Raw genomic sequence first — 112,488 nt, forward strand, 5'->3', positions numbered from 1 at the left:
AAAAAGACCAAACCCCAGCCTGATCGCTCAGGCTGGGGTTTGGCGGGATAGAAGCTTGACGATGACCTACTCTCACATGGAGAAGCTCCACACTACCATCGGCGATATGTCGTTTCACTACTGAGTTCGGGATGGGATCAGGTGGTTCCAACACTCTATGGTCGTCAAGCAATGGGGTTGGGGTATCGTGGTTTAGACGCGACCCCAAAACGGGTTTGTGATAGTGCTTTTTGCGAATTCATGCGTGAACTTTCGGTTCACATCGACTTCACCACCACCCTCTGCAGCTAGGCCACAGATTGTTTGGGTGTTATATGGTCAAGCCTCACGGGCAATTAGTACAGGTTAGCTCAACGCCTCACAACGCTTACACACCCTGCCTATCAACGTCGTAGTCTCCGACGGCCCTTTAGGGAGCTCGAGGCTCCAGTGAGATCTCATCTTGAGGCAAGTTTCCCGCTTAGATGCTTTCAGCGGTTATCTCTTCCGAACATAGCTACCCGGCAATGCCACTGGCGTGACAACCGGAACACCAGAGGTTCGTCCAACCCGGTCCTCTCGTACTAAGGTCAGCCCCTCTCAAATCTCAAACGTCCACGGCAGATAGGGACCGAACTGTCTCACGACGTTCTAAACCCAGCTCGCGTACCACTTTAAATGGCGAACAGCCATACCCTTGGGACCGGCTTCAGCCCCAGGATGTGATGAGCCGACATCGAGGTGCCAAACACCGCCGTCGATATGAACTCTTGGGCGGTATCAGCCTGTTATCCCCGGAGTACCTTTTATCCGTTGAGCGATGGCCCTTCCATACAGAACCACCGGATCACTAAGACCTACTTTCGTACCTGCTCGACGTGTCTGTCTCGCAGTCAAGCGCGCTTTTGCCTTTATACTCTGCGACCGATTTCCGACCGGTCTGAGCGCACCTTCGTACTCCTCCGTTACTCTTTAGGAGGAGACCGCCCCAGTCAAACTGCCCACCATACACTGTCCTCGCTCCGGATAACGGAGCAGAGTTAGAACCTCAAGCATGCCAGGGTGGTATTTCAAGGATGGCTCCACGCAGACTAGCGTCCACGCTTCAAAGCCTCCCACCTATCCTACACAAGCAGGCTCAAAGTCCAGTGCAAAGCTACAGTAAAGGTTCACGGGGTCTTTCCGTCTAGCCGCGGATACACTGCATCTTCACAGCGATTTCAATTTCACTGAGTCTCGGGTGGAGACAGCGCCGCCATCGTTACGCCATTCGTGCAGGTCGGAACTTACCCGACAAGGAATTTCGCTACCTTAGGACCGTTATAGTTACGGCCGCCGTTTACCGGGGCTTCGATCAAGAGCTTCGCTTGCGCTAACCCCATCAATTAACCTTCCGGCACCGGGCAGGCGTCACACCCTATACGTCCACTTTCGTGTTTGCAGAGTGCTGTGTTTTTAATAAACAGTCGCAGCGGCCTGGTATCTTCGACCGGCATGAGCTTACGGGGTAAACCCTTCACCCTCACCGGCGCACCTTCTCCCGAAGTTACGGTGCCATTTTGCCTAGTTCCTTCACCCGAGTTCTCTCAAGCGCCTTGGTATTCTCTACCCGACCACCTGTGTCGGTTTGGGGTACGGTTCCTAGTTACCTGAAGCTTAGAGGCTTTTCCTGGAAGCAGGGCATCAACCACTTCGCGCTCTAAAGAGCACTCGTCATCAGTTCTCGGCCTTAAGATCCCGGATTTACCTAAGATCTCAGCCTACTACCTTAAACACGGACAACCAACGCCGTGCTGGCCTAGCCTTCTCCGTCCCCCCATCGCAGTAACTAGAAGTACGGGAATATTGACCCGTTTCCCATCGACTACGCATTTCTGCCTCGCCTTAGGGGCCGACTCACCCTGCGTCGATTAACGTTGCGCAGGAACCCTTGGTCTTTCGGCGTGGGTGTTTTTCACACCCATTGTCGTTACTCATGTCAGCATTCGCACTTCTGATACCTCCAGCAAGCTTCTCAACTCACCTTCACAGGCTTACAGAACGCTCCTCTACCGCTCATCCAGAGGATGAACCCGTAGCTTCGGTACCTGGTTTGAGCCCCGTTACATCTTCCGCGCAGGCCGACTCGACTAGTGAGCTATTACGCTTTCTTTAAAGGATGGCTGCTTCTAAGCCAACCTCCTAGCTGTCTGAGCCTTCCCACATCGTTTCCCACTTAACCAGGATTTTGGGACCTTAGCTGACGGTCTGGGTTGTTTCCCTTTTCACGACGGACGTTAGCACCCGCCGTGTGTCTCCCGTGCTCGCACTTGCCGGTATTCGGAGTTTGCATCGGTTTGGTAAGTCGGGATGACCCCCTAGCCGAAACAGTGCTCTACCCCCAGCAGTGATACACGAGGCGCTACCTAAATAGCTTTCGAGGAGAACCAGCTATCTCCGAGCTTGATTAGCCTTTCACTCCGATCCACAAGTCATCCGCTACCTTTTCAACGGGAGTCGGTTCGGTCCTCCAGTCAGTGTTACCTAACCTTCAACCTGCTCATGGATAGATCGCCCGGTTTCGGGTCTATACCCAGCGACTAAACGCCCTATTAAGACTCGCTTTCGCTACGCCTCCCCTATACGGTTAAGCTCGCCACTGAATATAAGTCGCTGACCCATTATACAAAAGGTACGCAGTCACCTAACAAAGTAGGCTCCCACTGCTTGTACGCATACGGTTTCAGGTTCTATTTCACTCCCCTCTCCGGGGTTCTTTTCGCCTTTCCCTCACGGTACTGGTTCACTATCGGTCAGTCAGTAGTATTTAGCCTTGGAGGATGGTCCCCCCATCTTCAGACAACGTTTCACGTGCGCCGTCCTACTCGTTTTCACTTCAAGGACCCTTTCGTCTACGGGGCTATCACCCACTATGGCCGCACTTTCCAGAGCGTTCGACTAAAATCCAAGAAGCTTAAGGGCTGGTCCCCGTTCGCTCGCCACTACTAAGGGAATCTCGGTTGATTTCTTTTCCTCAGGGTACTTAGATGTTTCAGTTCCCCTGGTTCGCCTCTTACACCTATGTATTCAGTGTAAGATACCGATCTTATGATCGGTGGGTTTCCCCATTCAGATATCTCCGGATCAAAGTCTGTTTGCCGACTCCCCGAAGCTTTTCGCAGGCTACCACGTCTTTCATCGCCTCTGACTGCCAAGGCATCCACCGTATGCGCTTCTTCACTTGACCATATAACCCCAAGCAATCTGCCTCTCGGCAAGCTCGGTATGGCGGTGAAGACGACATTCGCCGAAAATTCGCGCTTGAACTCGCAAATTTTACCTTGAGCTGTTCGATTGCAGTGAAAACAATCAAACAGTCACTTCTATCACAAACCCGAATTTTTAAAGAACAGTTCTGGCGCAAAGTCCAGAACTCAACACCCTTCCCTCTTCAGGAAAAGCGCTCAGTTCTGAGCTTTCGAAGCAATCGTGGTAAATGGTGGAGCCAAGGAGGATCGAACTCCTGACCTCCTGCGTGCAAAGCAGGCGCTCTCCCAGCTGAGCTATGGCCCCATCGATTGGTGGGTCTGGGCAGATTCGAACTGCCGACCTCACCCTTATCAGGGGTGCGCTCTAACCAACTGAGCTACAGACCCAATCGTTTACCGCTCGGGTCTATCAACCCAATCGCTTCTTCGTCAGTGAATCAAGCAATTCGTGTGGGTGCTTATGGCAAGGGAGATCTGTCGATTAAGGAGGTGATCCAGCCGCAGGTTCCCCTACGGCTACCTTGTTACGACTTCACCCCAGTCATGAATCACTCCGTGGTAACCGTCCCCCCGAAGGTTAGACTAGCTACTTCTGGAGCAACCCACTCCCATGGTGTGACGGGCGGTGTGTACAAGGCCCGGGAACGTATTCACCGTGACATTCTGATTCACGATTACTAGCGATTCCGACTTCACGCAGTCGAGTTGCAGACTGCGATCCGGACTACGATCGGTTTTATGGGATTGGCTCCACCTCGCGGCTTGGCAACCCTTTGTACCGACCATTGTAGCACGTGTGTAGCCCTGGCCGTAAGGGCCATGATGACTTGACGTCATCCCCACCTTCCTCCGGTTTGTCACCGGCAGTCTCCTTAGAGTGCCCACCATAACGTGCTGGTAACTAAGGACAAGGGTTGCGCTCGTTACGGGACTTAACCCAACATCTCACGACACGAGCTGACGACAGCCATGCAGCACCTGTGTCTGAGTTCCCGAAGGCACCAATCCATCTCTGGAAAGTTCTCAGCATGTCAAGGCCAGGTAAGGTTCTTCGCGTTGCTTCGAATTAAACCACATGCTCCACCGCTTGTGCGGGCCCCCGTCAATTCATTTGAGTTTTAACCTTGCGGCCGTACTCCCCAGGCGGTCGACTTAATGCGTTAGCTGCGCCACTAAAGTCTCAAGGACCCCAACGGCTAGTCGACATCGTTTACGGCGTGGACTACCAGGGTATCTAATCCTGTTTGCTCCCCACGCTTTCGCACCTCAGCGTCAGTGTTGGTCCAGGTGGTCGCCTTCGCCACTGGTGTTCCTTCCTATATCTACGCATTTCACCGCTACACAGGAAATTCCACCACCCTCTACCACACTCTAGTCAGCCAGTTTTGGAGGCAGTTCCCAGGTTGAGCCCGGGGATTTCACCTTCAACTTAACAAACCGCCTACGCGCGCTTTACGCCCAGTAATTCCGATTAACGCTTGCACCCTTCGTATTACCGCGGCTGCTGGCACGAAGTTAGCCGGTGCTTATTCTGTTGGTAACGTCAAAATTGCAGAGTATTAATCTACAACCCTTCCTCCCAACTTAAAGTGCTTTACAATCCGAAGACCTTCTTCACACACGCGGCATGGCTGGATCAGGCTTTCGCCCATTGTCCAATATTCCCCACTGCTGCCTCCCGTAGGAGTCTGGACCGTGTCTCAGTTCCAGTGTGACTGATCATCCTCTCAGACCAGTTACGGATCGTCGCCTAGGTGAGCCATTACCTCACCTACTAGCTAATCCGACCTAGGCTCATCTGATAGCGTGAGGTCCGAAGATCCCCCACTTTCTCCCGTAGGACGTATGCGGTATTAGCGTTCCTTTCGGAACGTTATCCCCCACTACCAGGCAGATTCCTAGGCATTACTCACCCGTCCGCCGCTGAATCCGGAAGCAAGCTCCCTTCATCCGCTCGACTTGCATGTGTTAGGCCTGCCGCCAGCGTTCAATCTGAGCCATGATCAAACTCTTCAGTTCAATACTGATCGGGTTTTGAGAAAACCCTAAACTTGGCTCAGCAATCGCAAAAAACTCTCGAATTCACGAGTGTTGCTTGTGATGCTGATAATCTTGCGATCTCAGTCTTAATCCACAAGCACCCACACGAATTGCTTGATTCAACTTGTTAAAGAGCGTTTCGGTCAGGCTTTCGTCTCAACCGAGGCCGCGCATTCTACAGCAGCCTTTCAATCTGTCAAGCAACTTTTCGAAAATTTCTTTTCTACTCAACCGCTTGGCGCTTACCGTGTTCGGAGAACCTCGTTAAGCGGGAGGCGAATTCTACAGCGAGCAATCTCGCTGTCAACTCCTTTTTCCTCCTCCTTCCAGCGCTTCGAGCCTGACGGCAGCACCGTCATTCTCGCACCTTCTTAACCGCTAACCCCTTGATTCTCAAGGCCTTTTCGGTGACGACCGCGCCGGAAGTGGTGCGCATTCTATAGCCTTTCCAATTCCGGTCAAGCGCTTTTTGGAGGTTTCTTTCAAAAAGAGGTCAGGCCTTGCGCCGCATCTGCGAAAGGCGCGCTGAAATGGGCGACCAGCGCAGCGCCATCAGCAAGACCGCGAGACCGGCATAGAGCGACCACTGCCCGATGTCCGAGCGCACAACCCAAAGCATATGCAGCAGGGCCAGCGCGAGAACGACATAAACGAGCCGGTGAAGTCTTTTCCAGCGAGCGCCCAAGCGGCGCATGCTCATGCGATTGGAGGTAACCACCAATGGCAGGAGCAGTAGAAGCGCCAACGCACCGACCAGAATGTAGGGACGTTTCGCCAACTCGGTTCCAAAGCGTTCCCACTCGAACCCCAGCACGAAGAACAGGTAGCAGAAGAGATGAAGCAGCGCATAGGCGAACGCCCATAGGCCGATCTGCCGACGTATCAGGATCCAGCCACTCCAGCCAGTGACCTTCTGCAGGGGCGTCATGGCAAGGGAGGCAAGAAGCAGGATCAGCGCGCCCTGCCCCAGGTTGAGCAGCAGGACCTTTCCCGGGTCGGGCCCGAGGGCGAAAATCCAGGCCTGATATAGCCAGTAGGCAGGTACCAGGGTCGCGCCAATGAACAGAATCAGGCGAAGTAACGGATAGCGCATCAGTAGTTCTTTCGCAGGTCCATGCCACTGTATAGGGATGCGACCTCGTCATAGCCATTGAACAGACGGGTGTCGATGAGGTTGGGATTGAACAGTCCACTGGGCAAGCGCCGCTCGCGCGCCTGCGACCAACGAGGGTGATCGACCTGCGGATTGACGTTGGCGAAGAAACCATATTCGTTCGCCGCCAGCTTCGGCCAACTGGTCTGCGGCTGCTCGATCACCAGACTGATGCGGACGATCGACTTGATGCTCTTGAAACCGTACTTCCACGGCACGACCAGGCGTAACGGCGCGCCATTCTGATTGGGCAGGACACGGCCATACATACCCACCGCCATGAACGCGAGCGGATGCATCGCCTCATCCAGACGCAAGCCTTCGACGTAAGGCCAGTCGATCAAGGCGAAGTTGGACTCCACCCCCGGCATGTTGCTCTTTTGCACGACCGTCTCGAAACGCACGTAGCGAGCCTGCCCCGTGGGCTCGACCTGGCGCAGCAAATCGGCCAGAGGAAAACCCAGCCAGGGGATGACCATCGACCAGGCTTCCACGCAGCGCAACCGGTAGATGCGCTCTTCCAAAGACTGCGGTCGAACGAGAGACTCGATATCGTAACGCCCTGGCTTGGCGACCTCGCCATCGACCTCCACCGTCCAGGGCTCTACCTGCAGCGCACTCGCGTTGCGCGCCGGGTCGCTCTTCGAAGTCCCGAACTCGTAGAAGTTGTTGTAGCCCGTTGCGGCGTCATAGGGCGTGATGCTCTCCCCCTCGACGGTCATCGCATCCCAGTGCGTGTCAGCCAGTTTATCGCTGAACCAGGAGGGCGCCTGGACTTCATCGACGCCCGGATAGCGCCCCTGAGCGGCACGCGCCATTGGCGAGGCGCCCAATGCTACCGCCCCGGCACCGAGCAAGCCCGCCATGAACCGGCGGCGGGCTTGGTATATCGGCTCGGGAGTGACCTCTGACTCGTGACAGGAAGACGAACGGGGCGACCTGATCAGCATGCAAGACTCCCGGGACCGTCGGGCCCCTTCAGGATGGGGTCGATTGTTTACGCCGTCCTCTAAGCAGGATCTGGATCGGGCCGGAGCAAGCGTAGGCAAGGAAAATCAACAGCAGGATACGCGGCGGGTCACTGAATACCACGGCGAACACCAACACTACCGCGAGGATCGCGACGAAGGGCACGCGCCCCCGCAAGTCCAGGTCCTTGAAGCTGTAGTACTTGATATTACTGACCATCAGCATCCCCGCGGCAGCGACCAGCAGCGCCACCAGGAACGCCATGTTGGAGCCCTTGATGCCAAAGTCGGAGAAGGCCCATACCGTGCCGGCAACCACCCCAGCAGCGGCAGGACTGGCCAACCCGGTGAAGTAACGCTTGTCCGCCTTCCCCACCTGGGTGTTGAAGCGCGCCAGGCGCAACGCAGCGCCAGCGACATAGATAAAGGCGACCATCCAGCCGACCTTACCCAGGCTCCCCAGCGCCCACTCGAAGGCGAGCAGCGCCGGCGCCACGCCAAATGCCACCATGTCAGAGAGCGAGTCGTACTCGGCGCCAAAGGCGCTCTGAGTATTGGTTAGACGCGCGACTCGACCATCCAGACTATCGAGCACCATCGCTACGAAAACCGTCGCGGCGGCCACGTAGAAATTGCCACTCATGGCATTGATGATCGAATAGAAGCCGGCAAACAGGTTGGCCGTGGTGAACAGGTTCGGCAGCAGGTAGACGCCACGCCGGCGCACTTTGCGTCCGTCGGCCTCATGTTCTTCCTCGAAATGCTCGTCGACGGGCAGCAGGCTTTCGCTGGAGGATTCCTTGCCTGGTTCCTCGTTGAAATCGCTCATGGAACTTACCTTGATTCGGACTCGAAAAATAGGACCGGGCCGCGCCGAAGGGGTTCGCCCAGACCATGCGGGCACTCTACCACCACCGCCCGTCGGAAACGAAAAAGCGCGGCCAAGGCCGCGCTTTTTTCATGCTGCAGACGTCGATCAGTTCTTCGATTTGTCGACGATCTTGTTGGCAGCGATCCACGGCATCATCGCGCGCAGCTTCTCGCCGACCTGCTCGATCGGGTGCGCGGCGTTGTTGCGGCGGTAGGCGGTCATCGACGGGTAGTTGGCGCTACCTTCGGTGATGAACATCTTGGCGTACTCGCCGTCCTGGATGCGCTTCAGGGCGTTCTTCATCGCCGCGCGGGACTCGGCGTTGATGACCTCGGGGCCCGTCACGTACTCGCCATACTCCGCGTTGTTGGAGATGGAGTAGTTCATGTTGGCGATGCCGCCTTCGTACATCAGGTCGACGATCAGCTTGAGCTCGTGGAGGCACTCGAAGTAGGCCATTTCCGGCGCGTAACCGGCTTCGACCAGGGTTTCGAAACCGGCTTTGACCAGTTCCACAGCGCCACCGCAGAGCACGGCCTGCTCGCCGAACAGGTCGGTTTCGGTCTCGTCCTTGAAGGTGGTTTCGATGATCCCGGAACGGCCACCGCCGACGCCGCAGGCGTAGGACAGAGCGAGGTTCTTGGCATTACCGGACACGTCCTGGAACACGGCGATCAGGTCGGGGATACCGCCGCCCTTGACGAACTCGGAGCGCACGGTGTGACCCGGGGCCTTCGGCGCGATCATGATCACGTCCAGATCGGCACGCGGCACCACCTGGTTGTAGTGGATGGCGAAGCCATGAGCGAAGGCCAGGGTCGTGCCTTTCTTCAGGTTCGGCTCCAGCTCGTCCTTGTACAGCTTGCCCTGGAACTCGTCGGGGGTCAGAACCATGACCACGTCCGCGGAAGCGACGGCGGCCGGCACTTCGGCGACCTTCAGACCATGCGCTTCGGCCTTGGCGACCGAGGAGGAACCCGCACGCAGACCGACGACGACGTCGACACCGGAGTCCTTCAGGTTGCAGGCATGGGCGTGGCCCTGGGAGCCGTAGCCGATGATCGCGACTTTCTTACCTTGGATGAGGGACAGATCGCAGTCTTTGTCGTAATACACTTTCATGAAATTCCCCTTGTTGCCGGCGGCGCCGGCCTTTTGCGTTAGAAGGTTCAGATACTCAGGGTCTTGTCGCCACGGGCGATGCCAGTGACGCCGCTGCGTACGGTTTCCAGAATCGACGAGGTGCCGATGGCCTGCAGGTAGCTGTCCAGCTTGTCGCTGGTACCGGCCATTTGCACCGTATAGACGCTACTGGTGACATCGACGATCTGCCCACGGAAGATGTCGGTGGTGCGCTTGACCTCGGCGCGCTGGGCGCCGGTAGCCTTGATCTTCACCAGCATCAGCTCGCGCTCGATGTGCGCGCTTTCCGACAGGTTCACCAGCTTGACCACCTCGATCAACTTGTTCAGGTTCTTGGTGATCTGCTCGATCACCTCCTCCTGGCCAATCGTCGTGAGGGTCAGGCGCGAGAGGGTCGGATCCTCGGTCGGCGCCACGGTCAGGCTTTCGATGTTGTAGTTGCGCTGGGAAAACAGGCCGACCACCCGGGACAGCGCGCCCGGCTCGTTTTCCAGCAGCAGGGAGATGATATGACGCATGATCAGGTCCGCTCCGTCTTGCTCAGCCACATGTCGCGCATCGCGCCACCACGAATCTGCATCGGGTAGACGTGCTCGCTGGTATCCACCGCGATATCGAGGAACACCAGGCGATCCTTCAGCGCGAACGCCTCTTCGAGACCGGGCTTGAGATCCTTGAGCTCAGTGATGCGCATACCGACGTGGCCATAGGCCTCGGCGAGCTTGACGAAGTCCGGCAGCGACTCCATGTAGGAATGCGAGTGACGGCTGTTGTACTGCATGTCCTGCCACTGGCGGACCATGCCGAGCGCGCCGTTATTGAGGTTGACGATCTTCACCGGGAGGTCGTATTGCAGGCAGGTCGACAGTTCCTGGATGTTCATCTGGATACTGCCCTCACCGGTGACGCAGGCCACGTCGACATCCGGGAAGTTCAACTTGACGCCCATCGCCGCCGGGAAGCCGAAGCCCATAGTGCCCAAGCCGCCCGAGTTGATCCAGCGATTGGGTTTGTCGAAGCGGTAGTACTGCGCCGCGAACATCTGGTGCTGGCCGACGTCCGACGCGACGAACGCATCACCACGGGTGACCTCCCAGAGCGCTTCGATCACCGCCTGCGGCTTGATGATCGAGCCGTCGCCTTTGTCATAGGGGAACAGGCCGCGGCTGCCACGCCACTCCTCGATCTGCTTCCACCAGTTGGCGACCGCATCCTTGTTCGGCTGCTGGCCCATTTCCTTGAACACCGCGACCATTTCCGACAGCACGCTGTCTACCGGGCCAACGATCGGGATATCGGCCTTCACGGTCTTGGAGATCGACGCCGGATCGATGTCGATATGGATGATCTTGGCATTGGGGCAGAACTTGGCGGCGGTTTCGCCATTGATGACGCGGTCATCGAAGCGCGCACCGACCGCGAGGATCACGTCCGCATGGTGCATGCACAGGTTGGCCGTATAGCTGCCATGCATGCCGAGCATGCCGACGAACTGCCGATCGGTACCCGGGAAGCCGCCCAGCCCCATCAGGGTGTTGGTCACTGGCAGATTGAGCAGGCGGGCCAGCTCGGTGAGCGGCTCGGAGGCATGCCCGAGAATGATCCCGCCACCGGCGTACAGGACCGGACGCTTGGCTGCCAGGAGCATTTCGACGGCCTTGCGGATCTGTCCGGAGTGTCCACGCACCGCCGGGTTGTAGGAACGCAAGCGGGCCTTCTTCGGATAGACGTACTCGAACTTCTGGGTCGGGTCACCCATGTCCTTGGGAATATCCACCACCACCGGACCAGGACGCCCAGACTCGGCAATGTAGAACGCCTTCTTCAGCACCTCGGGGATTTCCGACGGGTGCTTGATGATGAAGCTGTGCTTCACGATCGGGCGGGAAACACCGACCATGTCGGTTTCCTGGAAGGCATCGGTGCCGACCATGTTGCTCGCCACCTGGCCGGAGATCACCACCATCGGGATGGAATCCATGTAGGCGGTAGCGATGCCAGTGATGGCGTTGGTCGCACCGGGACCGGAGGTCACCAGCACGACGCCGGCCTTGCCGGTGGCGCGGGCATATCCATCCGCCATGTGCGTTGCGGCCTGTTCATGGCGGACCAGGATGTGCTCGACTTCCTTTTCCTTGAACAGCGCGTCATAGATATGCAGCAAGGCACCGCCCGGGTACCCGTAGATGTACTTAACGCCTTCGTCACGCAGGAAGCGGACGACCATTTCAGCGCCGGATAAGAGCTCCACGATTTTTCACCTCAAGAACGCCAGGTACGCCACCCCTCACGGATGGCCCTTAAAAGGTCTACTGCCGGAGCACGGATGACGGTGGTCATCGCCCAGAGGCTCAAATGAAAAGGGCAGTATCGGGAGCGCTCCTGCACGTTCGGAGCGTCCCACCCAGCGCGAGGTAACGCGTTGCGGGGTGTTACACAGGTCGAAGCGCCGGTAAGCGCCACTTGTTGTCGAGCTGGAGTACGCTTGCGGCCTATCCCACTTCGACGAACGCCCCATTGTTCGGCAGGCATGCGGGGCAAGTCAACCCCCAAGCAAGACAGCGACAGGTCCAGGGGTTGTATAGTGCAAGCCCGCGCCCCTTCAGCAAGGATTTCAGATGCGTCCTATCTCCGCCCTACTCGCCCTGCTGTTGTTCTCCAGCCTCGGCGTAGACGCCGCCCAGATCTATCGCTGGGTGGATGAGCAAGGGGTGACCCACTTCGGTGAACAGCCGCCCGCAGGCCAGAGCGCGGCCACGCTGATGCCGAATCCAGTGCCTGCCGCGAGCGCAGTCCCTGAACCGCTGCCCAGCGCCGACCGCTTGCCGCGCCTGGACAGCCAGATGAAAGACGAGATTCAGCAGACTTACGACGAAAAAGCACGACAACAGGCCGCAACCCAGGAAGCCGAGCTCAAGCGCTATTGCGAGAACGTGCGCAGCAGCCTGGCGCAGCTACGCGCCAACGCCCGGCTTCGGGTCAAGGACGAGGATGGCGGAATGCATTATCTGACGGAGGAAGAACGCCAGGCACGCATCGCCGAAGCCGAGCAAGGCATATCCGAGCACTGCCGGGCGCCACGCTGAACGAGGGCACTAACGCCCACTGGCGATGAGTTGGTCGAACTCGCGCAGCAACTGGATCAATCCTCGCGCCCGCAACGGCTCAGTGCGGTAGGCGACCTCCGCCATGGCGCGGATGCCGGATTCGCTGGGCAGCGCCCGATCACTTTCCAGCAGCCCTTTCATGCCCGGCAGGAAAATCCACTGCAGCCATTGCTCGAAGGCCAGGGTATCGACGCAGAACGGCGCATCGCTGGCCAGCGCCTCGGCACTGGGGGGCTGGTCCTGCCACCAGCCCTGCAGGCGCAGTTCACGCTCGATCAGCAGCAATTGCTCGGCGATCGCCGGAAGTCGCCCATCCATCAGGACGGTGCCTGCGCACGCTGACGAGCCTGGGCAGCACCGGCGGCATCGCCCTGTCGCTCGCGCGCCTTGGCAATCAGCTCCCAGAGGCTCGCCTGCAGCGTCGCTCGCCCACTGGCGTAACTCAGTGCCCGCCGTGCCAATTGCTCGGACTGCGCCGCATCGCCCTGGGCCAGACGCACTTCGGCCAACTGATAAAGCACCTGCGGCTCGCGCGGAGCGATGCGCTGGGCGCGCTCGAGGCTCGAGGCAGCACCGTTCAGGTCGCCACCGCCCTGCTGCTGCTGAGCCGAGGTCAGCAAGGCGAGCACCGGACCGTCGAGTTGCTCGTCGGCGGACAGCGCCGAAGACGATGAGCTCGAAGAAGGTACGCCGGAGGGTGCCGAGGGCGCATAGCCGCCGGAGTATGACGGCACGGAGGGAGCCGGCGCCGATGGAGAATACGCAGAGGACGGCGTGGTCGTGATGGGTGCAGAGGACGCCGCCGGGTAGGTCTGGATCGGGGACTGGCTGGCACCCTGCGGAACCATCACCACCACGCCGCTATCGCTCGCCGCCGCCGTGTTTGCCGAAGCGCTAGGTTGCGGCGCCCGGTAGCCGGAAGACTGGCGAGCCAGTCGCTGCTCTTGGTTGGATACTGGAGCACCGGCATCGACCACTGGCACCGCGCCGCGCGGATTGCTGACGCAACCGGCGAGCGCCAGCGTCAGCCCGAGCAAGGCTATCGATTTATTCACACCCACTCCCCTCGATATCTATTGCAACCAGCCACGTACCCAGTCCATCACCGAGTCGCCCGGCGTCGCCTGGCCACAACCCGGCCCGGGCACGGGCTCACTGCCGCGAATATAAGGCATCTGCACGGCCCCGGGGCAGTCCTGGGAACTACCTTGCCCGGTCCGGGAGTCGATCCACGCCCAGTCCACGTTATCCGGCTTGGGCATATCCAGCGATAGCGGACCGGCGCGCTTCATGAACTCCGTCCAGATCGGCAAGGCGCCGCTGGCACCGGTCAGCGGGGTACGACCATTGTCGTCGCGACCGACCCAGACCACCGCCAACAGGTCCTGACCGAAGCCGGCGAACCAGGCATCGCGAGAGTCGTTGGTGGTGCCGGTCTTGCCGGCCAGGTTCAGCGACGCCGGCAACTGCCTGTAGACGGCGCTCCCGGTCCCCTCACGCATCACCCGCTGCATGGCGTTCTGGGTCAGGTAGATGGCCCCCGCATCGAAACGCTGCTGGATCTGGAAGGGGTAGCGCTTGAGCGGCTGGCCCTGAGCGGTGAGCACGCTGCGGATCGAACGCAGGGGCGTATTGAACCCCCCGTTGGCCAGCGTCTGGTACATGTTCGCCACTTCCATCGGCGTCAGCGCACCGGCACCCAGCAGCATCGAGGGATAGGCCGGCCACTCGCGCTCGACGCCCAGCCGCTGCAGGGTCTTGAGAACCTGTGGTACGCCCAGGTCCAACCCGAGGCGGGCGCTGGACAGGTTGTAGGAGTGCGCCAGCGCCTGGTACAGGTAGAGCGTGCCATGCGCCTGGCGATCGTAGTTCTGCGGTGTCCACACCTGGCCATCGGCGCCCTTGACTGAGAACGGCTCGTCCTCGATCAGGCTGGTCAGGGTGTACTGGCTCGGGTGTTCCAGGGCTGTCAGGTAGATCGCCGGCTTGATCAGCGAACCAATCGGTCGCACGGCGTCAAGGGCGCGATTGAAGCCTGCGAAACGCGGCTGACGCCCACCCAGCAGGGCCTGTACCTCCCCCGTCTCCGGATTGGTGACGACCATCGCCGCCTCGAACTGATCGCTCCCCTTGCGCCCGGCCAGGCGCTTCATGCTCGCCTCCATCGAGGTCTCGGCCTTGCGCTGAAGGACCGGGTCGAGGCTGGTGAAGATACGCAGGCCTTCCTCCGTGAGGTCCTCTTCGCGGTAGTCCTGGCGCAACTGGCGCTTCACCAGATCCATGAAGGCGGGATAGGTGCTGTCCGCCAGGCTGCCGCGGGTCGCCACGCCCAGCGGTCGCTGCTTGGCCTGGGCAGCTTCCTCGGCGGTGACCACGCCTTGATCGGCGAGCAGATCGATCACCAGGTTGCGCCGCGCCAGGGCCCGCTCCGGGTGCCGACGCGGGTTGTAGTAGGTCGGTCCCTTGACCATCCCCACCAACAACGCAACTTGATGCAGACGCAACTCGGACAGCGGCTGGTTGAAGAAATACTGACTGGCCAGGCCGAAACCATGGATGGAGCGCGAGCCATCCTGGCCGAGGAACACCTCGTTCAGGTAAGCCTCCAGAATCTCCTGCTTGCTGTAGTGCAGCTCCAGCAACACGGCCATCATCGCTTCGGTGGCCTTGCGCGTGATGCTACGCTCGTTGGTCAGGAAGAAGTTCTTCACCAACTGCTGGGTCAGGGTACTGCCACCCTGCACCACGGCGCCGGAGGTCGCGTTGACCCAGAGCGCGCGCGCGATGCCCTTCGGCGAAATGCCGAAATGGTCGAAGTAGTCACGATCCTCGGTGGCGACCAACGCCTCGATCAAATACGCCGGTGCCTGGTCGAGCTGGATGAGGATGCGGTCCTCATTGTGCGCAGGGTAAAGACCACCGATCAGCAGGGGCTCCAGGCGCGCCACCGGCAGCGCACTGCCATCACCCTGGCGCAGCGTGCTGACGCTGTTGCCGGAGAAGCTGACGCGCACCTCGCGGGAGGGCTCCGCACCTTCATAGAACTGGAAGCCGCGGGTATGCAGCACCACCTGGTTGCCGTTGACCGCCACACCGCCCGGTCCATCCACTGCGTTCTCGCGACGGTAGCCCAGGGCATCCAGTTCCTGCAGGAAATCATCGCGCTGCAGACGCTGGCCGGCGAACAGTTCCAGCGGACGCGCATAGACCTTGGCCGGCACCGTCCAGCGCTTGCCGGAGAATTTTTCCTGGACCACTGCATCGAGATAAACGGCGAAGCCGCCCAATGCGACGAGGCCGACCAGGCCGAGTTTGACCAGCCAGCCGAGCAGCGCGGGGCGACGGGATGACTTGCGTTTGGAGCGGGAGCGGGGGGAGCGGGATTTCGTCATGGTGGCGGATTATACGCGGTTGCCGTCTGACCGGCAGATGCGCTGGCAGTTCGCAGACCAAACGACAATCGCCATAATAAAGTGAATCGAACGTCTGCCGACCAAAGGAAGTCCCGTGAGCCGAGCCCTGTTGCAAGCCCTGCAAAACCCTGCCCTCTACCCGCATCCGGTGGAGTCCTTCGAGGTCATCGAGACACATATCAGCTGGGTGCTGCTGACCGGACCCTTCGCCTACAAGATCAAGAAGCCGGTCGACTTCGGCTTTCTAGACTTCACCACCGCCGAACGCCGCAAGCACTTCTGCGAGGAAGAGCTGCGCCTCAACGGGCGACTGACCCGTGACCTTTATCTCGACGTACTCCCGATCAGCGGCAGCGAAGACGCGCCGCTCCTGGATGACGCCAGCGCGCCCTTCGAATATGCGCTGAAGATGCGCCAGTTCCCCCAGCAGGACCTGCTGGCCGCCGTCCAGGCCCGCGGTGAACTGTGCAGTGGCCAGGTCGACGGACTCGCCCGGCAGATCGCCGATTTCCACGCCCGTACGCCCCAGGTGCCGGTCGATCATCCGCTGTGCAGCGCGGACGCCATCGTGGCACCGATGTACCAGAACTTCGAGCAGATCCGCCCCCTGCTCAGCGAGCCGCGTGACCTGCAGCAACTCGACGCCCTGGAGGCCTGGACGCTCAGCAGCATCGAGCGCCTGCGCCCCTTGCTGGAAACCCGCGCCAAGGATGGTTCCATTCGCGAATGCCACGGTGACCTGCACCTGGGCAACGCCACGCTCATCGATGGCGAGCCGGTGCTCTTCGACTGCATCGAGTTCAACGAGGAATTCCGCTTCAATGACATCGCCCTGGATGCCGCCTTCCTGGCTATGGACCTCGAGGACCGCGGCCTGAAGAACCTCGCTCGACGCTTCCTCAGCGCCTGGCTGGAGGCCACCGGCGAGCATGCCTGCCTGCCGTTGTTCAACCTGTACAAGGCGCACCGCGCAGTGGTGCGCGCGAAGATCAACCTGTTCCGTCTTGGCCAGGAGGACGACAAGGTCAAGCGTGCGGTGATCCTGCGTCAGTACCGCGCGCTCGCCGATCTGGCCGAAAGCTACAGCAGCATTCCCTCGCGTTTCCTCGCCATCACCCATGGCGTCTCGGCTGTCGGCAAGAGCCACGTGGCCCTGCGGCTGGTGGAAGCCCTGGGCGCCGTCCGCCTGCGTTCGGACGTCGAGCGCAAGCGTCTGTATCCGGGGGCCGCACTGGACGAGCTGTATTCCAGCGGCGCCACCCAGGCCACCTACGTGCGCCTGCATCAACTGGCCGAAGCGGCCCTCAAAGCGGGCTATCCGGTGGTCATCGACGCCACCTACCTCAAGCGCGAACCGCGCCAGGAAGCCTGCCGCATCGCCGAAGAGACCGGCGTGCCCTTCGTCATCCTCGACTGCCAGGCGCCCGAAGCGGTGATCGCCCAGTGGCTGGAGCAGCGCCGTCAGGATGGCAACGACCCCTCGGACGCTACCCTCGACGTAGTACGCGCACAGCAGGCCGGTCGCGAGCCACTGGACGACGGGGAGAAGAACCACAGCCGTCGGGTGCAGACGGACGACAGCGCCAGCCTGGATGGCTTGGTCGGCCGCTTGCGCGAGTGCCTGCCGGGCCTCTGAGGGGTGAATAAAGATGATGCCTTCGAGCAACGGCGACGAACGGTAAAAAAACTTCGATCCGAACGTTGACTCACGAATGAGAATTGTTATTATTAACCCAACTGGTCGCGAGGCCAGCCGGTAAGCTGAAGACGCAGTCGGCTCTTCAGATTATCTCCTCATCAGGCTAATCACGGTTTTAGACCCGCCTCTTGGCGGGTCTTTTTTTGCCTGCCGATTCGCCCAACCTCACCGCTCAGGGCTCGAAGGCCGCACAGGGATCGCCCCGCTCGGGAGACCCGGTGAACCAGGCGTAATCGGCCTGCGCCTGGCCCAGCGTCTCACCGGCCTCCGCCAGCATCAGCACCACCGGCCGCGCGCCGTCGGCATCCTGCAGGTGCAGAGGCGCGCCCAGGTCCTGCCGCACATGGAAAGCCCCCGCCACCAGCAGCGCAGGCTGCGGGGCTCTCAACAGCTCTTCCGCCATGCGCCGATCACGCTGCTGCTGGACGGCCAGCATCGCCGGCAACTGGCTTTCCGGCAGCTTGCCGCAGTGTGACTCACGGATCTGCCCGAGCAACGCCTCGCGCACGACCGGCGCCGATGCGCGGGGTCCGGCCAGGGTGGGCGGCTGGCGATAGACCTTCATCAACTCATCGCGCCCGAGATTGGCCGCAAACAGCGGATAGGACTGCGCCAGTGCGTGCCTCAGCAAGGGGCCATAGAGCGACCAGTCCCAGCCATCGCGCCAGGCCAGCGCCGCCGGTAGCTGAGCGTCCGCAGGCCGTTGTTCGCGGACAGCCACAATCAGCGGCTGTTGGTCCGGCTCGAGCATTTCCAGCAGAAGGCTGCCCTGGGGCCTGCGGCTTTCCAGCGCCTGCAGCAGCCACAACTCCAGCGCATGGTGGTCGGGGTTGTCATGCCGCTCTCCGACCAACAGCCGTGGCGCCTTCGCCAGACGCCGCAGCAGTTGCCGGGGGGTCAGGCTCTCACCGCTGTGCAGATCGACGATGCGCCCGAATTCCGCCGCCTCACGCCCCTCCTCCGTCTGCCAGCGCGGCAACGGTGGCAACGCCTGGCAGGCGGCAAGCGAGAGCGACAAGGCGAGCAGCAGGAGGCGCATGACGGGTATCCAGGGCAGACAGACAGCCCTGAGTCTAACGCCGCCCGGCGCTCGCCAGGCGAATCGCGATCAGCGCACCACCACCAGCGGATGGTCGCGTTCGGGGTGACGCTGGACCAGCACATCGAGGCCGAACACCGCGCGGATCGCGTCGGCCTCAAGCACCTGTGCCGTGGCTCCCAGGCGGCTCGCACGGCCACCCTCGAGCAGCAGCAGGCGATCGCAATAACGGGCGGCGAGGTTCAGGTCGTGGAGAATCACCAGCACCGCCACACCCCGTGCAGCGATCGCAGTGGCCGCTTGCAGGATGCTGTGCTGGTGTAGCGGATCGAGTGCCGCGGTCGGTTCGTCGAGCAGCAGCACCTGCCCTGACTCACCCGGCCAGAGCTGGGCGAAGACCCGCGCCAGATGTACGCGCTGGCGCTCGCCGCCGGACAGCCTCAGGTAGTTGCGCCCCATCAGGTAGCTCGCATCGACAGCGTGCAGCGCCTGCTCGACGACGGCCGCGTCCGCCTGGCGACCGCTGGCATGCGGCAGGCGCCCCATGCCGACCACCTCCTCGACGCGGAAGGCGAAGCCGAGTTGCGACTGCTGCGGCAGCACTGCCAGTTGGCGTGCCCGAGCCGCCCCCTCCCAGTCGCGCAGCGTGCGCCCGTGCAGACTGACGCCACCGGCGTACGCCGGCAGCTCGCCGCAGAGCGCGCCCAGCAAGGTGCTCTTGCCGGCGCCGTTGGGGCCCAGTACGCCGAAGACTTCCCCCGGCTGCAGCGACAGGTCGATGGCCGAGAGCACCTCCCGGCCGGCGCGCCGCACGCACAATCCCTGGGCAGTGAGCATCAGTGACGTCCCCGTGCCAGCAGCCAGAGAAAGAACGGCGCACCGATCAGCGCCGTGACGATCCCGATGGGCAGTTCCGCCGGCGCCAGCACCAAGCGTGCCGCCAGGTCGGCGAAGAGCAGCAGCGCGCCACCGGCAAGCGCCGCCGCCGGCAACAACACGCGATGATCGGGACCGCAGAGCAACCGCACGAGGTGCGGAACCACCAGGCCGACGAAGCCGATCAGCCCCGCCGCAGCGACCGCGGCCCCCACACCGAGCGCGGTACAGAACACCAGCTCGGCCTTCAGCCGTTCGACGTCGAAACCCAGGTGACGCGCCTCCGACTCGCCGAGCAACAGAGCGTTGAGCGCCGCGGCCCGGCGCGGCAACCACAGGGCGACCGCCAGCACCACCAGCAGCAATGGCCACAGCCGCGCGTAGCTGGCGCCATTGAGGCTACCCAGATTCCAGAACGTCAGGCTGCGCAGGGTGGCATCGTCGGCAAGGTAGGTGAACAGGCCTATCAGCGCCCCCGCCAGCGCTGTCAGTGCGATGCCAGCGAGCAGCATGGTGGCGACGCTGGTACGCCCGTTCTGACGCCCGAGGCGGTAGACCAGGGCGGTCACCAGCAGTCCGCCGGCGAACGCGCAGAGCGACAGCAGATAGGGCTCCAGCAGCGGCGGCAGTCCACCCAGCTCGGCGCCCATGACGATCGCAAGGGCAGCGCCCAGTGCCGCGCCACTGGAGACGCCAACCAATCCCGGATCGGCCAGCGGATTACGAAACAGGCCCTGCATCGCGACCCCGGCCAGCGCCAGCACCGCGCCCACCGCCAGCCCCAGCAAGGCCCGCGGCAGGCGGATTCGCCCGATGATCAACTCGGCCTGGGCCAGATCCGCATCACCCGGTGAGAGCCCCGCCAGCGACAGCCCGGCGCGCAGCGTATCGCCCAACGGCAGACTCACCGGGCCCAGCGCCAGCGACAGCCAGAAGGCCAGCAACAGGAGCAGCGCAAGGGTGACGAACAGGCTTCGCGGGGACAACGGGGGACTCATCGAGGATCTTGTTCGACCGTTTCGGCGGAAGGATAGAAACGCTGCGACAACCACTCCAGCGCCTGCGGGATCCGAGGGCCGAGACCGCCGACCAACAGCGTCGGATCGAGGCCAAGGATACGCCCCTCGCGCGCGGCGCGCCCATGGGCCAATGCCGGTTGCGCGCTGAGCAACGCTTCACGCGCCGCCGCTTCGCCGAGGCTGCGGTCGCTGACGATCAGCACATCGGCATCCAGACCGGTCAGGGCCTCGGCGGAGAGCGGCTTGTAGCCGTCGTGGGTCGCCAGGTTGCGGCCACCGGCGCGGCGAATCAGCCAGTCAGCCGCCGTATCACGCCCGCCGACCAGGGTACTACCACCGGCATGACTGAGCACCAGCAGCACGCCCGGGGCCCGGCCGTCGCCCCGGGCCTGGCGTATCCACGCGCTGCGCTGCTGTAACTCGGCATGAAAGTCCTTGGCCAGTTGCGCAGCTTTTCCGCGCGCACCGAGCAGCATCCCCAGGCGCGTCAGGGTGTCATCCAGCGCCGCCTCGCTGGGCTGCGCCGATAGGCGCTCGACCCTCACGCCGGCAGCCTGCAACTGCTCGAGAACCGGCGGAGGCCCCATTTCCTCGCTGCCCAGCACGAGTTGCGGGCGCAACGCCAATACCCCCTCGGCGGACAACTGCCGCTGGTAACCAACGCTCGGCAATTGCCGCAACGCCGGCGGGTTGAGGCTGGTGGTATCGACGCCGACGAGACGCTCCTGCGCCCCCAGGGCCACCACCCACTCGCTGATCGAACCGCCCGCACTGACCACCCGCTGCGCAACCTGCTCGGCTGACGCCGGCAACCCGGCCAGCATCAACAGTCCACAGACCAGGTACTTCATGGCTCACCTCCAGGCTTTGCGGGGATTCAACCAACGCCCGCCAGGTCTTGAGCAGCGCCTGCGGCATCTGGGAGACAGAAGCATTCGTCGCTACGGCCGGAGCAGGCAGGAAGACCGCAGCATAACGACGCGCGCACGCAGATACAAATCAATCTCATCTGCGAGGATGTTTCATGTAGAGCATCGACTCGCGGTCGCCGTGCGCCCAGGGGATAATCCCGTGCCACGGAGGTGAACATGAAACGACTGTGTTCCAGCCAGACGCTGGAGGAGGGCCAGGCCCGGGCCCTGCAACTGGAAGACCTGGCATTGCTGGCGGTACGCCGCGATGGGCGCGCCTACGTCTATCACAACCACTGCCCGCACCGGGGTGTGGCCCTGAACTGGCGCGAGGATGACTTTCTCGACGACAGCGGCAGCCTTCTGCGCTGCTCGGTGCATGGCGCGCTGTTTCTCATCGAGGACGGCGAGTGCGTCACCGGACCCTGCGCGGGCGAACGCCTGCGAGGCTTGCCTTGCGAAGAGCGGGAAGGCTGGCTGTGGCTAGAGGACGACGCGTAGCGGCCGTACCAGGCGGATCTCCTCAGGCGATAGCTGCGCCCCGTAGGCCAGTACCTGCACGCCGGCGGCACGCGCCTCACGCAGCGCCTGAGCGTAGGCCGGATCGATCTCCTCGGCGGCGCGCACCGCCTCGACAGCGGAAAGATTCACGCAGTAGAGCAGCGCACAGCGCACGCCATCGCGCGCCAGTGCCGCCAGCTCACGCAGGTGCTTGGCGCCACGCTGGGTGCGCGCATCCGGAAAGGCCGCCACCGGGTCGTCGGCAAAGCCCAGGGTGACGCTCTTCACCTCCAGGTACAGCGGCCCATCGGGGTATTCCAGGAGAAAATCGACGCGGCTGTTTTCCTGTCCGTAGCGCACCTCACGGCGCAACGAGAGAAAACCCGCAAGCTCGCTGATCACCCCGCCTCGCAACCCTTCCTCGACCAGGGCATTGGCACGACCGGTATTGATGCAAGCGAGCCTCCCATGGGGCGTTTCACCCAGCTCCCAGGTAGCCGACAGTTTGCGCTTGGGATCGCTCGAGCGCTGCAGCCAGACACGCCCGCCTTCGGCCATGCAGTTGAGCATCGAGCCGGTGTTCGGGCAGTGGATGCACAGCGCCTCGCCGTCATCGGTGATGACATCGGCGAGAAAGCGCTTGTAGCGCCGTACCAGGCGGGCAGGCTGCAGGGGCGGATCGAAGCGCATCAGCCACGCCACTCGCGCAGGCCGAGCGCGATGCGCTCCACCGCCTGCTCCAGACGCGGCAAGTCCTGGGTATAGGCGAAGCGCACGTGACGGCTGGCCAGGTGACGACCGAAGTCCTGTCCCGGCGTGAAGGCCACGTGGCGGGTCTCCAGGAAATGTCGGCAGAAGGCGAAGGCATCGTCGCCGAAGGCACTGATGTCTGCGTAGAGATAGAAAGCGCCCTGGGGCTCGACCTCGATACGAAACCCCAGCTCGCGCAACGCCGGCAGGAGGAAGTCGCGGCGCTGAGCGAAGGCCTCGCGGCGTGCCTCGAGAATCTCCAGGGTGGCGGGCTCGAAGCACGCCAGCGCAGCATGCTGGGCCATGCTCGGCGCGCTGATGTAGAGGTTTTGCGCCAGTTTCTCCAGCTCGCCCACCGCCGCAGGCGGTGCCACCAGCCAACCCAGACGCCAGCCGGTCATGCCGAAATACTTGGAGAAGCTGTTGAGTACGAAGGCCTCGTCGTCCACCTCCAGCACGCTGGCGGCATCCGTCCCGTAGGTGAGGCCGTGGTAAATCTCGTCCACCACCAGATGCCCGCCGCGCTCGCGCAGGGCAGCGGAGAGCGCGGCCAGATCTTCCCGCGACAGCAGGGTGCCGGTGGGATTGGCCGGCGAGGCGACCAGCGCGCCGACGCTGTCTGCGTCCCAGTGCCGCGCCACCAGGCGCGGATCGAGCTGATAGCGCTCCGCGGGGCCGACCGGCACCAGTTGCGCGGCGCCCTCGACCAGGCGCAGGAAATGCCGGTTGCAGGGGTAGCCCGGGTCGGCCAGCAGCCAGTGACGCCCCGGATCGACCAACAGACTGCTGGCCAGCAGCAGTGCGCCGGAACCGCCGGGAGTAATCAGGATGCGTTCGGGGTCAATGCTTAACCCGTAGCGCCCGGCGTAGAAACCGGCGATGGCCTCGCGCAGCTGCGGCAGCCCGCGTGCCGCGGTGTAGCGGGTATGCCCGGCAGCCAGTGCGGCCTGCCCGGCGGCGACGATGGGCGCGGCGGTGGTGAAGTCCGGCTCGCCGATCTCCAGATGGATGACGTCATGGCCGGCAGCCTGCAGCTCATTGGCGCGGGCCAGCAGCGCCATCACCTGGAACGGCTCGATGGCGCGACTGCGGGCGCTGTAGGGGTGGGACATCGACCCTTCCTTTATATAGAGGCGCTATGGGGTGGAAGTGGCATTCTAACGGAGGCGTTACGCCTGCCACAGCACAGCAAAGCGGGGAGTAGCGCGGCCTCCGGCGATCTGGTAAGTTCGCCGGCTTGCAGACGAGGGGCCGGGCCAGCCGGCGAAGGACGCTGCTGCGCAATGGATCAAGAACATCGAGAGGCGGTCATCCATGCCAACAACGAGTGAACAGCCCGCATTGAACCGCGGCTACGAACCCTACAAGGAAACGCCCGGCGAAGAGTACATGGGCGAGCCCATGCGCGCGCACTTCGTTGCGATTCTCAACAAGTGGAAGAAGGAGCTGATGGAAGAGGTCGACCGGACCGTCAGCCACATGCAGGAAGAAGCGGCCAACTTCGCCGACCCTGCCGACCGCGCCACCCAGGAAGAAGAATTCAGCCTCGAGCTGCGTACCCGCGATCGTGAGCGCAAGCTGATCAAGAAGATCGACGAGACGCTGCAACTGATCGAGGACGAGGAATACGGTTGGTGCGATTCCTGTGGCGTCGAGATCGGCATTCGCCGCCTGGAAGCCCGCCCCACCGCGACGCTGTGCATCGACTGCAAGACGCTCGCGGAAATCAAGGAAAAGCAGATCGGCTCCTGAGTCGGACTGCGATGTCACGAAACGGGGCGCTTTGGCGCCCCGTTTTCGTTGTGGCGAGGGGGACGCCCTCGCCGGCCCCCTCCTGCTACTGCCATAATCGCTGCATGCCCGAAACAGACTATGTCGGCCGCTTCGCCCCGACGCCCAGCGGCTACCTGCACTTCGGCTCGCTGGTCGCCGCCCTCGCCTCCTATCTGGACGCCCGTGCCGTTGGCGGGCGCTGGCTGCTGCGTATGGAGGACTTGGACCCACCCCGGGAAGTACCCGGCGCAGCCGATGCGATCCTGCGCACGCTGGACGCCTATGGCCTGCACTGGGACGGCGAAGTGCTCTACCAGAGTCGCCGTCACACCGCCTACGCCGAGGTGATCGAGCACTGGCTGGGCAGCGGCCTGGCCTACGCCTGCCGCTGTTCGCGCAAGCAGCTCGAAGATCAGCCCATTTACCCCGGCACCTGTCGTAATGCCCTGCACCAGCGCCACGACGCCGCCATCCGCCTGCGTGTGCCCGCACTCGAGTACGCCTTCGATGATCGCCTGCAGGGGCATTTCGCCCAGCATCTGGGACGTGAAGTCGGCGACTTCGTCATCCAGCGCCGTGATGGCCTGTACGCCTACCAATTGGCGGTGGTGCTCGACGACGGCCTGCAGGGCGTACGCCAGATCGTCCGCGGCGCCGACCTGCTCGACTCCACGCCACGCCAGTTGTACCTGCAGGAACTGCTCGGCCTGCCCGCCCCCAGCTATCTGCACGTCCCGCTGATCGTGCAGCCGGACGGCCACAAGCTCGGCAAGCGCTACCGCACCCCACCGCTGCCCACCGACCAGGCCGCGCCGCTCCTGCTACGCGCCCTGCGCGCCCTGGGCCAGCCCACGGAGCCGGCCCTGGCCGACGCCTGCGTGGAGGAAGTGCTCGCCTGGGGCGTGGCGCACTGGAACCCGGCGCGGCTGCCGCGTAGCCCAAGCCTGGCCGAGGCGGGCCTGCGCTGAAGGCCGCTCGCCAAGTGGCGCCACAGTCCGTATAAACGGTAGTCCTTGATCAGACACAGACCGCGACATGTACATCTACCGACTGGTGCTGCTCCTGGTGGTCGGCATCTACCTCTTCTCGCCGGCCATCATGGACTGGTGGATCGACCCCAACGGCGCCTGGTATCGCCCCTACCTGCTGTGGCTGATTCTCATCGTGGTCACCGTGCTGCTGCAGACCGGGAGGGACAGCGATGAGCTTTAGCCTCGGCCAGTTGCTCGGCATCAGCGCGCTCTACCTGCTTGCCCTGTTCAGCGTCGCCTGGCTCAGCGACCGCGGCGCGATTCCGCGCCGGATTATCCGCCACCCGCTGGTTTACACCCTGTCGCTGGGCGCCTATGCCAGCGCCTGGGCGTTCTATGGCACCGTCGAACTGGCCTACCAGTACGGCTATGGCTTCCTCGCCAGCTACCTGGGGGTCTCCGGAGCCTTCATGCTGGCGCCGGTGCTGTTGTTCCCGATCCTGCGCATCACCCGCACCTACCAGCTCTCGTCGCTGGCGGATCTCTTCGCGTTCCGCTTCCGTAGTACCTGGGTCGGCACCCTGACCACCCTGTTCATGCTGCTCGGCCTGCTACCGCTGCTGGCCTTGCAGGTCCAGGCGGTGACCGACGCCATCGCCCTGCTCACCCACGCTCCGGTGAAGGCGCGAGTGGCGCTGTCCTATTGCGTCCTACTGATCCTCTTCACCATCCTCTTCGGCGCGCGCCACATCGCCAGCGGCGAGAAGCATTCCGGCCTGGTGTTCGCGATCGCCTTCGAATCGGTGGTCAAGCTGTGCGCCCTCGGCGGCATCGGCCTGTACGCCTTCATCTCCGTGTTTCACGGCGCCTCCGGGCTGGAACGCTGGCTGCTGGACAACCAGAGCGCGCTGACCACGTTGCACACGCCGCTGCAGGAAGGTCCCTGGCGCACCCTGCTGCTGGTGTTCTTCGCCTCGGCGATCGTCATGCCGCACATGTTCCACATGACCTTCACCGAGAACATCGAACCCCGTGCGCTGCTCAGCGCCAGCTGGGGTCTGCCGCTGCTGCTGCTGTTGATGAGCCTGGCCGTGCCTCTGATCCTCTGGGCCGGCCTGAAGATGGGCGTGGAGACCGATCCGGAATACTTCGCGTTGGGCCTGGGGCTGACCACAGGCAATTCGGCGCTGGTGCTGCTCGCCTACGTCGGCGGCCTGTCGGCCTCCAGTGGCCTGGTGATCGTCTCCACCCTGGCGCTGTCGGGCATGGCGCTCAACCATCTGGTCCTGCCGCTCTACCAGCCACCTACCGGCGGCAACATCTATCGCTGGCTACGCTGGACGCGCCGCGGGCTGATCGCCGCGATCATCCTCACCGCCTACGGCTTCTACCTGATGCTCGGCGCCAAGCGCGACCTGTCCTACCTGGGCATCGTGTCCTTCGTCGCCACCCTGCAGTTCCTGCCTGGGGCACTCTCGGTGCTCTACTGGCAGCCCGCCAACCGCCGCGGCTTCCTCGCCGGCCTCGCCGCGGGTGCCTCGGTCTGGGCGCTGACCATGCTGGCGCCGCTCATCGGCAATCTGGAAGGTTTCCAGTTGCCACTGTCCGGCGTGATCTACAGCCTCGACGACCGCAGTTGGCACCTGGCGGCCATCGCCTCGCTGGCGGCCAACGTCCTGGTCTTCACCCTGGTCTCGTTGTTCACCCAGACCTCCGCCGAAGAGCGCAGCGCCGCCGAGGCCTGCGCGGTGGACAACGTACGCCGACCGGCGCGCCGCGAGCTGCAGGCCGGTTCGCCCCAGGAATTCGCCACCCAGCTGGCTACACCGCTGGGCGCCAAGAGCGCGCAACGCGAGGTACAGCAGGCGCTGAGCGACCTGCACCTGCCCTTCGATGAGCACCGCCCCTACGCCCTGCGACGCCTGCGCGACCGCATCGAGGCGAACCTCTCCGGGCTGATGGGACCGAGCGTGGCGCAGGAGATGGTCGAGACCTTCCTGCCCTACAAGGCCAACGCCAGCGGCTATGTCACCGAGGACATCCACTTCATCGAGAGCCGCCTGGAGGACTACCAGTCGCGCCTCACGGGCCTGGCCGCAGAGCTCGACGCCCTGCGCCGCTACCATCGGCAGACCTTGCAGGAGCTGCCGATGGGCGTCTGCTCCCTGGCCAAGGACCAGGAGATCCTCATGTGGAACCGCTGCATGGAGGAACTCACCGGAATCGCCGCCAGCCGTGTGGTCGGCTCACGCCTAGCGAGCCTAGACGAGCCCTGGAAAGGCCTGCTGGAGCGCTTCGCCGAGGCGCGCGACGAGCACCAGTATAAGCGCCGACTGACCGTCGAGGGACGTGCGCGCTGGCTGAACCTGCACAAGGCGGCGATCGACGAACCGCTGGCGCCGGGCAGCAGCGGTCTGGTCCTGCTGGTCGAGGACCAGACCGGCATCCAGTCGTTGGAAGAGAAGCTGGTGCACTCCGAACGCCTGGCGAGTATCGGCCGCCTGGCCGCTGGCGTCGCCCACGAGATCGGCAACCCGATCACCGGGATCGACTGCCTGGCGCAGATTCTCCGCGAGGAGCGCAAGGACGACCCTGAACTCATCGAGATCGGCGGGCAGATCATCGAGCAGACGCGCCGCGTCACCCGCATCGTGCAGTCGCTGATGAACTTCGCCCACGCCGGCGGTCGCCAGCAGGAAAGCGAGTCGGTGAACCTGGCCGAGATCTCGCAGCAGGCCATCGCCCTGCTCTCGCTGAACAAGAAGAGCGTCGACGTGGTGTTCCACAACCTCTGCGACCCGGCGCACCTCGCCGAAGGCGATCCCCAGCGCCTCACACAGGTGCTGGTCAACCTGCTCGCCAACGCCCGCGATGCCTCGCCCGACGGCGGCTTGGTGCGTGTCAGCTCCAGTGCCGACGCGGAAAGCGTCGAGCTCATCGTCGAGGACCAGGGCAGCGGCATTCCCAAAGACATCGGCGACCGCCTGTTCGAGCCCTTCTTCACCACCAAGGACCCCGGCAAAGGAACCGGGCTGGGCCTCGCGCTGGTCTATTCCATCGTGGAAGAGCATTATGGACAGATAACATTCGACAGCCCGGCCGACCCGCAGACCCTGCGCGGCACCCGTTTCAGGGTGCGTTTGCCGAGGCATGTCGAGACGAACTCCACTGCCCTCTGAAGGCGTCGGCCGGGCCCGCTGCCACTTGGCAGCGAAGGCTCCCCCGCCCGCAGACCGTCGAGAGAGCCTTTTAATGCCTCATATCCTCATCGTCGAAGACGAAACCATCATCCGCTCCGCCCTGCGCCGGCTGCTGGAACGCAACCAGTACCAGGTCAGCGAGGCCGGCTCGGTGGCAGAAGCCCGCGAGCGCTACAGCATTCCCGATTTCGACCTGGTGATCAGCGACCTGCGCCTGCCCGGCGCCCCGGGCACCGAGATGATCGGCCTGGCCGCCGGCACCCCGGTGCTGATCATGACCAGTTACGCCAGCCTGCGCTCGGCGGTGGACTCGATGAAGCTCGGCGCGGTGGACTACATCGCCAAGCCCTTCGACCATGACGAGATGCTCCAGGCGGTGGCGCAGACACTGCGCTCCCGTGGCAACCGCGGCGAAGCCCCCGCCTCCCAGGCCGATGCCGTCGCGCCGGCCACCGGTGACATCGGCATCATCGGCACCTGCAGCCCCATGCAGGATCTCTACGCGAAGATCCGCAAGGTCGCGCCCACCGACTCCACGGTGCTCATCCAAGGCGAGTCCGGCACCGGCAAGGAACTGGTCGCACGCGCCCTGCACAACCTCTCGCGCCGCGCCAAGGCGCCCCTGATCTCGGTGAACTGCGCGGCGATTCCGGAAACCCTGATCGAATCCGAACTGTTCGGTCACGAGAAGGGCGCGTTCACTGGCGCCAGCGCCAGCCGTACCGGCCTGGTGGAGGCCGCCGATGGTGGCACGCTGTTCCTCGACGAGATCGGCGAGCTGCCGCTCGAAGCCCAGGCTCGCCTGCTGCGCGTGCTGCAGGAAGGCGAGATACGCCGGGTGGGTTCGGTGCAGTCGCAGAAGGTCGACGTACGACTGATAGCCGCCACCCACCGCGATCTCAAGACCCTCGCCAAGACCGGGCAGTTTCGCGAAGACCTCTACTACCGCCTGAACGTCATCGCCCTGCGTTTGCCGCCGCTGCGTGAACGTGGCAACGACGTCCTGGAAATCGCTCGTGCCTTCCTCACCCGTCAGGGCGCACGCACCGGGCAGGACGGCCTGCGCTTCGGCGCCGATGCCGAGCGCGCCATCCGCCAGTACAGCTGGCCGGGCAACGTACGTGAACTGGAAAACGCCATCGAGCGAGCGAGCATTCTCTGCGAGGGACCGACGATCTCCGCCGAGCTGCTGGGCATCGATGTCGAGCTCGCCGAACTCGACGACGACGACTTCGAGATGGCCCCCAACGGCAGCGCAAGCCAGAGCCTGGAGCCGACCGAGGACCTGTCGCTGGAGGACTACTTCCAGCACTTCGTCCTCGAGCACCAGGAGCACATGACCGAGACCGAACTGGCCCGCAAGCTCGGCATCAGCCGCAAATGCCTCTGGGAACGTCGCCAGCGCCTGGGGATTCCACGGCGTAAAAGCAGCAGCACCGCCGGCTGAGTGTGGGATGCGTCTATTCCGGGTGTTACCGCACCCGTGCCGGCGTAACAGACGGGCGGGCGCGACGGTAACGAAAGCACCTCCCGGGCGGCTCCCGAAATCGCCCAGATTTCACTAACTCATTGTTTTACAAGCAATACCAAAAGTTGGCACAGCAAATGCTTTAGTTCGAGCACAACAAAAACAACAAACCCGAACCCAACAAGAACAACACGAAACGGCTCCAGCATAACAACGACAAGACAGCGGAGGCGCAGCTAACTGATTCTTTTGGAGAGGATGTCCCCGGGGCGACCCGGACCGATTGACGAGAACAAGACTGCGCCAGGCAGCGACGATAATCGGTAGAACGCGCAAGCGCTCACGACCTCAGCGTCCAAAGTAATCCGTTTGCTCTTGGCTCCCGATTTTGGGAGATCGCCACCGGCCTCCGGGCCGACTGGTGAGCCGGGTAACAAAAACAACAAGACCCGGAACCTCGAGAACAACAAAATGCAGGCCTGGTTCGGGGGGACGAGAGTCCCCCCGAGTCGCTTGTCAAGTGCATATTGTTCTAGGCAGTGCTAAAATCCGCGGTTTCCGTCCGGCGCCCTGTCCGGTCGCCCACCTCGACAACAGTGCCGCCCATGCTGAAGAAGCTGTTCCAGTCCTTTCGTTTTCCCCGCCTCCGCCCCCAGCAGACCCGCAGCACACCGACCGTCATCGGCGAGCGTCAGCACGCACTGCAGCGCCAGCGCATCAGTCGTAACGCGGTGAACGTGGTCGAGCGTCTGCAGAAAGCCGGCTATCAGGCCTACACCGTTGGCGGCTGTGTCCGCGATCTGTTGCTGGACATGACGCCGAAGGACTTCGACGTGGCAACCAACGCCACCCCCGAGCAGGTCCGCGCGCAATTTCGCAATGCCCGGGTGATCGGCCGCCGCTTCAAGCTAGCTCACGTGCAGTTCGGCCGCGAGATCATCGAGGTCGCCACCTTCCGCGCCAACCACCCGATCGCCGAGGATGACGAGGACGACAATCCGCTGGGCGTGCGCAACGAGAGCGGTCGCATTCTGCGCGACAACGTCTACGGCACCCTGGAGAATGACGCCCAACGCCGCGACTTCACCATCAACGCGCTCTACTACGACCCGGTCACCGGGCGCATTCTCGACTACGCCAACGGCGTGCATGACATCCGCAACCGCCTGGTGCGGCTGATCGGCGTGCCCGAGCAGCGCTACCAGGAGGACCCGGTACGCATGCTCCGAGCGGTGCGCTTCGCCGCCAAGCTGGACTTCGAGATCGAGCGCCACAGCGCCGAGCCGATCCGCCGCCTGGCGCACCTGCTGGAAGACATTCCTTCCGCGCGCCTGTACGACGAAGTGATCAAGCTGCTGCTTTCCGGCTACGCGGAGCGCACCTTCGAACTGCTGCTGGAGTACGACCTGTTCGCGCCGCTGTTCCCAGCCACCGCCCAGGCCATGCGCCACGACAGCGAATACGTCACCGCACTGGTCCGTCAGGCGCTGGCCAACACCGACGAGCGCATCGCCCAGGGCAAACCGGTCACCCCCGCGTTCCTCTTCGCCGCCCTGCTTTGGCCGGCGTTGCCCGCCCGCGTGCTCTACCACCAGGATCGTGGCCTGCCGCCGATCCCTGCGATGCAGGAAGCCGCCCACGACATCACCCTCGCCCAGTGCCGTCGTACCGCCGTGCCCAAGCGTTTCAGCATTCCGATGCGCGAAATCTGGGACATGCAGGAGCGCCTGCCGCGCCGCAGCGGCAAACGTGCCGACCAGCTCCTGGAAAGCCCGCGCTTCCGCGCCGGCTATGACTTCCTGCTGCTGCGCGAAAGCGCCGGCGAGCGTACCGACGGCCTGGGTGACTGGTGGACAGACTACCAGGACGCCGACGACAGCGAGCGGCGGCGGATGATCCGCGACCTCGGCAGCAAGGATGAGGGCGCCCCCCGCAAGCGCCGGCGCAGCGGCGGCCGTCGCCGGCGTGGCCCGCGTAACGAAGGTTCCGCCGGCGAATGAGCCAGCGCGTCTACCTCGGCCTGGGCAGCAACCTGGGCGACCCCCTGCGGCAACTGCACGAAGCCGTCGATGCGCTGCGCGTCCTGCCATCCACTCGCCTGGTTGCGGTGTCTTCCTTCTATTCCAGCGAGCCCCTCGGACCTGCCGACCAACCGCAGTACGCCAATGCGGTAGCGGCGCTGGATACCGACCTGCAACCCCTGGCGCTGCTCGACGAACTGCAGCGCATCGAACGCGAGCATGGCCGCGAGCGCAAGGCAGAGCGCTGGGGGCCGCGAACGCTGGACCTGGACATCCTGCTGTTCGGCGAGAAGCGCATCGATCTGCCGCGCCTGCAGGTCCCGCACTACCACATGCACGCGCGCCCCTTCGTGCTCTATCCACTGGCCGAGATCGCTCCGGCGCAGCTGCAACTGCCGGACGGCCGCCCCCTGCAGCAATGGCTGCAGGACTGCCCCCGCGAAGGGCTGGAGCGCCTGCCCGGCAATTGACTTGCACGGTCGCCACCGGGACTATAGCGCCCCTGGCCCACAGAGCCGGTAGACATAACCGGCAGAGATCGGGCGGCAGGGCGAACGGTGCGGTTGCGCTGGCCCCACACCGCCTGCGAGAGGACACACTTGATGCCTGTCACTACCCTGTCCACCCTGCGCGATCTCAAGTCGCGGGGTGAAAAGATCGTCATGCTGACCAGCTACGACGCCACCTTCGCCGCCGCCAGCTGCGCGGCCGGTGTGGAAGTCCTGCTGATAGGCGATTCGCTGGGCATGGTCCTGCAGGGCCACAACAGCACCGTACCGGTCAGCATGACCGACATGTGTTACCACACGGCCAACGTGGCACGTGGCAATGCCGGTGCCCTGGTCCTCGCCGACCTGCCGTTCATGGCCAACACCGACCTCACCCGCACGCTGGAAAACTGCGCCGAGCTGATGCGCGCCGGCGCCCACATGGTCAAGCTCGAAGGCGGCGCCTGGCTGGCCGAGACGGTGACCGCACTGGCTGAACGCGGCGTGCCGGCCTGCGTCCACCTGGGCCTGACGCCGCAGGCAGTGAATCTGTTCGGCGGCTACAAGGTGCAGGGACGCGGTGATGAGGCGGCACAGAAGCTACTCGACGAAGCACGCACCCTGGAAGCCGCTGGCGCCGCCATGCTGCTGCTCGAGTGCGTGCCCAGCGAACTGGCCGCACGCATCTCCCGTGCCGCCAAGGTCCCGGTAATCGGCATCGGTGCCGGTCCGGATACCGACGGCCAGGTGCTGGTGCTGCACGACATGCTCGGCTTGTCGCTCACCGGCCGCGTGCCCAAGTTCGTGAAGAACTTCATGGCCGGCCAGGCGAATATCCAGGGCGCTTTGACGGCCTACGCGCAGGCGGTGAAGAGCCGCCAGTTCCCCGCCGCCGAACACGGGTTCAACGCATGATCACCGTGCATAGCATCGCCGAACTGCGTCAGGCCGTGGCAGCGGCCCGCGCCGCCGGCCAGCGCATCGGCCTGGTGCCGACCATGGGTAATCTGCATGCCGGGCACATCTCGCTGCTGCGCAATGCCCGCCAGCGCGCCGGCTTCGTGGTCGCCAGCATCTTCGTCAATCCCCTGCAGTTCGGCCCCAGCGAAGACCTGGACAAGTATCCGCGCACCCTCGCCGAAGACCAGCGGCAACTGGCGGAAGCCGGCTGCGACCTGCTGTTCGCCCCCAACGTCGAGGAAATGTACCCCCACGGCATGGACCGCCAGGTCAAGGTGGTGGTCCCCGGCGTCAGCGAAGGGCTCTGCGGCGCCAGTCGCCCGGGGCACTTCGACGGCGTCTCCACCGTGGTCTGCAAGCTGTTCAACATGGTCCAGCCGGACGTCGCCGTGTTCGGCGAGAAGGACTTCCAGCAGTTGGCGGTGATCCGCGCCATGGTGGAAGAGCTGAACATGCCCATCGAGATCGTCGGCGGACGCACCGTGCGCGCCGACGACGGCCTGGCGTTGTCCTCGCGCAACGGCTACCTGGAGCCCGCCCAGCGCGACCTGGCACCGGCCTTCCCCGCCCAATTGCAAGCGCTGGCCGAGGCGATCCGCGGCGGTCGCCGCGACTACCCTACGCTGCTCGCCGAGGGGCGCGCGGCGCTGCAGGAACTGGGGCTCCATCCGGACTACCTGGAACTGCGCGAAGCCCGCGGGTTGCGCCCGGCGCAGCCGAGCGACCGCGACCTGGTCCTGCTCGGCGCGGTTTACCTGGGCAACACTCGACTGATCGACAACCTGCGCGTGGAATTGATCTGACGGTTCAGTCGCAGGCATCGCTTCCGCTACAGTAGTGACGTTTCTTCACGGCCGGCCGCTGTTCCCGAGGGGAACGCTGCCGGCCGTTTTCGCGTCTATCCCACGGGACTGCCGCCCGCCGACGTGCGGACGCCTCACGCATCAGCTAAGGAAGCCGTAAGCCCATGGCGTATTACCAGCAACCTCTCGACGTCACCACCCTGCCCTCCTGGCAAGCACTGCTCGACCACCGCCAGGAAATGCGCGACTTCAGCATGCGCGCCGCCTTCGCTGCCGATCCGCAGCGCTTCAAGCAATTCTCCCTGAGCACCTGTGGGCTGTTTCTCGACTATTCCAAGAACCTGGTCACCCCGCGCACCCTCGAACTGCTCTTCAGCCTGGCGCGCGAGGCCGGCGTGGAACAGGCCATCCACTCGCTGATGATCGGCGAGCCGGTGAACGCCTCCGAAGGACGCCCGGCGCTGCACACCGCACTGCGCCGCCCGCTGGGTGACTGCGTCGAGGTCAACGGGCGCAACGTGATGCCCGACGTGCACAAGGTGCTCAACCAGATGACCGATGTGGTCGGGCGCATCCACACCGACCAGTGGCGCGGCTACAGCGACAAGACCATCACCGACGTGGTGAACATCGGCATCGGTGGCTCTTTCCTCGGCCCGCAGTTGGTCTCCGAGGCACTGATCCCCTATACCCAGAACGGCGTGCGCTGCCATTACCTGGCGAACATCGACGGGAGCGAATTCCGCGAGGTGACCGCCAAGCTGAATGTCGAGACCACCCTGTTCATCATCTCCAGCAAGACCTTCTCGACCCTGGAGACGCTGAAGAACGCCGAAGCGGCGCGAACCTGGTACCTGGCCAAGGGCGGCACCCAGGAAAAGCTCTACCGTCACTTCATCGCGGTGACCAGCAACAAAGTCGCGGCGGTGGCTTTCGGCATTCTGGAGAAGAACGTCTTCCCGATGTGGGACTGGGTCGGCGGGCGTTACTCGCTGTGGTCGGCCATCGGCCTGCCGATCGCCCTCGCGGTGGGCATGTCCAACTTCAAGGAGCTGCTCTCCGGCGCGGCGAGCATGGACCAACACTTCGCCAACAGCGACTTCGAGCACAACATGCCGATCCTGCTGGCCATGCTCGGCGTCTGGTACAACAACTTCTGGGGCGCCCAGAGCCACGCCTTCCTGCCCTACGACCACTACCTGCGCAACTTCGTCAAACACCTGCAGCAGTTGGACATGGAATCCAACGGCAAGAGCGTGCGCCAGGACGGTACGCCGGTCTCCTGCGAGACCGGGCCGATCATCTGGGGCGGCGTGGGCTGTAACGGTCAGCATGCCTACCACCAGTTGCTGCACCAGGGCACGCCGCTGATTCCCTCGGACTTCATCGTCCCGGTGGTCAGCTACAACCCGGTCGCCGACCACCATCAGTGGCTCTACGCCAACTGCCTGTCGCAGAGCCAGGCGCTGATGCGCGGCAAGACCCGCGAGGAAGCCGAGGCCGAGCTGCGCGCCAAGGGCCTGGATGAGGACGAAGTGCAGCGCCTGGCGCCGCACAAGGTGATCCCCGGCAACCGCCCGAGCAACACCCTGGTACTCGAACGCATCAGCCCCCGCCGGCTCGGTGCGCTGATCGCGCTGTACGAGCACAAGGTGTTCGTCCAGGGCGTCATCTGGGGTATCAACTCCTTCGACCAGTGGGGCGTCGAACTGGGCAAGGAGCTGGGCAAGGACGTCTACCAGAAGCTCACCGCCTACGAGACCGAAGCGGCCGATGACAGCTCTACCCAGGGCCTGATCGACTTCTTCCGTGGTCGTCATCGCGGCTGAACGAAAACGCCCCCTGCGGCACCCTGACGCCTCCCTCTTGTCCTAGACTTCAGACTCAGAACAAGAGGGAGACCCGTCATGTACGAGATCGCCACCCACCCCGTCAGCGACGCCATGCGTGCTCGCGCCCATCTCGACGAAGACGCCTACGCGCGCCTCTATCGTCAGTCCATCGAGCAACCGGAGCACTTCTGGTCCGAGCAGGCCAAGGCCTTCCTCGACTGGATCGAGCCGTGGAAACGTGTCCAGCACAGCGACCTCGCCCGAGGTGAGGCACGCTGGTTCGAAGGCGGCAAGCTGAACGTCGCCGCCAATTGCATCGACCGCCACCTGGCCACCCGTGGCGAGCAGACCGCGATTATCTGGGAGGGCGACGATCCCTCCCATGCCCAGCGCATCAGCTACCGCCAGTTGCACGAGGCGGTCGGCCGCCTGGCCAATCTGCTCAAGAGCCGAGGCGTGGCCAAAGGCGACCGGGTCTGCATCTACATGCCGATGATCCCCGAGGCGGCCTATGCCATGCTCGCCTGCGCGCGAATTGGCGCGGTGCATTCGGTGGTGTTCGGCGGCTTCTCCCCGGACGCCCTGCGTGATCGCATCCTGGATGCCGACTGCCGCACCCTGATCACCGCCGACGAGGGCGTGCGCGGCGGCAAACGCATCCCGCTCAAGGCCAACGTCGACAAGGCGCTGGGCGACTGCCCGGACGTCGCCAGCGTGATCGTGGTGCGCCGCACCGGCGCCGAGGTGCCCTGGCAGGACGGCCGCGACATCGCCTACCAGGACGCCGTCGCCGAGCAGAGCCCGGACTGCCCCGCCGAACCGATGGACGCCGAAGACCCGCTGTTCATCCTCTACACCTCCGGCTCCACCGGCAAACCCAAGGGCGTGCTGCACACCACCGGGGGCTACCTGCTGGGCGCGGCGATGACCTTCAAGTACGTCTTCGACTACCACGAGGGCGACGTCTACTGGTGCACCGCGGACGTCGGCTGGATCACCGGCCACAGCTACATCGTCTACGGGCCGCTGGCCAATGGCGCCACCACGCTGATCTTCGAAGGCGTGCCGAGCTACCCGGACGCCTCGCGCTTCTGGCAGGTGATCGACAAGCACGCGGTGAACATCTTCTACACCGCGCCCACCGCCATCCGCGCGCTGATGCGCGAGGGCAAGGCGCCGGTTCAGAAGACCTCGCGCACCAGCCTACGGCTGCTCGGCACGGTCGGTGAACCGATCAACCCGGAAGCCTGGGAATGGTACTTCGATGTGGTCGGCGAGCGTCGCTGTCCCATCGTCGACACCTGGTGGCAGACCGAAACCGGCGCCATCATGATCGCCCCGCTGCCCGGCGCCACGGCGCTCAAACCCGGCTCGGCGACGCGCCCGTTCTTCGGCGTACAGCCGGTGCTGCTTGAGACCGACGGCAAGGAGATCGAAGGTCCCGGCCAGGGGCTGCTGGCGATCAAGGCCAGTTGGCCGAGCCAGATCCGTAGCGTCTATGGCGACCACGCACGGATGATCGATACCTACTTCAAGCCCTACCCCGGCTACTACTTCACCGGCGACGGCGCTCGCCGCGACGAGGACGGCTACTGGTGGATCACCGGCCGCGTGGATGACGTGATCAACGTCTCCGGGCACCGCATCGGCACCGCCGAGGTGGAGAGCGCGCTGGTGCAACACGACGCCATCGCCGAGGCCGCCGTGGTCGGCTGCCCGCACGACCTCAAGGGTCAGGGCATCTACGCCTTCGTCACGCTGATGGAAGGCGCCGAAGCCAGCGATGCGCTGCATGCGGAGCTGCTCGCCAAGGTCAGCCAGGACATCGGCAGCTTCGCCAAACCCGAGTACCTGCAATGGGCCCCAGGGCTGCCGAAGACCCGCTCGGGCAAGATCATGAGGCGCATCCTGCGCAAGATCGCCTGCAACGAGATCGACGCCCTCGGCGATACCTCCACCCTCGCCGATCCGGCGGTGGTCGATGAGTTGATCGAGCATCGGCAGAATCGCTAGCGCTTCGAGCGTCGCCGCCTAGTCCAGCGCTCCCAGCGCTCGCATGGCCTCAAGCCACACGAGCGTCGAGCGGGAGGAGGTCCGTGCGATCCGGCAAAGGACCGTCCCGGAGCGGTGCGGGGACGAGGCCACGGGAGAGGAAAGCGACGCTCGTATACCCAGGCGTAAAACCGCAGCGGCAGCGGCTCAGGATTAGAGCAGGTGCACCGGACCCTCGGTGCCAAAGGACTATTCTCGGTGTTCCTCCGGAACTCCCTGTTTCGCCCTCCTGGGCGAGCTACTTTTGGCAGCAAAAGTAGCCAAAACCCCTGCCCCTACGATCCGGCCCCGCCCGCTGACGCGGACGGGGTTCGTTCACTCCATCGCCGCTCCGGGGGTCGCCGCCAAGGGGCGTCCTGCCCCTTCGCGGCTTTCGCGGCCGTCCTGGCCGCTCACCCCCCTACACGACGATTCCGTTCACCCGGACCAACGGGGCGCTTCGGCACCGTCTGCGAGTCCGTACAAAAGAGCTAAAGCCGGTCTTTGCGTAGGATGGGGCGGGCCGGGGCCGAGCCAAGGACAACGTAGCCACCGATAACACGGCTTGCACCCGGGGCCCCTTCAGGAGGCCGAGTGCAGGCGTTGCGCAGGGGAGCGAGCCGCCAGGACGGCGGCGAGAGGCCTGTGCGGTCCAGGGATGGACCGTACGGGCCGGCCCCCGGTGCAGCGCCGGAGCGAGGGAAGTCCGTTCGCACAGCGAACGGACCCGGATGCTGGGGTGCCCTTCTCTTTGGTTACTTTCTCTTGGGCAGGCAAGAGAAAGTGACTCGCCGTGCAAGGCGAAACCTGTCATCCCAACCGAGGAAAGCGCCACGCCCCCACTCCAAAACGCAAAAACGCAAAAACGCCAGGCGTCGGGTGGATCACACATCATCGATCCGCCATCCGAGGCGCCGGATGAAAAGGCCGGCCTTGCTCAACGCTCGAGAATCGCCGTGACCCCTTGCCCGCCGGCGGCGCAGATGGAGATCAGTCCACGATGCCCGTCGCCCGCGGCAGCCAGCAGCTTGGCGAGATTCGCCGCGATACGTCCCCCCGTGGCGGCGAACGGATGCCCCGCCGCCAACGAACTGCCCTTGACGTTCATCTTCGCCCGGTCGATGGCGCCCAGCGGCTGTGCCAATCCCAGGCGCTCCCGGCAGTAGTCGGCGTCTTCCCAGGCTTGCAGGGTACAAAGCACCTGGGCCGCGAAGGCTTCGTGGATTTCGTAGTAGTCGAAGTCCTGCAGGCTCAGGCCATTGCGCGCCAGCAACCGCGGCACGGCGTACACCGGCGCCATCAGCAGACCTTCGCGACCGCTGACGAAATCCACCGCAGCCGCCTCGCCATCGCGGAAATAGGCCAGCACAGGGAGGCCGCGCTCACGCGCCCACGCTTCACTGGCCAGCAGGACCACCGAGGCGCCGTCGGTGAGCGGTGTGGAGTTGCCGGCGGTAAGCGTGCCGCGCGAGCCCTTCTCGAAGGCGGGCTTGAGCGTGGCGAGCTTTTCCAGGTCGATGTCCGGACGCAGGTTCTGGTCGCGCGTCAGGCCCAGGAACGGCGTCATCAGGTCGTCCTGCCAGCCCTCGGCATAGGCGGCGGCGAGCTTGTGGTGGCTTTCCCAGGCGAGCTGGTCCTGCGCGTCACGGGGGATCTTCCAGTGCTGGGCCATCAGCTCGCAATGCTGCCCCATGGACAGGCCGGTACGCGGCTCGCCGTTGCGCGGCAGTTCCGGCTTGAGGTGCCCGGGCCGCAACTTCAGCAGCGTCTTGAGCTTGTCGGCCGTGGACTTGCCGCGATTGGCCTCCAGGAGAATCCTGCGTAGCCCCTCATTGACGCCGATCGGCGCATCGGAGGCAGTGTCCACCCCGCCGGCCACCGCACAGTCGATCTGCCCGAGGGCGATCTTGTTGGCGACCAGGATCAGCGCTTCGAGGCCGGTGCCGCAGGCCTGCTGCAGGTCGTAGGCCGGGGTTTCCGGGGCCAGGCGCGAGCCGAGCACGCATTCGCGCGTCAGGTTGAAGTCGCGCGAGTGCTTGAGCACCGCGCCGGCGACCACCTCGCCCAGGCGTTCACCATGCAGTGCGTAGCGGTCGATGAGCCCCTCCAGCGCGGCGGTGAGCATCTGCTGGTTACTGGCGGTGGCGTAAGCGGTGTTGGAGCGAGCGAAAGGTATCCGGTTGCCGCCGACGATGGCGACGCGGCGTGTCTGGGCCATGCTGGAACTCCTAGAACGAAAACGATCCCCTGTGAGCAGGGTAGCCGCCAGCGCCGGAAATGACGACGAACGTCTGCTCGCCTACGCTGGTCAACATTCGAGAGCCTCAGCAGGAGCCGCGTTCCATGAATGATCGCTATTTCACCTTCGCCAACTCCAACCTGGGCCGCAAGCTGGTCTCCAGCCTAGGCCTGCCGGCACCGGTGCCGCTCGCACGCTGGCGGGCGGGGCGCGGCAAGGTGGTGGAAGGCGCCCTGCTGCTGGGCGGCACGGGCGTGGCGCTGGAAGCCCTGCGCGAGAGCCTGCCACGCCTCGCCGACGACTGCTTCGCCGAACGCGAGGGCCTGCTCGACCTGCCGCGCTGGACCGCCGAACACGGTCCCAAGCTGCAGGCCCTGGTCTTCGACGCCACGGCGATCAGCGATGTCGAGCAATTGGCCGGCTTGCGCAGTTTCTTCCAGCCCGCACTGAAAGGCCTGGCGCGCAATCCCCACGTGGTGATCCTCGGGCGTCCGCCGGAAACCCTCGCCGATCCCTTCGCCGCCAGTGCCCAGCGCGCCTTGGAAGGCTTCAGCCGCTCCCTGGGCCGAGAAATCCGGCGTGGCGGCACGGTGCAGTTGCTGGAGGTAGTCGAGGGCGCCGAGGATCAGCTCGAAGGTGCCCTGCGTTTCTTCCTCTCGCCGAAAAGCGCCTATGTGTCCGGGCAGGTGGTGCGCATCGCGTCGGGCCATGATGCTGTGAAGGACTGGAGCCGCCCGCTGGCGGGTAAGCGGGCGCTGGTCACCGGCGCCTCGCGCGGCATCGGCGCGGCGATCGCGGAAACCCTTGCCCGTGACGGCGCAGAGATGGTGCTGCTCGACGTGCCCCAGGCCCTCGAGGCCACCCAGGCGCTGGCCGCGCGCCTCGGCGGCAAGGCACTGGGACTGGACATCACCGCCGAGCAGGCCCCCGAGGAACTACTCGCGGCCCTGCCCGATGGCATCGACATCCTCGTGCATAACGCCGGCATTACCCGCGACAAGACCCTGGCGAAGATGAGCGCCGAGCAGTGGGATGCGGTGCTCGCCGTTAACCTGCGCGCACCGCAGCGTCTGACCGCGACACTCCTGGAGAACGGCGCGCTGCACGACAACGGCCGTGTCGTGCTGGTTTCCTCCACCAGCGGCCTGGCCGGTAATTTCGGGCAGACCAACTACGCCACCAGCAAGGCCGGGCTGGTCGGCCTGGTGCAGGCCTGGGAGCTGGAGCTTGCCAAGCGCGGCATCACCATCAATGCCGTCGCACCCGGCTTCATCGAGACGGCGATGACGGCGGCCATGCCCTTCACCATTCGCGAAGCCGGACGCCGGATGAACGCCATGGGCCAGGGTGGCCAACCCCAGGACGTCGCCGAGGCGATCGCCTGGTTCGCCCAGCCCGCCTCCTCCGGAATCAGCGGCCAGGTGCTGCGCGTCTGTGGCCAGAGTCTGATCGGAGCCTGACATGACCCAATGGCACGAACTGCAACAGCCACCGGCGCTCCCTCCGCTCTACCTGCGCGCAGCATTGCGCCGTGGCATTCGCGGCAAGGCGCTGCCCGAGCGCGGCCTGCGCTGCGAGTTGAGCGTCGATCCAGCGGCACTGGCGCGCTACCGCGCGATCTGCGGTTACCCCGAGTCGCACTACCTGCCGCCCTGCTATCCCCATGTCCTGGCGTTCGCGTTGCAGATGCAATTGCTCACCGCCAATGACTTCCCGTTCCCGCTGCTGGGCCTGGTGCACCTGGAAAACAGCATCCGTGTCCTGCGCCCCCTCGGCGGCCTGGGCCCCTTCCAGCTGAGCCTGCATGCCGAAGGCCTGGCTCCCCACGACAAGGGCGCCACCTTCAGCCTCATCACCCGATTGGAGGATGCCCTGGGGCTCCTGTGGGAAGGCGACAGTCGGTTGCTTTGCCGTGGCGTCAGGCTGCCCGGAGAAGCCCCGCCGCGCGAAACGCTGGTCGATGGCGAGCTGCACGAACGGGACCGCTGGAAGGCACCAGCGGACATCGGCCGGCGCTACGCCCGCATCTCCGGCGATTACAACCCGATCCATCTCAGCGCCATCAGCGCCAAGGCATTCGGCTTCCCGCGGGCGATCGCCCACGGGCTCTGGGTGAAGTCACGCGCACTGGCGGCGCTTGGCGAGAGCCTGCCGTCAGCCGGCTACGCGGTGCAGGTGCAGTTCAAGAAGCCGCTGCTGCTGCCGGGCGAGGCACGCCTGCTGGTGGACGAGGGAAACGGTTTCACGGTGCAAGGCAGCGAAGAGACACCGCACCTGAGCGGACGTTGGCAGACACTCGGCTAGGCGCTTGCACGGCGACCGGGGAGAGCCGAAGCTAGCGCTCCCGACGCCGGAGCAGCCCATGGACATCGCCGAACTCACCACCCGCCTGCACGCCATCCGCGACGCCAATGACTGGCGTCGCTTCCATAGCCCGAAGAACCTGGCGATGGCTGCCAGCGTGGAAATGAGCGAGCTGGTGGAGATCTTCCAGTGGTTGGACGAGGCGCAGTCCCGGCAACTCCCGGCCGAGGTCCGCGAGCACGCGGGCCAGGAGGTCGGCGACGTGGTGCTCTATCTGCTGCTGTTCTGCGCCGAGGCCGGCATCGACTTCGAACAGGCGGTGCGCGCCAAGCTCGCCGACAGCGAACGGCGCTTCGCCCGATGAGCGGCGATCGTCACTTCGACGAACTGGCTACGCGCTTCGCCGAGAAGATCTACGGCGGGGCCAAGGGCGCCATCCGCCTCGCGGTGCTGCAGGCCGATCTGCAAGAGGTCCTGCCGCAGCGGCCCCTGCGGGTACTGGATATCGGTGCCGGTCTCGGTCACATGGCGCTGTGGCTGGCCGAGCAGGGCCACTCGCTGACCCTCGCCGAACCCGCCGCGCCAATGCTCGATGCCGCCCGCGCGCGCTTCGCCGAGGCCGGCCAGCAGGCGAGCTTCATCCAGTCACCCTGGCAGGCGCTGGAGAACCAGATAGACGGCCCCTTCGACCTGGTGCTGTGCCACGCGGTGCTCGAATGGCTGGCCGAACCCGAGGCGATCCTGCCACTGCTGGCGCGCCTTACAGCCGAAGATGGCTGGCTCTCGCTGGCGTTCTACAACAAGGACGCGCTGGTCTATCGCAACCTGCTCAAGGGCCACTTCCGCAAGCTGCGCCGCGAACGCTTCGCGGGCGAAGGACAGAGCCTCACGCCCCAGCGACCGCTGGACCCACGCGAACTTCGCGTGCAACTGCAGCCCTGGCTGACAGTCGAACAGGAGAGCGGCGTACGGGTCTTCCACGACTACATGCCCAGCGAGTTCCAGGCCAAGGCCGAGGTCGCCGCACTGCTGGAGATGGAACTGGCGCACCGCCGCCACCCGACCTTCGCCGGACTCGGCCGCTACCTGCACTGGCTCTGTCGTCCGCGCCAGGGAGACGCCCCATGAAACGCCTGCTCGCCTATCTGCTGCTACCGCTGCTCGCCGCCTGCCAGAGTCGCAACCCCTACCAGGCGCAGAGCCTACCGCTGCCACCGGCGCCGCCCGCCGCCGCGACCACCTTCGACGCCAGCGCCTATCCTGCCGCGCCGCGCGACTTTTCCCGCTACCGCTCCTGGGTCTGGCGCGAAGACCTGCCGCCCACCGGCAGCAGCGCAACGACGGCCGAGCAACTGCGCGAGGCGCTTTCCGCCGCGCTCGACCAACGCGGCCTGCGTCCGGCGCGCGAGGCACAGCCGGACCTGCTGGTGAGTGCGCGCATCCAGCGGGAGCGACGTACGCGGCAGGTCTACGACGATTACGGCGGCTACTATGGCAATGGCCCCTGGGGTTACGATCGCTATGGTGCCTACGGCCGCATGCCCATGGTGCGCACCTACGAAGAAGAGGTGCTGGTGGTGCGTGTCGACCTGTTCGACGCCAAGGATCGCCAGCCCGTCTGGAGCGGTAGCGCCGAAGCGCCCGCCGGCGGCGACCAGGCCGCCCGCGCCGAAGCCCTGCGCAACGCACTGGCCGACGCCCTGCAGAACTATCCGCCGGCCTGATCCGGCAACCCGAGGAGAACCTGCCATGCTCCGCTCGATCCTGCTCGTTACCAGCCTGCTGTTGCTCAGCGCCTGCCAGAGCGTCACGCTCGACCGCGATTACGATGCCAACCGCGACTTCGCCGCCTACCGCAGCTGGAGCTGGCAAACGCCGGCGCTGCTCTATCGGCCGGACGACCCACGCATCAAGAGCGACCTCACCGAACAGCGTATCCGTGAAGCGGTCGGCAGCGCCCTCGACCAACGCGGCCTGCGCCCCGCCGCCGCAGGTACGCCTGCGGACCTGAAGGTGCAGGCGGCGCTGATCGTCGAGGAGCGCCAGGACCAGGTCACTACCGGTTTCGCAGGTGGCTGGGGCGGCTACTGGGGCAACTACTGGGGTGGCCCGCTGATGACCGAGACACGCACCGTCGAATACAAGGTCGGCACCATCCAGGTCGACCTCTACGACGGCAAGGACGGCAAACTGGTCTGGCGCGGCAGCGCCGAGCAGATCATCCGCCGCGACCCACCCAGCCCCGCCGAACGCAGCCAGGCGATCCGCGAAACCGTGGACAAGGTGCTGAGCCAGTATCCGCCGCGCTGACCGAAGCCGGGATCACCCTCTCCACCGGTCCTCTCCCGTGAAGGGAGACGACGGGATCGACGATGAAGGTGCATAGCCCTTGTATGTTGTTTTGGCTGTTCCCGCCGCAGCAGACCGTAAGCCCTCTGGTTACAAGACCGTGGGAGAGCGAGGGTCGCTATGGCGGTTTTGATTAGAGAACCCGAACGGTTGCCTGAGCTCGAAGCTCGCATTGCAAGGCAGGGAGTCAACGTCATGAAACAGCAAGACGCAGAAGTGGTATTGGGTGTAGACGTTTCTAAGGCTCGGTTGGACTGTGCGACCTGGCCGGCGTCTACCGCGTGGGCGCATGAGAATACGGTGGCAGGCATTGACGCGCTGGTGGCCAAAGCCCTCGAACAGCGCTTCAAGCTGGTTGTGCTCGAGGCCACGGGTGGCCTGGAGGCCGAGCTTGCCGCAGAGTTGGCGCGTGCGGGTGTCCCGGTGGCCGTGGTCAATCCGCGGCAGACGCATCGTTTCGCCCAGGCGTTGGGTATTTTGGCCAAGACCGATCAGGTCGATGCCGGTGTCCTGGCGCGTTTCGGCGCGATGACCGGCGTTGAACCCAGAGCCCTCAAGGACGAATCGCTGCGAGCACTCGATGAGGTACTGACACGGCGGCGGCAGACCGTCGAGATGCTGGTCATGGAGCGCCAGCGCTTGGCTCAAGCGCGCGACCCTCGGGTCTCCAAGCATCTCAAGCAACACATCCGCTGGCTGGAGAAGGCCGTCAGTGATTTCGATGACGAGATGCGTCAGCGGATCAAGGACAGTCCCGCCTGGAAAGCCAAGGATGACTTGCTGCAAAGCGTCAAAGGCATTGGAGATATCAATGCGTCGACGCTGATCGCCGATCTGCCGGAACTGGGTCAGCTCACGCGCAAACAGATCGCCGCGCTGGTCGGTGTGGCTCCCTTCGCCCACGACAGCGGCCAGATGCGCGGCAAGCGCAGGATCTGGGGTGGACGTGCAGCCGTTCGCCATGCGCTGTACATGGCGACCCAAAGCGCTCGTCGGTACAACCCCCAGATCAAAGCCATGAGCGACCGCCTGGTGGCGGTCGGCAAGCCACCCAAGGTCGTCATCGTAGCCTGCATGCGCAAACTGCTCGTGATCCTCAATGCGATCCTGCGTACAGGAACGCCCTGGAATCCGGCCTGGGACAGTCGTCAGGCTTGACCGGGAACACGGTTGCTCTCCCGCGAGGGGTTGGGGAGAGGGGGAGCCCCGGAAGCCCCGCTACGAATCGGCGTCGTCGGTGTAGCACCCGGGCACCCAAGCTGCGGCATAATGCGCCTCCTGTCTCGCACATTAGAGGTCGTCATGCCCGCCTGGTGGTTGTTCGCTTTGCCCTTTATCGCGGGTGCCGTATTGCCGCTGCAGGCTGGCATCAACGGCCAACTGTCGCGCCAGGTCGGCAGTGTCACCGGAGCGGCGATGATTTCCTTCTTCGTCGGCACCATGGCGCTGCTTACGGTAACCCTCGCCCAGCGTGAATTCCCCAGCCTTGCGACCTTGCGCGGCACCACCGGCTGGTACTGGGTCGGCGGCCTGCTCGGCGCACTGTTCATCTTCACCGCTGCGTTCGCCGGCCCGCGCATCGGTGCCCTGCTGTTCATGGTGCTGGCGCTCGCCGGCCAGTTGAGCATGGCGACGCTACTGGATCATTTTGGCTGGGTCGGCTTTCGCGAGGCGCCCATCAGCCTGAGCAAGTTCGCCGGCCTGGTGACCATCTTCATAGGCGTATGGCTGATCCGCCGTGGCTGAGCCGAAGGCATAGAACAGGTTCGGCTCGCTGGCGACATAGAGATTACCCTGCTCGTCCAGGGTCAGGCCCTCGGCCTGAGGCACGTCGCGCCGAAGACCGGCCACCCCCGCATCCAGATTCAGCCGCGCATACAGGCGCTGGTTGTCGTCCAGTGCAAGGATTTGGCGCGACTCATCACTGAGCAGCAACAGCTGGCCACTCGCGGCATCGTAGGCCACGGCGGACAGGTCCGATGGATCGACCTGCTCAAACAGCCCCTCGCTGTGATCCACCAGGTGCAGATCGAACTCGCCCAGCAGGCTGCGCTTGAGTCCGCGCAGCTCATAGAGCCGGCGTGGCGCACGCTCCTTGACGATGAACAGGCGGTCGCCCGCACGATCGTAGGCCACCCCCTCGAACCCCTTGTTACCCCCGGCCTCCAGACCGAGGGTGAAGCCACGCGCGGCGCGGCGCTCCAGGCGCTCGCCTGGCCGAGGCACCGGCAAGACCAGCAGCGCATGACTGCGCTCTTCGAGCAGCAGCAGGAGGTCGTCGCCCAGGTAAGCGATATCCTCGACGTCCTGAAAGCCCTGCAGTGGCCAGCGGGAAAGGACGTTGCCGCTACGATCCAGCGCGAGCAGTTCCTCGGGATTGTTGATCACCCCCCACAACTGCCCACGGCGTTCGTCCCAGGCCAGCCCGGAGAAATTACTCAAGCCGGCCAGGGGCTTGGCGTCGATGCGCACCTGCAAGGGCGCCCAACCGCCCGCCGCCGGCGCCAGGAAGCGCCAGGCCGCTTGCAGCAATCGGTTTTCGAACCCGCTGACCAGGCAGGCCAGCCCCAGGACGGATACCAGCAACAACGCCAGGCGCGCACGCTTACGCCGCTGGACGAGAAACAGGACTGACGTGGACATGGCGGGGACCTTGGCAGCAGAGGCGGCCAGGGCATCTAGCCAGGGGCAGATTGCATGCTGATGAAAGTCCCGTGGCAGACGAATTTCCGGACCGGTCGAGGCGTTCCCGTCGGGATCGGCAGGCACTTGTTTCCCACCGGTTGGCGCGCGCCATGCCGGTGCGAGGCTTCGCGGGCTTCGACGCCAGCGGCAGCAAGCTTCACGCCAGTTGCCAGGGAACTCGTCGAATCGCAATCTGCCCAATGGCAAACGTGGATTCGGTGAGCGACAGGAGCGGCGAGATGCAGGTGCAAGGTTTCTTCGAAGGACTGGGTGAAGCCCTGGGCTCGGCGCTGCGCTGGGTGCTCGACGTACTCTCCGGGCTGCTCGGCGCCCTGGTCGGCGCCGGCGCCAGCTTTCTCGACGGCCTGGCCTCCGCGCTAGGCATGGACCGCTCGCTGATCGGCCTGGCGGTCCTGGTGATCGGTCTGCTGTTGCTGATTGGCGCGTTTCGCGCGTTCTTCCGCCGCTCCATCGTCAGCGGCGTGATCCTGTTGCTGCTGGCGCTCTGGCTGCTCGGCCTGGTGATCCATTGAGCCCGCCGGCCTGGCCGTTACGCGGGCCCTTTCGGCTTCATGGCCCCCACTCGATTCGGGTAAACTCGCCGGTCATTCTTCCCAGAACGACCAGTCTGATGTCCAAGACGTTCCACGAGATCCCCCGCGAACGGCCCGCAACGCCTCTGCTCGACCGCATCGACGATCCGCGCGCCCTGCGCAACCTGAGCGAAACGGAACTTGCCGAGTTGGCCGACGAGCTGCGTCTGGAGCTGCTGTACGCCGTGGGCCGCACCGGCGGGCACTTCGGTGCGGGGCTGGGCGTGGTCGAACTGACCCTCGCCCTGCACTACGTCTTCGACACCCCCGACGATCGCCTGGTCTGGGACGTCGGCCACCAGGCCTACCCGCACAAGATCCTCACCGGTCGCCGCGCGCGCATGGAAACCTTGCGCCAGAAGGACGGCCTGGCCGCCTTCCCACGGCGCAGCGAAAGTGAGTACGACACCTTCGGCGTCGGCCATTCCAGCACCAGCATCAGCGCCGCACTGGGCATGGCCCTGGCCGCACGCCTGAAGGGCGAGTCGCGCAAGACCGTAGCGGTGATCGGCGACGGCGCGATGACCGCCGGGATGGCCTTCGAGGCACTCAACCACGCCCCGGAAACCGGTGCCGACATGCTCGTGGTACTCAACGACAACGACATGTCCATCTCGCGCAACGTCGGCGGGCTGTCCAACTACCTGGCCAAGATCCTCTCCAGCCGCACCTACGCGAGCATGCGCGAAGGCGGCAAGAAGGTGCTCTCGCGACTGCCCGGCGCCTGGGAAATCGCCCGCCGTACCGAGGAGTACGCCAAGGGCATGCTGGTGCCCGGCACACTCTTCGAAGAGCTGGGCTGGAACTACATCGGCCCGGTCGACGGCCACGACCTGCCGACTCTGGTCGCTACCCTGCGCAACATGCGGGACCTCAAGGGGCCGCAGTTCCTACACGTGGTGACGCGCAAGGGCAAAGGCTTCGCGCCAGCCGAGGCCGACCCCATCGGCTACCACGCGATCACCAAGCTGGAAGCCCCCGGCGCCGCGCCGAAGAAGGCCGGCAGACCGAAATACTCGAACATCTTCGGCCAGTGGCTGTGCGACATGGCCGCAGCCGACCCACGGCTGATCGGCATCACTCCGGCGATGAAGGAAGGCTCGGACCTGGTGGCCTTCGCCGAGCGCTTCCCGGAGCGCTACTTCGACGTCGCCATCGCCGAACAACACGCGGTGACGCTGGCCGCCGGCATGGCTTGCGAAGGCCAGAAGCCGGTGGTGGCGATCTACTCCACGTTTCTCCAACGCGCCTACGATCAATTGGTCCACGACGTCGCGGTGCAGCACCTGGACGTGCTGTTCGCCATCGACCGCGCGGGCCTGGTCGGCGAAGACGGACCGACCCACGCCGGCAGCTTCGATCTCGCCTACCTGCGCTGCATACCCGGCCTGCTGGTGATGACGCCCAGCGACGAGAACGAACTGCGCCGCTTGCTGAGCACCGGCTATCACTACGACGGCCCGGCTGCCGTGCGCTATCCCCGCGGCAGCGGCCCGAACGCCGTGCTGGAGCCCGGCCTGGAGCCGCTGGAAATCGGCAAGGGCGTACTGCGCCGCGAGGGCAGCAAGGTCGCCATCCTGGTCTTCGGCGTACAGCTCGCCGACGCCTTGCAGGTCGCCGAGACCCTGGACGCCAGCGTGGCCGACATGCGCTTCGTCAAACCCCTGGACGAAGACCTGGTGCGGGACCTGGCGGCGAACCACGAGCTGCTCGTCACCGTCGAGGAAAACAGCGTGATGGGGGGGGCCGGCAGCGCGGTCAGCGAGTACCTCAGCGCCGCGGCTCTGCAGACCGAGGTGCTTCATCTGGGTCTGCCGGATCGCTATGTCGAGCATGCGAAACCCGAGCAGATGCTCGCCGAGTGCGGCCTGGATGCCGCCGGCATCGAGGCCGCCATCCGTCGTCGGCTAGCGGACTGACTGCCCCCTTTGGCGCAGGCAAACCCGCCCCCTGCACCGGCCCCGCTCAACGCCATCGAGCACCGACTGCTCACCGGTCGTCGCAAAGCCCACCCTACGGTGGGCTTTGTCGTTTCAGAGACATATCGCGCACCTATTCTGAACCGACACCCTGCGTGCGAGCGCCTCACGAGCCTTATTGCGCACTCAAACGTCCAGCCTCGGCAAACCGGCACGCGACTTGCTACCCGCGCCCGTTTATCCGTTTTTTTTGGAGCAAGGCGTCCATGGAACTCAAGAGCCAGCGCATGCAGCGGTCGAGTAACGAACGCCATTGGCTGGGCTGGTTTGGCAGCAATGGAGCCCTGAAGCTGCGCTGGGCTAGCCTGGTGAATCGCCATCAGGCTGCACGTATCGAGAAGACCTTCGAAGGCCTGGTGCAGACCCGCACCCGCTTGCTGATTAGCTGGGCCAAGCAGCACTGGCAGCAACTCGGCCAACTCAGTCAGCATGTCGCCAGCCAGTGGCCAGATGTCGACGAGCGCTGGCTGATGACGATCCAAGCGAATCTGCCGGAAGTCTCCGAGTTATTCGTGGTCGCCGCCGATAGCGCGATCCTCGCGTCCAGCCGTCCCGGCCGAAAGGGGCAGATACATGAGGCAAGGGCACTGGCCCAAGGGCTGCGCGACAAATTCCTCCAGGGTCCCTACTGCGATCCGCTCACCGAACGCTTCGGCGCCACCCGCTCGCGCTTCCATGATGCCGTGACGCTGATGTTCCACCAGCCTGTCCAAGTCGCCGGACAGGCCGCAGGCTGCCTCTGTGCCCGCATACCCAATGACGTACTCAGTGACCTGATCCAACGTGAGGCTGGGCACGTCTACCCGGATTCCGGCGACAACTACCTGTTCATGGTCAAGGCGGTCTTCGATCCGAGCATCGCCCAGGGTACCGCGCTGTCTCGCTCACGCTTCGAGGACGACACATTCAGCGGCGGCGAAAACCTCAAGCAAGGCGTAAGCACCGCCTTCGGCAGCGTCCGGGTACAACGCCAGACCGAGTTCGAACTGCGCTTCACAAACCCGGCGACAGGAGAATTGCACCCAGGCGTGCGCGAAACCATCCACCGCGGGCATAACCTCTTCGTGCTCTATCCGGGCTATCCGGACTATCGCCACATTCCAGTGGTCGGCGCGGGCACCACCTTGCAATTGCCCGGCTCCCCGGACACCTGGGGGATGATGTGCGAAGGCGATTTGGCCGAGGTCTATCGCCCGCGCAGCAGCAACTATCGTCTACTGCGCAGCCTGCTAATTCATCTCGCCGTGGTCGCCGCCGGCTACGCCGGGGGACGCTGGCTGGGGCTGACCCAGCCAGCGTTGGATGCACTTGCCGGAGGACTCGCGCTGGGCGCCATGGGCAGCTTCTGGGCGCTCAGCCTGCGGCCACTCTCACGCCAACTGCAACAGCTATGCGATTTTTTCCTGGACACCGCCGAGTGCGGTGCTCCGCTTTCCAGCCGGCTCTCGGCGGAGCACTTCCGCGCTGACGAAAGTGGAGAGCTCGCGCGCTGGGTGAACAGCTTCGTCGACAAGCTCGACACCACCATGAACAGCATCAAGACCGCTGGAAATGCGCTCAGCCGTACATCCAGCGAACTCGGCCTGGCGTCTGCCCAGGCCAGCCGTTGCGCCCAGGACCAGCGCACTGCAGCCGGTATCACCGCCGAAGCCACCGATGGGGTAAGTCGTAGCATCGGCGAGATGAGCGAACACATGCTCGACAGCACCAGCGCTTCGCAGCGCACCCTGGCCATGGCCCGAGAAGGCGCTGCGCAGGTGACCCGAACCACCACCGAGATCGGCCAATTAGCCAAGCAGGTCCAGAGTGCCTGGGAAAAGGTCTCCGGGCTCAACAGCCAAGCCCAGTCGGTAAGCAACCTGAGCAATTCGATCCGCGGCATCGCTGAACAAACCAATCTGCTGGCCCTCAACGCCGCCATCGAGGCCGCGCGGGCCGGCGACTCCGGGCGCGGCTTCGCGGTGGTCGCCGACGAGGTGCGCAAACTCGCCCGAAATACCACCGAGGCGACCCAAGCGATCGCCAGCAGCCTGGCCGAGATCATCGCGCAGATCGCCCAGGCGGCCGAATCCATGGAGGCCTGCCAGCGCAGCGCCGGCGGCAGTGTGGAGCAGGCACAGGAGGCCGATCGCACGCTGCATCTGATCCAACAGGAAGTCGCCGCGATGCAGCGTCGCATCGAGCAGGTCAGTCAGACGATGCACGAACAGCACGCCCAGGCGCAGGCCGCCAACCAGCAGGCGCAGACCATCACCCAAGGCGCCATCCAGAGCACCAGCGCGGCACAGGAAGCACGCAGTGCAACGCTGGTGCTGGAACAACTGGTGCTGGACCTGCACAAAGCCGCCGCCAACCTGGGTGAAAGCCAGGCGGTCTGAGCCAGCGGACGCTCACAACCCCCGAGCCTTCACTCGGTGTCCAGATAGGGCGACTCGAGTGGCGCTGGCGCGAGGGACAGCGCCCATCCCGCCAAGGGAGATAGCGAATCACCGAACCGCTACATGAGCGTCGTTCAGGCGCCCAGCTCAGGGGTTTCGCTTGCCTGCATCGCACAGTGCCATTAAGGTGCGCGCGATATCTGTTTGCCATCCTGGTGCGCGTGCCCCGCACGCGTGAAACGGGAAGCCGGTGAGCCCCAGGGCAATTCCGGCGCTGCCCCCGCAACGGTAATCGACGTCGGTCCATTCCCCTGGGCCCACGGCTGCTCCAACGCCACTGTGCCGATCGGCATGGGAAGGCGAGCCGCCGAGTCGAAAGCCCGGAGACCGGCCAGGATGGACGCTACCAGGTGCTGCGGAGGGCCGCACCGTCGAGCACGGGTGCCCGTCGTCCGCCGTTCGCTATCTGCCCTCCTCGAAGCCTTCTTTCGCCTTTGAGGACGTCCATGAAACTCACTCCCCTGGCGCTGGCGATCAGCCTGCTGCCGACCCTGCCCGCCACCGCCGAAGAGGTCTCGCGCGAGGACGCGCTCAAGCTCGACGCGCTACTGATCACCGCCGACCGCAGCGTGGAAGAACGCGCGCAGAGCAGCGCGGCGAGCAGCGTGTTCACCCGCGCCGATATCGAGCGGCTGCAACCGACCGACGTGCTCGACCTGCTGCGCCATGCCCCGGGCGTGAGCATCACCCGCAACGGCGGCCCGGGCAGCCTCTCGGGCCTGTTCATCCGCGGCACCAGCAGCGCCCAGGCGCTGGTACTGGTGGATGGCGTGCGCATCGCCGGCGCCTCCAGCGGCCTCACCTCGCTGGAATACCTGAACCTCGACCAGATCGAGCGCGTGGAAGTGGTACGCGGCGGCCGCTCGGCGCTCTACGGTGCCGACGCCGTCGGCGGCGTGGTGCAGATATTCACCCGCCGCGGCGAGGCGGGCCTGAGCCCGCGCGTGCACTTCGGCATTGGCAGCCACGGCACCTTCGAGCGCAGCCTGGGCCTCTCCGGCGGTGACGCGCAGACCCGTTTCGACCTCGGCGCGTCCCTCGATGAAAGCGATGGCACGCAGCGCACGGACCTGCCCGGCAGCGAGGACAGCGCTTACCGCAACAAAGCCTTCAACCTGAGCCTGTCGCATCGCTTCAGCGACAGCCTGCAGGCCGGCGTGAACCTGCTGCGCCAGACTGGCAAGGCGGAATATGACAACACTGACTACCCGACCACCCCCGCCGATACAGACTTCGAGCTGTCGAGCGCCAGCGCCTTCCTCGACGCCCGGCTCAGCCATTACTGGAGCAGCCGGCTCGAACTCGGCCATGCCGAAGACCGGCAAACGTCAAATGCGTCCTATGGCATGTCCCTCTACAACACCTATCGGGATCAGGCGTCCTGGCTCAACACCCTCAGTCTCAGCGAGACTCAACAGCTTCAGTTAGGTGTCGACTGGTACGAGGACGAGCTGCATAGCGCTCCGGATTTCGCGCAGGACTCACGCTGGAACCATGGGGTCTTCATTCAACATCGCCTGGAAGCCGAACGCTTCGCCACCGAAGTAGGGGCGCGCTACGACGATAACCAAGCGTACGGCGGCCACACCAGTTGGAATGCCGCTGTCACTTACCACCTGGATGACACCAACGATCTCATTGCCTCCTACAACGAGGCATTTCGCGCCCCTAACTTCAATGACCTCTATGATCAGTACGGCAACGGCAACCCGGACCTGAATCCCGAGAAGGCGCGCACCCAAGAGCTGCAATGGCGTAGTCAGCTGACAACCGAGACACGTCTGGAGCTCTCGGCCTACCACACCGTTATCGACGACGCGATCGTTGGCTACCCATCGGTCAACGTGGACAAAGCGCGTATCCAAGGCCTGGAAACCAGCCTTTTCTATACGCTGCCCGGCTGGCAGGCCCAGGCGAGCTATTCACTGGTCGATGCACGTAACGCCAGTGGTGGTAGCAATGATGGCCAGCGTCTACCGCGCCGTCCGCAGAATACATTCAAGTTCGACCTGGACCGCCACTTCGGCGACTACAGCATCGGTGGAAGTTGGCAGTTGGTTGGCCATAGCTATAACGATGTGGCCAACGCGGAGGAAATCCCGGGCTACGGCGTGCTCGACCTGCGGGCCAGTTGGCTGGCGCGCAAGGACCTGCGCCTGGAATTGAAGATCGACAACCTGCTGGACCACGACTACTACCAGGCCACCGGCACGGCCTATGATGCGAGCTTCGCCAGCGTCCCCTTCCGCTACCAGGAACTGGGCCGCACCGCCCTGTTCGGCGTGACCTGGACCCCCGCGCTGTAACACGCGCCCCCGCAAGAACCACGAGGCCCGCATCAGCGGGCCTCGTGCGTTAGGGCTTGATACGCTGGAACCTCAGACCCAGCCCTGCACCTTCAGCTCGGTCTTCAGGTAGGCGTAGTAGACCGGCGCGGCCACCAGCCCCGGCAGGCCGAAGGCGGCCTCGAACACCAGCATCGCCAGCAACAGCTCCCAGGAGCGCGCGTTGATCTGGCCGCCGACGATGCGCGCGTTGAGGAAGTATTCGAGCTTGTGGATGAGCACCAGATAGCCCAGTGCGACCACCGCCACCCACAACGACACCGACAGCGCGACGATGCTGATCACCGTGTTGGAGATCAGGTTGCCGATCACCGGCAGCAGTCCGGCTATGAACGTCACCAGGATCAGCGTCTTGGTCAACGGCAGCTCGACACCCAGCAGAGGCAATACGCCAGCGAGGAACACTGCGGTGAAGGTGGTGTTGAGCAGGGAGATCTTGATTTGCGCGAAGACGATGTTGCGGAAGGCACGGGCGAAGTGCGTCACCCGCACCAGCAGTTCCGCGGCCAGCGGACGCAGGGTTTCCGGCGCGGGAACCCGCTGCAATGCCACCACCGCACCAAGGATCATGCCGATCAGTACGGTGACGAACAGGTGCACCGCGCCCTTGCCGACCAATTGCAACTCCGCCACGTGTCCGCGCAACCAGTCGTGCAGCAGTTGGCGGATATCGTCGACGTTCGCCGGCAGGTAGCTGACCAGCGATTCGGGCAATTGCTCACGGGCACGATCGATCAGGTCCATCGCCCGGGCGAACAGCTGCCCCGGGTTGTTGACCTCGTGCAGCACGAAGGAAAACGCGCCTGCGAAAGCCAGCCCGAGCACCAGGATAATCACCACGCTGAGCAGCCCCACCGCCAGCAGGCGGCCCATATGCCCGGCGAAGAGGCGTTGCAACGGCGGCGTGAGGCTGTTCACCAGCTCATGCACGAGGAGCCCGGCGAGCAGGCTGGGCAACAGTTGCAGGGGAAGCGCCAACAGCAGGGCGACGATCACGATCAGCGCGCTGGCGAGGACGAAACGGTAGGACGGCGGGGACATGTGCAAGAGAACGACTGGACGGGAAGCTCAATCTGCCACCAGCGCCGGCACAATGCCAGTGACATGAAGCAGCTAATCCGCGGGGCGGGCCTCGGAGAGACGCTCGCAGAGCCGTTCGGTCGCCTTCAACATCTGAAAACTGGGGCGTTCCAGGCCCTTGTCCGGCACCGCCAGCAATTGCTTAAGACGCACCGCGCTGAGTTGCGGCCAGGCCTGCCAGGGCTCCAGTTCGGCGCCGCTGCCGGCGAGTATGACCTCGGGGTCCGCCGCCAGCACCGCCTCGACCGAGACCTGCGGCGCCGGCAGGGTCAGCGCAGCGAACAGGTTGCGCGCGCCACACACCTCCAGCGCACGGCTGATGATCTGTCCGCCGCCAATGGTGTACAGCGGCTGGTGCCAGACCTGGTAGAAGACCCGCAGCGGGCGCGCCCTTGCGTAGCGCTCGCGCAGCCGCGCCATGCCCTGCTCGAAGCGCTGGCGCAGGTCTTCGCCCTGCTCGGCGTGGCCAACCCGCGCACCGATCAGCGCGAAGCTCTCGGCCAGTTGTTGCAGGTCATGGGGCTCGACCACCAGCAACGGGATGCCCAGTTCTTCGAGCTGCGCGCGCTGGGCCGCCGGCAGGCTACCCGGCCAGAGCAGCACCAGGTCCGGCTTCGACGCCAGCAGGCGTTCCATGTTGAGTTGCCCGAGGTGCCCGACGGACGGCACCCGGGCCAGCGCGGCGGGACGCTCGCCGCCATCGAGCACACCGACCAGGCGGTCGCTGGCATCCAGTTCGAGCATGATCTCCGAGAGCGAGGGCGCCAGGCTGACCACCCGCTGCGCGGCCAGCGCCGGCAATCCCAGGAAAAGGCACAGCAGGCCGGTCGCGAAGGACCTCAGCACAATTGGCGCGGCAACCGGTAGAGCCACAACAGCAGCACGCTGCTGGCCCAGAGCAGCATCAGCGGTACGCTTTCCAGACCGCAGAACAGGCCGACCACAGCGAGCCAGGCGGGCAGCCCGGCAACCAGCAGCGCACGCCGCCAGACCCGCGCCATCTGTGCCCAGGCCTCGGCTTCGCCGGCGCCATCACGCTCACGCGCCACGCTGAATAGCGCCCGCTTGTAGTGGCGAAAGGCGCGCAGGGTAGGAAACAGACTGGCCAGACCGAGCAGGAACACCGCCATCGGCAATTGCTCCGGCACCTGCGGCGCCTCCACCAGCCACGCCAACAGCGGCAGCGGCGCCAGCACCGCCAGGCCCAGCAGCCACCACTGCCACAACAGCGCGGCGCGGGTCGCGGCGCGATTCACGCCGAGGTCTCGTTCTGGTGCACCTGACCGAGCAGGTGGCCGAGCTTGCCGGCCTTGGTCGACAGGTACTTGGCATTGTGCGGGTTGAGCCCGGTCTGCAATGGACGGCGTTCGGCAACGCGAATGCCGAAGCCCTGCAGCGCCTTGATCTTGCGCGGGTTGTTGGTCATCAGGCGGATCGAGTGGATGCCCAGGTGTTCGAGCATCGGCAGGCAGATCGCGTAGTCACGCTGGTCGGCACCGAAGCCCAGCCGCTCGTTGGCCTCGACGGTATCGGCACCCTGGTCCTGCAGCTCGTAGGCACGGATCTTGTTCAGAAGGCCGATGCCACGACCTTCCTGACGCAGGTAGAGAATCACGCCACGACCTTCTTCGGAGATGGCCCGCATCGCCGCCTCGAGCTGGAAGCCGCAATCACAGCGCAGGCTGAACAGCGCATCGCCGGTCAGACACTCCGAATGCAGACGACCGAGCACCGGCTCGCCATCGGCCACGTCACCCAGGGTGAGCGCCACGTGCTCCTTGCCGGTCTCCTCCTCGAGGAATCCGTGCATCTCGAAGATGCCGAACGGCGTAGGCAGTTTGGAGGAGGCAACGAAAACGACGGACACCGTTCAGGCTCCAGGGTAGGGACAGGGGCGACATTGTAGCGCCACCGCTGTCGCTGAGTCAGCGAAAAGGCGCCTAAGGCCTGTTCCCGTTTCATTCACGGCCGCGCCGGCGCCTGTTTTGCCGCGAGACAAGGCGCGAGTCGCAGGACTTACCGGGGTAAGTCCAAGACGAGTAACGCCGTATCGCGGCAAAACAGGCACCGGCCCTGTGGGTTGTGCCAGAAATGGCCTGCGCTGTCGTTGCAGGACTTGCCAAGGGAATAACCATTGGCTGCGTCCTGCGCCTAACCGCAGGCCATTTCTGGCGACAACGCGGCTCGCGAATGAAACGAGAACAGGCCCTAGGGCGGCGACGTTCAGAGATAGGGATAATCCTGCTGCCAGCGGGCGAAGATCTCGCGCAACGCACCGCTGCGTACCAACTCGTCCATGCGCTCATCGTAAAGCGTGCGCAAAGCACGCCCGCGGGCACTGTCATGGAAGGCGAGATACAGCGGCAGGTGAAGGAGATCGAGCACCTGGAAGCGCTTCGGGTCCTCGGCCTGCTTCAGCACTTCCGCCACCTCGTCATCGTCGTCGAGGTAGAAATCCGCATAGCCGTGTTCGAGCATGTCGATGATCCCGTTGCGGCTTCGCACCTCACGGTACTGCAGCGGTCCGGGAAGGTACTGTTGGAATCCGTAGCCGCGCATCCACACCAGGCGGAATTTGGCCAGGCCATCGAGGCTGGGCACCGGCAGACTGGCCAGGCCGAGCGCCTGAATCGAATCGACATCATAGTGCCAGCGCGGATAGAGCGCTTCCGGCTGCTCGGCGGCGTAGGCGCCCAACCAGGCATCGGCGTTGCCGCGCTGCACCAAACCGCTGGCGCGCGTGTAAGGTACGCTGACGATCTTCAGGCTCACCCCGGCGGGCTCGAACACTTCGCGCAGCAGATCCCAGGCCAGCCCGCTGCCATCCGCCTCGCTGTAGCGCTCCCAGGCTTCGCTGGCGACGACGATCTCGCGGGGGGCGGCGACGGTTTGCAGCGTCGCGACCAGTCCCAGCAGCAATGGCAGCAGCGATTTCACGCCAGGCCCCAGGCGAAGGCCTGCAGCAGCCCCCAGGCGCAGATACCTGCCAGCACATCGTCGAGCATGATGCCCAGGCCACCCTCCAGGTGCCGGTCCAGCCAGCCGATTGGCCAGGGCTTGAGGATGTCCAGCAGGCGGAACAGCACGAACCCGAGCAACACCCAGCCCAAACCGGTCGGCGCCAGCCAGAAGGTGATCCAGATGCCGACGAACTCGTCCCAGACGATGCCTTCGTGGTCATGCACACCCAGCTCGCGGGCGACCCGGCCACACAGCCAGATGCCGAACAGGCTGGCGGCGACGAGCAGCGCGAGGTAGCTCCAGGCCGGCAGCAACTGCAAAGCCGGGAGGAACCCCAGCGCCAGCAGCGAACCCCAGGTACCGGGCGCCTTCGGCAAGGTGCCGCTGCCCAGGCCAAAGGCGAGAAAGTGCCAGGGATCGCGCCAGACACTGACGGGCACGGAGGAACTGACGGACTCGACGGGATCGCTCATGAAGGACTTCCGAAATGCTGATAACCACGGCCCGGCACGCGCAGCGCCTGACCATCGGGGCCTGACACATGCACGCCTTCGCCGTGGACGACACGCCCGATGACGCAGACCTCGGCGAACACCTCGCACACGGCCTGCAGATGTCGCTCGTCCAGGGTGAACAACAGACGATAGTCATCACCGCCGCAGAGGGCCAATGCCGCGGCCGCATCGCCCTGCACCTCGCGCAGCGCCGTGGACAGCGGGAGGCGCTCACGCTCGATCCGCAGAGCGACCCCGGACGCCTCGGCGATATGCCCGGCGTCGGCGAGCAGGCCGTCGGAGATGTCCAGCGCGGCGCCGGCACGACCGCGCAAGGCCAGGCCGAGGGCGAACTGCGGCGGCGGCGCCCAGTAGTGGGCGAGCAACGCCTCCGCATGCGGCCCCGCCGCGTCCTGCTCACCGAGCACCAACGGCAAGGCCCCGGCCGCATCGCCGAGGCTGCCGCCGACGCAGAGCAGTTCGCCGGCGCGGGCACCGTCGCGGCGCAACGCGGCTCCCGCCGGCAGCCGGCCAAAAACGGTCAGGGTCAGGCTCAGGGGCCCGCGTGTGGTGTCACCGCCGACCAGCGCCAGGCCGCAGCGCGCGGCCATCGCATCGAGCCCTTCGGCGAAGCCGCGTAGCCAGGCTTCGTCCGCTTGCGGCAGGCTCAGCGCCAGGGTGAAGCCCAGGGGCGCAGCGCCCATCGCGGCCAGATCGGAGGCTGCCACGGCCAGCGCGCGCTGGCCGAGTAGAAAGGGATCGCAGGGATCGGGAAAATGCACCCCGGCAACCAGGCTATCGGTAGACACCGCCAGTTGTTCGCCGGGGCCTGGGGCCAGCAGCGCGCAGTCGTCGCCAATGCCCAGGACGATGCCTTCGCCACCGCGTGCGCAGGCCGCGGCGGCGAAATAACGGCGGATCAGCTCGAACTCACCCACCGCACGCCTCAGGCCTTGCCGGCGCCCCGCACTTCGGCGGCACGCAGACGCGGCGCCAGCTTGTCCAGCACGCCGTTGACGAACTTGTGACCATCGGTGGCGCCGTAGACCTTGGCCAGCTCGATGCCCTCGTTGATCACTACCTTGTAGGGCACGTCCACGCGCTTGAGCAACTCGTAGGCGGACAGGCGCAGGATCGCCAGTTCGACCGGATCGAGGTCCTCCTGGGGAATCGCCAGGCAGGGCGCCAGTGCCTCGTCGAGCTCGGACTTGTGCGCCGGCACGCCATGCAGCAGTTCGTGGAAGTAGGCACCGTCGACACCGGCGAAGTCGTTGTCGACGCGGAACTGGGCCTCGATCTCGTTGAGCGACTGGCCCGCCATGTGCCACTGGTAGAGCGCCTGCATGGCCAGGCTGCGTGCCACCCGGCGGGTGGCGATGCGGCCCTTCGCCGGCTTGGCCGGCTGGGCGTCGTCGTCGCGGTTCAGGCTCACTTGTCACCATCCTCCAGAGCGGCCATCAGGCTGACCATCTCCAGTGCGGAAAGCGCGGCCTCGGCGCCCTTGTTACCGGCCTTGGTGCCGGAGCGCTCGATGGCCTGCTCGATGGAATCGACGGTCAGCACGCCGAAGGCGACCGGGACTTCGTACTGCAGCGACACCTGGGCCAGGCCCTTGGTGCATTCGCCGGCCACGTATTCGAAGTGCGGGGTGCCGCCACGGATCACCGCACCCAGCGCGACGATGGCCGCGAAGTCGTTCTTCTGCGCGACGCGCTGCACGACCAGCGGAATCTCGAAGGCGCCCGGAGCGCGGATGATGGTGATGTCGTCTTCGGCAACGCCATGGCGCACCAGCGCGTCGACGGCGCCGGAAACCAGGCTCTCGACGACGAAGCTGTTGAAGCGGCCGACCACCAGGGCGAATTTGCCTTTGGGGGCGATGAAGGTACCTTCGATGGTCTTCAGGGTCATGGGGAATCTCGTGATGCGGTTAAAGAGCCGGCGCGTCGAGCGCACCGTGATAGAGCATTACCCGACGCCAAACAGGCGCCGGGTGGCGGTCCGGTGTCACTCGGGGGAGAGGTATTCTACAACCTCGAGGTCGAAGCCGGATATGGCGTTGAACTTCATCGGCGCGCTCATCAGGCGCATCTTGCGTACGCCCAGGTCACGCAGGATCTGCGAACCGGCACCTACCGTGCTGTAGGTGGAGGCGGGTTTGGGCGCACCGCCTTCGCGGATCTGCGCGAGCATCTCCTCGGCGCTGGGCAGGTGGCCGAGCAGCAGCACCACGCCGCTGCCGGCGCGCTCCACCTCGGCCATCGCCCCGCGCAGCGTCCAGCGGCCGGCCTGGCGCACCATCAGCAGGTCGCGCAGCGGCTCCATGTTGTGCACGCGTACCAGGGTCGGCAGCTCGGGGCTGATCTCGCCGAGGGTCAGCGCCATGTGCACGTCGCCTTCGACCGAATCACGGTAGGTGACCAATTGGAAGGTGCCGTGCTCGGTATCCAGCGGCTGCTCGGAGACCCGACGCACGGTGTGCTCGTGGAGCAGGCGGTAGTGGATCAGGTCGGCGATGGTGCCGATCTTGATGCCGTGCTCGGCGGCGAAGGTCTCCAGCTCGGCGCGGCGCGACATGCTGCCGTCGTCGTTCATCACCTCGCAGATCACCCCCGACTCGTCGAAACCGGCCATCCGCGCCAGATCGCAGGCCGCCTCGGTGTGGCCCGCGCGCGCCAGCACGCCGCCGGGCTGGGCGATCAGCGGGAAGATGTGCCCGGGTGAAACGATGTCCTCGGCCACCGCATCCTTGGCCACCGCGGCCTGCACGGTGCGCGCCCGGTCGGCGGCGGAGATGCCGGTGGTGACGCCGGTCGCCGCCTCGATGGAGACGGTGAACTTGGTGCCGAAGCCGGAACCGTTGCGCGGCGCCATCAGCGGCAGGCGCAGACGCTCGCAGCGCTCCTTGCTCATCGGCAGGCAGATCAACCCGCGGGCGTGCTTGGCCATGAAGTTGATGTGCTCGGCCTTCACGCATTCGGCGGCCATGATCAGGTCACCTTCGTTCTCGCGGTCCTCGTCGTCCATGAGGATGACCATCTTGCCCTGGCGGATGTCCTCGACCAGTTCTTCAATCGTATTGAGTGCCATGTCGGCGGTATTCCTTATCGATTCAGGTAGCCGTGTTCGGCCAGAAAACTTTCGCTGATGCCGGAGGCGCTGGGCTCGGCGGCCTTGTCGCCCAGCAGCAGGCGCTCGATGTAGCGCGCCAGCAGGTCGACCTCGAGATTCACCAGGCGACCGGGGTGGTAGTCGACCATGATGGTCTCGGCCAGCGTGTGCGGGACGATGGTCAGCTCGAACTCGGCGCCGTTCACCGCGTTCACCGTGAGGCTGGTGCCATCCACGGTGATCGAGCCCTTGAGCGCGATGTAACGCGCCAGCTCGGCCGGCGCACGCACGCCGAACTGCACCGCACGGGCATTTTCCTCGCGGCGGACGATCTCGCCGACGCCATCGACATGGCCGCTGACCAGGTGCCCGCCCAGGCGACTGGTGGGGGTCAGCGCCTTCTCCAGGTTGACCGGCGTGCCGGGCTTGAACTGGGCGAAGGCGGTACGCGCCAGGGTCTCGCGGGAGACGTCGGCGCAGAAGCCGTCGCCGGGCAGCTCCACCGCGGTCAGGCAGACGCCGTTCACCGCGATGCTGTCGCCGAGCTTGACGTCGGCGAGGTCGAGCTTGCCGGTGGCCACGCGCAGGCGCACGTCGCCGCCACGCGGAGTCATCTCGCGGATCTGCCCAATGGATTCGATTATGCCGGTGAACATGCGACCTCCCCGCCCTCTCGGGCGAGCCGCGGACCGGCTCCTGATTCGTGCAACATCGATGGACTCCTGTTTTGGAAAAAACAGGGCATGGCGATCGATAGGGAAACGACCGGCGCACGGACGCGCGCCGGGAATGTCCCGCTCTCTCTCATCCGGACTCTAACCGTCGGCTCCGGAGTCTCACCGGATCTGCTGACCTTGCCTGGGGCAAGCGCTCGCGGGCTGGGTGCGCTGCACCATCACCGCCGGTGGGGAATTTCACCCCGCCCTGAGAACGTACCGGCACTAGGGCCTGTTGACGTTTCGTTCACGGCCGCGCCGAAACGTCAACAGGCCCTAAGGCCGGCGGGTGTTTTTAACACATTTGCCATCGCTTTGACGACGCCTGGAGCGCGCAGCCGGGTGGTTAGGCGGGTACCGCGATGATCCGCCAGTCGTCGCCCACCGCACGAATATCGCGGATGCGCAGTGCCGGGGCCTCGGCCATGCGCGCCAGCGGCCAGTCGAGCAACGGCCGCGCGCTGCTGCCCAGCAGCTTGGGCGCCATGAAGATCTGGTATTCGTCGACCAGCCCGCTACGGGCGAAAGCGCCGGCCAGGCTCGGACCAGCCTCCACCAGCACCTCATTGGCGCCCTCGGCGGCCAGCCGTTCGAGCAGCGCACGCAGGTCGACCCGACCGTCCGCCGCCACGCCCTGCAGCCAACGATGTCCGGCGGCGGCATAACGCGGCTCATCGGCCTCGCTGCCGCCGGCCACCCAGGCGCTACCGGCGCTGAAGAACGGCGCCTCCAGCGGCACCCGCAGGCGACCATCGATCAGCAGCCGCGCCGGCGGACGCGACAGCGCCAGCTCGCGGGCGTCCGCCTCCAGCCCGAGTTCGTCGCCGCGCACGGTGAGCCGTGCGCCATCCGCCAGCACGGTGTCGGCGCCGCTGATCACCACGCTGGAGCGCGCCCGCAGACGCTGCACCTCGGCGCGCGCCGCGGGTCCGGTGATCCATTGGCTCTCGCCACTGGCCATGGCGGTGCGCCCGTCCAGGCTCATCGCCAACTTGACCCGCACGTACGGCAGGCCCTGTTCCATGCGCTTGACGAAGCCCTCATTGAGAGCCCGTGCCTCATCCTCCAGGACGCCGCTCAGGCAACTCACACCGGCCGCGGCGAGGCGCGCCAGGCCGCGCCCGGCGACCAACGGATTGGGGTCCTGCATGGCGCACACCAGCCGCGACACGCCCGCCGCCAACAAGGCGTCGGCACAGGGAGGCGTTCTGCCGTGGTGACTGCATGGCTCCAGCGTGACGTAGGCGGTCGCGCCGCGTGCGCGCTCGCCGGCCTGGCGCAGCGCGTGGACCTCGGCATGCGGCTCGCCGGCACGCTGGTGCCAGCCCTCGCCCACCACCTCGCCATCGCGCAGCAGAACGCAACCGACCCGCGGATTGGGATGCGTGGAGTAGAGCCCGAGGCGCGCCAGTTGCAGGGCACGGGCCATCCACTGGGAGTCGTTGATGGCGCTCACCGCGACTCCCCATCGGGCTCGCGGGACAGCCGCTCGATTTCCTCGCGGAATTCGTTGACGTCCTGGAAACGCCGGTAGACCGAGGCGAAGCGAATGAAGGCGACCTCGTCGAGCTTCTTCAACTCGCCCATCACCAACTCGCCGAGCACCCGCGACTTCACTTCGCGCTCGCCAGTGGCGCGCAGCTTGCTCTTGATGTGGGCGATCGCCTCTTCCAAGCGCTCGACACTCACCGGGCGTTTCTCCAGCGCACGCTGCATGCCGCCACGCAGCTTCTCCTCGTCGAACGGCTGGCGACTGCCGTCCTGCTTGATCAGCCGCGGCATCACCAGCTCGGCGGTCTCGAAGGTGGTGAAACGCTCACCGCAGGCCAGGCACTCGCGACGGCGACGCACCTGGTCGCCCTCGGCCACCAGCCGCGAATCGATGACCTTGGTGTCGTGGGCACTGCAGAAGGGACAATGCATGGGAAACACACGCCGGTACGAAAAAACGGGCGGCCATGGTAGCGCATCGCAGGGACAAACGGCGCGGATTGGGCTATACAGCGCGCTGTCTGAAGTTCATCACCCGCCATCGTCGAATCGTCATGCGCCTGCCTCTCTCCCTACTCTTCACCAGCCTGCTGCTCGGCGGCTGCGCCGAAACGCCGCCGACCGCTCCGGCACCCTCCACGCCGGTAGCAACCGCGCCCGTCGCCGCGCAGAGCGGACTCGCACTGAGCGGGCAATTGCGCAATGCGCCACCGGGCAGCCAGTTGGAAGTCGCGCTACTGCTGGTGGATGCCCGCGACCGCCCGCTACGGACCCTAGCCAGCACACGCATGCCGGCGCAGGACGGCGAAACGCCCTTCGTGCTGCATTACCAGCCGCTGCAACTGCCCGCAGACACCCGCGTCGAGCTGCGTGCCCGCGCCAGCGCCCATGGCTGGCTGGTACGCCGCCTGCCGCCCATGCGCATCGACACCCAGGCGCCGCTGCGCCTGGGCAGTCTGACCCTGCAGATGGCGCCGTGACCCAGGCCGCATTGCAGGCGGCACTCCACGCGTGTCTCGGCGATGCGCGCCTGGTCGCCACGCCGCTGCCGGACTGCGGGCTGTCGCTGTGGCTGATCGACGCCGCCAACATGGATCGCGCGTTCAGCCCGGAAGAGACCCGGCGCATCCTGGAAGAGCCGCCCTACTGGAGCTTCTGCTGGGCCAGCGGCCTGGTGCTGGCGCGCTGGCTGGCGGCGAACCCGCAGGTCGTGGAGGGACGCCGGGTGCTGGATTTCGGCGCCGGCTCCGGGGTGGCCGGCATCGCCGCGGCGCGCGCCGGCGCGGCGCGGGTCACCGCCTGCGATCTCGATCCACTGGCGCTGCTCGCCTGTCGCGCGAACGCCGAGCTCAACGGCGTCGAGCTGGAGTATTCGGCGGACTTCTTCGCCGAGGCGCAGCACTACGACCTGATCCTGGTCGCCGACGTGCTCTACGATCGCGCCAACCTGCCACTGCTGGACGCCTTCGTGGCGCGCGCCGATGCGGTGCTGGTAGCGGACTCGCGGATTCGCGATTTCAGCCATCCGCGCTATCGTCGTTTCGGCCAATTCGACGCCTGCACCTGGCCGGACCTAGGGCCTGTTGCCGTTTCATTCACGGCCGCGCCGGTGCCTGTTTTGCCGCGAGACAAGGCGCGAGTCGCAGGGCTTACTGGGGTAAGTCCAAGATGAGCAACGCCGTATCGCGGCAAAACAGGCACCGGCCCTCCGGGTTGTGCCAGAAATGACCTGCGCTGTCGTTGCAGGACTTGGCAAGGGAATGACCATTGCCGGCGCCCTGCGCCTAACCGCAGGTCATTTCTGGCGACAACGCGGCTCGCGAATGAAACGGCAACAGGCCCTAGCCAAGCCCGACGAATTTCGCCGGGTGAGCCTCTACCACGCGGGTCCACTCGACCTGGGCACGGGCAGGGAGTCTTGCGGCGAACAACTTGTCACATAGAAGAGTCCTTCCCGGCTAGCCTGCCAGGCCCGCGCCGGGGATCATTCAACCACTGCCATTGCCCCGGTTCCGCGCATGCCTCGAACGCCTCCCGAACATCGTCCGCGTCCGCTCGTCGACCTGCTGGTCAGCCTGCTGATCCCCTCGGCGATCCTCATGAAGCTCAGTAGCGAGCAGCACCTGGGCGCCGATGGCGCGCTGCTGCTGGCGCTGGCCTTCCCGCTCGGCTGGGGTGCCTTCGAAGCGCTGCGTTACCGCAAGTTCAACGTCATCGCCCTGCTCGGGCTGGTCAGCGTGCTGCTCACCGGCGGCATCGGCCTGCTGCGCCTGGACGCGACCTGGCTGGCGATCAAGGAAGCCACGGTGCCCGCGCTGATCGGCGCCGCCGTGCTGATCTCCAACTTCACCCGCTATCCGCTGATCCGCACGCTGCTCTACAACGAGCGCGTCATTGATGTCGCCAAGGTCGCCGAGCACCTCGCCGCGCGGGGCCACAGCGAGGCCTTCGAACGTCGCCTGTCGCGCGCCACCTACGGCCTGGCCGGCACCTTCTTCTTCTCGGCGCTGATGAATTACCTGCTGGCGCGCTGGATCGTGGTCAGCCCCGCCGGCAGCGAGGCCTTCAACGCCGAACTGGGGCGCATGAACCTGCTCAGCTATCCGGTCATCGTCGGCCCTTCGACGTTGATGCTGGTGGCGCTGCTCTACTACCTCTGGCGCACCATCCATGATCTCACCGGGCTGGGCCTGGAAGAGATCATGGTGCAGCGCCCATGAGCGACGGACGATCGGCATGAAGATGAAGCGCAGCGACATCCTCTGGAGCCTGGTCGGCCTCGGCGCCGTGCTGCTCTCCGGAGTGCTGCTGTATCGCGAGGTGCGCAACATTTCGCTGGAGGAAATCGCCGACAGCCTGGCGGCGATTTCCTCCGGACACTGGGTGGCCGCCGTGCTGGCGACCCTCGGTGCCTACTGCGCGCTGGCCTGGTACGACCGCATCGCCATCGCCCACCTGGGCAAGTCGATCTCCTGGTGGTTCATCACCCTGTGCTCCTTCACGACCTATGCCCTGGCGCACAACATCGGCGCCTCGGTGTTCTCCGGCGCCCTGGTGCGCTATCGCGCCTACCGCAGCAAGGACCTCTCACCCCAGGAAATCGGCGTACTGATCGTCTTCTGCTCCTTCACCTTCCTGCTCGGCACGCTGCTCGCCGCGGGCCTGGTGCTGGTGTTCGAGCCAGCCCTGAGCAACCGTGTACTGGAGCTGCCGCGCGGGCTCACGCTGTCCGTCGGGCTGGGCCTGCTGGCGCTGGTCGGGCTCTACGTGCTCGGTGCCTGGCGCCAGTTCGAGGCGCGCACCTGGGGCAAGTGGCGGCTGGAGTACCCGCGCCTGCGCATCGTCGTACGGCAGCTGCTGGCCGGCCCGCTGGAGCTGGCCTGCGCCGCGGCGATCATCTACTTCGCCCTGCCCAGCGCCGGGAACCCGGGCTTCCTGGTGATCCTCGGGGTGTTCCTCGCATCGTTCTCCCTGGCCCTGCTGTCACACGCGCCGGGCGGCCTGGGCGTGCTCGAGGTGACCTTCCTCGCGGCCCTGCCGGAGCTGCCCAAGGCTGACGTGCTGGCGGCGCTGATCGTCTTCCGCTGCCTTTATCTGCTGCTCCCTTTCGGCCTCTCGCTGTTCGTCGTACTGACCTTCGAAGGCAACCAGTGGCGCGAGCGTCGGCGCCTGCGCGCGGCACTCGAGGCGCAACAGGAGCACTGATCGGACAGGCCTCGACGCCAGCGCCTGCATCGCTATACTGCGCGGCCGTTTTTTCGTGGAGGCTCGCATGCTCCAGACCCCCGCCCGCGCCTGCGGCATCGACTTCGGCACCTCCAACTCCACCGTCGGCTGGCTGCGCCCCGGCGTCTCCGCGCTGTTGCCGCTGGAGGATGGGCGTCCGACGCTGCCATCGGTGATCTTCTTCAACGTGGAGGAGCGTCGCCCGGCCTTCGGCCGCGCCGCCCTCGGCGAATACCTGGATGGCTACGAGGGGCGTCTGCTGCGCTCCCTGAAGAGCCTGCTCGGCTCCAAGCTGGTGAAGGGCGAAACCGCCGTGCTCGGCGGCGCCATGCCTTTCGAGAAAATCCTCGGGCTGTTCCTCGGCGAGCTCAAGCAGCGCGCCGAAACCCAGGCGGGCCGGGCCTTCGATTGTGCCGTGCTGGGCCGTCCGGTGTTCTTCGTCGATGACGATCCGGCCGCCGACGACGAAGCCGCGGCGACCCTGGAAGCGGTCGCCCGCGAGGTCGGTATCCGCGAATTGTCCTTCCAGTACGAGCCGATCGCCGCGGCCTTCGACTACGAGTCGCGCATCAGCGCCGAAGAGCGTGTGCTGATCGTCGACATCGGCGGCGGTACCTCGGACTTCTCGCTGCTGCGCCTGGGACCGCAACGCCGACAGCGTGCGGAGCGCGACGAGGACATCCTCGCCACCGGCGGCGTACACATCGGCGGTACCGACTTCGACCGGCTGCTGAGCATGCATGGGGTGATGCCGCTGTTCGGCCTGGGCAGCCAGATGCGCAGCGGCGCGCCGATGCCGACCCACCACCACCTGAACCTGGCGACCTGGCACACCATCAACCTGCTGTACACGCGCAAGGCCAGCCTCTCGCTACAGCAGATGCGCTACGACAGCCTGCAGCCACAAGGCATCGACCGCCTGCAACGCCTGATCGAACAGCGCGCCGGGCACTGGCTGGCGATCGAGGTGGAAGCGGCGAAAATCGCCCTCAGCGAATCCGCCACGCACCGTATCGCCCTGGAGCGCATCGAAGACGAACTGGCCGCCGGGCTCTCCCGCGCCGACTTCGACGCCGCCATCGACGCACCGCTGCAACGCATCGGCGACTGCATCGAGACACTGCTGCGTAGCGCGGGGCTGCGCGCGGACGAAGTGGATACGCTGTTCTTCACCGGCGGCTCCAGTGGCGTACCGGCGCTGCGTCAGGCCGTCTCCGCGCGCCTGCCGGGCGCGCGGGTGGTCGAAGGGGACAATTTCGGCAGCATCGGTAGCGGCCTGGCCATCGAGGCCGCTCGGCGCTACGGCTAGGGCCTGTTCCCGTTTCATTCGCGGCCGCGCCGATGCCCGTTTTGGCGCGAGACAAGGCGCGAGTCGCTGTGCTTACCGGGGTAAGTCCAAGACGAGCAACGCCGTATCGCGCCAAAACAGGCACCGGCCCGTGGGGTTGTGCCAGAAATGGCCCTAGGCCTGCCGACGCTCTATCTCATAGAGAGGCTGCACACGAACGTCGGCGATGCTGATCGACTCCAGCGAGCGCCCGACCGGCAGGTGACGCCGGGCGAGCTCGCGCACCGCCTGGGTGACGGGTACGTCGAGATCGGCGAGCACGTCGGTGAGACGGTCGCCATCGAGGGTGTAATGGACTGCGTAGAAGCCGCTCTGTCGCATGGTCTTTCTCCGGCAAGGGCTACATGACTGTCGATCCGCGACACGCCGAGGATGTTCTGCCATGCCGCCGAGCGGTCGAAATCCGCGCCGCCTGTCGCGATCACCGAGTCGGGAATCGCGACGGCGGGTCAAAGGCCCATGTCCGCCAGGCGTCGCGCGTGCTCGACGAACAGTTGTACCGGTTTCAAGCCAGGCCCGACCCGTCCACGCCACTGGTTGACGATATCCAGGTGGTCGAACGGGTGATCGGAGCGCAGTACCTGGCCGAGGTGCGAACTGAAGCGCCCGACGATGCCATCGTTCTGCCCCGCCTCGCGGACGAAGCTGCGGGATAGGTAACGACACAGCCACTGGGTCGGATCGCGGCGATTGGCGCCCTGGTCGCTCACCCCTGGGCGTAACACGCCGCTCCAGGAGTAATAACGCACGCCATCCACTTCATGGGCGCCCTCGCCGCCCCAGACCGCGGGCACGCCCTGGGGATAACGCTGGTTGAATTCGGCCATGCCGACACGGGTCAGCTCGCGGTGCGCCGCGAGCACGTCGCGTGGTTCGGGCAGCCCGCTGGGGCAGCGCTCCAGACGAGCCATGGCCCAGGACACCGCGCTCACAGCCGCGGCCAGGCAACGCTCGCCGCGGCTACCCGCTGGGTAGCGCCGCTGCAGGAAGTCGGCGAGTTCCGACCCCTGATTGGGCCCAGCCACGGAGGTGACCGAAGCCACGTTCTCCGGGCAGTGAGCAGCCGCGTAGCGCGCGGCTATCGCGCCCTGGCTGTGCCCGAGCAGATGGACTTTCTTCGCACCGCTTTCCTTCAGCAGTCGGCGCATCTGCGTCAGGAGCTGCTCGCCACGCAAGGCGTGCCCATGGGTGGCGACCAGGCGCAACGGATACACCTGCACGCCCTCGGCCAACAACGCCGCCTCGATACCATGCCAATAGCTGGCGCCAGGCATGCGCACGAAACCCAGCAGGCCCGGTACCAGCAACAAGGGATAGCGCAGCGCAGGGTCGGACATACCCCCTCCTTGGGAGGCCGAAAACGCCTGCGGGGACGGTCAGAACAAGAGTTTGAACAGACCGATCACCACCAGCAGGCCGATGATGAAGATGAGACCTACAGTACCACCGATGAAACGCAGCATGATGAAGCTCCTCTGAACGACGGGTTCATTGGAATTGACCCACGCTGTCGCCCAGACGTTTCGTCTTCCGGCCAGACGGGCATCAGCCGTGTACCAGATGCATCCACATCGGCAGGCTGAGCGCGGCCAGGACCGTGGAGAGGAAGACCGTCGAACCGACGATGCGCACCTCCTCGGGACGTTGCGCGAAGGCCAGCACGTTGACCCCGCTGGGGCAGGCAGCCAGCAATACCAGCACGCTGCGCGCCGTGTCATCCAGCGGCAGCAGGCGCCCCAGCGCCAGCACGGCCAGGGGGAACAGCAGCAGCTTGGCGATGACCAGCCCGATCACCGTCGCATCCGGCTGCGGACGGTAGCGCGACAGGCTGATGCCCAGCACGATCAGCGCACAGGGCAGCGCCGCCTGTGCCAGCCACTGAGGTAGCGTCCATAGCCAGTCGGGCACGCGCCAGCCGGTGAGGTTGAGCAACGCGCCTGCGAGCAGGCCGACGACCAGCGGGTTGGCCAGGTTCAGCAGCAGCTTGCCCGGATCGACCTTATCCCGCGTACCGAACGCCGCATAGAGACTGTGCGCGGTGAACAGCAGCAGGCTGTGGAACACCAGGATGGAGAACACGTAGACCAGGCTGCCGATACCCAGCAGTGCGCTGACCAGGGGAATGCCGATGAGCACGTTGTTGGAGTAGGCGGCCACCAGCCCCAGCGGCGTGGCTCGACCACTGCGCCAGTGAACCACGGCGTTGATCAGCGCGAACACTCCCAGCACCGGGACGAAGTAGCCGAGCAGCAGCATCGGCGACAATCCCTCGGCCAGCGGCGCACGGGCGATACCGACGAACAGCACTGCCGGCATCAGTACCTTGAAGGTCAGCTTCGCCAGCCCCGCGGCGGCATCGCCCGCCAGCCAGCGGCGCGCCCCCATCAGGTAGCCCAGCACGATCAGCAAGAAGATAGGCACGATCGTCTGAATCGCCTGCATACCCCACTCCAGACACCTCGCCCCGCCCATCGCGGGGTCACGAAGGCGCGCAGCATACGCGCCTGCACGGCGCCTGGCGAACGAAGCGGCGGGCGCAACGCTCAGATATGACGTGCCTATCACCCTCAGGAGGGAATCCCATGCGCACGCCCATCTTCGTCATCGCTTTGGCCACCCTGGCCGGTTGTGCCAGTCACCCGCAGAACCCCGTCGATTTCGTCGTCTACCGTAACGAGCCACTGGTCCATGAGGTCAAGGAAGGCATGACCCGCGAACAGGTGCTGACCCTCGGCGGACCGCCCTCGAGCAGCGTGCAGCGCCAGGTGCATCCGGGTACCTGCAACAACTACGTACTCGAGCACGACGGTCACGAACAGGTCTACTACGTGGCCTTCGACAGCGCCGAGCGCGTCACCGGCAAGGGCTTCCTAACCTGTGCGCAGATGGAGGACAACCAGCGCGCCCATTGACCACCGGTCCGGGCGCGGGCGTAGCCACGCCCGCGCCCGTGGTCGACGCAAGACAGGTAGCAGCCACAGAAGAGGAGAACCCTCATGCCCCGCGGCGACAAGTCCAAGTACAGCGACAAGCAGCAGCGCAAAGCCCAGCACATCGAGCAGAGCTACGAGGCGCGCGGCATTCCCGAGGAGGAAGCCGAGGCGCGTGCTTGGGCCACGGTGAACAAACAGTCCGGTGGCGGAGAACAGGGCGGGTCGGCGAGAGACAAGGGTGCGACAGCCAAGCGCGCCGACCGCAAGGACTCGGCTCGCCGCGCCGCAGCCAGCCGCCAGGGCCGCTCCCCCAACCGAGGCTCGGCGAGCACTCGGCGCGGCGGCGGCAGTACCTCGCTGAGCGAACTGAGCCGCGACGAACTGCTCCAGCGCGCCCGCCAGCAGGACATTCGCGGCCGCTCGAAGATGCGCAAGGCAGAGCTGATCCGCGCCCTGAGTTGAAACCTTCACGGCGCCTCGCGACTCAGATGACAGACAGCGCCACCCCGCCGGCAAGCCAGAGCGGGGACCGCCGTACCGTGACCTGATGATGAGGAAAGACCGATGAGCTACGTACAACTGTCCGACAAGGAAACCCTGCGCCAGCGCGCCCGCCAGCACGTGGAGAATGGCGCCGTCACCGAGGACTACAGCGCCGACCTGCCCACCGTGCTGCGCCTGCTCAACGAGGCGCTGGCCACTGAACTGGTCTGTTGGATGCGCTACAAGCGCCACTACTTCATGGCCGACAGCATGGGCCTGAAGGCCAGCGTTGCCGCCGACGAATTTCTCGAACACGCCAACCAGGAACAGGAACACGCCGACCGCCTGGCCGAACGCATCGTTCAACTCGGCGGCGAGCCGGACTTCGATCCCCAGGGCCTGACCGAACGCTCCCACGCCCAGTACGTGGCCGGCGAAACCCTCAAGGACATGGTCTACGAGAACCTCGTCGCCGAACGTATCGCCATCGAGAGCTACCGCGAGATCATCCAGTTCCTCGGCGACAAGGACCCGACCACCCGCCGTATCTTCGAGGACATTCTCGCCCAGGAAGAAGAGCACGCCGACGACATGGCGGACATCTTCGAGAGTCTGGGCTGACAGAAGAGCACGCATGGCAGCGTCGCACCGACGACGCTGCCTTCTTTCTACGTCTACCGATAGCGCCTGCTCAGAGCGGAAAACTGCGACCTCGTCGAGGTCTCGACGCCGCGCATTTGCATCGCTTGCCAGGCCGCGCGATGGTCCGACCCTTCTCTATCGACAAGGACGTCGGCCATGTCTGGCAAGCCCGCAGCACGCGCGAACGATTCCACCGCCTGCCCGGTATCAGGGCACGGCACCAACCCCATTGCCGCCGGCTCCGGCGACGTATTCTTCGACGGCCTTCCCGCCGCCCGCCAGGGTGATCCCAGCGCCTGTGGCGGCGCCCTGAGCGGCGCATTGATCGGCAACGTGCTTATCAACGGCAAACCCGCCGCCGTGGTCGGCAGCGTGGGTAGTCATGGAAACGTAGTGATCGGCGGCTCCGGCACGGTGATCATCGGCAACAGCGTTACCACCGCCGCTTTCGAACCGCCCGCGCCGTTACCGATAGCCGCCGCCCTCGTCGCCGCAGCCAGTAGCCCCACGGCATTGCTCGATGCCAACCCGCTCGTTGCCAGGGGCCGCTCATTTGCACAGCCCTCGGAACAGAAGCTGGAAGAAGAGGAGGAGGAGGAAGAACTGCCCGTGCAGCAGAGCATCATCCTGCGCATTGGCGTGTTCTTCGATGGCACGGGCAACAACCTCGCCAACGCAGCCGTCACCGAGCAGTGCCGGCGAGATGACTTGCAGCAACTGGACGAACGCACCCTGGCGGAAGTGGTGGATTACTGCGAGCGCAACGACTTCACGGTCAGCGAGGAGTCCACCCACTTCGAGCGCTCGGGCAATGACAGCCATGGGAATGCGCCGAGTAATGTGGCGCGGTTGTACAACTTATATATCGACAATGCACTTAGCCCACTGCAAGCCGAAGACACCAAAGCTTCCATCGCGGTTTACCTGGAAGGCATTGGCACCAGCAGCGGAGAATCCGACTCGCTATACGGGCGGGCCACCGGCACTGGGGAAACCGGGATTTTGGCGAGGGTTGCTCAAAGCCCGGATGAAATATCCAAACAATTACAACGTTTCATTCAAAGCAATCCCGATGTGCAAATCGACAATCTCGAGTTCGACATTTTCGGCTTCAGCCGGGGTGCCGCAGCAGCCCGTCACTTCGCCAACGAGATTCTCAAGCCCCAAGGCGGCCTGCTGGCCAACCTATTCAATGCACAGTCGCCCGGCTTCAAGCCGGACTTCGACTGGGCCAGCCGGGCGCAGATCAACTTCATCGGTCTGTTCGACACGGTGGCCGGTGTAGTCAGTGTCGCCGATGGCGATTTCAGTGCCGCCGACAATATCAACCCAGGCGTCAATCTCTACCTGCCGCCAGGCTGCGCGCGGAAAGTGCTGCAACTCACCGCCCGAGACGAAAAACGCTGGAACTTCGCCCTCAACAGCGTGGCACCGGACCACCAGGAAATCAGCCTGCCCGGCAGCCACTCGGACATTGGCGGCGGATACCGCCCGGTGATGAGTGAGAAACTGGTGCTCAGCCGGCCACTGAGCTCCCGAGTACCTGCGGACACACCGGTCGAGCACACCCATGCCTGGCGTGAAACCCAGCGGCAGTATGAAAAGTGGGGCGCTCTTGGGTTGCCTGGGCAAGGCATTTTACAGCCGAGAATTTGGATCAACCGCTTGCACCGCTTCCAGAATCGCGGGGTACAACACCCACCGGAAGACCTGGTAACCGCCGCCGTAGTCATCGACCGGCAAGTGCGAGGCGAGCTGGCGTTGGTGTACCTGCGCGTGATGCGGGAGTTGGCGATGGGATATGGAGTGCCATTTGACTTCATTGATGAACAGGAAAAGGCAACAGCTATTCCAGCTGACCTTATGGGGATCTCACAAAAGCTGATAACCCTTTCCCAGCAGGGGACCGCTCCCCTGACTCAGGACGAAGAACGCTTACTGTGGTCCCGCTATATCCACCTCTCGGCGAACTGGACTCCCAACTACGGATTTATGATCAACAAACCCGCACCTAACACTCGCTTGGCTTACAACAACAAACCACAACAGGGTTACCCCCAATGAGGTTTTTCTTTATTGCACTCATCTTGGCCCTTTCAGTCGGCTGTGCCGGTGGACAAGGGAGGCCCAAGCTCCCCTACGATGCATGGTACGTAGGTCTATTCGCTCCAGACTTCATGGAGGTCTGGATCGAGAGCGTCGATGTGATCGATCAGCGAGGATTGGCCTACGAGCGAGTTGCCGGTGGTGTGGCGGCCATTCGTTCACTTAGTGATGAAAGTCAGGCGAAAGCGGGATGGCCGGACAGGGTGGGTAGAGGGGCTGGAAAATACCTAACCGGCATTGATCTTCCAGAGTTCATCTTCGTACGCTGGCAATCCTTGGTCGAACCACAGACCTACAACGTGCGCATCAAAATTCCGCAGTGGGTGCGAGCTGAAATGCTCAAGCCTCGGCGAGCTTATTGTCGCCTCCAGGGCAAGAGTCTTGATGGACTGTATCGTAAGGACATTACCATCGGCCTGGCCCCCGGTGGCATCGCCAAAGCCTGGGTCGGCGGACCTTGCCTGGAGTCCATGGAGATAGGTCGCTTCAAGGCCGCGGTCAGCAAAGTCGGCCCCTATGGCGGTACGTCCGGCGGTAAGCATCGCCCCCTTTCGGAAGAGGCCAAGGCGTACATCAAGACGCATAAGATTCCCTACGACTCATGGTGAGCCTTCGGTCTGTTCGATACGGCGGTCGGTGTAGTCAGTATGCCGAGGGCGATTTCAGTGTCGCCGACAATATCGACCCGGGGCCCCGCCATATCCACCTCTCGGCGAATTGGACTCCCAACTACGGATTTATGATCAACAAACCCGCACCTAACACTCGCCTGGCTTACAACAACAAACCACAACAGGGTTACCCCCAATGAAGTCGTTATTTCTCTGCTTTGTTTTAGCGCTGATAAGCGGCTGCGCTATCGGACAAGGGCGACCGCATTTGCCGTTTAACGCATGGTATGTGGGTATCGGCGCGCCCAAGCACATGGAAGTCTGGATCGAGAGTGTCGATGTGATCGACAAACGTGGATTGGCTTATGAGCAGGTCTATACAGGCATTCCGTCCTACGCGGGCAGCGTTGCGGGCTGGCCTGTGCATCCGTCGGGAGGCAAGGGGAAAAACCTGCCTGGCATCGACCTGCCGGAAATCATCTTCGTACGCTGGCAATCGCTGGTGGAGCCACAAACCTACAACGTACGCATCAATATTCCGCAGTGGGTGCGCGATGAAATGCTCAAGCGGCAATCTCATTATTGTCGATTCGACGGAAAGGTCATCGATGGTCTGTATCGCCATGACATCATCATCGTCTTAGCGCCAGGCGGCATCGCCAAAGCCTGGGTCGGCGGACCTTGCCTGGAGTCCATGGAGATAGGTCGCTTCAAGGCTGCGGTCAGCAAAGTCGGCCCTTATGGCGGTACGTCCGGCGGTAAACATCGCCCCCTTTCGGAAAAGGCCAAGGCGTATATCGAGACGCATAAGATTCCCTACGACTCATGGTGAGCCTTCGGTCTGTTCGATACGGCGGTCGGTGTAGTCAGTATGCCGAGGGCGATTTCAGTGTCGCCGACAATATCGACCCGGGGCCCCGCCATATCCACCTCTCGGCGAACTGGACTCCCAACTACGGATTTATGATCAACAAACCCGCACCTAACACTCGCCTGGCTTACAACAACAAACCACAACAGGGTTACCCCCAATGAAGTCGTTATTTCTCTGCTTTGTTTTAGCGCTGATAAGCGGCTGCGCTATCGGACAAGGGCGACCGCATTTGCCGTTTAACGCATGGTATGTGGGTATCGGCGCGCCCAAGCACATGGAAGTCTGGATCGAGAGTGTCGATGTGATCGACAAACGTGGATTGGCTTATGAGCAGGTCTATACAGGCATTCCGTCCTACGCGGGCAGCGTTGCGGGCTGGCCTGAGCATCCGTCCGGCGGCGCGGGAAAAAACCTACCCGGCATCGACCTGCCGGAAATCATCTTCGTACGCTGGCAATCGCTGGTGGAGCCGCAAACCTACAACGTGCGCATCAATATTCCGCAGTGGGTGCGCGATGAGATGCTCAAGCGGCAATCTCCGTATTGTCGGAGCGACGGAGCAGTCGTCGAGGGCCTGTACCGCAAAGTTATCACCATTGCAGTCGCACCCGGTGGCATCGCCAAAGCCTGGGTCGGCGGGCCTTGCCTGGAATCCATGGAGATAGGTCGCTTCAAGGCCGCGATCAGCAAGGTTGGCCCCTATGGCGGTACGTCCGGCGGTAAGCATCGCCCCCTTTCGGAAGAGGCCAAGGCGTACATCGATACGCATAAGATTCCCTACGACTCATGGTGAGCCCTCCCTGCGAGAATTCCCGCAGGAAAACGAAGGCCGATGAGTCGTAGGCAATCCGTTCCGTCTTACTTATCCGCCACCGGTAACTCATACACCAGGCAGTCGGCCACGCCGATGCTCCCGCGGGTCAGCGCCTCGACATCGCGGCGCGTCTGTTGCGGGTCCTCGACCCAACGGCGGTAGAAGTCGAACGGGCACTCGGCGACACCCTTGTCGCCGTCACCGGACTGGTAGACGCCGGTGTAGCCCCGGTGCAGCAGCTTGAACAGGTGGTTCTCGGACTGATCGTTGGCGCGCGCGTCACGGATCTGCGAGACCGACAACTGGGCGTACTGAATGCCCATTTCCTCCTCGCCGCACTCGCCCAGGGTGCGCCCGTCGAAGCCGATGATCGCCGAGTGGCCGAAGTAGGAATACACGCCGTCGAAGCCGGCGGCGTTGGCTACCGCGACGTAGCAGTTGTTGGCCCAGGCCATGCTCTTGGCCATCAGCACCTGCTGTTCCTTGGCCGGGTACATGTAGCCCTGGCAGCGCACGATCAGCTCGGCGCCCTTCATCGCGCAGTCGCGCCAGATCTCCGGGTAGTTGCCGTCGTCGCAGACGATCAGGCTGATCTTCAAGCCCTTGGGTCCGGTGCTGACGTAGGTGCGGTCGCCCGGATACCAGCCCTCGATCGGGCACCAGGGAATGCACTTGCGGTACTTCTGCACGATCTCGCCGTGGTCGTCGATCAGGATCAGCGTGTTGTACGGCGCCTTGCCCGGCTCCTCGTGACGCTCGCCGGTGATCGAGAACACGCCCCAGGTCTTCGCCTCGCGGCAGGCGGCGGAGAAGATCGCGGTTTCCTCGCCGGGCACCGTGGCGGCGGTTTCCATCATCTCGCCGGGGTCGTACATGATTCCCATGGTGCTGTATTCGGGGAAGATCACCAGGTCCATGCCCGGCAGGCCGAGCTTCATGCCCTTGACCATCTCGGCGATCTTGCGGGCGTTGTCGAGCACCTCGGCACGGCTGTGCAGGCGCGGCATCTTGTAGTTGACGACGGCGACGCCGACGCAATCGGGACTGCTGGAAATATCGCCGTGGCGCATGGGAAACCTCCGGTCGGTGTGCAGCGCTGCTCTGCATCGTGCGGTGTGGGTGGCGGGCGCCGAACAGCAGCCCTCAGTGACTGATCATCCACGGCCTCGCCGAGGGGCTGGCCTTCATGCCGTGGGGATTGGCCTTGCTGCGCGCCACCGGCTGGCGGGGGCCGCAACAGCTGCAACCGGCTGGGTGCTTGCGACTGGCCTTGTACTCCTCCAGGCTCTTCGGTGCGTGGGCGCTGCGCTCGTTGGTCTCGATGGCGCGGCGCTGGCTACCGGCCAGGGTCGCCAGGCCCGGTGCGCTGAGGATCACCCGCTGGCTGGCGCCGCCGCAGGTCGGACAGGCGCAGGCGGCGTCGCGCTCGGCCATGGGCCGCAGCAGGGTGAAGTCGCCGCACGCGGGGCAGTCGTATTCGTAGATCGGCATGGCGCATTCCTCACACCCTCCCCCATCTGCGGGAGAGGGCGGTGCAGGTCACAGGTCGTGGGCGATGGGCATGTCGATGGAGCCATCGAGGTGCTTGGTCGGTCCGCTCGCACTGGGATTGATGTCGAACTCGAAGATGTCGGTGGGCAGCCACAGGGTGGCGCAGGCATTGGGGATGTCGACCACCCCGCTGATGTGCCCCTGCACCGGCGCCGAGCCGAGCAGCGAATAACCCTGGGCGCCGGAGTAGCCGAACTTCTTCAGGTACTCGATGGCATTCATGCAGGCCTGCTTGTAGGCGAGGTTGACGTCCAAGTAGTGCTGCTTGCCGGCATCGTCCACCGAGATGCCTTCGAAGATCAGGTAGTTGTTGTAGGTGGGCACGATCGGGCTGGGCTTGAAGATCGGGTTGCGGATGCCGTACTTGGCCATGCCGCCCTTGATCAGTTCGACCTTCATGTGTACCCAGCCGGCCATCTCGATGGCGCCGCAGAAGGTGATCTCGCCGTCGCCCTGACTGAAGTGCAGGTCGCCCACCGAGAGCCCGGCGCCGTCGACGTAGACCGGGAAGAAGATCTTCGAGCCACGCGACAGATCCTTGATGTCGCAGTTGCCGCCATGCTCGCGCGGCGGCACGGTGCGCGCGCCCTCGGCGGCGATCTTGTCGCGCAAGGCGCCGGTGGCCTTGCCGGCGTGGGCGGTGGCGGCGAACGGCGGGTTGGCCAGCGGCGGCACGCGGGTCGGGTTGCTGTCGATCAGCGCCTGCTCGCGGCTGTTCCAGTCGGTGAGCATCTTCGGGTCCGGCAGGCAGCCGATCAGGCCCGGGTGGATCAGTCCGGCGAAGCGCACGCCGGGAATGTGCCGGCTCTGGGTGAACATGCCCTGGAAGTCCCAGATGGACTTCTGCGCGGCGGGGAAGTAGTCGGTGAGGAAGCCGCCGCCGTTCTGCTTGGAGAAGAAGCCGTTGAAGCCCCACTGGGACTCGGCCTTGGCGCCGATGTCGAGCAGGTCGACCACCAGCAGGTCGCCCGGCTCGGCGCCGTGCACGCCCACCGGACCGGACAGGTAGTGCACGGTGGAAAGGTCGACGTCACGCACGTCGCTGGCGTCGTCGTCGTTCTTGATCGCGCCGCCGGTCCAGTCGTAGGTCTCGAGGATGAAGTCGTCACCCGGCTTGACCCAGCACGCCATCGGAATGTCCGAGTGCCAGCGGTTGTGTACCTGTTCGTTTTCGGTGGCGGCCTGCGCGAGGTCGACCTTGATCAGCGTGTCGGTCATGACGAAAGCTCCTTGGACCTGGTTTGGATTCGGTGCAGCGCGCACCGGCTCGGAACACAGGTTGGTGGCTTGCGGCATACGGCGAAATACGTCGGATGACGTATGCCCTGCGCACACTCGGGAAGCTTTTTCGCGGACGCGAAAAAGCGGCCGGGGCATGGAGAACACCCCGACCGAAAAGCGTTGAACGTTACACCGACAGATACCGGCTGATGGTCGCCTCGTCGACCTTGTCGCGGGTTTCCTCGACGACGAAGCGGCCCTTCTCGATGACCAGGAAGCGGTCGGCGATTTCCAGGGTGAATGACAGCACCTGCTCGGAGACCACGATGGTCAGGTCGCGCAGGGTGCGGATTTCCTTCAGGGTCCGGGCGATGTCCTTGATGATCGACGGCTGGATGCCCTCGGTGGGCTCGTCGAGCAGCAGCACCTTGGGGTTGGTGGCCAGGGCGCGGGCGATCGCCAGTTGCTGCTGCTGGCCGCCGGAAAGGTTGCCACCCTTGCGCTGGCGCATCTCCTGCAGCACCGGGAACAGCGCGTAGAGGTCGTCCGGCACCTTGCCGCGGGCCGAAGCCGGCAGGCCGGTCTGGATGTTCTCCAGCACCGTCATGTGCGGGAAGATCATGCGCCCCTGGGGCACGTAGGCGATGCCGCTGGCGACCCGCTGATGGGTGGCCAGGCCGCCAACCGCGCGGCCGTCGACGCTTACCTCGCCGCCCCAGCTCGGCAGGATGCCCATGAGGCTCTTGAACAGGGTGGTCTTGCCCATGCCGTTGCGGCCCATCACCGCGACGATCTCGCGTTTTTCCACGTTCAGGCTCAGCTCGTGGAGGATGCGGCTCTGGCCGTAGCCGGAGACCAGGTTTTCGATGGTGAACATGCGTGATGTCTCCGCGCAGAAAGGGATGCGCCTCAGTGGCCGAGGTACACCTCGATGACCTTCGGGTTGCTCTGCACCGCGTCCATGCTGCCCTCGGCGAGCACCTGGCCCTGGTGCAGCACGGTGACCTTGTGGGCGATGCTCTTGACGAACTCCATGTCGTGCTCGATGACCAGCACCGAGCGCCCCTCGCTGATGCGCTTGAGCAGCTCGGCGGTCTGCGCGCGCTCGGAGACGCTCATCCCCGCCACCGGCTCGTCGAGCATCAGCAGCACCGGGTCCTGCATCAGCAGCATGCCGATCTCCAGCCACTGCTTCTGGCCATGGGAGAGCAGCTCTGCCTGTTGCTGCAGCAGGTCGCCGAGGAAGATCTGCTCGGCGACCTCGCGGACCCGCTCGACCACCGCGGCGCTGCGCCGGAAGAACAGCGCGCCGAACACCTTGCGCCCGGCGGGGTAGGACATCTCCAGGTTCTCGAAGACCGTGAGGTTCTCGTAGATCGAGGGGTTCTGGAACTTGCGCCCGACCCCGGCGCGGACGATGTCGTACTCGCGCATGCGGGTCAGCTCGCGGCCGTCGAAGTCGATGCTGCCGGCGGTGGCGCGGGTCTTGCCGCAGATCAGGTCGAGCACAGTGGTCTTGCCGGCGCCGTTGGGGCCGATCACCACGTGCACCTCGTTGCGGTCGACGTAGAGGTTGAGATCGTTGACCGCCTTGAAGCCGTCGAAGGACACGGTCAGCCCTTCGATGGCCAGCACCGGCTTGGCCTGCTGGAATCCGATCGGCGAGTTCATGGGGTGGTCTCCAGGGTCTTGGCCGGGCTGGCCGGGACGCTGCTCGGCGGCGTTGCCACGGCAGCCGGTGCGGCTTGCTGACGACGCGCCAGGCGCGGCGCCACGTGGCTCTTCCAGAGCCCGGCGATGCCGTTGGGGAAGTACATGACGACGAGGATGAACAGGCCGCCCATCAGGTACAGCCACAGCTCGGGGAAGCTCTCGGAGAAGTAGGTCTTGCCGAAGTTCACCAGCAGCGCGCCGTACACCGCGCCGAGCAGCGACAGGCGTCCGCCGACAGCGGCGAAGATGACCATCTCGATGGACGGCACGATGCCGACGAAGGACGGCGACATGAAGCCCACCTGCAGGGTGAACATCGCACCGCCGATGCCGGAGAACGCCGCCGCCACGCAGAACACGAAGACCTTGAAGCTGGCCACGTCGTAGCCGGAGAAACGCACGCGTTCTTCCTTGTCTCGCATCGCCAGCAGCAGGCGGCCGAGCTTGGAGGCGAGGATGAAGCGCCCCACCAGAATGCAGCCGAGCAGCAGCACCGCGTTGACGAAGTAGAGGATCAGCTTGGCCGAGTCCTCGCGGATGTCCCAGCCGAGCAGCGTGCGCAGGTCGGTGATGCCGTTGACACCGCCGGTGAGGCCCTGCTGGCCGATGATCAGAATGGTCAGGATCGCCGCGATGGCCTGGGTGACGATGGAGAAGTACACGTCGCCGACGCGCCGCTTGAACATCGCCAGGCCGATCACCAGCGCCAGCAGCACCGGCACCGCGATCACCGCCAGCAGCGTGAAGGCGAAGCTGTGGAACGGCTGCCAGAGCAGCGGCAGTTCGGTGATCTGGTTCCAGTCCATGAAGTCGGGAATGCCCGGCGTGGACTGGATGGCGGTGCTCTCCGGGTCGGAGGCTTCGAGCTTGAGGAACATCGCCATGCAGTAGCCGCCAAGGCCGAAGAAAATCCCCTGACCGAGGCTGAGGATGCCGCCGTAACCCCAGCACAGCACCAGGCCGACGGCGACGAAGGCGTAGGTCAGGTACTTGCCGACCATGTTCAGGCGGAAGGCATCCAGCGCCAGCGGGAACACCAGCAGGATCAGCGCGGCCAGCACCAGGAAGCCGATGGCGCCCTGGCGGCCGCCGAGGAAGTTGGCGTAGATGGATTTCATGGCTGGACTCTCCCCAGGCCGTGGGCGCGCTGCCACACGCCGCTCATTTGCGCACCTTCATCGCGAACAGCCCCTGGGGCCGCGCCATGAGGATCAGGATCACCACCGAGAGGGTCAGCACCTTGGCCATCGAGCCGGAGAGGAAGAATTCCAGGATCGATTGCGCCTGAGCGATGGAGAACGCCGAGGCGATGGTGCCGAGCAGGCTTGCGGCGCCGCCGAAGACCACCACCAGGAAGGTGTCGACGATGTACAGCGAACCGGAGGTGGGGCCGGTGGAACCGATGGTGGTGAAGGCCGCGCCGGCGACCCCGGCCACACCGCAGCCGAGGGCGAAGGTCATGCGGTCGACGCGCTTGGTGTCGATGCCCACGGCTCGGCTCATCAGGCGGTTCTGCACCGTGGCACGCACGTGCAGGCCCCAGCGCGAGCGGTACAGCAGCACCACCAGGGCGAGGGTCAGCAGCAGCGTCAGGGCCATCACGAAGAGACCGTTGAGGGGAATGTCGATCATGTCGGTGGGCGTCCACGAGCCCATGATCCACTCCGGCATCTGCGCACTGACCTCGCGCGCGCCGAAGATCGAACGGAACGCCTGCTGCATCACCAGCGACAGCCCCCAGGTCGCCAGCAGGGTGTCCAGCGGGCGGTGGTAGAGCTTGCTGATCATCGCCCACTCCACCAGCCAGCCGATGGCACCGGCGACGAAGAAGGAAGCCACGATGGCGACGAAGAAGTAGTAGGGCTGCGCCGCCGGCAGGTAGCTCTGCACCAGCGTCGACAGCAGGTAGGTGGTGTAGGCGCCGACGGTGAGGAATTCGCCGTGGGCCATGTTGATCACGCCCATCTGGCCGAAGATGATCGCCAGTCCCAGCGCCATCAGCAGCAGCACGCAAAACACCGAGAGGCCGTTGAAGCCCTGCATCACGGCGATGGCGCCGAAGTCGGAAAGCGAAAGATCCATGTCGGGGTCCCCCTGGATTCAGGCAGGACGCCGCGCCGGTCAGGCGACCGGCGCGGCGTCGCGCGGGCTTACTGGTAGCCTTTCGGGAAGGGGTTGGGTTCGATCAGGTCGGACTCGTAGACCACCTTGAACTGACCGTCGGACTGGGCTTCACCGATGCGCGTCTTGCTCCACAGGTGATGGTTCTCGTGGACCTTCACGTAGCCTTCCGGCGCGGTGGTCAGTTCGATGCCCGGGGAGGCTGCGACCACTTTGTCGACGTCGAAGCTGCCGGCCTTCTCCACGGCGGCCTTCCACAGCCAGGGGCCGAGGTAGGCGGCCTGGGTGACATCACCGATCACCGCGTCGGGGCCGTACTTGGCCTTGAAGGCGGCGACGAATTTCTTGTTGTTCTCGTTATCCAGGCTCTGGAAGTACTTCATCGAGGCATAGAAGCCGGCCATGTTCTCGCCGCCGATGCCGAGCAGTTCGTCCTCGGTGACCGAGAGGGTCAGCAGGGTCTGCTTGTCAGCGGTGATGCCGGCGGCCTTGAGCTGCTTGTAGAAGGCCACGTTGGAGCCGCCGACCACGGCGGCGAAGATCACGTCGGGCTTCTTCAGCTTGATCTTGTTGGTCAGCGAGCCGAACTGGGTGTTGCCCAGCGGGTAGTACTCCTCGCCCACCACCTTGCCGCCGAGCACGTTCTCGATGTGCTTGCGGGCGATCTTCATCGAAGTACGCGGCCAGATGTAGTCGGAGCCGAGCAAGTAGAAGGTCTTGGCGCCCTTCTCCTTGGCCACCCAGTCGAGCCCGGCGAGTATCTGCTGGGTCGCCTCCTGGCCGGTGTAGATGACGTTCTTCGACTGTTCCAGGCCCTCGTAGAAGGTCGGGTAGTAGAGCAGCCCGTTCTCCTTCTCGAACACTGGCAGCACCGCCTTGCGCGAGGCCGAGGTCCAGCAACCGAAGACCGTCGCTACCTTGTCGTTGACCAGCAGTTTGCGCGCCTTCTCGGCGAAGGTCGGCCAGTCGGAGGCGCCGTCTTCCTGAATCACCTTGATCTGCCGACCAAGGATGCCGCCGGCGGCATTGATCTGCTCGATGGCCAGGCGCTCGGCCTGGATCGAACCGGTCTCGGAGATCGCCATGGTGCCGGTGGCCGAGTGCAACTGGCCGACGGTCACGGTGGTGTCGGTCACCGCCAGGCCGGTGCTGTTGGCGTCGTCGGCCTGGGCCGCCTGGCCCAGCATGGCGGCGGCCAGCAGCGACAGCGCGGCGGCCTGCGCGGCGAACCGGCGTGGCAAGGATCGTTGGGCTGCTCGGGTGGGTTGCATGCTCTTGCTCCTTTGGGGGTTGGCGCGACCGGCTCGCCTGATGGGTACCGGTCTCGGACGGGGCAAGAATGCGCAGCGCAGCGCAGGCGGGGGTATACGCAGGATGACGTAACGGCATACGTCATCTGACGTACAGGCGCAGCACGGTCGTTGGGGCATGCTGCCGCTCTCGCGCCTGCGCGCGACCGAGCGAACGGCGCACGCCGGGGAACGGAAATTGCTGGCCAGACCGACCGACCGGACAGGAGCCTCACCGTGCAAGCCACCGGCACCCAACGCATCGCCAAGATCCGCCGCGACTACAACGCCTGGGTCGCCGACGAGACCCTGGAGGACTACGCGCTGCGCTTCACCCCCGGCTCGGCGCGACGCTGGTCGGAATGGCGTATCGCCAATACCGCGCTGGGCGCGGTGTCGTTCCTCGCGCTGGAGGCGATCGGCGGCGCACTGGCACTGAGCTACGGCTTCGACAACACCTTCTGGGCGATCCTCGCGGTGAGCCTGGTGATCTTCCTCACCGGCCTGCCGATCAGCTACTACGCCGCGCGCTACGGCGTGGACATGGACCTGCTCACCCGTGGCGCCGGCTTCGGCTACATCGGTTCGACGCTGACCTCGCTGATCTACGCCAGCTTCACCTTCCTGTTCTTCGCCCTCGAGGCGGCGATCATGGCACTGGCCCTGGAGTTGTACTTCGACCTGCCGTTGGCGCTGGCCTACGTGATCTGCTCGATCATCATCATTCCGCTGGTGACCTACGGCGTCACCCTGATCAACCGCCTGCAGTTCTGGAGCCAGCCGCTGTGGCTGGTGCTGCTGGTGCTGCCCTACGTGTTCGTGCTGGCGAAGAACCCCGGGGTACTGGGCGGCCTGCCCAGCTTCGTCGGGCGCGAAGGTGAGGCGGGGCATTTCAACCTGCTGCATTTCGGGGCGGCCTGCACCGTGGCGCTGGCCCTGGTGACGCAGATCGGCGAGCAGGTCGACTACCTGCGTTTTCTCCCCGAGAAGACCCGGACCAACCGCCGCCGCTGGTGGACGGCGATGTTGCTGGCCGGCCCCGGCTGGATCATTCCCGGCGCACTGAAGATGTTCGCCGGGGCCTTTCTCGCCTTCCTCGCGCTGCAGCACGAGATTCCCATCGAGCGCGCCGCCGAGCCGACGCAGATGTACCTGGTGGCCTACCAGTACGTGTTCGCCTCGCCGCAATGGGCGCTGGGGGCGATGGTGCTGTTCGTCATCGTCAGCCAGGTGAAGATCAACGTGACCAATGCCTACGCCGGCTCGCTGGCGTGGTCGAACTTCTTCGCACGGCTGACCCACAGCCATCCGGGACGGGTGGTCTGGCTGGTGTTCAACGTCGCCATCGCGCTGATGCTGATGGAACTGGGCGTGTTCAAGGCGATCGAGCAGGTGCTCGGGCTCTACGCCAACATCGCCATCGCCTGGATCGGCGCGGTGGTCGCGGACCTGGTGATCAACAAGCCGTTGGGCCTGTCGCCGCGCGGTATCGAGTTCAAGCGCGCGCACCTCTACGACATCAATCCGGTGGGCGTCGGCGCCATGGCCATCGCCTCGCTGCTCTCGGTGGCGGCGCATTTCGGCAGCTTCGGCGCCTTGGCCCAAGCCGCCTCCCCGGCCGTGGCGCTGGTCGCCGCGCTGCTCTGTGCGCCACTGATCGCCTGGGCCACGCGTGGGCGCTACTACATCGCCCGGCAGCGCCAGCCGGCGCTGCTCTACCCGCACACGCGCGCCGACGGCCGCGTCGCCTGCGTACTCTGCCGCAATGCCTTCGAGGAACCGGATACCGCCTTCTGCCCGGCCTACGGCGCGCCGATCTGCTCGCTGTGCTGCTCGCTGGATGCGCGCTGCGGCGACCTCTGCAAGCCGCGCTCGCGCATCGCCGAGCAGTTCGACGATTTGCTGCGCTGGCTCTTCCCCAACGTCGCCATCCCGCGCCTGCACACACGTCTCGCGCATTACCTGGGCGTGTTGACGGTGATCGTCGCGCTGCTCTCCGGCGCGCTGGCGCTGATCTACGACCAGGTCGTCCAGGGACTGGGCAGTGCCTCGGCGGCGATCGCCCCGACCCTGGCACAGGCGTTCCTCAAGGCCTTCATGGTGCTCGCGCTGTTTGCCGGAATGCTCGCCTGGTGGCTGGTACTGGCGCGCGAGAGCCGTCGCGTGGCGCAGGAGGAATCCAACCGCCAGACGCAGTTGCTGATGCAGGAAATCGAAGCGCACCAGCGTACCGACGAGGCCCTGCAGCGCGCCAAGGAAGCCAGCGAGGCGGCCAACGCGGCGAAGAGCCGCTACGTCACCGGGCTGTCCCACGAGCTGCGCACGCCGCTCAACAGCATCCTCGGCTACACCCAGATCCTGCAGCGCGATGCGGCGATCCCCGAGCGCCAGCAGGCGGCACTGGCGACCATCCGCCGCAGCGGTTCGCACCTGCTGTCACTGATCGACGGCCTGCTCGACGTCGCGCGCATCGAGGCCGGTAAGCTGAACCTGGAGCCTTGCGAAATCCCCTTCCCGGACTTCGTCCTGCAGTTGCAGCGGATGATCGCTCCCCAGGCCGAGGAAAAGGGCCTGGGCTTCGAACTGGAGGTGCGCGGGCGACTGCCGGCGGTGGTGCGCGGCGACGACAAGCGCATCCGCCAGATCCTCATCAACCTGCTCGGCAACGCGGTGCGCTTCACCGAAGCCGGACGCGTCGGTCTGGCGGTGAGCTACCTGCGCGAGACCGCCACCTTCGAGATCAGTGACACCGGCATCGGCATCGATGCCGAGCAGCTCGAACGCATCTTCCAGCCGTTCGAGCGCGGCGACCCGCTGCGCCAGGACGCCGGCGTCGGCCTCGGCCTGACCATCTCGCGAATGCTGGTGGCGCTGATGGGCGGCCAGATTTCCGTGAGCAGCGAGCCCGGGCGCGGCACCACCTTCCAGGTGCGCCTGTTCCTCTCGGAAGTGCGCGTGCCCGAGGCGGTGATCCACGTCGAGCACGACATCCGCGGCTACCAGGGCCCGCGCCGGCGCATCCTGGTGGTGGACGACCACGCCGAGCATCGCCAGGTGCTGGCCGGCATGCTCGAACCGCTGGGCTTCGCCATCGCCCAGGCCGGCGACGGCCAGCAGGCACTGCGTCAGGTGGTCGAGCTGACTCCGGACCTGATCCTCATGGACCTGTCGATGCCGCAGCTAGACGGCCACCAGACCGCGCGGCTGATCCGCGCCAATCGGCTGTCGGCGGCGCCGATCATCGTGGTTTCCGCCAACGCCTTCGCCGACGACCGCGAGCGGGTCGGCGCCGATTGCGACGACTACCTGGCCAAGCCAGTACACAGTGCCGCGCTGCTGGAGAAGATCGAGCATCACCTGCAACTGAGCTGGATCACCCGCGGCGACAGCGCGCCAACCGCGCCAGCGCTCGCCCAGGCGCCCAGCACCGAGGCCCTCGACGAGCTGGATGAGCTCGGCGCACTCGGCTACGTGAAGGGCATCCTCGAAGCCCTGGAACGTATCGAGCAACGCGAGCCGACCTGCGCCGCGGCCCTCGCACCACTGCGCCAGCGCGCCCAGCGTTTCCAGCTCAACGACTTCAATCGCCTGCTGCGCGCCCTGCGCCAGGACTCCCCCGCCATCACCACAGGAGGTGCCCATCGTGATTGACTGCCCCACGCCGATCCAGCAGACCAACCCAGGCAGTCCCGTCGCCCAGCAAGGCGTGGTGCTGATCGTCGACGACACTCCGGACAACCTGGCGCTGCTCGCCGATGCCCTGGATGCCGCCGGCTACATGGTGCTGGTGGCGCTGGACGGCACCAGCGCGCTGGAGCGCATGCAGCGCCGGCGCCCGGACGTGGTGCTGCTCGATGCCATGATGCCGGGCATGGACGGCTTCGAGACTTGCCGGCGCATCAAGGCGCAGGCGGAAATGGCCGACATCCCGGTACTGTTCATGACCGCGCTGACCGAGAGCGAGCACGTGGTCGCCGGCTTCGCCGCCGGCGGCATCGACTACGTGACCAAGCCGATCCATCCGGATGAGGTACTGGCGCGGGTCGCCGCGCACCTGCGCACCGCACGCAGCCTGCAATCGGCCCGCGACGGCGCACCAGCGGCCGCCCCCGGACTGGACGAGCGCCAGCGCCAGGCGCTCGCGGAGCGCTACGGACTCACCAGCCGCGAGCTGGAAGTGCTGCACTGGGTTGCCTGCGGCAAGACCAACCGCGACATCGGCGACATTCTCGGACTCTCCCCGCGCACGGTGAACAAGCATCTGGAGCACGTCTACGTGAAGCTCGGCGTGGAAACGCGGACCTCCGCGGCGGCGGTGGCGATGGGGGGCGGGCGTTAGGCTAGGCGGTTGCCCTCAGCATGGGGCTCGTGCGCGCATGCATAAAGCCGTAAACACCCGTGTCGGCAGCGGCAAGAGTTCAGCAACTCAGCAATTCAGGATTAGCGCAGGTGCACCGGGCCCTCGGTGCCAAGGACAGTTGTCGGCGTTCTTCCGGGACGCCCTGTTTTGCCCTCCTGGGCGAGCTACTTTTGATGCCTAGCCGGCCGCCACAAAAGTAGCCAAAACTCTGCCCCTATGATCCGGCCCCGACCGCTAACGCGGACGGGGTTCGTTCACTCCATCGTCGATCCACAGGCCCGGCTACACGACGATTCCGTTCACCCGGACCAACGGGGCGCTTCGGCGCCGTCTGCAAGTCCGCATGGTTAACCCCGTAGGATGGGTCGGGCCGCGTAGGTTGAGCGCAGCGATACCCATCACGCCGCCACGAGGGGTATCGTCGCTAAGCTCCTCTTCCCATCCTACGGGGCCGGGGCCGAGCCCGAACAACGCGACCACCGAGGACACGGCTTGCACCCAGGGCCCCTTCAGGAGGCCGAGTGCAGGCGTTGCGTAGGGGAGCGAGCCGCCAGGACGGCGGCGAGAGGCCTGTGCGGTCCAGGGATGGACCGTACGGGCCGGCCCCCGGAGCAGCGCCGGAGCGAGGGAAGTCCGTTCGCACAGCGAACGGACCCGGATGGTGGGGTGCCATTCTCTTTGGTTACTTTCTCTTGGGCAGGCAAGAGAAAGTGACTCGCCGTGCAAGGCGAAACCTGTAGTCCCAACCGAGGAAAGCGCTACGCTCCCACTCCCAAGCACAACCCCCGGCATTTAGGCCGTCTCGCCAAGCGCCTGCAACGCGTCGACCAGCTCCACCTTCCCTTCACGCCATGCGCAGCAGCGCGGCGCTGCAGCTCCGGCTTGGACAGTCCGCCCAGCGAGGGCTTGCGCGTCTCGGCCGCTTTCTGCGAGACGTCGGCAGGCTGCCGAATGCTGGCCGGCCTCAGCGCAGGTCGAGCCGTTTCTGCGGGCGTACTCCTCGTCACTCAGGGCGTTGCGCGCGGCCTTGGGCAGGTAGCGCTCGCCGCTCTCGCGGGATGGCCACCCCGAGGCGGTCCCCCACTGCTCGCGGGTCCAGCGCCGCTTGATCCGCGCCCACAACTGCGGGTCGCTTTTCTTCGCCATTGCAGCCATCTGCCGGTTCCCCGTCTTGGGCCTGTTGCCGTTTCATTCACGGCCGCGCTGCCTTGACCTGCTCCAGCAGCGCCGAGCACTGCGCGCCCTGCTCGCTATCCGGGGAGATCAGCGCCAGCACGCCCGCCGCGGGCGCCACCGCCGCACCGAGGATCACCAGGCCGGCGCCACGTAGCGCCAGGGGGCCGACGTGTACGCCGGGACTGGGATTCTTGTAGGTGCCATGCACGTAGAGCGGCGAGCGTAGCGAGAAAATGCGCAGGCCCTTGGACTTGGGCACGATGTCCAGGTCCAGTGTTTCGCGCTTGAGGCTGGTTTGCCCGGTGACGTTGATTACCGCGTTGTCGGTATCGAAGACCATCACCTGTGGCGTCGCCAGGCCATCGCTGAGTTTCACGTCGGCCACCGCGCAGTTGATGTTCACCTCGTCGTCGCCAAACAAGCGGGCGACCACGTAGTTGCCGACGTTGAGGCCGGCCAGCTCCATCAGGCTGCGGCTGACCACGCCGTCGTTCATCGCCAAACGTAACTGGCCATCGGCGGTACCGAGCAGGGCGGCCACCGAGTTGCCCGTGCCCTTGAGCTGCAGGTCGCCGTTGAACTGTCCGAGGCTCTTCTGCATCGTCTGCACGTCCGGAAAGAGCTGCTTGAGGCGCAGGCCTCGAATCGACAGGCGCACATCGCCGGCCATAGGCTCGCGACGGCCGTCCAGGTCGAGCGTGCCGTTGAGGGTGCCTCCGGCCATGCCAAACCGCAGCGGGTCCAGGCGTAGGCGCCCGTCATTCAGACGCAAGTGCGCCTGCAGGTTGTCGAAGGGCAGGTCCTCCTGCTGGACGATGCGCTTGCCGGTGAACTGCACGTCGGCATCCATGCTGCGCCAGGCCGCGGTGTCGAAACGTTCATAGGGCAGCACCTTGTCCGCCGGCTGCACCTGCTTGGCACCGCGTTCGGCTTTCTTGGCGTTGGAGTCGGCACCGATCAACGGCGCCAGGTCGCTGAACAGCAATTGATTGGAGACGAGTTCGCCGGACAGTTGCGGTCGAGGCTGCCCAGCGTTGTAGGTCAGGCTGCCGTGGATATCGCTCTGGCCGATGCGCCCGTTGAAGTCACGGTAGCTGAAGCGGGCGCCTTCGGGGCGCTGCATCTCGGCCACCAGTCGGCCGTCGGTTGAATAGGCTGGCGTGTCAGGCAGCACCACGCCGGTGAGTGCGGAGAGGTTGCCCAGGCTGTCGCCGGACAGGCGCAAGCGCAGGTCCAGTGCGCCCAGTTCGAGCGGCTCGCGCAGTATGCCCTCCACCTGTACGCGGGTGGCGCCGTTGCGCAGGTCCAACTGGACCGGGAACGGCAGGTCACGTCCCTGCAGGGCGAGCAGTCCGCCGATCTTGCCCTGGCCCTGCAGGGGTTGGCCCTTGTAACGACCCTTGGCACGCCAGGCGAACCGGTAGTCCTGCGGCGCGGCCTGCTCCTCGCTGGCATCGCTGGCGACGATCTGCGCATAGGGCACGGGCTCGCCGAGCAACTCGACGGTGGCCTCGAGGTCAGCATCGAGCTGCCGGTCGTGCAGGCTCGCGTGCCCCTGATCGAAGCCGATGGTGCCGATATCGAGGGTCCAGGAGGACGGCTCGGCGGACGCGTCTTCGCCGTCCTCGGCCTGTTTGCCTAGGTCGAAGGTCCAGTTCGCCCGACCATCGGCCAGGCGCTCCAGGCGCGCATCCGGGCCCTTGAGTTCGATCCGCGGAATGCTCACCGTGCGGGCCAGCAGCGGCAGCGGCGAGAGCACGATCTCGGCGCGCTGAAGATGGAGGAAGTAATCACCCTCGGCCCACGTGGGGTTCCCCAGGCGCAGGCCTTCGGCACTCAGGTGCGGCCACGGTATCCAGGCGCGCCAGCCTGGCTCATCCGGCTCGCGACGCCAGTTCAGGTCCAGGTCGCCCTCGATGGCGAAGGGTCTATCCAGCGCCTGGGAGACCTTCTCCTCGAGGGTCGGCTTGAGGCGGTTCCAGTCGAAGGTCGCCAGCAGCACTACCAGGATCACCAGCAACAGCGCGAGGCCGGCGAGCACCCAGGCGAAGATTCTAGAAGCACGACGCATGCGACCTCCCAAGCAACTTGTAACGGCTTGGACTGGCGGAGGGCCCCGACTGTTCAGCGTGCGATGGGGTAAAGTGACTCCACTCCAAAGGACGGCCCATGCCCAACCAACGCGCGGAACAGAAAAGGCTCACCCGCCAGGCCCTGCTGGACGCTGCCCAGCGCCTGATGGACTCCGGTCGTGGCTTCTGCAGCCTCAGTCTGCGTGAAGTGGCCCGCGGGGCGGGCATCGTGCCCACCGGTTTCTATCGGCACTTCGACGATCTGGATGCCCTCGGCCTGGCGCTGGTGAGCCAGGCCGGGGAGTCCTTCGCGCAATGCCTGGGCGAGGTGCGCCGCAACGAGTTCGAGCGCCATGGCAGCGTTGAGTCCAGCGTGCGTCTGTTCCTCGATGCGGTCGCCGCTCAGCGTGCCCAGTACCTCTTCCTTGCCCGTGAGCAGTACGGTGGCTCACGCGTCATCCGCCAGGCCATCGGAGAACTGCGCCAGCGCATCACCGACGACCTGGCGGCCGACCTGGCGCTGATGAACCGCATGCCGGCGCTCGACGGTATCGCCCTAGATGTGGTCGCCGATCTTTTCGTGAAGACCGTCTTCGCCACCCTGCCCGAGTTGATAGACCCTCCCCGTGCCGGCCTGCCAGCGCACCTGCAGCCCCATGCGAAGATCGTTCAGCAACTGCGTTTCATCATGATCGGTGGCAAGCACTGGCGTGGCATCGAAAACGCACCAGATGAGGGCGAATAAAGAGTAATACGCACGCATCCGGGGCACTATTGCGCCGCCGAACCCCAGCCATGGGCATCCCAGTTGGCAAGACACTTGCTCATGCCCCGCCGGAGTGCTGAACTCCCCCTCCACGAAAGTTGATCGAAGCGACAAGATAATGCTGGTGATCCACCACCGAATCGAAGCCCAGGCCCACTGGGATGCCGAACTGGAACTGACCTTTGACGCCCGCAGCAAGAGCCGCCTGCGCTGCTTCACCCGCGACGGCGAAGAGGTCGGCTTGTTCCTGCCGCGCGGCCAGTCGCCGCTGCGCGATGGCGAATGCCTGCGCGCCGAGGATGGACGCATCGTGCGCGTGGTTGCTCGCCCCGAGGCGCTGCTTCACGTGACCTGCGCCAACGCCTTCGAGCTGACCCGCGCCGCCTACCACCTGGGCAACCGCCACGTCGCCCTGCAGATTGGCGACGGTTGGCTGCGCCTGCTCGACGACTACGTCCTGAAAGACATGCTGGCGCAGATGGGCGCCAGCACCGAAGCGGTGGAAGCGCCCTTCCAGCCCGAGCACGGCGCCTACGGCGGTGGACACCACCACTCCCACGCCGGTGAGGAAGAGTTCTCCTACGCCCCGCGCCTGCACCAGTTCGGCGTACGCAAATGAATCCGGCCTGGGCATTGCTGCGCCTGGCCAGTCCTCAGTTGCCCATCGGTGGTTACAGTTACTCCCAGGCGCTGGAACTGGCGGTGGAACAGGCGCAAGTACACGACGAAGCCAGCGCCAGCCATTGGCTGACGGACCAGTTGCTGCTCAACCTGGCGCGCTTCGAGGCCCCCCTGCTGCTCGCCCACTGCGAAGCGGCGGCGAACGACGACTGGCAGCGCCTGGGCGAACTCGCCGACCAGCATCAGGGTAGCCGTGAAACCCGCGAACTGCGCCTGGAAAGCCGGCAGATGGGCTACTCGCTGGAGCAACTGCTCGCCGGCCTGCCGGAGCAGGATGATGCCGCCCGCACCTTTCTCGCTGCCCGCGCCGAACCCGGCCTGGCCTGTGCCTGGGCGCTGGCCGCGCGCGCCTGGAACCTCTCACCGGCAGACGCCCTGGCCGCCTGGCTGTGGGGTTGGCTGGAGAATCAGCTGGCGGTGCTGATGAAGACGCTGCCGCTCGGCCAGCAGGCCGCGCAGCGGCTCACCTCGCAATTGCTACCGACCCTGCAACAGGCGCAACGGCAGGCCGAGCAGTTACCCGAACGACACTGGGGCAGCGCCGTGTTCGGCCTGGCCCTGGCGAGCATGGCCCACGAGCGGCAGTACAGCCGCCTGTTCCGTTCCTGAGCCGCCCCGACAGATACAGACAGCCGCGCCCCGGCACGGCCTAGCGATGGAGTAAGAAAGACGATGAACAGCCAACCCTTGCGTGTCGGCATCGGCGGCCCGGTCGGTTCAGGCAAGACCGCCCTCACCCTGGCGCTGTGCCGTGCCCTGCGCGAACGCTACAACCTGGCGGTGGTGACCAACGACATCTACACCCAGGAAGACGCCGAGTTCCTGGTGCGCAACGAGGCCCTGCCACCGGAGCGCATCATCGGCGTGGAAACCGGCGGCTGCCCGCACACCGCGATCCGCGAAGACGCCTCGATCAACCTGGAAGCCGTCGACCAGCTCAACCGGCGCTTCCCGGGGCTGGACCTGATCATCGTCGAATCCGGCGGCGACAACCTCTCGGCGACCTTCAGCCCGGAGCTCTCCGACCTGACGCTGTACGTGATCGACGTTTCCGCCGGCGACAAGCTGCCGCGCAAGGGCGGCCCGGGCATCTGCAAGTCGGACCTGCTGGTAATCAACAAGGTCGACCTGGCCGAACAGGTCGGCGCCTCGCTGGAGGTGATGGACCGCGACGCACGCAAGATGCGCGGCGAACGCCCCTTCGTCTTCAGCAACCAGAAAGTCGGCCAGGGTCTCGACGAGATCATCGCCTTCATCGAACGCCAGGGCATGCTCGGCGCCTGATTTCCTTTTCTGCACCAAGGAGCTTCACCATGAATGCACGCAAGACCCTGGCAGCCGCCGCACTGCTGCTGACTCCGGCCCTGGCCTTCGCCCACCCGGGGCACGGCGACTCCGGTCTGGTCGCCGGTATCGCTCACCCCATTACCGGGCTGGATCACCTGCTGGCGATGGTCGCGGTCGGCCTGTGGGCCGCGCAGCAGCAGGGCAAAGCCCGCTGGGCACTGCCGGTCACCTTCGTCGTCACCATGCTGCTCGGCGGCCTGGTCGGCTTCGAAGGCGTCGAGCTGCCGCTGATGGAGACCGGCATCGCCGCCTCGGTGCTGGCGCTTGGCCTGCTGGTCGCCCTGGCGGTGCGTCCGCCGCTGAGCCTGGCCGTGGCGCTGACCGCGCTGTTCGCCTGCGCCCACGGCGTGGCCCACGGCCTGGAGCTGCCGGAGCTGTCGAGCCCTTGGGCCTATGCCTTCGGCTTCGTCGTCGCCACAGCCGCCCTGCATGGCCTGGGCTACGCGGTAGCACGCAGCCTGCCGCAAGCCGCCGCGCCGCTGGTACGCATCGCCGGCGCCGCCTCTGCCGTGGCCGGAGCCTGGCTACTGGCCGCCTGAGACAAGTAGACCCAAAAGACGGCGGCAGACGAGCAGTCTGCCGCCGTCTTTGCTTTTAGCCTCCCGAATTGCTGGAATACACGTCTCGACGTTTAGGGACGGATACACTATATATGCGCAGAATCCTGGTCACCGGCGGAGCCGGCTTCATCGGCTCGGAGGTGGTACGACTGCTGGTCGGCAACGGCTGCTTCGAGGTCGCCAACCTCGACAAACTCACCTATGCCGGCAACCTGGAGTCCCTGGCTTCGATTGCCGAGTCTCCACACTACCGCTTCTACCCGGCCGATATCTGCGATGCCGCCGCGCTGGCACAGGTGTTCGCCGAATTCCGCCCCGACGCAGTGATGCACCTGGCCGCCGAGTCCCACGTGGACCGCTCCATCGACGGCCCGGCCGACTTCATCACCACCAATATCGTCGGCACCTACACCCTGCTCGAAGCCATCCGTGCCTACTGGAACGGCCTGGAGGCCGAGGCCCGCGCAGCGTTCCGTTTCCACCACATTTCCACCGACGAGGTGTACGGCGACCTGGAGGACGACGGCTCGCTGTTCCACGAAGAAACGCCCTACGCGCCCAGCTCACCCTACTCCGCCTCAAAAGCCAGCTCCGACCACCTGGTACGTGCCTGGCAGCGCACCTACGGCCTGCCGGTGCTGGTGACCAACTGCTCGAACAATTACGGGCCGTTCCACTTCCCCGAGAAGTTGATCCCGCACATGATCCTCAACGCCCTGCACGACAAACCGCTGCCGGTGTACGGGGACGGCGGGCAGATCCGCGACTGGCTCTACGTGGAGGACCACGCCCGTGCCCTGCTGCAGGTGCTGACCCAGGGTGAGCCAGGGCAGACCTACAACATCGGCGGGCACAACGAGAAACGCAACCTGGAGGTGGTCGAGACCCTCTGCGACCTGCTCGACGAACTGCGTCCGCGTGCCGACGGCGCCAGCTACCGAGCGCAGATCACCTTCGTCAAGGATCGCCCCGGACACGACCGACGCTACGCCATCGACGCCGGCAAGATCGCCCGCGAGTTGGGCTGGACCCCGGCGGAGACCTTCGACAGCGGGCTGCGCAAGACCGTGCAGTGGTACCTGGACAACCCCACCTGGTGGCAACGCGTGCTCAACGGCGACTACCGCCTGGCACGCCTGGGAGACGCACAATGAAGGGTATCATCCTCGCCGGCGGCTCCGGCACCCGGCTGCATCCGATCACCCGTGGCGTGTCCAAGCAACTGCTGCCGATCTACGACAAGCCGATGATCTACTACCCGCTATCGGTGCTGATGCTCGCCGGCATCCGCGAGGTGCTGGTGATTTCCACCCCCGACGACCTGCCAAATTTCCGCAAGCTGCTGGGTAATGGCAGCGAGTTCGGTATCCAGCTCAGTTATGCCGAGCAACCCTCTCCGGACGGCCTGGCCCAGGCCTTCCTGATCGGCGAGGCGTTTATCGGCGAGGACAGCGTCTGCCTGATCCTCGGTGACAACATCTTCTACGGTCACGGCTTCAGCGCCATGCTCGCCGAAGCTGCGGCCCGTCCGCGCGGCGCCACGGTGTTCGGCTACCACGTCAATGACCCGCAGCGCTTCGGCGTGGTCGAGTTCGATACCGAAGGCCGCGCGCTGTCCATCGAGGAAAAGCCCAGGCAGCCGAAATCCAACTACGCCGTCACCGGCCTGTACTTCTACGATAACGACGTCGTCGAGATCGCCCGTAATATCCGGCCCTCTCCACGCGGCGAACTGGAGATCACCGACGTCAACAACGCCTATCTGCAGCGTGGCGACCTTAATGTCGCGTTGCTTGGTCGTGGCTTCGCCTGGCTCGACACCGGTACCCACGACTCGCTGATGGAGGCCAGCCACTATGTGCAGACCATCGAAGCGCGCCAGGGGCTGAAGGTCGCCTGCCTGGAAGAAATCGCCTTTCTTCAGGGGTGGCTGGGCATCGACGACCTCCTTCGACAGGGAAACTCACTCGAGAAAACCGGCTACGGCCAATACCTGTTGAAACTGATCAAGGAACACGCGTGAACGTCATCGAAACCGTCCTCCCAGGCGTCCTCATCATCGAGCCCAAGGTCTTCGGCGATGCCCGAGGGTTCTTCCTGGAGAGCTTCCAGCAGCAACGCTACGCCGAGGCGGGTATCGAGCTGCCGTTCGTTCAGGACAACCATTCGCGCTCCCGGCGCGGCGTCCTTCGCGGCCTGCACTTCCAGAAGAGCCGCCCCCAGGGCAAGCTGGTCAGCGTCACCCGCGGCGCGGTGTATGACGTGGCGGTGGACATCGACCCCGCCTCGCCCACCTGCGGCCGCTTCGTCGGCGTCGAATTGAACGACGAGAACCACCGCCAGATATGGGTACCGCCTGGCTATGCACACGGCTTCTGCGTCCTCAGCGAAACGGCGGACTTCACCTACAAGTGCACGGACTACTACGAACCTGGCGACGAAGGCGGCCTGGCCTGGAACGACATCGACGTGGCAATTCCCTGGCCGCTGGAGGCGCCGCAGTTGTCGGCCAAGGACCAGAGCAACCCGACACTGCGCGAACTGTTGGCAAGCCGCCCATGAAGCTTCTGATCACGGGTGCCAACGGACAACTCGGCGAGGAGCTGAAGCGTCTGGCCGACGACTTTGGCTTCCAGCCGCTAGCGCAAGGTTCCCAGGCGTTGGATATCACCGATGCGGCGCAGGTCGACACACGCGTCGTCGAGCTTTCGCCCGACGTGATCATCAACGCTGCCGCCTACACCGCCGTGGACAAGGCCGAAAGCGAGCCCGAGCGGGCTTACGCGGTGAACCGTGACGGTCCGGGTAATCTTGCCAGGGCCGCCCAGACGCTTGGCATTCCCCTGCTGCACGTATCCACCGACTACGTGTTCGACGGCAGCGGCGAGCGTCTCTGGCACGAGAACGATCGTCCAGCCCCGCTGGGCGTCTACGGCGCCAGCAAACTCGCAGGCGAGCAAGCCGTGGAGCAGTACTGCGCACGTTATTTGATCCTGCGCACCAGTTGGGTATTCGGCGTCCACGGCAACAACTTCGTGAAGACCATGCTGCGCCTGGGTGCCGAGCGCGAACGCCTGGGCGTGGTAGCGGACCAGTTCGGCGGACCTACGCCAGCCGCGGACATCGCCCGCACCCTGCTCACCCTGGCCCAAAGGCTGGTCACGCAGCCCACCTGTCCCAGCGGCATCTACCACTACAGCGGATCGCCCGCCTGCTCCTGGCATGCCTTCGCCAGTGAGATCTTTTGCCAGGCACAGGCATTGGGCTTGCTGGACAAGGCGCCACAGTTGGACGCCATCGGTACTGCAGACTACCCGACCCCCGCCCGTCGCCCGGCCAACTCACGGCTCAGCGGCGAGGCTCTGCTCCGGGATTTCGCCATCGCCCCGCCAGACTGGCGCCAGGGACTGAGTGAGGTCCTGGCGACGTTGCGCGCTCAGCGTAGCTGACTGTCCTTGCTGCCGCGCCGGTTATAGCCGGACACCGCCTGGCGCTGGCGGTCGAGCTCGGCCTGGCAGTTGATGCACAGGCGCACGCCGGGCACCGCCCGGCGGCGCGCCTCGGGAATAGGCACATCGCACTCCTCGCAATGGGTCAGGCTCTCGCCGTGCGGGAGTTGGCTGCGCGCCCGCTGCACTGCGTCGTCGACGGTGCTGTCGATCTGCTCCTGTACCGCGCCTTCGCGTGCCCATCCGGTTGCCATGCAACACCTCCACACTAGGGGTCTGTTAACGCTTCGTTCACGGCCGCGAACGAAACGTCAATCAGCCTAACGAATAGCCTGCCTACCGCGATCACTCCTCCACGTTCATGAAGCGCCGCGCCCAATCGATGTAATCCTCCGGCTGGGTGTAGGTATGAGTGAGTTCGGTGGCACCCAGTTCGGAGCCCTGCACGCCACGCTGCTCACGCAGGCAATCATAGGTCGCCTTGATCGCGGCGAAGTACGCGGCGTGACCGTTGACCACGATGCGCACCCCCAGCGCCGCCAGACGCTCGTTGTCGCGCAGCTTGGGATTGCCGTAAGTGACCAGCATGATCGGCAGCCTCAGGTGCTCACTGATACGCTCCAGGTGTTCGAAGTCTTCGATGCCAACCAGGCAAATGCCGTCGCTCCCCGCCTCCTGGTAGGCCAGGCAACGATCGATGGTGCACTCGATCGACTGCACGCCGGCGTGGGTGCGGGCGATGATCGACAGCGTCGGGTCGACCCGCGCCTCCAGTGCGGCGCGCAACTTGCCGACGCCCTCGCCGATGCTGATCAGGTCGGTGGATTTGCGACCGTACTGCGCCGGCAGCAGGGTGTCCTCGAGCGTCAACGCGGCAACGCCGGCCCGCTCGAGCTCCATCACCGTACGCATGGCGTTGAGGGCATTGCCGTAGCCATGGTCGGCATCGGCGATGACGGGCAGGCCGGCGACACGCCCGATGCGCGTGGCCTGCTCGACGAATTCGGAAAGCGTGATCAGGGCGAAGTCCGGCGCGGCGAGTACCTGCAACGAGGCGACCGAACCGCCGAGGATGCCGACTTCAAAACCGAGGTCCGTGGCGATACGCGCGGACATCGGATCGAAGACCGAAGCGGTGTGATAGCAGCGCTCGTGCTGCAACAGCGCACGAAACGCCAGGCGCAAGGCGTGGTGGGAATTTTTCTGCATGCAAGTGTCCATGGCGAAATGGATCCTGCCAGTCTGCTCGCTGTATTTCCCTCGGGCTGGCTTGGGACGACCGACATCTCGACGACCCTGGAGATGTCACTGCGGACAATACTACCCCTTGCGCCAGGGCCTCCGCGCCCCCACCTTATGCGTCTGACGCAAATTTGTCCGTAGAGACCCCTCATGAGCGACGCACCCTATATCTTCGACGTATCAGGCGCCGCCAGCTTCGAGCAGCTGGTAATCGAGAACTCTTTCCACAAGCCCGTCCTTGTGGACTTCTGGGCCGAATGGTGCGCGCCCTGCAAGGCGCTGATGCCGCTACTGGCGAAGATCACCGAGGAGTACGCCGGCGAGCTGCTGCTGGCCAAGGTCAACTGCGATATCGAGCAGGACATCGTGATGCGCTTCGGCATCCGCAGCCTGCCGACCGTAGTGTTGTTCCGCGACGGCCAGCCGGTGGACGGCTTCGCCGGTGCGCAGCCGGAGTCGGCGATCCGGCAGATGCTCGAACCCCACGTGGCACTGCCGCCAGAGCCCGAGGCGGATCTGTTGGAAAGCGCCCAAGCCGCCTTCGCCGAAGGCCGTACCGGGGAGGCCGAGGCCCTGCTCAAGACCCTGCTGAACGAAGACAACGGCAACGCCGCCGCATTGATTCTCTACGCCCGCTGCCTGGCCGAACGCGGCGAACTCGGCGAAGCCGAGGCCGTGCTGAATGCGGTGACGGGCGACGAACACAAGCAGGCCCTGGCCGGCGCACGTGCGCAATTGACCTTCCTCCGCCAGTCCGCCGAGCTGCCCGAGATGGCGGAACTCAAGTCACGCCTGGCGCAGGATGCCGGCGACGACGAGGCGCTGTACCAGTTGGCGATCCAGCAACTGGCGCGCCAGCAGTATGAGGCGGCCCTGGACGGCTTGCTCAAGCTGTTCCTGCGTAACCGCAGCTATGCCGAAGGGCTGCCGCACAAGACCCTGCTGCAGGTCTTCGAGCTGCTCGGCAACGAGCATCCGCTGGTTACCCAGTATCGTCGTCGCCTTTACCAGGCGCTCTACTGATCGATCCACAGGTACAGCGGGGTCTCGCGGCCCTGCTCCACGCGTACCTGGGGTGCATGACGCAGACGCACCAGCAAGCGCTTGCCGGCCTGTTCGCCGCCCGCCAGAGCGGCCAGTTGAGCGAGCAACTCCGGTCCTTCGATGCGTCCGGCACTGCGCAGCAACGCCTGGGCAAGCGCCCAGTGTCGGTCGCCAGCGTCGGGTGGCGCATTGCGCGGCAACGACGCCGGCGCGTCCACGCCTGACCCACTCGGCACCGACCCGAGCTGGCCGCTCAACAGCGCAAGCTCGCGTTCGTCCAGATCGATCTGCAAGTCCACCGGCCAGTCACCCACCGTTCCCCTGATTCGCACCGTCGTCACCTCCGTCCTGTCTGTGACTATGCTCCCACGACCGGTGGTTGACGCCAACGTCGCACAATCCCTAGGTAAGCATTTTAAAATTTGTTATAACGTAGCAAATTCTTGCCCACTGGAGTTGCTCCCATGCGCCCTGCCCTGTTCGCGCTGTCCCTGCTCACCGCCACGCTGGCCCACGCCCACGAAGATCATGACCACGAACATGGCGCGCTGGGTGCCCACGAGCACGGTGTCGCCCAACTCGACGTGGTTCTCGAAGGCGACAGCCTGCAGCTGCAGATGGAGAGCCCGGCGATGAACATCGTCGGTTTCGAGCATGCCGCCAGCAGCGATGCCGACAAAGCCACACTGGCCGAGGCCCGCGCGCAACTGGAGAAGCCCGACACCCTGTTCGGTCTTCCGGCGGCGGCTGGCTGCAAGCTCGCTGGCGTGGATCTGGACAGCCCACTGTTCGGTGATGCCGAACACGAGCACGCCGATGAAGATCACGATCACGATCACGATCACGATCACGATCACGATCACGAGGATCATGACGGACACGCCGGGCACCAGCACAGCGATATCGATGCCGGCTACCGCTTCAGCTGCACGGATAGCGATGAGCTCGACGCCATCGACTTCGCCGGCTTCTTCGAGCGCTTCCCGGCGACCCATGAGATCCGCGTCCAGGCCATCGGCCCGAATGGCCAGCAAGGCGGCGAACTGACTCCGACGGATGCGCGCCTGGCCTTCTGATGAACACTCTGCAGATCAGCGGCCTGCGCTTCGCCTGGCCTGGGCAGCCGACGCTGCTGGCGATAGACAGCTTCCACCTGGCGGCCGGGGAAACCCTCTTCCTGCACGGCCCCAGCGGGAGCGGCAAAACCACCCTGCTGAGTTTGCTCGGTGGGGTGCAGACGGCCAGCAGCGGGCAGGTTAAGCTGCTCGAGCAGGACCTGGGCCAGCTACGCATGGGCGCACGCGATCGCTTCCGCGCCGATCACAGTGGCTTCATCTTCCAGCAGTTCAATCTGTTGCCGTTCCTCGCCGTGCGCCACAACGTCGAGTTGCCGTGCCGCTTTTCCAGGCTGCGCCGGCAGCGCGCCGAACAGCGCCACGGCAGCGTCGAGCGGGCCGCCGAGCACCTGCTGCAACGCCTGGGACTGCCGGCCGAGCTGGCCGAACGGCGCGCCGACAGCCTGTCGATCGGCCAGCAGCAGCGCGTCGCCGCGGCTCGCGCCCTGATCGGCCAACCCGAGTTGGTGATCGCCGATGAACCCACATCGGCGCTCGATGCGGACAGCCGCGAGGCCTTCCTGGGCCTGCTCTTCGAGGAGTGCCAGGCCGCTGGCGCAAGCCTGCTGTTCGTCAGCCACGATCGCGCCCTGGCCAGCCTGTTCGACCGTAGCGTCGCCCTCGCGCAGCTCACCGAGTGACTCCATGCACCTGATCCGTATCGCCCTGGCCAGCCTGGCCAATCGTCGCTTCACCGCCGCCATCACGGTGTTGGCGATCGCCCTCTCGGTGTGCCTGCTGCTCGCCGTGGAGCGCGTGCGCAACGAGGCGCGCGCCAGCTTCGCCGCCACCGTCAGCGGCACCGACCTGGTGGTCGGCGCACGCTCCGGCCCGGTCAATCTGCTGCTCTATTCGGTGTTTCGTATCGGCAACGCCACCAACAACATCCGCTGGGACAGCTTCGAGCACTTCGCCAATCACCCGCAGGTGAAATGGGCGATCCCCCTGTCACTGGGCGATTCGCACCGTGGCTACCGGGTCCTGGGCACCAGCAGCGCCTACTTCGAGCACTACCGCTATGGCCGCGGGCAGCCCCTGGCGCTGCGCGAAGGCCGTGCGTTCGGCGACGACCCGTTCGAAGTGGTGCTCGGCGCCGAGGTGGCTCAGGCGCTGAACTACCACCTCGGGCAGCAGATCGTGCTCGCCCATGGCGTGGCCAGCGTGGCGCTGGTCAAGCATGACGACAAGCCGTTTACCGTGGTCGGCATCCTCGCCCGTACCGGCACGCCGGTCGATCGTACGCTGCACATCTCGCTGCAGGGCATGACAGCCCTGCACGTCGACTGGCGCAGCGGTGCGCCGGCACGCGGCAACGCCCGGGTCAGCGCCGAGCAGGCGCGGCACATGGACCTCACGCCCCAGGACATCACCGCCTTCATGCTCGGCCTGAAGAACCGGGTGGCGACCTTCGCGCTGCAACGTGAGATCAACGAATACCGGGGCGAGCCCTTGCTGGCCATCCTCCCCGGTGTCGCCCTGCAAGAACTGTGGAGCCTGATGGGCACGGCGGAGAAGGCACTCCTGGTGATTTCGCTGTTCGTCGTCGCCACCGGCCTGGTGGGCATGCTCACCGCGATCCTCGCGAGCCTGGGCGAACGGCGTCGGGAAATGGCCATCCTGCGTTCCGTAGGCGCACGCGCCTGGCATATCGCCGGACTGCTGATGCTCGAGGCGCTGCTGCTCGCCGGGCTCGGCATGCTCTTGGGCCTAGCGTTACTCTATGCCGGCATCGCCGTGGCACAATCGCCGCTACAGGCTTACTACGGGCTGTACCTGCCGCTGGCAGCGCCGAGCCGCTACGAATGGACGTTGCTCGGCGGCGTGCTGCTGGCGGCCCTGGCGATCGGCGGTGTGCCAGCTTGGCGCGCCTATCGCCAGTCGCTTGCCGATGGCCTGTCGATCCGTCTCTGAGGTGTGCTGCATGCGTCCGTCGTTCTACCTGTTAGCCCTGCTCTGCGCCTGGCCGGCCCTGGCCGCCGAGCCACGCGAGCTCGGCTGGGAGGAAATGATCCCCGCTGATGCCGTTCAGGAAGAGGACGCCCCGCGGGCGCTGCACGATCCCTCGCTCAGTGCGGCACAACAGGAAAGCGCACCCGCCGTGGCCCAGCAGCAACCGGCCGCACCGGTAGTGGAAGCTCTGAATGGCGTGCAGGTGAAGCTACCCGGCTACGTGGTGCCCCTGGAGATCAGCGAGGAAGGCCAGGTCACCGAGTTTCTCCTGGTGCCTTATTTCGGCGCCTGCATCCATGTTCCGCCGCCGCCCTCCAACCAGATCGTGCATGTGCGTAGCCATAGCGGCGTGCGCCTTGATGCACTTTGGCAGCCGTTCTGGATCGAGGGCGAATTGCGCGTGGAGCATAGCGACAGCGAGCTGGCGGCCGCGGGCTACGCGATGAGTACGGACGAGATCCGTCCCTACGAATGAAACACCGGGGCCGCCGTGGCGGCGGCTCCGCTCAGTCGGCGCGGGCCAGACTGCCCTGCTGACGTTCCCAGTCCAACTGCCCCTGTGCCCAGTCCCGCCATTCGCGCACGCGACGACGGTCGGCACCGGCCCGCTCGGCCTGACGCAAGGCGTCGAGCCCCGCCTGCCAGCGTTCCTGCTCCAGCTCCAACTGCGCGACATAGAGCCAATGCTCCGGCTTGCTCGAGTGATCGGCCAGATCGCGGTACAGGCGCACGGCCTGTTGCCGATCGCGCGCCTGCCACCAAAGTTGCGCCAAGCGCTCCTGATGCTTGGCGTCGCGCGGCAGCAGGCCGCTGTCGAGCATACCCGCCAGCATCCGCGCACCCTGCCAGGGCTGACCGGCCGCGGACGCCAACAGGACCAGGTTGTCCAATTCCCCCGCATCGAAACGCACGCCCTTGGCGTAGGCGGTACGCAACGTGGCGAGGGCATTGTCGTCCTTCCCGGCGAGTTGCTGCAGACCGGCGAGCTGACGCCAGGCATTCGCCTGGTCGGGATGACGCAACAGCAAGCGCCGCTGCCAGGTCTCGGCCGCGGCGTAGCGCTTGAGATCGGCGTTGGCGGCGACCAGGAACTGCAGCCAGCGGTCTCCTGCTTTCGGATTGGCCTGCACATAGCGCTCGGCCAGCGGCAGGGCCTTGTCGTACTGTTTCAGGCCCTGATAGGCCTGCACCAGCATCAGTTGCACCTCCTCGGTCTGCGCGGGCATGCCGGCCAGCAGCTTCACCACCGGCGTGTAGCGCTCCTCGGAGAGATTCAGCTTGGCCAGGTTGAGGCGCTCGACCTCGGCCACTTCGGCGTCCAGCTTGCCGCTGGACAGCGCCTTGTCGAGAAACTCGATAGCCTGCGCATTGCGCCCCTCGGCCCAGGCCACATAAGCGCTGCTGCGCCAAAGCAGTGCTTCCTCGACGGAGCCCGGCGTGGCCTGCACCGACTCCAGGGCGCGTCGAGCGGCCGCGTAGTCCCCCTTCTGCTGGGCGACCTGGGAGTCGTTGAGCACCTTGAACACCGCGGGTGACACGGTCTGCGCCGCCGCCAGCGAGGTTGCGGAGCAGAGCAGCGCCGCGATCAGCAATCTGCGCATCAGGACCTCCCTCCTTCGAGACGGAAATACAGGGTTTTCACCGCTTCGCGGTCCACCGAGAGCCCACCCTCGGTGCGCGGGGCGAAGCGCCAGCGCACCGCGGCGCGGCGGGCCTCGCGGTCGAAGACGTTCCTTGGCGAGGACTCCACCACCCGCACGTTTTCGACACGCCCGGCGCGGTTGATGGTGAAGGCCAGCTTCACGTAGCCCTCGATCCCCCGCCGCAGGGCAAAGTCCGGGTAGTTCGGCCGTACATCGTTGAGCGGTACCACCTCGCTGTCGTCGCCACCCAGCTTACCGCCACCCGCATCGTCGGCCGTGCTCGGCGCGCTGGGCGCCGGCGCGGGTGCCTGGGCTTTCGCCGCACTCAGGCCGCTGAGGCTGGGCGTCGGTGCGCTGGACAGTTGGATGCCGCTGTCCAGCGTCGGCAGCTCCAGGTCGAGCTTGGGCAGGTTGGCGTTCGGCGTGGCCATGTTCGGCGTCGGCGGAGCCGGCGGTTGCGGCGTCGGTGGCTCCGGCTGCTTGGGCGCCTGCTGGCGGTTGCGCGTGGCGGTGTCGTTGGAGTCGCCGTCGGCGCGCACGAAGCTGGCCACGCTGATCGGCTCGTCGCTGGGCATGCGCGACGGCGGCGCGACCATCGCCAGCATCAGCGCGAACAGCAGCAGTGCCATCAGGCAGCCGCCGAGCAACGACAGGGGCACACGCACGTGCATCAGTTGCCTCCGGCGGTGGCGGCCAGTGCGACGTCGACGACCCCGGCGGCGCGCGCCTGATCCATCACCTGCACGACCAGGCCAGTACGCGCATCCTGGTCGGCCTGGACAACGACCGCGCCATCGGGCTGATCGACGCGCATGCGCTCGATGGTGGCGCGCAGGCTGCGCACGTCGACGGGCTGCTTGTCGATCCAGATCTGCCCGTCGGCGGTAACCGCGACAAGGATGTTGCCCTTGTCCTGGGGCGCAGCTGTCTGCGCCTGGGGGCGCTGAATCTCGACACCGGTTTCCTTGATGAAGGTACTGGTGACGATGAAGAAGATCAGCATGATGAAGACGACGTCGAGCATCGGCGTCAAGTCGATGCCGGTTTCCTCATCCTGTACGTGGTGGCGACGCATGCGCATCAGGCATTCCTCAATCGTGACGCAGCTGGTCGGCCAGCCGCTCCAGAGCCAGGCGCGCGTTACGTTCCAGACGCGCCAGGCTGAACAGTCCAGTGATGGCCAGGACCATGCCGGCCATGGTGGGCAGGGTCGCCTGCCAGACGCCGGCGGCCATGCCGCGGGGGTTGCCGCTGCCATTGGTTGCGAGCACGTCGAACACCGCGATCATGCCACTGACGGTGCCCAGCAGGCCCAGCAGCGGGTACAGCGCCACCAGGGCACGCGAGAGTCGCAACGGCGCACTCAGACGCTGCCGTGCCTGCGCCAGCCAGGCACTGCGCACGGCGCGCTGCCAATGGCCTACACCGGCATGACAGATCACTTCCCACTCGACACGGCGGGCATCGGCCCAGCGCGGGAACACCCGGCGGATGAACCAGAGCCGCTCGAACACCAAGGTCCAATAGATCACGCACAACCCGGCCAGCGCCCACATGACCAGACCACCGGTGGACATGAAGTCCAACAGTGCGTAGACGCGGTCTACCAACGGTAGCCAGAGGGCGTTCAGATCAGTCACGGCGCGGGGTTCCGGACAGGTGCAGGGCGATCAGACCCGCGCTCTGCTGTTCCAGTAGCTGCACCAGCCCCTTGCTGCGACTGGCCAACAGGCTATGCAGGAACAGCAGCGGAATGGCCACCACCAGGCCAAGCACCGTGGTCACCAGCGCCTGGGAGATGCCGTCGGCCATCAGGCGCGAGTCGCCACCGCCGGACTGGGTGATCGCCTGGAAGGTCACGATCATTCCGGTCACGGTGCCCAGCAGGCCGAGCAACGGCGCCACTGCACTGAGCAGTTTGAGCAAGCCCTGGCCTCGCTCCAGCGGCGGAGTTTCCTGGAGGATCGCCTCGTCCAGCTTGAGCTCCAGGGTCTCCAGATCCGCCAGTTGCGGCTTGGGCCCGAGCACGCCGATGACACGCCCCAGCGGGTTGTCGTCACGGGGCATGGACAGTTCGCGCAGCTGCTGCGCGACACGCCGACGCACACCGCCCAGGTAGACCATGCGCCAGATCGCCAGGGCGAGACCGAAGACGCCCAGCGCCAGGATCACCCAGCCCACCAGGCCACCCTGCTGGGTACGATCCCAGAGTCCGGGTTCGCGCTGCAGTTGCGCCAGTAGCGTGCCACGGGTCGGGTCGATCGGCAGCGGCGCCACAGCCGCAGTGCTGCTCATGTAGTCGTCCAGCAACCCCAGTCCCGAAGGCTGTTTGGGCGGCGCCAGCAGTTCGTGGCTGTCGGCGTCGTAGCGCAGCATCGCGTCGTTGGTATAGGCCGAGAAGTTACCCACGCGCAGTACCGGGCGGGTCTCGCGGCTACCGTCGGCGGCCACCACCGGCAGGTCGACACGTTCGACGCGGCCACCGGCGGTGAGGTCTTCGAGCAGCAGCATCCAGTAGTTCTCGAGGTCGTCAGCCGACGGCAAGGCACGGCTCTCGGAGAGCTTGCGCAGTGCCGCCAGACGCTTCGGATACTGGGCGTTGAGCAGATTGTCCTGCCATTGGTTGGCGACGTCGCCGGCGCTCTGACGAATCACCCCGAAGACTTCGCCCAGGGTGCCGCTACGCTGGGCCAGCAGCTTCTCCTGCTCGGCCAGCTCGTTCTCCTGGCGGTCGAACTCGGCTTTCAGGCGCTCGGCCTCGGCCTTCTGCTCGGCCAGCGCAGCCTTGGCTTTCGCCAGCAACTGAGTGCGCTGGCTACTTTCGGCGACGAAGGTCTTCTCACGGTCAGCCATGGCCTGCTCTTCGGCCGCGCGCTCGCTGCGCACGCGCTGCAGCAACTGGTCCGGCGTGAGGGGTTCGGCTGCCTGCACCGCCAGCGGCAGCAGCAGGCAGCTCAGCAATACGGCACGGATCATTGCGCGGCCTCCTTGGCCAGGGTCTTCACTGGCAGTTCGAGATAGGTCGGGGCCTGCTGCTGGCGGGCGATGTCGATGGCATGCGCCAGCGGCCGCCGGGCGTCATTGTCGAGCACTTCCCAGTGCTGCGCCGCCGGGTTCCACCAGCCACTCTCGTGAGCATCGAGGGTCTGGTAATAGAGCATGGTGCGGCCCAGGCGGAAGAACTCGACACTGCGCGGATTGCCGCCGTCATCGAGCTCGCCGCGCCAAGCTTCCAGGGTGCGTCCGTAGTCGCTCTCGATGCGGTAGGCCTCGAGGATTCGCCGGTATTTTTCGGCAACACTGACATCCGCTCGCGGCAACAACGCCTTGAGCTGGAACATGCGGTCCTCACGCTCCTCGGGAAGGAACGGCAGATCGGCCTCGACGAACTCGCCCAGCACCTCGACCATGCGCTGCATCAGCGGCACGACGGCCTGCTGGGTCCGCTCGATGCCATCGAGCTGCGCCTGGTAGCCGGCCAGCTCCTCGCGCTGCGCCGCGACGAGGTCACGCATTTGCGCGTTGTAGCCTTTCAGCGCTTCGGCCTGCTGCAGTGCGTTGCGGTATTCGCCGAGCATCTCGCGGCTGGCGTCGTCCATCTGGTCGATACGTGCCTGGGAGGCCTGAGCCTCGTCCGCCAGACGCTGGCTCTCCTCGAGCGCCTGGTCCAGGGGCGCCGCCGCCAGGGGCAGACACACCGACAACAGTGCGCCAGCGAGCAGGCGGGTCGGGTAGGAAGTCATGCGAAGCCTTGCCTCGAAATTGGTGTAGAAAAGAATCGGGAGCGATCCCTTGCGTCGGTCAGCGTCGCGCCTTGGCACGATGCGACCGGGCGAGATGATACGCCTTCGCAGACCGATTCGTGAAGGAGAAACATTATCATCCGCGAACCGATGCCCTATATCCCACACGATAAAAGCGGTTTAGCGACAGGGCCAGCCAGCGACGCAAGCACGTACCGACCATTGAGCTAAGTCAAGACCCCCTGGGGGGTGAAGCCTAAGATGGCGCCACCAACTAGAAACATGACTCGACTGGAGCTCACCTATGCGCAAGTCCCTTCTGACCCTGGCCGTTCTCTCGGCCGCCCTGGCCGCGCCGTTCGCCCAAGCGCACGAAGCCGGTTCCTTCATCGTCCGCGCCGGTGCGGCGACGGTCGATCCGCATGAAGACAGCAGCACACTGAAACTCGATGGCACCTCCCTGGCTGGCACCAAAGCCACCGTCGATAGCGATACCCAACTCGGTCTGACCTTCAGCTACATGCTGACGGACCATGTGGGCGTGGAACTCGTGGGTGCCACCCCCTTCCAACATGAAATTGGTGTCAGGGGCGCTGGGCTTGATGGCAAATTGGCCGACGTCAAACACCTGCCGCCGACCGTGCTCCTGCAGTACTACCCGCTGGCCCCGAGCTCGGCATTTCAACCCTACGTCGGTGCCGGCCTGAACTACACCACGTTCTTCCAGGAGGATCTGACCAGCGAACGCAAAGCGCAGGGTTTCCATAACCTGGATCTGGATGACTCGTTTGGCGTGGCATTCGAAGCCGGCATGGACTACATGCTCACCGACAAACTGCTGGTCAACGCCGCCGTCTGG

Annotated in this window: 108 protein-coding genes, 2 tRNA genes, 3 rRNA genes and 2 riboswitches (1 of these 115 only partly in view); of the genes, 55 read left to right on the top strand and 58 right to left on the bottom strand. The window is 65.2% G+C overall.

Going from position 1 to position 112,488, the window contains the following annotated elements:
- Positions 1 to 53: 53 nt before the first annotated feature.
- From rrf to ACYRGX_RS00055, 11 genes are all read right to left on the bottom strand, one after another.
- Positions 54 to 169, bottom strand: a 5S ribosomal RNA gene (gene rrf, locus ACYRGX_RS00005).
- 145 nt (positions 170 to 314) lie between these two features.
- A 23S ribosomal RNA gene (locus ACYRGX_RS00010) occupies positions 315 to 3,205 on the bottom strand.
- Between the two features lie 250 nt (positions 3,206 to 3,455).
- A tRNA-Ala gene (locus tag ACYRGX_RS00015) sits at positions 3,456 to 3,531 on the bottom strand.
- Between the two features lie 6 nt (positions 3,532 to 3,537).
- Positions 3,538 to 3,614: transfer RNA gene (locus ACYRGX_RS00020), tRNA-Ile, on the bottom strand.
- A gap of 95 nt (positions 3,615 to 3,709) precedes the next feature.
- Positions 3,710 to 5,246 (bottom strand): 16S ribosomal RNA (locus ACYRGX_RS00025).
- Together the 16S, 23S and 5S rRNA genes with 2 tRNA genes alongside form the textbook arrangement of a ribosomal RNA operon.
- Positions 5,247 to 5,760: 514 nt before the next feature.
- Positions 5,761 to 6,360: a protein-methionine-sulfoxide reductase heme-binding subunit MsrQ gene (gene msrQ, locus ACYRGX_RS00030; protein ID WP_473054590.1), complete on the bottom strand. Its 600-nt coding sequence runs from the start codon at positions 6,358 to 6,360 to the stop codon at positions 5,761 to 5,763.
- Positions 6,360 to 7,370, bottom strand: a complete 1,011-nt coding sequence (gene msrP / locus ACYRGX_RS00035) for a protein-methionine-sulfoxide reductase catalytic subunit MsrP (RefSeq protein WP_473054591.1) — start codon at positions 7,368 to 7,370, stop codon at positions 6,360 to 6,362. The genes msrQ and msrP overlap by 1 nt, the downstream gene beginning before the upstream one ends.
- A gap of 28 nt (positions 7,371 to 7,398) precedes the next feature.
- Positions 7,399 to 8,217, bottom strand: a complete 819-nt coding sequence (gene pssA, locus ACYRGX_RS00040) for a CDP-diacylglycerol--serine O-phosphatidyltransferase (protein ID WP_473054592.1) — start codon at positions 8,215 to 8,217, stop codon at positions 7,399 to 7,401.
- Positions 8,218 to 8,364: 147 nt separating this feature from the next.
- On the bottom strand, positions 8,365 to 9,381 hold the full coding sequence (gene ilvC / locus ACYRGX_RS00045; RefSeq protein WP_473054593.1) for a ketol-acid reductoisomerase: 1,017 nt from the start codon (positions 9,379 to 9,381) through the stop codon (positions 8,365 to 8,367).
- 47 nt (positions 9,382 to 9,428) lie between these two features.
- A complete protein-coding gene (gene ilvN / locus ACYRGX_RS00050) occupies positions 9,429 to 9,920 on the bottom strand; it encodes an acetolactate synthase small subunit (RefSeq protein WP_473054594.1) in 492 nt (163 codons plus the stop codon).
- 2 nt (positions 9,921 to 9,922) lie between these two features.
- A complete protein-coding gene (locus tag ACYRGX_RS00055; RefSeq protein ID WP_473054595.1) occupies positions 9,923 to 11,653 on the bottom strand; it encodes an acetolactate synthase 3 large subunit in 1,731 nt (576 codons plus the stop codon).
- Between the two features lie 367 nt (positions 11,654 to 12,020).
- On the opposite strand from ACYRGX_RS00055, the gene ACYRGX_RS00060 reads away from it, so the two are divergent.
- The gene (locus ACYRGX_RS00060) at positions 12,021 to 12,488 is read left to right on the top strand and encodes a DUF4124 domain-containing protein (RefSeq protein WP_473054596.1); all 468 of its coding nucleotides are present in this window, start codon (positions 12,021 to 12,023) and stop codon (positions 12,486 to 12,488) included.
- A 9-nt stretch (positions 12,489 to 12,497) separates the two neighbouring features.
- Here ACYRGX_RS00060 and ACYRGX_RS00065 read toward each other — a convergent pair whose 3' ends face one another.
- Genes ACYRGX_RS00065 through mrcB form a run of 3 tightly spaced genes read right to left on the bottom strand, consistent with a single transcriptional unit; the run spans position 12,498 to position 15,901 of the window.
- Positions 12,498 to 12,827, bottom strand: coding sequence for a YqcC family protein (locus ACYRGX_RS00065; protein ID WP_473054597.1), 330 nt, complete (start codon positions 12,825 to 12,827; stop codon positions 12,498 to 12,500).
- Positions 12,827 to 13,564 carry a tetratricopeptide repeat protein gene (locus ACYRGX_RS00070; protein ID WP_473054598.1) on the bottom strand — a complete coding sequence of 246 codons (738 nt, stop codon included), beginning with the start codon at positions 13,562 to 13,564 and terminating at the stop codon, positions 12,827 to 12,829. The genes ACYRGX_RS00065 and ACYRGX_RS00070 overlap by 1 nt, the downstream gene beginning before the upstream one ends.
- An 18-nt stretch (positions 13,565 to 13,582) precedes the next feature.
- A complete protein-coding gene (mrcB, locus tag ACYRGX_RS00075) occupies positions 13,583 to 15,901 on the bottom strand; it encodes a penicillin-binding protein 1B (protein WP_473054599.1) in 2,319 nt (772 codons plus the stop codon).
- 115 nt (positions 15,902 to 16,016) lie between these two features.
- Between mrcB and ACYRGX_RS00080 the strand changes: the two genes are divergently transcribed.
- Complete coding sequence (locus ACYRGX_RS00080; protein WP_473054600.1) at positions 16,017 to 17,558, top strand: bifunctional aminoglycoside phosphotransferase/ATP-binding protein; 1,542 nt, start codon at positions 16,017 to 16,019, stop codon at positions 17,556 to 17,558.
- A 235-nt stretch (positions 17,559 to 17,793) separates the two neighbouring features.
- Here ACYRGX_RS00080 and ACYRGX_RS00085 read toward each other — a convergent pair whose 3' ends face one another.
- The 4 genes from ACYRGX_RS00085 to ACYRGX_RS00100 form a co-directional block, all read right to left on the bottom strand.
- On the bottom strand, positions 17,794 to 18,660 hold the full coding sequence (locus tag ACYRGX_RS00085) for a ChaN family lipoprotein (RefSeq protein WP_473054601.1): 867 nt from the start codon (positions 18,658 to 18,660) through the stop codon (positions 17,794 to 17,796).
- A gap of 69 nt (positions 18,661 to 18,729) precedes the next feature.
- A complete protein-coding gene (locus tag ACYRGX_RS00090) occupies positions 18,730 to 19,497 on the bottom strand; it encodes a heme ABC transporter ATP-binding protein (protein WP_473054602.1) in 768 nt (255 codons plus the stop codon).
- Entirely contained in the window at positions 19,497 to 20,480 is a 984-nt protein-coding gene (locus ACYRGX_RS00095) for a FecCD family ABC transporter permease (RefSeq protein ID WP_473056598.1), read from the bottom strand. Before ACYRGX_RS00095 ends, ACYRGX_RS00090 begins: the two co-directional genes overlap by 1 nt.
- A 50-nt stretch (positions 20,481 to 20,530) precedes the next feature.
- Complete coding sequence (locus ACYRGX_RS00100) at positions 20,531 to 21,406, bottom strand: heme/hemin ABC transporter substrate-binding protein (RefSeq protein WP_473054603.1); 876 nt, start codon at positions 21,404 to 21,406, stop codon at positions 20,531 to 20,533.
- Positions 21,407 to 21,643: 237 nt separating this feature from the next.
- On the opposite strand from ACYRGX_RS00100, the gene ACYRGX_RS00105 reads away from it, so the two are divergent.
- Entirely contained in the window at positions 21,644 to 21,967 is a 324-nt protein-coding gene (locus ACYRGX_RS00105; protein WP_473054604.1) for a Rieske (2Fe-2S) protein, read from the top strand.
- On the opposite strand, the gene sfsA is transcribed toward ACYRGX_RS00105, so the two are convergent.
- Both sfsA and ACYRGX_RS00115 read right to left on the bottom strand, forming a co-directional pair.
- Positions 21,950 to 22,657, bottom strand: a complete 708-nt coding sequence (gene sfsA / locus ACYRGX_RS00110) for a DNA/RNA nuclease SfsA (protein WP_473054605.1) — start codon at positions 22,655 to 22,657, stop codon at positions 21,950 to 21,952. The two genes, ACYRGX_RS00105 and sfsA, sit on opposite strands and share 18 nt — an antisense overlap.
- Positions 22,657 to 23,829 carry a pyridoxal phosphate-dependent aminotransferase gene (locus ACYRGX_RS00115; protein WP_473054606.1) on the bottom strand — a complete coding sequence of 391 codons (1,173 nt, stop codon included), beginning with the start codon at positions 23,827 to 23,829 and terminating at the stop codon, positions 22,657 to 22,659. Before ACYRGX_RS00115 ends, sfsA begins: the two co-directional genes overlap by 1 nt.
- A gap of 202 nt (positions 23,830 to 24,031) precedes the next feature.
- Between ACYRGX_RS00115 and dksA the strand changes: the two genes are divergently transcribed.
- From dksA to acs, 11 genes are all read left to right on the top strand, one after another.
- Positions 24,032 to 24,469 (top strand): RNA polymerase-binding protein DksA, encoded by a 438-nt coding sequence (gene dksA / locus ACYRGX_RS00120; RefSeq protein ID WP_473054607.1) that lies wholly within the window; start codon positions 24,032 to 24,034, stop codon positions 24,467 to 24,469.
- 104 nt (positions 24,470 to 24,573) lie between these two features.
- Positions 24,574 to 25,458: a tRNA glutamyl-Q(34) synthetase GluQRS gene (gluQRS, locus tag ACYRGX_RS00125; RefSeq protein WP_473054608.1), complete on the top strand. Its 885-nt coding sequence runs from the start codon at positions 24,574 to 24,576 to the stop codon at positions 25,456 to 25,458.
- A gap of 67 nt (positions 25,459 to 25,525) precedes the next feature.
- The gene (locus ACYRGX_RS00130) at positions 25,526 to 25,702 is read left to right on the top strand and encodes a hypothetical protein (protein ID WP_473054609.1); all 177 of its coding nucleotides are present in this window, start codon (positions 25,526 to 25,528) and stop codon (positions 25,700 to 25,702) included.
- Positions 25,692 to 28,640: an ATP-binding protein gene (locus ACYRGX_RS00135; RefSeq protein WP_473054610.1), complete on the top strand. Its 2,949-nt coding sequence runs from the start codon at positions 25,692 to 25,694 to the stop codon at positions 28,638 to 28,640. The genes ACYRGX_RS00130 and ACYRGX_RS00135 overlap by 11 nt, the downstream gene beginning before the upstream one ends.
- 73 nt (positions 28,641 to 28,713) lie before the next feature.
- On the top strand, positions 28,714 to 30,108 hold the full coding sequence (locus ACYRGX_RS00140; protein WP_473054611.1) for a sigma-54-dependent transcriptional regulator: 1,395 nt from the start codon (positions 28,714 to 28,716) through the stop codon (positions 30,106 to 30,108).
- Between the two features lie 626 nt (positions 30,109 to 30,734).
- Positions 30,735 to 32,129, top strand: a complete 1,395-nt coding sequence (locus ACYRGX_RS00145) for a polynucleotide adenylyltransferase PcnB (protein ID WP_473054612.1) — start codon at positions 30,735 to 30,737, stop codon at positions 32,127 to 32,129.
- On the top strand, positions 32,126 to 32,620 hold the full coding sequence (gene folK, locus ACYRGX_RS00150; protein ID WP_473054613.1) for a 2-amino-4-hydroxy-6-hydroxymethyldihydropteridine diphosphokinase: 495 nt from the start codon (positions 32,126 to 32,128) through the stop codon (positions 32,618 to 32,620). The genes ACYRGX_RS00145 and folK overlap by 4 nt, the downstream gene beginning before the upstream one ends.
- Before the next feature lie 132 nt (positions 32,621 to 32,752).
- On the top strand, positions 32,753 to 33,553 hold the full coding sequence (gene panB / locus ACYRGX_RS00155) for a 3-methyl-2-oxobutanoate hydroxymethyltransferase (RefSeq protein ID WP_473054614.1): 801 nt from the start codon (positions 32,753 to 32,755) through the stop codon (positions 33,551 to 33,553).
- Complete coding sequence (gene panC / locus ACYRGX_RS00160; RefSeq protein WP_473054615.1) at positions 33,550 to 34,401, top strand: pantoate--beta-alanine ligase; 852 nt, start codon at positions 33,550 to 33,552, stop codon at positions 34,399 to 34,401. The genes panB and panC overlap by 4 nt, the downstream gene beginning before the upstream one ends.
- Before the next feature lie 164 nt (positions 34,402 to 34,565).
- Positions 34,566 to 36,230, top strand: a complete 1,665-nt coding sequence (pgi, locus tag ACYRGX_RS00165) for a glucose-6-phosphate isomerase (protein ID WP_473054616.1) — start codon at positions 34,566 to 34,568, stop codon at positions 36,228 to 36,230.
- A gap of 78 nt (positions 36,231 to 36,308) precedes the next feature.
- On the top strand, positions 36,309 to 38,246 hold the full coding sequence (gene acs, locus ACYRGX_RS00170) for an acetate--CoA ligase (protein WP_473054617.1): 1,938 nt from the start codon (positions 36,309 to 36,311) through the stop codon (positions 38,244 to 38,246).
- Between the two features lie 955 nt (positions 38,247 to 39,201).
- On the opposite strand, the gene ACYRGX_RS00175 is transcribed toward acs, so the two are convergent.
- On the bottom strand, positions 39,202 to 40,482 hold the full coding sequence (locus ACYRGX_RS00175) for an acetyl-CoA C-acetyltransferase (RefSeq protein ID WP_473054618.1): 1,281 nt from the start codon (positions 40,480 to 40,482) through the stop codon (positions 39,202 to 39,204).
- 125 nt (positions 40,483 to 40,607) lie between these two features.
- On the opposite strand from ACYRGX_RS00175, the gene ACYRGX_RS00180 reads away from it, so the two are divergent.
- The 8 genes from ACYRGX_RS00180 (at position 40,608) to ACYRGX_RS00215 (ending at position 46,902) form a co-directional block, all read left to right on the top strand.
- Positions 40,608 to 41,963, top strand: coding sequence for a 3-oxoacyl-ACP reductase (locus ACYRGX_RS00180; RefSeq protein WP_473054619.1), 1,356 nt, complete (start codon positions 40,608 to 40,610; stop codon positions 41,961 to 41,963).
- A gap of 1 nt (position 41,964) precedes the next feature.
- Positions 41,965 to 42,807, top strand: coding sequence for a MaoC family dehydratase (locus ACYRGX_RS00185; protein WP_473054620.1), 843 nt, complete (start codon positions 41,965 to 41,967; stop codon positions 42,805 to 42,807).
- A 58-nt stretch (positions 42,808 to 42,865) separates the two neighbouring features.
- The gene (locus tag ACYRGX_RS00190) at positions 42,866 to 43,171 is read left to right on the top strand and encodes a nucleotide pyrophosphohydrolase (RefSeq protein WP_473054621.1); all 306 of its coding nucleotides are present in this window, start codon (positions 42,866 to 42,868) and stop codon (positions 43,169 to 43,171) included.
- Positions 43,168 to 43,935 carry a methyltransferase domain-containing protein gene (locus ACYRGX_RS00195; RefSeq protein WP_473054622.1) on the top strand — a complete coding sequence of 256 codons (768 nt, stop codon included), beginning with the start codon at positions 43,168 to 43,170 and terminating at the stop codon, positions 43,933 to 43,935. The genes ACYRGX_RS00190 and ACYRGX_RS00195 overlap by 4 nt, the downstream gene beginning before the upstream one ends.
- A complete protein-coding gene (locus ACYRGX_RS00200; protein WP_473054623.1) occupies positions 43,932 to 44,531 on the top strand; it encodes a DUF4136 domain-containing protein in 600 nt (199 codons plus the stop codon). Before ACYRGX_RS00195 ends, ACYRGX_RS00200 begins: the two co-directional genes overlap by 4 nt.
- Before the next feature lie 25 nt (positions 44,532 to 44,556).
- The gene (locus tag ACYRGX_RS00205) at positions 44,557 to 45,117 is read left to right on the top strand and encodes a DUF4136 domain-containing protein (protein WP_473054624.1); all 561 of its coding nucleotides are present in this window, start codon (positions 44,557 to 44,559) and stop codon (positions 45,115 to 45,117) included.
- A gap of 234 nt (positions 45,118 to 45,351) precedes the next feature.
- Complete coding sequence (locus ACYRGX_RS00210) at positions 45,352 to 46,314, top strand: IS110 family RNA-guided transposase (protein WP_473056599.1); 963 nt, start codon at positions 45,352 to 45,354, stop codon at positions 46,312 to 46,314.
- 144 nt (positions 46,315 to 46,458) lie between these two features.
- Positions 46,459 to 46,902 (top strand): DMT family transporter, encoded by a 444-nt coding sequence (locus ACYRGX_RS00215; protein ID WP_473054625.1) that lies wholly within the window; start codon positions 46,459 to 46,461, stop codon positions 46,900 to 46,902.
- On the opposite strand, the gene ACYRGX_RS00220 is transcribed toward ACYRGX_RS00215, so the two are convergent.
- Positions 46,792 to 47,799, bottom strand: a complete 1,008-nt coding sequence (locus ACYRGX_RS00220; RefSeq protein ID WP_473054626.1) for an SdiA-regulated domain-containing protein — start codon at positions 47,797 to 47,799, stop codon at positions 46,792 to 46,794. The genes ACYRGX_RS00215 and ACYRGX_RS00220 overlap by 111 nt on opposite strands.
- Positions 47,800 to 48,080: 281 nt before the next feature.
- Here ACYRGX_RS00220 and ACYRGX_RS00225 point away from each other — a divergent pair, with 281 nt between their 5' ends.
- The 4 genes from ACYRGX_RS00225 to ACYRGX_RS00240 all read left to right on the top strand — a co-directional run bounded on the left by ACYRGX_RS00225 (position 48,081) and on the right by ACYRGX_RS00240 (position 55,157).
- On the top strand, positions 48,081 to 48,374 hold the full coding sequence (locus ACYRGX_RS00225) for a hypothetical protein (protein WP_473054627.1): 294 nt from the start codon (positions 48,081 to 48,083) through the stop codon (positions 48,372 to 48,374).
- A gap of 98 nt (positions 48,375 to 48,472) precedes the next feature.
- Positions 48,473 to 50,353 carry a 1-deoxy-D-xylulose-5-phosphate synthase gene (dxs, locus tag ACYRGX_RS00230; protein WP_473054628.1) on the top strand — a complete coding sequence of 627 codons (1,881 nt, stop codon included), beginning with the start codon at positions 48,473 to 48,475 and terminating at the stop codon, positions 50,351 to 50,353.
- 1,793 nt (positions 50,354 to 52,146) lie between these two features.
- Positions 52,147 to 52,791 carry a methyl-accepting chemotaxis protein gene (locus tag ACYRGX_RS00235; RefSeq protein ID WP_473056600.1) on the top strand — a complete coding sequence of 215 codons (645 nt, stop codon included), beginning with the start codon at positions 52,147 to 52,149 and terminating at the stop codon, positions 52,789 to 52,791.
- Positions 52,792 to 52,987: 196 nt separating this feature from the next.
- Positions 52,988 to 53,201, top strand: a riboswitch (cobalamin riboswitch).
- A 96-nt stretch (positions 53,202 to 53,297) separates the two neighbouring features.
- On the top strand, positions 53,298 to 55,157 hold the full coding sequence (locus ACYRGX_RS00240) for a TonB-dependent receptor domain-containing protein (protein WP_473054629.1): 1,860 nt from the start codon (positions 53,298 to 53,300) through the stop codon (positions 55,155 to 55,157).
- A 72-nt stretch (positions 55,158 to 55,229) separates the two neighbouring features.
- On the opposite strand, the gene ACYRGX_RS00245 is transcribed toward ACYRGX_RS00240, so the two are convergent.
- From ACYRGX_RS00245 to nrdR, 13 genes are all read right to left on the bottom strand, one after another.
- Positions 55,230 to 56,237 carry an AI-2E family transporter gene (locus tag ACYRGX_RS00245; protein ID WP_473054630.1) on the bottom strand — a complete coding sequence of 336 codons (1,008 nt, stop codon included), beginning with the start codon at positions 56,235 to 56,237 and terminating at the stop codon, positions 55,230 to 55,232.
- A gap of 72 nt (positions 56,238 to 56,309) precedes the next feature.
- Positions 56,310 to 57,119, bottom strand: a complete 810-nt coding sequence (locus ACYRGX_RS00250; protein WP_473056601.1) for a cobalamin-binding protein — start codon at positions 57,117 to 57,119, stop codon at positions 56,310 to 56,312.
- Positions 57,116 to 57,532 carry an MFS transporter gene (locus ACYRGX_RS00255; RefSeq protein ID WP_473054631.1) on the bottom strand — a complete coding sequence of 139 codons (417 nt, stop codon included), beginning with the start codon at positions 57,530 to 57,532 and terminating at the stop codon, positions 57,116 to 57,118. The genes ACYRGX_RS00250 and ACYRGX_RS00255 overlap by 4 nt, the downstream gene beginning before the upstream one ends.
- Positions 57,529 to 58,143: a GTP cyclohydrolase II gene (gene ribA / locus ACYRGX_RS00260; RefSeq protein ID WP_473054632.1), complete on the bottom strand. Its 615-nt coding sequence runs from the start codon at positions 58,141 to 58,143 to the stop codon at positions 57,529 to 57,531. The genes ACYRGX_RS00255 and ribA overlap by 4 nt, the downstream gene beginning before the upstream one ends.
- A 356-nt stretch (positions 58,144 to 58,499) precedes the next feature.
- Positions 58,500 to 59,213 carry a substrate-binding periplasmic protein gene (locus ACYRGX_RS00265; protein WP_473054633.1) on the bottom strand — a complete coding sequence of 238 codons (714 nt, stop codon included), beginning with the start codon at positions 59,211 to 59,213 and terminating at the stop codon, positions 58,500 to 58,502.
- On the bottom strand, positions 59,210 to 59,710 hold the full coding sequence (locus ACYRGX_RS00270) for a phosphatidylglycerophosphatase A family protein (RefSeq protein ID WP_473054634.1): 501 nt from the start codon (positions 59,708 to 59,710) through the stop codon (positions 59,210 to 59,212). The genes ACYRGX_RS00265 and ACYRGX_RS00270 overlap by 4 nt, the downstream gene beginning before the upstream one ends.
- Positions 59,707 to 60,669, bottom strand: a complete 963-nt coding sequence (gene thiL / locus ACYRGX_RS00275; RefSeq protein WP_473054635.1) for a thiamine-phosphate kinase — start codon at positions 60,667 to 60,669, stop codon at positions 59,707 to 59,709. Before thiL ends, ACYRGX_RS00270 begins: the two co-directional genes overlap by 4 nt.
- Before the next feature lie 8 nt (positions 60,670 to 60,677).
- On the bottom strand, positions 60,678 to 61,163 hold the full coding sequence (nusB, locus tag ACYRGX_RS00280; protein ID WP_473054636.1) for a transcription antitermination factor NusB: 486 nt from the start codon (positions 61,161 to 61,163) through the stop codon (positions 60,678 to 60,680).
- Positions 61,160 to 61,642: a 6,7-dimethyl-8-ribityllumazine synthase gene (ribH, locus tag ACYRGX_RS00285; protein WP_473054637.1), complete on the bottom strand. Its 483-nt coding sequence runs from the start codon at positions 61,640 to 61,642 to the stop codon at positions 61,160 to 61,162. Before ribH ends, nusB begins: the two co-directional genes overlap by 4 nt.
- A 96-nt stretch (positions 61,643 to 61,738) precedes the next feature.
- The gene (gene ribBA, locus ACYRGX_RS00290; RefSeq protein ID WP_473054638.1) at positions 61,739 to 62,821 is read right to left on the bottom strand and encodes a bifunctional 3,4-dihydroxy-2-butanone-4-phosphate synthase/GTP cyclohydrolase II; all 1,083 of its coding nucleotides are present in this window, start codon (positions 62,819 to 62,821) and stop codon (positions 61,739 to 61,741) included.
- Between the two features lie 14 nt (positions 62,822 to 62,835).
- The gene (locus tag ACYRGX_RS00295) at positions 62,836 to 63,498 is read right to left on the bottom strand and encodes a riboflavin synthase (RefSeq protein WP_473054639.1); all 663 of its coding nucleotides are present in this window, start codon (positions 63,496 to 63,498) and stop codon (positions 62,836 to 62,838) included.
- Between the two features lie 136 nt (positions 63,499 to 63,634).
- Positions 63,635 to 63,778: riboswitch (FMN riboswitch) on the bottom strand.
- 126 nt (positions 63,779 to 63,904) lie between these two features.
- Positions 63,905 to 64,987 carry a bifunctional diaminohydroxyphosphoribosylaminopyrimidine deaminase/5-amino-6-(5-phosphoribosylamino)uracil reductase RibD gene (gene ribD / locus ACYRGX_RS00300; protein WP_473056602.1) on the bottom strand — a complete coding sequence of 361 codons (1,083 nt, stop codon included), beginning with the start codon at positions 64,985 to 64,987 and terminating at the stop codon, positions 63,905 to 63,907.
- Between the two features lie 23 nt (positions 64,988 to 65,010).
- On the bottom strand, positions 65,011 to 65,481 hold the full coding sequence (gene nrdR / locus ACYRGX_RS00305; RefSeq protein WP_473054640.1) for a transcriptional regulator NrdR: 471 nt from the start codon (positions 65,479 to 65,481) through the stop codon (positions 65,011 to 65,013).
- Positions 65,482 to 65,603: 122 nt separating this feature from the next.
- Between nrdR and ACYRGX_RS00310 the strand changes: the two genes are divergently transcribed.
- The 5 genes from ACYRGX_RS00310 (at position 65,604) to ACYRGX_RS00330 (ending at position 70,084) form a co-directional block, all read left to right on the top strand.
- On the top strand, positions 65,604 to 66,029 hold the full coding sequence (locus ACYRGX_RS00310; RefSeq protein ID WP_473054641.1) for a YbaY family lipoprotein: 426 nt from the start codon (positions 65,604 to 65,606) through the stop codon (positions 66,027 to 66,029).
- The gene (locus ACYRGX_RS00315; protein WP_473054642.1) at positions 66,026 to 66,721 is read left to right on the top strand and encodes a class I SAM-dependent methyltransferase; all 696 of its coding nucleotides are present in this window, start codon (positions 66,026 to 66,028) and stop codon (positions 66,719 to 66,721) included. Before ACYRGX_RS00310 ends, ACYRGX_RS00315 begins: the two co-directional genes overlap by 4 nt.
- A gap of 346 nt (positions 66,722 to 67,067) precedes the next feature.
- A complete protein-coding gene (locus ACYRGX_RS00320; protein WP_473054643.1) occupies positions 67,068 to 67,769 on the top strand; it encodes a VC0807 family protein in 702 nt (233 codons plus the stop codon).
- Positions 67,770 to 67,791: 22 nt separating this feature from the next.
- A complete protein-coding gene (locus ACYRGX_RS00325; RefSeq protein ID WP_473056603.1) occupies positions 67,792 to 68,754 on the top strand; it encodes a lysylphosphatidylglycerol synthase transmembrane domain-containing protein in 963 nt (320 codons plus the stop codon).
- A gap of 67 nt (positions 68,755 to 68,821) precedes the next feature.
- Positions 68,822 to 70,084 (top strand): Hsp70 family protein, encoded by a 1,263-nt coding sequence (locus tag ACYRGX_RS00330; protein WP_473054644.1) that lies wholly within the window; start codon positions 68,822 to 68,824, stop codon positions 70,082 to 70,084.
- 153 nt (positions 70,085 to 70,237) lie between these two features.
- Here the strand turns inward: ACYRGX_RS00330 and ACYRGX_RS00335 are convergent, their stop codons facing one another.
- The 4 genes from ACYRGX_RS00335 to ACYRGX_RS00350 form a co-directional block, all read right to left on the bottom strand.
- Entirely contained in the window at positions 70,238 to 70,444 is a 207-nt protein-coding gene (locus ACYRGX_RS00335; protein ID WP_473054645.1) for a hypothetical protein, read from the bottom strand.
- 128 nt (positions 70,445 to 70,572) lie between these two features.
- A complete protein-coding gene (locus ACYRGX_RS00340) occupies positions 70,573 to 71,460 on the bottom strand; it encodes an esterase/lipase family protein (RefSeq protein ID WP_473054646.1) in 888 nt (295 codons plus the stop codon).
- A gap of 39 nt (positions 71,461 to 71,499) precedes the next feature.
- The gene (locus tag ACYRGX_RS00345; RefSeq protein ID WP_473056604.1) at positions 71,500 to 71,586 is read right to left on the bottom strand and encodes a small membrane protein YohP; all 87 of its coding nucleotides are present in this window, start codon (positions 71,584 to 71,586) and stop codon (positions 71,500 to 71,502) included.
- An 82-nt stretch (positions 71,587 to 71,668) separates the two neighbouring features.
- A complete protein-coding gene (locus tag ACYRGX_RS00350) occupies positions 71,669 to 72,565 on the bottom strand; it encodes an AEC family transporter (protein WP_473054647.1) in 897 nt (298 codons plus the stop codon).
- A gap of 140 nt (positions 72,566 to 72,705) precedes the next feature.
- Here ACYRGX_RS00350 and osmE point away from each other — a divergent pair, with 140 nt between their 5' ends.
- From osmE to ACYRGX_RS00385, 7 genes are all read left to right on the top strand, one after another.
- A complete protein-coding gene (gene osmE, locus ACYRGX_RS00355; RefSeq protein WP_473054648.1) occupies positions 72,706 to 73,035 on the top strand; it encodes an osmotically-inducible lipoprotein OsmE in 330 nt (109 codons plus the stop codon).
- Positions 73,036 to 73,119: 84 nt separating this feature from the next.
- The gene (locus ACYRGX_RS00360; RefSeq protein ID WP_473054649.1) at positions 73,120 to 73,518 is read left to right on the top strand and encodes a termination factor Rho; all 399 of its coding nucleotides are present in this window, start codon (positions 73,120 to 73,122) and stop codon (positions 73,516 to 73,518) included.
- A gap of 102 nt (positions 73,519 to 73,620) precedes the next feature.
- Complete coding sequence (locus ACYRGX_RS00365) at positions 73,621 to 74,160, top strand: ferritin-like domain-containing protein (RefSeq protein ID WP_473054650.1); 540 nt, start codon at positions 73,621 to 73,623, stop codon at positions 74,158 to 74,160.
- 177 nt (positions 74,161 to 74,337) lie between these two features.
- Complete coding sequence (locus ACYRGX_RS00370; RefSeq protein ID WP_473054651.1) at positions 74,338 to 76,245, top strand: PAAR domain-containing protein; 1,908 nt, start codon at positions 74,338 to 74,340, stop codon at positions 76,243 to 76,245.
- Positions 76,242 to 76,895 (top strand): DUF2931 family protein, encoded by a 654-nt coding sequence (locus ACYRGX_RS00375; RefSeq protein ID WP_473054652.1) that lies wholly within the window; start codon positions 76,242 to 76,244, stop codon positions 76,893 to 76,895. Before ACYRGX_RS00370 ends, ACYRGX_RS00375 begins: the two co-directional genes overlap by 4 nt.
- Before the next feature lie 199 nt (positions 76,896 to 77,094).
- Complete coding sequence (locus ACYRGX_RS00380; RefSeq protein WP_473054653.1) at positions 77,095 to 77,730, top strand: DUF2931 family protein; 636 nt, start codon at positions 77,095 to 77,097, stop codon at positions 77,728 to 77,730.
- 199 nt (positions 77,731 to 77,929) lie between these two features.
- A complete protein-coding gene (locus ACYRGX_RS00385) occupies positions 77,930 to 78,565 on the top strand; it encodes a DUF2931 family protein (RefSeq protein WP_473054654.1) in 636 nt (211 codons plus the stop codon).
- 65 nt (positions 78,566 to 78,630) lie between these two features.
- Here the strand turns inward: ACYRGX_RS00385 and ACYRGX_RS00390 are convergent, their stop codons facing one another.
- From ACYRGX_RS00390 to urtA, 8 genes are all read right to left on the bottom strand, one after another.
- Entirely contained in the window at positions 78,631 to 79,656 is a 1,026-nt protein-coding gene (locus tag ACYRGX_RS00390; RefSeq protein WP_473054655.1) for an aliphatic amidase, read from the bottom strand.
- A gap of 73 nt (positions 79,657 to 79,729) precedes the next feature.
- Positions 79,730 to 80,077, bottom strand: a complete 348-nt coding sequence (locus tag ACYRGX_RS00395) for an FmdB family zinc ribbon protein (protein ID WP_473054656.1) — start codon at positions 80,075 to 80,077, stop codon at positions 79,730 to 79,732.
- A gap of 48 nt (positions 80,078 to 80,125) precedes the next feature.
- Positions 80,126 to 81,355, bottom strand: a complete 1,230-nt coding sequence (fmdA, locus tag ACYRGX_RS00400; protein WP_473054657.1) for a formamidase — start codon at positions 81,353 to 81,355, stop codon at positions 80,126 to 80,128.
- A 190-nt stretch (positions 81,356 to 81,545) separates the two neighbouring features.
- Positions 81,546 to 82,235: an urea ABC transporter ATP-binding subunit UrtE gene (urtE, locus tag ACYRGX_RS00405; RefSeq protein WP_473054658.1), complete on the bottom strand. Its 690-nt coding sequence runs from the start codon at positions 82,233 to 82,235 to the stop codon at positions 81,546 to 81,548.
- A gap of 32 nt (positions 82,236 to 82,267) precedes the next feature.
- On the bottom strand, positions 82,268 to 83,029 hold the full coding sequence (gene urtD / locus ACYRGX_RS00410; RefSeq protein WP_473054659.1) for an urea ABC transporter ATP-binding protein UrtD: 762 nt from the start codon (positions 83,027 to 83,029) through the stop codon (positions 82,268 to 82,270).
- Positions 83,026 to 84,189, bottom strand: coding sequence for an urea ABC transporter permease subunit UrtC (gene urtC, locus ACYRGX_RS00415; protein WP_473054660.1), 1,164 nt, complete (start codon positions 84,187 to 84,189; stop codon positions 83,026 to 83,028). Before urtC ends, urtD begins: the two co-directional genes overlap by 4 nt.
- A 43-nt stretch (positions 84,190 to 84,232) precedes the next feature.
- Complete coding sequence (gene urtB / locus ACYRGX_RS00420; RefSeq protein ID WP_473054661.1) at positions 84,233 to 85,153, bottom strand: urea ABC transporter permease subunit UrtB; 921 nt, start codon at positions 85,151 to 85,153, stop codon at positions 84,233 to 84,235.
- A 68-nt stretch (positions 85,154 to 85,221) separates the two neighbouring features.
- The gene (urtA, locus tag ACYRGX_RS00425) at positions 85,222 to 86,463 is read right to left on the bottom strand and encodes an urea ABC transporter substrate-binding protein (protein ID WP_473054662.1); all 1,242 of its coding nucleotides are present in this window, start codon (positions 86,461 to 86,463) and stop codon (positions 85,222 to 85,224) included.
- Between the two features lie 255 nt (positions 86,464 to 86,718).
- On the opposite strand from urtA, the gene ACYRGX_RS00430 reads away from it, so the two are divergent.
- Entirely contained in the window at positions 86,719 to 90,132 is a 3,414-nt protein-coding gene (locus ACYRGX_RS00430) for a hybrid sensor histidine kinase/response regulator (protein ID WP_473054663.1), read from the top strand.
- Positions 90,128 to 90,820, top strand: a complete 693-nt coding sequence (locus ACYRGX_RS00435) for a response regulator transcription factor (RefSeq protein ID WP_473056605.1) — start codon at positions 90,128 to 90,130, stop codon at positions 90,818 to 90,820. Before ACYRGX_RS00430 ends, ACYRGX_RS00435 begins: the two co-directional genes overlap by 5 nt.
- An 813-nt stretch (positions 90,821 to 91,633) precedes the next feature.
- On the opposite strand, the gene ACYRGX_RS00440 is transcribed toward ACYRGX_RS00435, so the two are convergent.
- Together ACYRGX_RS00440 and ACYRGX_RS00445 are read right to left on the bottom strand one after the other, a co-directional pair.
- Positions 91,634 to 91,987 (bottom strand): hypothetical protein, encoded by a 354-nt coding sequence (locus ACYRGX_RS00440; protein WP_473054664.1) that lies wholly within the window; start codon positions 91,985 to 91,987, stop codon positions 91,634 to 91,636.
- Positions 91,988 to 92,033: 46 nt separating this feature from the next.
- Positions 92,034 to 94,088 (bottom strand): AsmA family protein, encoded by a 2,055-nt coding sequence (locus ACYRGX_RS00445; protein ID WP_473054665.1) that lies wholly within the window; start codon positions 94,086 to 94,088, stop codon positions 92,034 to 92,036.
- A 98-nt stretch (positions 94,089 to 94,186) separates the two neighbouring features.
- Between ACYRGX_RS00445 and ACYRGX_RS00450 the strand changes: the two genes are divergently transcribed.
- The 9 genes from ACYRGX_RS00450 (at position 94,187) to rfbD (ending at position 100,892) form a co-directional block, all read left to right on the top strand.
- Entirely contained in the window at positions 94,187 to 94,834 is a 648-nt protein-coding gene (locus ACYRGX_RS00450; protein WP_473054666.1) for a TetR family transcriptional regulator, read from the top strand.
- A 139-nt stretch (positions 94,835 to 94,973) separates the two neighbouring features.
- On the top strand, positions 94,974 to 95,474 hold the full coding sequence (gene ureE, locus ACYRGX_RS00455; protein ID WP_473054667.1) for an urease accessory protein UreE: 501 nt from the start codon (positions 94,974 to 94,976) through the stop codon (positions 95,472 to 95,474).
- On the top strand, positions 95,471 to 96,145 hold the full coding sequence (locus ACYRGX_RS00460) for an urease accessory protein UreF (RefSeq protein WP_473054668.1): 675 nt from the start codon (positions 95,471 to 95,473) through the stop codon (positions 96,143 to 96,145). Before ureE ends, ACYRGX_RS00460 begins: the two co-directional genes overlap by 4 nt.
- 63 nt (positions 96,146 to 96,208) lie before the next feature.
- Positions 96,209 to 96,820: an urease accessory protein UreG gene (gene ureG / locus ACYRGX_RS00465; RefSeq protein ID WP_473054669.1), complete on the top strand. Its 612-nt coding sequence runs from the start codon at positions 96,209 to 96,211 to the stop codon at positions 96,818 to 96,820.
- Positions 96,821 to 96,849: 29 nt separating this feature from the next.
- A complete protein-coding gene (locus ACYRGX_RS00470) occupies positions 96,850 to 97,422 on the top strand; it encodes a HupE/UreJ family protein (protein WP_473054670.1) in 573 nt (190 codons plus the stop codon).
- A 113-nt stretch (positions 97,423 to 97,535) separates the two neighbouring features.
- A complete protein-coding gene (rfbB, locus tag ACYRGX_RS00475; protein WP_473054671.1) occupies positions 97,536 to 98,597 on the top strand; it encodes a dTDP-glucose 4,6-dehydratase in 1,062 nt (353 codons plus the stop codon).
- Complete coding sequence (rfbA, locus tag ACYRGX_RS00480) at positions 98,594 to 99,466, top strand: glucose-1-phosphate thymidylyltransferase RfbA (protein ID WP_473054672.1); 873 nt, start codon at positions 98,594 to 98,596, stop codon at positions 99,464 to 99,466. Before rfbB ends, rfbA begins: the two co-directional genes overlap by 4 nt.
- Entirely contained in the window at positions 99,463 to 100,005 is a 543-nt protein-coding gene (gene rfbC, locus ACYRGX_RS00485) for a dTDP-4-dehydrorhamnose 3,5-epimerase (RefSeq protein ID WP_473054673.1), read from the top strand. The genes rfbA and rfbC overlap by 4 nt, the downstream gene beginning before the upstream one ends.
- The gene (rfbD, locus tag ACYRGX_RS00490; RefSeq protein ID WP_473054674.1) at positions 100,002 to 100,892 is read left to right on the top strand and encodes a dTDP-4-dehydrorhamnose reductase; all 891 of its coding nucleotides are present in this window, start codon (positions 100,002 to 100,004) and stop codon (positions 100,890 to 100,892) included. Before rfbC ends, rfbD begins: the two co-directional genes overlap by 4 nt.
- On the opposite strand, the gene ACYRGX_RS00495 is transcribed toward rfbD, so the two are convergent.
- Both ACYRGX_RS00495 and ACYRGX_RS00500 read right to left on the bottom strand, forming a co-directional pair.
- Entirely contained in the window at positions 100,880 to 101,146 is a 267-nt protein-coding gene (locus tag ACYRGX_RS00495) for a DksA/TraR family C4-type zinc finger protein (RefSeq protein WP_473054675.1), read from the bottom strand. The genes rfbD and ACYRGX_RS00495 overlap by 13 nt on opposite strands.
- 91 nt (positions 101,147 to 101,237) lie before the next feature.
- Positions 101,238 to 102,101, bottom strand: a complete 864-nt coding sequence (locus tag ACYRGX_RS00500) for an isocitrate lyase/PEP mutase family protein (RefSeq protein ID WP_473054676.1) — start codon at positions 102,099 to 102,101, stop codon at positions 101,238 to 101,240.
- A 183-nt stretch (positions 102,102 to 102,284) separates the two neighbouring features.
- Here ACYRGX_RS00500 and trxA point away from each other — a divergent pair, with 183 nt between their 5' ends.
- Positions 102,285 to 103,157 carry a thioredoxin gene (gene trxA / locus ACYRGX_RS00505; RefSeq protein ID WP_473054677.1) on the top strand — a complete coding sequence of 291 codons (873 nt, stop codon included), beginning with the start codon at positions 102,285 to 102,287 and terminating at the stop codon, positions 103,155 to 103,157.
- Here the strand turns inward: trxA and ACYRGX_RS00510 are convergent.
- Positions 103,151 to 103,510 carry a hypothetical protein gene (locus ACYRGX_RS00510; RefSeq protein ID WP_473054678.1) on the bottom strand — a complete coding sequence of 120 codons (360 nt, stop codon included), beginning with the start codon at positions 103,508 to 103,510 and terminating at the stop codon, positions 103,151 to 103,153. The genes trxA and ACYRGX_RS00510 overlap by 7 nt on opposite strands.
- 132 nt (positions 103,511 to 103,642) lie before the next feature.
- On the opposite strand from ACYRGX_RS00510, the gene ACYRGX_RS00515 reads away from it, so the two are divergent.
- The 4 genes from ACYRGX_RS00515 to ACYRGX_RS00530 are packed head-to-tail and all read left to right on the top strand — an operon-like array spanning position 103,643 to position 106,718.
- Complete coding sequence (locus tag ACYRGX_RS00515; protein ID WP_473054679.1) at positions 103,643 to 104,254, top strand: DUF2796 domain-containing protein; 612 nt, start codon at positions 103,643 to 103,645, stop codon at positions 104,252 to 104,254.
- Positions 104,254 to 104,934: an ABC transporter ATP-binding protein gene (locus ACYRGX_RS00520; protein ID WP_473054680.1), complete on the top strand. Its 681-nt coding sequence runs from the start codon at positions 104,254 to 104,256 to the stop codon at positions 104,932 to 104,934. The genes ACYRGX_RS00515 and ACYRGX_RS00520 overlap by 1 nt, the downstream gene beginning before the upstream one ends.
- A 4-nt stretch (positions 104,935 to 104,938) precedes the next feature.
- Entirely contained in the window at positions 104,939 to 106,204 is a 1,266-nt protein-coding gene (locus ACYRGX_RS00525; protein WP_473054681.1) for an ABC transporter permease, read from the top strand.
- A gap of 10 nt (positions 106,205 to 106,214) precedes the next feature.
- Positions 106,215 to 106,718, top strand: coding sequence for a DUF3299 domain-containing protein (locus ACYRGX_RS00530; RefSeq protein ID WP_473054682.1), 504 nt, complete (start codon positions 106,215 to 106,217; stop codon positions 106,716 to 106,718).
- 31 nt (positions 106,719 to 106,749) lie between these two features.
- On the opposite strand, the gene ACYRGX_RS00535 is transcribed toward ACYRGX_RS00530, so the two are convergent.
- From ACYRGX_RS00535 to ACYRGX_RS00560, 6 genes are read right to left on the bottom strand one after another with little or no spacing between them, the layout of a single operon-like run.
- Positions 106,750 to 107,844, bottom strand: coding sequence for a tetratricopeptide repeat protein (locus ACYRGX_RS00535; RefSeq protein ID WP_473054683.1), 1,095 nt, complete (start codon positions 107,842 to 107,844; stop codon positions 106,750 to 106,752).
- Positions 107,844 to 108,557, bottom strand: coding sequence for an energy transducer TonB (locus ACYRGX_RS00540; protein ID WP_473054684.1), 714 nt, complete (start codon positions 108,555 to 108,557; stop codon positions 107,844 to 107,846). Before ACYRGX_RS00540 ends, ACYRGX_RS00535 begins: the two co-directional genes overlap by 1 nt.
- Entirely contained in the window at positions 108,557 to 108,967 is a 411-nt protein-coding gene (locus ACYRGX_RS00545; protein WP_473054685.1) for an ExbD/TolR family protein, read from the bottom strand. Before ACYRGX_RS00545 ends, ACYRGX_RS00540 begins: the two co-directional genes overlap by 1 nt.
- 10 nt (positions 108,968 to 108,977) lie before the next feature.
- Positions 108,978 to 109,526, bottom strand: coding sequence for a MotA/TolQ/ExbB proton channel family protein (locus tag ACYRGX_RS00550; RefSeq protein WP_473054686.1), 549 nt, complete (start codon positions 109,524 to 109,526; stop codon positions 108,978 to 108,980).
- Complete coding sequence (locus tag ACYRGX_RS00555) at positions 109,519 to 110,862, bottom strand: MotA/TolQ/ExbB proton channel family protein (RefSeq protein WP_473054687.1); 1,344 nt, start codon at positions 110,860 to 110,862, stop codon at positions 109,519 to 109,521. The genes ACYRGX_RS00550 and ACYRGX_RS00555 overlap by 8 nt, the downstream gene beginning before the upstream one ends.
- Positions 110,859 to 111,629: a DUF3450 domain-containing protein gene (locus tag ACYRGX_RS00560; RefSeq protein ID WP_473054688.1), complete on the bottom strand. Its 771-nt coding sequence runs from the start codon at positions 111,627 to 111,629 to the stop codon at positions 110,859 to 110,861. The genes ACYRGX_RS00555 and ACYRGX_RS00560 overlap by 4 nt, the downstream gene beginning before the upstream one ends.
- 304 nt (positions 111,630 to 111,933) lie before the next feature.
- On the opposite strand from ACYRGX_RS00560, the gene ACYRGX_RS00565 reads away from it, so the two are divergent.
- Positions 111,934 to 112,488: the 5' portion of an OmpW/AlkL family protein gene (locus ACYRGX_RS00565; protein ID WP_473054689.1), read on the top strand. Its footprint extends 111 nt past the window's final position; only the first 555 of its 666 coding nucleotides appear in the window; its start codon is at positions 111,934 to 111,936; its stop codon lies off the right edge, out of view.

The sequence above is a fragment of the Pseudomonas sp. R4-15 genome (assembly GCF_055768815.1).

Coding starts and splice junctions, on each gene's coding strand:
- ACYRGX_RS00360 (WP_473054649.1), top strand. CDS start 73,120: ATGCCCCGCGGCGACAAGTCCAAGTACAGCGACAAGCAGCAGCGCAAA.
- ACYRGX_RS00380 (WP_473054653.1), top strand. CDS start 77,095: ATGAAGTCGTTATTTCTCTGCTTTGTTTTAGCGCTGATAAGCGGCTGC.
- rfbD (WP_473054674.1), top strand. CDS start 100,002: ATGAAGCTTCTGATCACGGGTGCCAACGGACAACTCGGCGAGGAGCTG.
- ACYRGX_RS00245 (WP_473054630.1), bottom strand. CDS start 56,237: ATGTCCCCGCCGTCCTACCGTTTCGTCCTCGCCAGCGCGCTGATCGTG.
- ACYRGX_RS00470 (WP_473054670.1), top strand. CDS start 96,850: ATGAATGCACGCAAGACCCTGGCAGCCGCCGCACTGCTGCTGACTCCG.
- urtC (WP_473054660.1), bottom strand. CDS start 84,189: ATGAAATCCATCTACGCCAACTTCCTCGGCGGCCGCCAGGGCGCCATC.
- ACYRGX_RS00060 (WP_473054596.1), top strand. CDS start 12,021: ATGCGTCCTATCTCCGCCCTACTCGCCCTGCTGTTGTTCTCCAGCCTC.
- ACYRGX_RS00175 (WP_473054618.1), bottom strand. CDS start 40,482: ATGGCCCAGACACGCCGCGTCGCCATCGTCGGCGGCAACCGGATACCT.
- dxs (WP_473054628.1), top strand. CDS start 48,473: ATGTCCAAGACGTTCCACGAGATCCCCCGCGAACGGCCCGCAACGCCT.
- ACYRGX_RS00195 (WP_473054622.1), top strand. CDS start 43,168: ATGAGCGGCGATCGTCACTTCGACGAACTGGCTACGCGCTTCGCCGAG.
- ACYRGX_RS00295 (WP_473054639.1), bottom strand. CDS start 63,498: ATGTTCACCGGCATAATCGAATCCATTGGGCAGATCCGCGAGATGACT.
- ACYRGX_RS00375 (WP_473054652.1), top strand. CDS start 76,242: ATGAGGTTTTTCTTTATTGCACTCATCTTGGCCCTTTCAGTCGGCTGT.
- fmdA (WP_473054657.1), bottom strand. CDS start 81,355: ATGACCGACACGCTGATCAAGGTCGACCTCGCGCAGGCCGCCACCGAA.
- ACYRGX_RS00350 (WP_473054647.1), bottom strand. CDS start 72,565: ATGCAGGCGATTCAGACGATCGTGCCTATCTTCTTGCTGATCGTGCTG.
- ACYRGX_RS00100 (WP_473054603.1), bottom strand. CDS start 21,406: ATGAAGTACCTGGTCTGTGGACTGTTGATGCTGGCCGGGTTGCCGGCG.
- ACYRGX_RS00135 (WP_473054610.1), top strand. CDS start 25,692: ATGAGCTTTAGCCTCGGCCAGTTGCTCGGCATCAGCGCGCTCTACCTG.
- ACYRGX_RS00365 (WP_473054650.1), top strand. CDS start 73,621: ATGAGCTACGTACAACTGTCCGACAAGGAAACCCTGCGCCAGCGCGCC.
- rfbA (WP_473054672.1), top strand. CDS start 98,594: ATGAAGGGTATCATCCTCGCCGGCGGCTCCGGCACCCGGCTGCATCCG.
- ACYRGX_RS00515 (WP_473054679.1), top strand. CDS start 103,643: ATGCGCCCTGCCCTGTTCGCGCTGTCCCTGCTCACCGCCACGCTGGCC.
- ACYRGX_RS00520 (WP_473054680.1), top strand. CDS start 104,254: ATGAACACTCTGCAGATCAGCGGCCTGCGCTTCGCCTGGCCTGGGCAG.
- pgi (WP_473054616.1), top strand. CDS start 34,566: ATGGCGTATTACCAGCAACCTCTCGACGTCACCACCCTGCCCTCCTGG.
- urtD (WP_473054659.1), bottom strand. CDS start 83,029: ATGAACTCGCCGATCGGATTCCAGCAGGCCAAGCCGGTGCTGGCCATC.
- ACYRGX_RS00450 (WP_473054666.1), top strand. CDS start 94,187: ATGCCCAACCAACGCGCGGAACAGAAAAGGCTCACCCGCCAGGCCCTG.
- ACYRGX_RS00180 (WP_473054619.1), top strand. CDS start 40,608: ATGAATGATCGCTATTTCACCTTCGCCAACTCCAACCTGGGCCGCAAG.
- ACYRGX_RS00185 (WP_473054620.1), top strand. CDS start 41,965: ATGACCCAATGGCACGAACTGCAACAGCCACCGGCGCTCCCTCCGCTC.
- ACYRGX_RS00140 (WP_473054611.1), top strand. CDS start 28,714: ATGCCTCATATCCTCATCGTCGAAGACGAAACCATCATCCGCTCCGCC.
- msrP (WP_473054591.1), bottom strand. CDS start 7,370: ATGCTGATCAGGTCGCCCCGTTCGTCTTCCTGTCACGAGTCAGAGGTC.
- panB (WP_473054614.1), top strand. CDS start 32,753: ATGCCTGTCACTACCCTGTCCACCCTGCGCGATCTCAAGTCGCGGGGT.
- panC (WP_473054615.1), top strand. CDS start 33,550: ATGATCACCGTGCATAGCATCGCCGAACTGCGTCAGGCCGTGGCAGCG.
- rfbB (WP_473054671.1), top strand. CDS start 97,536: ATGCGCAGAATCCTGGTCACCGGCGGAGCCGGCTTCATCGGCTCGGAG.
- ACYRGX_RS00240 (WP_473054629.1), top strand. CDS start 53,298: ATGAAACTCACTCCCCTGGCGCTGGCGATCAGCCTGCTGCCGACCCTG.
- ACYRGX_RS00270 (WP_473054634.1), bottom strand. CDS start 59,710: ATGAGCGATCCCGTCGAGTCCGTCAGTTCCTCCGTGCCCGTCAGTGTC.
- ribH (WP_473054637.1), bottom strand. CDS start 61,642: ATGACCCTGAAGACCATCGAAGGTACCTTCATCGCCCCCAAAGGCAAA.
- ACYRGX_RS00335 (WP_473054645.1), bottom strand. CDS start 70,444: ATGCGACAGAGCGGCTTCTACGCAGTCCATTACACCCTCGATGGCGAC.
- ACYRGX_RS00345 (WP_473056604.1), bottom strand. CDS start 71,586: ATGCTGCGTTTCATCGGTGGTACTGTAGGTCTCATCTTCATCATCGGC.
- ACYRGX_RS00390 (WP_473054655.1), bottom strand. CDS start 79,656: ATGCGCCACGGCGATATTTCCAGCAGTCCCGATTGCGTCGGCGTCGCC.
- ACYRGX_RS00210 (WP_473056599.1), top strand. CDS start 45,352: ATGAAACAGCAAGACGCAGAAGTGGTATTGGGTGTAGACGTTTCTAAG.
- ACYRGX_RS00545 (WP_473054685.1), bottom strand. CDS start 108,967: ATGCGCATGCGTCGCCACCACGTACAGGATGAGGAAACCGGCATCGAC.
- ureG (WP_473054669.1), top strand. CDS start 96,209: ATGAACAGCCAACCCTTGCGTGTCGGCATCGGCGGCCCGGTCGGTTCA.
- ilvC (WP_473054593.1), bottom strand. CDS start 9,381: ATGAAAGTGTATTACGACAAAGACTGCGATCTGTCCCTCATCCAAGGT.
- ACYRGX_RS00560 (WP_473054688.1), bottom strand. CDS start 111,629: ATGACTTCCTACCCGACCCGCCTGCTCGCTGGCGCACTGTTGTCGGTG.
- ACYRGX_RS00090 (WP_473054602.1), bottom strand. CDS start 19,497: ATGCTCACTGCCCAGGGATTGTGCGTGCGGCGCGCCGGCCGGGAGGTG.
- ACYRGX_RS00525 (WP_473054681.1), top strand. CDS start 104,939: ATGCACCTGATCCGTATCGCCCTGGCCAGCCTGGCCAATCGTCGCTTC.
- ACYRGX_RS00440 (WP_473054664.1), bottom strand. CDS start 91,987: ATGGCGAAGAAAAGCGACCCGCAGTTGTGGGCGCGGATCAAGCGGCGC.
- ribBA (WP_473054638.1), bottom strand. CDS start 62,821: ATGGCACTCAATACGATTGAAGAACTGGTCGAGGACATCCGCCAGGGC.
- ACYRGX_RS00130 (WP_473054609.1), top strand. CDS start 25,526: ATGTACATCTACCGACTGGTGCTGCTCCTGGTGGTCGGCATCTACCTC.
- ACYRGX_RS00190 (WP_473054621.1), top strand. CDS start 42,866: ATGGACATCGCCGAACTCACCACCCGCCTGCACGCCATCCGCGACGCC.
- ACYRGX_RS00495 (WP_473054675.1), bottom strand. CDS start 101,146: ATGGCAACCGGATGGGCACGCGAAGGCGCGGTACAGGAGCAGATCGAC.
- ACYRGX_RS00370 (WP_473054651.1), top strand. CDS start 74,338: ATGTCTGGCAAGCCCGCAGCACGCGCGAACGATTCCACCGCCTGCCCG.
- ACYRGX_RS00500 (WP_473054676.1), bottom strand. CDS start 102,101: ATGCAGAAAAATTCCCACCACGCCTTGCGCCTGGCGTTTCGTGCGCTG.
- ACYRGX_RS00115 (WP_473054606.1), bottom strand. CDS start 23,829: ATGTCCCACCCCTACAGCGCCCGCAGTCGCGCCATCGAGCCGTTCCAG.
- folK (WP_473054613.1), top strand. CDS start 32,126: ATGAGCCAGCGCGTCTACCTCGGCCTGGGCAGCAACCTGGGCGACCCC.
- sfsA (WP_473054605.1), bottom strand. CDS start 22,657: ATGCGCTTCGATCCGCCCCTGCAGCCTGCCCGCCTGGTACGGCGCTAC.
- msrQ (WP_473054590.1), bottom strand. CDS start 6,360: ATGCGCTATCCGTTACTTCGCCTGATTCTGTTCATTGGCGCGACCCTG.
- osmE (WP_473054648.1), top strand. CDS start 72,706: ATGCGCACGCCCATCTTCGTCATCGCTTTGGCCACCCTGGCCGGTTGT.
- ilvN (WP_473054594.1), bottom strand. CDS start 9,920: ATGCGTCATATCATCTCCCTGCTGCTGGAAAACGAGCCGGGCGCGCTG.
- ACYRGX_RS00225 (WP_473054627.1), top strand. CDS start 48,081: ATGCAGGTGCAAGGTTTCTTCGAAGGACTGGGTGAAGCCCTGGGCTCG.
- ACYRGX_RS00310 (WP_473054641.1), top strand. CDS start 65,604: ATGCGCCTGCCTCTCTCCCTACTCTTCACCAGCCTGCTGCTCGGCGGC.
- gluQRS (WP_473054608.1), top strand. CDS start 24,574: ATGCCCGAAACAGACTATGTCGGCCGCTTCGCCCCGACGCCCAGCGGC.
- trxA (WP_473054677.1), top strand. CDS start 102,285: ATGAGCGACGCACCCTATATCTTCGACGTATCAGGCGCCGCCAGCTTC.
- ACYRGX_RS00445 (WP_473054665.1), bottom strand. CDS start 94,088: ATGCGTCGTGCTTCTAGAATCTTCGCCTGGGTGCTCGCCGGCCTCGCG.
- mrcB (WP_473054599.1), bottom strand. CDS start 15,901: ATGACGAAATCCCGCTCCCCCCGCTCCCGCTCCAAACGCAAGTCATCC.
- dksA (WP_473054607.1), top strand. CDS start 24,032: ATGCCAACAACGAGTGAACAGCCCGCATTGAACCGCGGCTACGAACCC.
- ACYRGX_RS00385 (WP_473054654.1), top strand. CDS start 77,930: ATGAAGTCGTTATTTCTCTGCTTTGTTTTAGCGCTGATAAGCGGCTGC.
- ACYRGX_RS00145 (WP_473054612.1), top strand. CDS start 30,735: ATGCTGAAGAAGCTGTTCCAGTCCTTTCGTTTTCCCCGCCTCCGCCCC.
- ACYRGX_RS00085 (WP_473054601.1), bottom strand. CDS start 18,660: ATGCGCCTCCTGCTGCTCGCCTTGTCGCTCTCGCTTGCCGCCTGCCAG.
- urtB (WP_473054661.1), bottom strand. CDS start 85,153: ATGGATCTTTCGCTTTCCGACTTCGGCGCCATCGCCGTGATGCAGGGC.
- acs (WP_473054617.1), top strand. CDS start 36,309: ATGTACGAGATCGCCACCCACCCCGTCAGCGACGCCATGCGTGCTCGC.
- urtA (WP_473054662.1), bottom strand. CDS start 86,463: ATGCAACCCACCCGAGCAGCCCAACGATCCTTGCCACGCCGGTTCGCC.
- ACYRGX_RS00330 (WP_473054644.1), top strand. CDS start 68,822: ATGCTCCAGACCCCCGCCCGCGCCTGCGGCATCGACTTCGGCACCTCC.
- urtE (WP_473054658.1), bottom strand. CDS start 82,235: ATGTTCACCATCGAAAACCTGGTCTCCGGCTACGGCCAGAGCCGCATC.
- ACYRGX_RS00540 (WP_473054684.1), bottom strand. CDS start 108,557: ATGCACGTGCGTGTGCCCCTGTCGTTGCTCGGCGGCTGCCTGATGGCA.
- ACYRGX_RS00320 (WP_473054643.1), top strand. CDS start 67,068: ATGCCTCGAACGCCTCCCGAACATCGTCCGCGTCCGCTCGTCGACCTG.
- ACYRGX_RS00215 (WP_473054625.1), top strand. CDS start 46,459: ATGCCCGCCTGGTGGTTGTTCGCTTTGCCCTTTATCGCGGGTGCCGTA.
- ACYRGX_RS00395 (WP_473054656.1), bottom strand. CDS start 80,077: ATGCCGATCTACGAATACGACTGCCCCGCGTGCGGCGACTTCACCCTG.
- ACYRGX_RS00530 (WP_473054682.1), top strand. CDS start 106,215: ATGCGTCCGTCGTTCTACCTGTTAGCCCTGCTCTGCGCCTGGCCGGCC.
- ribD (WP_473056602.1), bottom strand. CDS start 64,987: ATGGCCCGTGCCCTGCAACTGGCGCGCCTCGGGCTCTACTCCACGCAT.
- ACYRGX_RS00235 (WP_473056600.1), top strand. CDS start 52,147: ATGGCCCGAGAAGGCGCTGCGCAGGTGACCCGAACCACCACCGAGATC.
- ureE (WP_473054667.1), top strand. CDS start 94,974: ATGCTGGTGATCCACCACCGAATCGAAGCCCAGGCCCACTGGGATGCC.
- ACYRGX_RS00205 (WP_473054624.1), top strand. CDS start 44,557: ATGCTCCGCTCGATCCTGCTCGTTACCAGCCTGCTGTTGCTCAGCGCC.
- ACYRGX_RS00200 (WP_473054623.1), top strand. CDS start 43,932: ATGAAACGCCTGCTCGCCTATCTGCTGCTACCGCTGCTCGCCGCCTGC.
- ACYRGX_RS00065 (WP_473054597.1), bottom strand. CDS start 12,827: ATGGATGGGCGACTTCCGGCGATCGCCGAGCAATTGCTGCTGATCGAG.
- ACYRGX_RS00340 (WP_473054646.1), bottom strand. CDS start 71,460: ATGTCCGACCCTGCGCTGCGCTATCCCTTGTTGCTGGTACCGGGCCTG.
- ACYRGX_RS00535 (WP_473054683.1), bottom strand. CDS start 107,844: ATGCGCAGATTGCTGATCGCGGCGCTGCTCTGCTCCGCAACCTCGCTG.
- ACYRGX_RS00220 (WP_473054626.1), bottom strand. CDS start 47,799: ATGTCCACGTCAGTCCTGTTTCTCGTCCAGCGGCGTAAGCGTGCGCGC.
- pssA (WP_473054592.1), bottom strand. CDS start 8,217: ATGAGCGATTTCAACGAGGAACCAGGCAAGGAATCCTCCAGCGAAAGC.
- ACYRGX_RS00460 (WP_473054668.1), top strand. CDS start 95,471: ATGAATCCGGCCTGGGCATTGCTGCGCCTGGCCAGTCCTCAGTTGCCC.
- ACYRGX_RS00325 (WP_473056603.1), top strand. CDS start 67,792: ATGAAGCGCAGCGACATCCTCTGGAGCCTGGTCGGCCTCGGCGCCGTG.
- ACYRGX_RS00105 (WP_473054604.1), top strand. CDS start 21,644: ATGAAACGACTGTGTTCCAGCCAGACGCTGGAGGAGGGCCAGGCCCGG.
- nrdR (WP_473054640.1), bottom strand. CDS start 65,481: ATGCATTGTCCCTTCTGCAGTGCCCACGACACCAAGGTCATCGATTCG.
- ACYRGX_RS00555 (WP_473054687.1), bottom strand. CDS start 110,862: ATGATCCGTGCCGTATTGCTGAGCTGCCTGCTGCTGCCGCTGGCGGTG.